The sequence below is a fragment of the Actinoplanes awajinensis subsp. mycoplanecinus genome (assembly GCF_001509495.1).
Lineage (GTDB): Bacteria > Actinomycetota > Actinomycetes > Mycobacteriales > Micromonosporaceae > Actinoplanes > Actinoplanes palleronii.
In genome coordinates, this window is record NZ_LLZH01000294.1 from 57,148 (window position 1) to 172,490 (window position 115,343).

Annotated in this window: 80 protein-coding genes (2 of these 80 only partly in view); 39 read left to right on the top strand and 41 right to left on the bottom strand. The window is 72.9% G+C overall.

What is annotated here, in order from left to right; translation table 11 throughout:
• The 9 genes from ADL15_RS33715 to ADL15_RS33755 form a co-directional block, all read right to left on the bottom strand.
• On the bottom strand, nucleotides 1-516 hold the 5' portion of the coding sequence (locus tag ADL15_RS33715) for an NAD-dependent epimerase/dehydratase family protein (RefSeq protein WP_067699599.1). Its footprint begins 384 nt before the window's first position; 516 of the gene's 900 nt are visible here — the first part of the coding sequence; the start codon lies at nucleotides 514-516; its stop codon lies beyond the left edge, outside the window.
• A complete protein-coding gene (locus ADL15_RS33720; protein ID WP_067699601.1) occupies nucleotides 513-1,241 on the bottom strand; it encodes a sugar phosphate nucleotidyltransferase in 729 nt (242 codons plus the stop codon). Before ADL15_RS33720 ends, ADL15_RS33715 begins: the two co-directional genes overlap by 4 nt.
• Nucleotides 1,242-1,266: 25 nt before the next feature.
• Complete coding sequence (locus tag ADL15_RS33725; RefSeq protein WP_067699604.1) at nucleotides 1,267-2,868, bottom strand: hypothetical protein; 1,602 nt, start codon at nucleotides 2,866-2,868, stop codon at nucleotides 1,267-1,269.
• A complete protein-coding gene (gene pelF, locus ADL15_RS33730; RefSeq protein ID WP_067699606.1) occupies nucleotides 2,865-4,421 on the bottom strand; it encodes a GT4 family glycosyltransferase PelF in 1,557 nt (518 codons plus the stop codon). Before pelF ends, ADL15_RS33725 begins: the two co-directional genes overlap by 4 nt.
• A gap of 29 nt (nucleotides 4,422-4,450) precedes the next feature.
• On the bottom strand, nucleotides 4,451-6,580 hold the full coding sequence (locus tag ADL15_RS33735; RefSeq protein WP_067699612.1) for an Agd3-related carbohydrate-binding protein: 2,130 nt from the start codon (nucleotides 6,578-6,580) through the stop codon (nucleotides 4,451-4,453).
• Between the two features lie 607 nt (nucleotides 6,581-7,187).
• Nucleotides 7,188-8,186, bottom strand: a complete 999-nt coding sequence (locus tag ADL15_RS33740) for a methyltransferase (protein ID WP_157441771.1) — start codon at nucleotides 8,184-8,186, stop codon at nucleotides 7,188-7,190.
• A 104-nt stretch (nucleotides 8,187-8,290) separates the two neighbouring features.
• A complete protein-coding gene (locus ADL15_RS33745; protein ID WP_232344723.1) occupies nucleotides 8,291-9,043 on the bottom strand; it encodes a peptidylprolyl isomerase in 753 nt (250 codons plus the stop codon).
• Nucleotides 9,044-9,114: 71 nt separating this feature from the next.
• On the bottom strand, nucleotides 9,115-10,332 hold the full coding sequence (locus ADL15_RS33750) for a cytochrome P450 (RefSeq protein WP_067699615.1): 1,218 nt from the start codon (nucleotides 10,330-10,332) through the stop codon (nucleotides 9,115-9,117).
• A 128-nt stretch (nucleotides 10,333-10,460) separates the two neighbouring features.
• Nucleotides 10,461-11,261 carry a PaaX family transcriptional regulator gene (locus ADL15_RS33755; RefSeq protein ID WP_067699617.1) on the bottom strand — a complete coding sequence of 267 codons (801 nt, stop codon included), beginning with the start codon at nucleotides 11,259-11,261 and terminating at the stop codon, nucleotides 10,461-10,463.
• 135 nt (nucleotides 11,262-11,396) lie between these two features.
• Between ADL15_RS33755 and ADL15_RS33760 the strand changes: the two genes are divergently transcribed.
• From ADL15_RS33760 to ADL15_RS33780, 5 genes are read left to right on the top strand one after another with little or no spacing between them, the layout of a single operon-like run.
• Complete coding sequence (locus tag ADL15_RS33760) at nucleotides 11,397-12,569, top strand: ABC transporter substrate-binding protein (protein WP_067699846.1); 1,173 nt, start codon at nucleotides 11,397-11,399, stop codon at nucleotides 12,567-12,569.
• Entirely contained in the window at nucleotides 12,566-13,330 is a 765-nt protein-coding gene (locus ADL15_RS33765; RefSeq protein ID WP_067699620.1) for an ABC transporter ATP-binding protein, read from the top strand. Before ADL15_RS33760 ends, ADL15_RS33765 begins: the two co-directional genes overlap by 4 nt.
• Complete coding sequence (locus tag ADL15_RS33770) at nucleotides 13,327-13,986, top strand: ABC transporter ATP-binding protein (protein WP_067699621.1); 660 nt, start codon at nucleotides 13,327-13,329, stop codon at nucleotides 13,984-13,986. Before ADL15_RS33765 ends, ADL15_RS33770 begins: the two co-directional genes overlap by 4 nt.
• Nucleotides 13,986-14,843, top strand: a complete 858-nt coding sequence (locus tag ADL15_RS33775) for a branched-chain amino acid ABC transporter permease (protein ID WP_067699623.1) — start codon at nucleotides 13,986-13,988, stop codon at nucleotides 14,841-14,843. The genes ADL15_RS33770 and ADL15_RS33775 overlap by 1 nt, the downstream gene beginning before the upstream one ends.
• The gene (locus ADL15_RS33780) at nucleotides 14,840-15,802 is read left to right on the top strand and encodes a branched-chain amino acid ABC transporter permease (RefSeq protein WP_067699625.1); all 963 of its coding nucleotides are present in this window, start codon (nucleotides 14,840-14,842) and stop codon (nucleotides 15,800-15,802) included. The genes ADL15_RS33775 and ADL15_RS33780 overlap by 4 nt, the downstream gene beginning before the upstream one ends.
• Before the next feature lie 1,330 nt (nucleotides 15,803-17,132).
• Here the strand turns inward: ADL15_RS33780 and ADL15_RS33785 are convergent.
• Nucleotides 17,133-18,017, bottom strand: a complete 885-nt coding sequence (locus tag ADL15_RS33785) for an SCO6745 family protein (RefSeq protein ID WP_067699627.1) — start codon at nucleotides 18,015-18,017, stop codon at nucleotides 17,133-17,135.
• A 179-nt stretch (nucleotides 18,018-18,196) separates the two neighbouring features.
• On the opposite strand from ADL15_RS33785, the gene ADL15_RS33790 reads away from it, so the two are divergent.
• Together ADL15_RS33790 and ADL15_RS33795 are read left to right on the top strand one after the other, a co-directional pair.
• A complete protein-coding gene (locus ADL15_RS33790; protein WP_067699629.1) occupies nucleotides 18,197-19,747 on the top strand; it encodes a GGDEF domain-containing protein in 1,551 nt (516 codons plus the stop codon).
• Nucleotides 19,748-20,045: 298 nt separating this feature from the next.
• Nucleotides 20,046-21,266: an MFS transporter gene (locus tag ADL15_RS33795; protein WP_067699631.1), complete on the top strand. Its 1,221-nt coding sequence runs from the start codon at nucleotides 20,046-20,048 to the stop codon at nucleotides 21,264-21,266.
• Here ADL15_RS33795 and ADL15_RS33800 read toward each other — a convergent pair.
• The 7 genes from ADL15_RS33800 to ADL15_RS33830 all read right to left on the bottom strand — a co-directional run bounded on the left by ADL15_RS33800 (nucleotide 21,238) and on the right by ADL15_RS33830 (nucleotide 29,080).
• Complete coding sequence (locus ADL15_RS33800; RefSeq protein ID WP_067699633.1) at nucleotides 21,238-22,314, bottom strand: tail fiber domain-containing protein; 1,077 nt, start codon at nucleotides 22,312-22,314, stop codon at nucleotides 21,238-21,240. The two genes, ADL15_RS33795 and ADL15_RS33800, sit on opposite strands and share 29 nt — an antisense overlap.
• A 186-nt stretch (nucleotides 22,315-22,500) precedes the next feature.
• Complete coding sequence (locus ADL15_RS33805) at nucleotides 22,501-23,496, bottom strand: N-acetylglucosamine kinase (RefSeq protein ID WP_067699848.1); 996 nt, start codon at nucleotides 23,494-23,496, stop codon at nucleotides 22,501-22,503.
• Nucleotides 23,493-24,749 carry a family 4 glycosyl hydrolase gene (locus ADL15_RS33810; RefSeq protein WP_067699635.1) on the bottom strand — a complete coding sequence of 419 codons (1,257 nt, stop codon included), beginning with the start codon at nucleotides 24,747-24,749 and terminating at the stop codon, nucleotides 23,493-23,495. Before ADL15_RS33810 ends, ADL15_RS33805 begins: the two co-directional genes overlap by 4 nt.
• The gene (locus tag ADL15_RS33815) at nucleotides 24,746-25,636 is read right to left on the bottom strand and encodes a carbohydrate ABC transporter permease (RefSeq protein ID WP_067699636.1); all 891 of its coding nucleotides are present in this window, start codon (nucleotides 25,634-25,636) and stop codon (nucleotides 24,746-24,748) included. Before ADL15_RS33815 ends, ADL15_RS33810 begins: the two co-directional genes overlap by 4 nt.
• Complete coding sequence (locus ADL15_RS33820) at nucleotides 25,633-26,556, bottom strand: carbohydrate ABC transporter permease (RefSeq protein WP_067699637.1); 924 nt, start codon at nucleotides 26,554-26,556, stop codon at nucleotides 25,633-25,635. The genes ADL15_RS33815 and ADL15_RS33820 overlap by 4 nt, the downstream gene beginning before the upstream one ends.
• Nucleotides 26,557-26,559: 3 nt before the next feature.
• Nucleotides 26,560-27,876 (bottom strand): ABC transporter substrate-binding protein, encoded by a 1,317-nt coding sequence (locus ADL15_RS33825; protein ID WP_067699638.1) that lies wholly within the window; start codon nucleotides 27,874-27,876, stop codon nucleotides 26,560-26,562.
• A gap of 28 nt (nucleotides 27,877-27,904) precedes the next feature.
• Nucleotides 27,905-29,080: an ROK family transcriptional regulator gene (locus tag ADL15_RS33830; RefSeq protein WP_067699639.1), complete on the bottom strand. Its 1,176-nt coding sequence runs from the start codon at nucleotides 29,078-29,080 to the stop codon at nucleotides 27,905-27,907.
• A 178-nt stretch (nucleotides 29,081-29,258) separates the two neighbouring features.
• Between ADL15_RS33830 and ADL15_RS56620 the strand changes: the two genes are divergently transcribed.
• Nucleotides 29,259-30,482 (top strand): chitosanase, encoded by a 1,224-nt coding sequence (locus ADL15_RS56620; protein ID WP_067699644.1) that lies wholly within the window; start codon nucleotides 29,259-29,261, stop codon nucleotides 30,480-30,482.
• 54 nt (nucleotides 30,483-30,536) lie between these two features.
• Here ADL15_RS56620 and ADL15_RS33840 read toward each other — a convergent pair whose 3' ends face one another.
• From ADL15_RS33840 to ADL15_RS33855, 4 genes are all read right to left on the bottom strand, one after another.
• Complete coding sequence (locus tag ADL15_RS33840) at nucleotides 30,537-33,029, bottom strand: ABC transporter permease (protein WP_067699646.1); 2,493 nt, start codon at nucleotides 33,027-33,029, stop codon at nucleotides 30,537-30,539.
• Nucleotides 33,026-33,760, bottom strand: a complete 735-nt coding sequence (locus ADL15_RS33845; protein WP_232344724.1) for an ABC transporter ATP-binding protein — start codon at nucleotides 33,758-33,760, stop codon at nucleotides 33,026-33,028. The genes ADL15_RS33840 and ADL15_RS33845 overlap by 4 nt, the downstream gene beginning before the upstream one ends.
• A 109-nt stretch (nucleotides 33,761-33,869) precedes the next feature.
• Complete coding sequence (locus ADL15_RS33850; protein WP_067699650.1) at nucleotides 33,870-34,535, bottom strand: response regulator transcription factor; 666 nt, start codon at nucleotides 34,533-34,535, stop codon at nucleotides 33,870-33,872.
• The gene (locus ADL15_RS33855) at nucleotides 34,523-35,791 is read right to left on the bottom strand and encodes a sensor histidine kinase (protein ID WP_067699651.1); all 1,269 of its coding nucleotides are present in this window, start codon (nucleotides 35,789-35,791) and stop codon (nucleotides 34,523-34,525) included. The genes ADL15_RS33850 and ADL15_RS33855 overlap by 13 nt, the downstream gene beginning before the upstream one ends.
• A 109-nt stretch (nucleotides 35,792-35,900) precedes the next feature.
• Here ADL15_RS33855 and ADL15_RS54585 point away from each other — a divergent pair, with 109 nt between their 5' ends.
• From ADL15_RS54585 to ADL15_RS33880, 5 genes are all read left to right on the top strand, one after another.
• Entirely contained in the window at nucleotides 35,901-36,068 is a 168-nt protein-coding gene (locus ADL15_RS54585; RefSeq protein WP_198171127.1) for a hypothetical protein, read from the top strand.
• Nucleotides 36,069-36,176: 108 nt separating this feature from the next.
• Nucleotides 36,177-36,818, top strand: coding sequence for a transcriptional repressor LexA (gene lexA, locus ADL15_RS33865; RefSeq protein WP_067699655.1), 642 nt, complete (start codon nucleotides 36,177-36,179; stop codon nucleotides 36,816-36,818).
• 208 nt (nucleotides 36,819-37,026) lie between these two features.
• Complete coding sequence (locus ADL15_RS52005; protein WP_157441772.1) at nucleotides 37,027-37,665, top strand: helix-hairpin-helix domain-containing protein; 639 nt, start codon at nucleotides 37,027-37,029, stop codon at nucleotides 37,663-37,665.
• Nucleotides 37,662-38,717: an OmpA family protein gene (locus ADL15_RS33875; protein WP_067699659.1), complete on the top strand. Its 1,056-nt coding sequence runs from the start codon at nucleotides 37,662-37,664 to the stop codon at nucleotides 38,715-38,717. The genes ADL15_RS52005 and ADL15_RS33875 overlap by 4 nt, the downstream gene beginning before the upstream one ends.
• A gap of 97 nt (nucleotides 38,718-38,814) precedes the next feature.
• On the top strand, nucleotides 38,815-39,513 hold the full coding sequence (locus ADL15_RS33880; RefSeq protein ID WP_067699661.1) for a DUF6518 family protein: 699 nt from the start codon (nucleotides 38,815-38,817) through the stop codon (nucleotides 39,511-39,513).
• A 40-nt stretch (nucleotides 39,514-39,553) separates the two neighbouring features.
• Here the strand turns inward: ADL15_RS33880 and bfr are convergent, their stop codons facing one another.
• Together bfr and ADL15_RS33890 are read right to left on the bottom strand one after the other, a co-directional pair.
• Nucleotides 39,554-40,036, bottom strand: a complete 483-nt coding sequence (gene bfr / locus ADL15_RS33885; RefSeq protein WP_067699665.1) for a bacterioferritin — start codon at nucleotides 40,034-40,036, stop codon at nucleotides 39,554-39,556.
• 54 nt (nucleotides 40,037-40,090) lie between these two features.
• Nucleotides 40,091-40,282: a (2Fe-2S)-binding protein gene (locus tag ADL15_RS33890; protein ID WP_067699666.1), complete on the bottom strand. Its 192-nt coding sequence runs from the start codon at nucleotides 40,280-40,282 to the stop codon at nucleotides 40,091-40,093.
• A 187-nt stretch (nucleotides 40,283-40,469) separates the two neighbouring features.
• Between ADL15_RS33890 and ADL15_RS33895 the strand changes: the two genes are divergently transcribed.
• From ADL15_RS33895 to ADL15_RS33905, 3 genes are all read left to right on the top strand, one after another.
• On the top strand, nucleotides 40,470-41,837 hold the full coding sequence (locus ADL15_RS33895; protein ID WP_067699667.1) for a glycoside hydrolase family 6 protein: 1,368 nt from the start codon (nucleotides 40,470-40,472) through the stop codon (nucleotides 41,835-41,837).
• Nucleotides 41,838-41,957: 120 nt separating this feature from the next.
• Nucleotides 41,958-42,725, top strand: a complete 768-nt coding sequence (locus ADL15_RS33900; protein WP_067699670.1) for a S1 family peptidase — start codon at nucleotides 41,958-41,960, stop codon at nucleotides 42,723-42,725.
• A 22-nt stretch (nucleotides 42,726-42,747) separates the two neighbouring features.
• Nucleotides 42,748-43,902, top strand: coding sequence for an FAD-dependent monooxygenase (locus tag ADL15_RS33905; RefSeq protein WP_067699671.1), 1,155 nt, complete (start codon nucleotides 42,748-42,750; stop codon nucleotides 43,900-43,902).
• 262 nt (nucleotides 43,903-44,164) lie between these two features.
• On the opposite strand, the gene ADL15_RS33910 is transcribed toward ADL15_RS33905, so the two are convergent.
• A complete protein-coding gene (locus ADL15_RS33910; RefSeq protein WP_067699672.1) occupies nucleotides 44,165-45,361 on the bottom strand; it encodes a hypothetical protein in 1,197 nt (398 codons plus the stop codon).
• 84 nt (nucleotides 45,362-45,445) lie between these two features.
• On the opposite strand from ADL15_RS33910, the gene ADL15_RS33915 reads away from it, so the two are divergent.
• Both ADL15_RS33915 and ADL15_RS33920 read left to right on the top strand, forming a co-directional pair.
• Nucleotides 45,446-46,495 carry an acyltransferase family protein gene (locus tag ADL15_RS33915; RefSeq protein ID WP_067699674.1) on the top strand — a complete coding sequence of 350 codons (1,050 nt, stop codon included), beginning with the start codon at nucleotides 45,446-45,448 and terminating at the stop codon, nucleotides 46,493-46,495.
• Nucleotides 46,496-46,551: 56 nt separating this feature from the next.
• Nucleotides 46,552-47,886 (top strand): acyltransferase family protein, encoded by a 1,335-nt coding sequence (locus ADL15_RS33920; RefSeq protein ID WP_067699676.1) that lies wholly within the window; start codon nucleotides 46,552-46,554, stop codon nucleotides 47,884-47,886.
• On the opposite strand, the gene ADL15_RS33925 is transcribed toward ADL15_RS33920, so the two are convergent.
• Nucleotides 47,814-49,022, bottom strand: coding sequence for a PucR family transcriptional regulator (locus ADL15_RS33925; protein ID WP_067699677.1), 1,209 nt, complete (start codon nucleotides 49,020-49,022; stop codon nucleotides 47,814-47,816). The genes ADL15_RS33920 and ADL15_RS33925 overlap by 73 nt on opposite strands.
• 138 nt (nucleotides 49,023-49,160) lie before the next feature.
• Here ADL15_RS33925 and ADL15_RS33930 point away from each other — a divergent pair, with 138 nt between their 5' ends.
• Nucleotides 49,161-51,362 carry an aminotransferase class III-fold pyridoxal phosphate-dependent enzyme gene (locus tag ADL15_RS33930; protein WP_232344726.1) on the top strand — a complete coding sequence of 734 codons (2,202 nt, stop codon included), beginning with the start codon at nucleotides 49,161-49,163 and terminating at the stop codon, nucleotides 51,360-51,362.
• Nucleotides 51,362-52,948, top strand: a complete 1,587-nt coding sequence (locus ADL15_RS33935) for a xylulokinase (RefSeq protein ID WP_083972108.1) — start codon at nucleotides 51,362-51,364, stop codon at nucleotides 52,946-52,948. Before ADL15_RS33930 ends, ADL15_RS33935 begins: the two co-directional genes overlap by 1 nt.
• 132 nt (nucleotides 52,949-53,080) lie before the next feature.
• Here ADL15_RS33935 and ADL15_RS33940 read toward each other — a convergent pair whose 3' ends face one another.
• Nucleotides 53,081-55,948 (bottom strand): AAA domain-containing protein, encoded by a 2,868-nt coding sequence (locus ADL15_RS33940; protein ID WP_067699681.1) that lies wholly within the window; start codon nucleotides 55,946-55,948, stop codon nucleotides 53,081-53,083.
• A 378-nt stretch (nucleotides 55,949-56,326) separates the two neighbouring features.
• On the opposite strand from ADL15_RS33940, the gene ADL15_RS33945 reads away from it, so the two are divergent.
• Nucleotides 56,327-56,887 (top strand): hypothetical protein, encoded by a 561-nt coding sequence (locus ADL15_RS33945; RefSeq protein ID WP_157441774.1) that lies wholly within the window; start codon nucleotides 56,327-56,329, stop codon nucleotides 56,885-56,887.
• Between the two features lie 41 nt (nucleotides 56,888-56,928).
• Here ADL15_RS33945 and ADL15_RS33950 read toward each other — a convergent pair whose 3' ends face one another.
• From ADL15_RS33950 to ADL15_RS33965, 4 genes are read right to left on the bottom strand one after another with little or no spacing between them, the layout of a single operon-like run.
• On the bottom strand, nucleotides 56,929-57,525 hold the full coding sequence (locus ADL15_RS33950; RefSeq protein WP_198171136.1) for a GTP-binding protein: 597 nt from the start codon (nucleotides 57,523-57,525) through the stop codon (nucleotides 56,929-56,931).
• Nucleotides 57,506-57,838, bottom strand: coding sequence for a DUF742 domain-containing protein (locus tag ADL15_RS33955; RefSeq protein WP_067699686.1), 333 nt, complete (start codon nucleotides 57,836-57,838; stop codon nucleotides 57,506-57,508). The genes ADL15_RS33950 and ADL15_RS33955 overlap by 20 nt, the downstream gene beginning before the upstream one ends.
• Nucleotides 57,835-58,260, bottom strand: coding sequence for a roadblock/LC7 domain-containing protein (locus tag ADL15_RS33960; RefSeq protein WP_067699688.1), 426 nt, complete (start codon nucleotides 58,258-58,260; stop codon nucleotides 57,835-57,837). The genes ADL15_RS33955 and ADL15_RS33960 overlap by 4 nt, the downstream gene beginning before the upstream one ends.
• A complete protein-coding gene (locus tag ADL15_RS33965; protein ID WP_067699689.1) occupies nucleotides 58,257-60,608 on the bottom strand; it encodes a sensor histidine kinase in 2,352 nt (783 codons plus the stop codon). The genes ADL15_RS33960 and ADL15_RS33965 overlap by 4 nt, the downstream gene beginning before the upstream one ends.
• A gap of 346 nt (nucleotides 60,609-60,954) precedes the next feature.
• On the opposite strand from ADL15_RS33965, the gene ADL15_RS33970 reads away from it, so the two are divergent.
• The 8 genes from ADL15_RS33970 to ADL15_RS34005 all read left to right on the top strand — a co-directional run bounded on the left by ADL15_RS33970 (nucleotide 60,955) and on the right by ADL15_RS34005 (nucleotide 88,077).
• A complete protein-coding gene (locus ADL15_RS33970) occupies nucleotides 60,955-66,411 on the top strand; it encodes an ATP-binding protein (RefSeq protein WP_067699690.1) in 5,457 nt (1,818 codons plus the stop codon).
• 133 nt (nucleotides 66,412-66,544) lie between these two features.
• Nucleotides 66,545-67,387: a DUF4132 domain-containing protein gene (locus ADL15_RS33975; RefSeq protein WP_232344727.1), complete on the top strand. Its 843-nt coding sequence runs from the start codon at nucleotides 66,545-66,547 to the stop codon at nucleotides 67,385-67,387.
• A complete protein-coding gene (locus ADL15_RS33980; RefSeq protein WP_067699693.1) occupies nucleotides 67,384-72,048 on the top strand; it encodes a hypothetical protein in 4,665 nt (1,554 codons plus the stop codon). The genes ADL15_RS33975 and ADL15_RS33980 overlap by 4 nt, the downstream gene beginning before the upstream one ends.
• Nucleotides 72,045-76,778, top strand: a complete 4,734-nt coding sequence (locus tag ADL15_RS56625; protein ID WP_067699695.1) for a hypothetical protein — start codon at nucleotides 72,045-72,047, stop codon at nucleotides 76,776-76,778. The genes ADL15_RS33980 and ADL15_RS56625 overlap by 4 nt, the downstream gene beginning before the upstream one ends.
• On the top strand, nucleotides 76,775-81,442 hold the full coding sequence (locus tag ADL15_RS33990; RefSeq protein ID WP_067699698.1) for a hypothetical protein: 4,668 nt from the start codon (nucleotides 76,775-76,777) through the stop codon (nucleotides 81,440-81,442). The genes ADL15_RS56625 and ADL15_RS33990 overlap by 4 nt, the downstream gene beginning before the upstream one ends.
• The gene (locus tag ADL15_RS33995; RefSeq protein WP_067699699.1) at nucleotides 81,439-82,608 is read left to right on the top strand and encodes an ATP-binding protein; all 1,170 of its coding nucleotides are present in this window, start codon (nucleotides 81,439-81,441) and stop codon (nucleotides 82,606-82,608) included. Before ADL15_RS33990 ends, ADL15_RS33995 begins: the two co-directional genes overlap by 4 nt.
• Complete coding sequence (locus ADL15_RS34000; RefSeq protein WP_067699703.1) at nucleotides 82,601-86,197, top strand: DUF5682 family protein; 3,597 nt, start codon at nucleotides 82,601-82,603, stop codon at nucleotides 86,195-86,197. The genes ADL15_RS33995 and ADL15_RS34000 overlap by 8 nt, the downstream gene beginning before the upstream one ends.
• Nucleotides 86,194-88,077, top strand: a complete 1,884-nt coding sequence (locus tag ADL15_RS34005; protein WP_067699704.1) for a hypothetical protein — start codon at nucleotides 86,194-86,196, stop codon at nucleotides 88,075-88,077. Before ADL15_RS34000 ends, ADL15_RS34005 begins: the two co-directional genes overlap by 4 nt.
• Before the next feature lie 61 nt (nucleotides 88,078-88,138).
• Here the strand turns inward: ADL15_RS34005 and ADL15_RS34010 are convergent, their stop codons facing one another.
• The gene (locus ADL15_RS34010; protein WP_067699705.1) at nucleotides 88,139-90,436 is read right to left on the bottom strand and encodes a putative bifunctional diguanylate cyclase/phosphodiesterase; all 2,298 of its coding nucleotides are present in this window, start codon (nucleotides 90,434-90,436) and stop codon (nucleotides 88,139-88,141) included.
• Nucleotides 90,437-90,511: 75 nt separating this feature from the next.
• Nucleotides 90,512-91,624, bottom strand: a complete 1,113-nt coding sequence (locus tag ADL15_RS34015; protein ID WP_067699706.1) for an acyl-CoA dehydrogenase family protein — start codon at nucleotides 91,622-91,624, stop codon at nucleotides 90,512-90,514.
• A gap of 87 nt (nucleotides 91,625-91,711) precedes the next feature.
• Here ADL15_RS34015 and ADL15_RS34020 point away from each other — a divergent pair, with 87 nt between their 5' ends.
• Nucleotides 91,712-93,112 (top strand): aldehyde dehydrogenase family protein, encoded by a 1,401-nt coding sequence (locus tag ADL15_RS34020; protein WP_067699708.1) that lies wholly within the window; start codon nucleotides 91,712-91,714, stop codon nucleotides 93,110-93,112.
• Between the two features lie 103 nt (nucleotides 93,113-93,215).
• Here ADL15_RS34020 and ADL15_RS34025 read toward each other — a convergent pair whose 3' ends face one another.
• A complete protein-coding gene (locus ADL15_RS34025) occupies nucleotides 93,216-93,863 on the bottom strand; it encodes a GntR family transcriptional regulator (protein ID WP_067699710.1) in 648 nt (215 codons plus the stop codon).
• Nucleotides 93,864-93,925: 62 nt separating this feature from the next.
• Between ADL15_RS34025 and ADL15_RS34030 the strand changes: the two genes are divergently transcribed.
• The 3 genes from ADL15_RS34030 (at nucleotide 93,926) to ADL15_RS34040 (ending at nucleotide 95,700) form a co-directional block, all read left to right on the top strand.
• Nucleotides 93,926-94,804 carry an oxygenase MpaB family protein gene (locus tag ADL15_RS34030; RefSeq protein ID WP_067699712.1) on the top strand — a complete coding sequence of 293 codons (879 nt, stop codon included), beginning with the start codon at nucleotides 93,926-93,928 and terminating at the stop codon, nucleotides 94,802-94,804.
• 171 nt (nucleotides 94,805-94,975) lie between these two features.
• On the top strand, nucleotides 94,976-95,419 hold the full coding sequence (locus ADL15_RS34035; RefSeq protein WP_067699714.1) for a hypothetical protein: 444 nt from the start codon (nucleotides 94,976-94,978) through the stop codon (nucleotides 95,417-95,419).
• Entirely contained in the window at nucleotides 95,416-95,700 is a 285-nt protein-coding gene (locus ADL15_RS34040) for a transcriptional regulator (RefSeq protein WP_067699715.1), read from the top strand. Before ADL15_RS34035 ends, ADL15_RS34040 begins: the two co-directional genes overlap by 4 nt.
• 244 nt (nucleotides 95,701-95,944) lie before the next feature.
• Here the strand turns inward: ADL15_RS34040 and ADL15_RS34045 are convergent, their stop codons facing one another.
• The 3 genes from ADL15_RS34045 to ADL15_RS34055 all read right to left on the bottom strand — a co-directional run bounded on the left by ADL15_RS34045 (nucleotide 95,945) and on the right by ADL15_RS34055 (nucleotide 99,974).
• Nucleotides 95,945-97,870: an AMP-dependent synthetase/ligase gene (locus ADL15_RS34045; protein WP_067699716.1), complete on the bottom strand. Its 1,926-nt coding sequence runs from the start codon at nucleotides 97,868-97,870 to the stop codon at nucleotides 95,945-95,947.
• Nucleotides 97,822-98,667: an oxygenase MpaB family protein gene (locus ADL15_RS34050; protein WP_067699721.1), complete on the bottom strand. Its 846-nt coding sequence runs from the start codon at nucleotides 98,665-98,667 to the stop codon at nucleotides 97,822-97,824. Before ADL15_RS34050 ends, ADL15_RS34045 begins: the two co-directional genes overlap by 49 nt.
• A 134-nt stretch (nucleotides 98,668-98,801) precedes the next feature.
• Nucleotides 98,802-99,974 (bottom strand): TetR/AcrR family transcriptional regulator, encoded by a 1,173-nt coding sequence (locus ADL15_RS34055; protein ID WP_067699723.1) that lies wholly within the window; start codon nucleotides 99,972-99,974, stop codon nucleotides 98,802-98,804.
• Between the two features lie 244 nt (nucleotides 99,975-100,218).
• On the opposite strand from ADL15_RS34055, the gene ADL15_RS34060 reads away from it, so the two are divergent.
• Nucleotides 100,219-101,433 carry an acetyl-CoA C-acetyltransferase gene (locus ADL15_RS34060; RefSeq protein WP_067699727.1) on the top strand — a complete coding sequence of 405 codons (1,215 nt, stop codon included), beginning with the start codon at nucleotides 100,219-100,221 and terminating at the stop codon, nucleotides 101,431-101,433.
• 17 nt (nucleotides 101,434-101,450) lie between these two features.
• Nucleotides 101,451-103,673, top strand: a complete 2,223-nt coding sequence (locus ADL15_RS34065) for a 3-hydroxyacyl-CoA dehydrogenase NAD-binding domain-containing protein (protein WP_067699728.1) — start codon at nucleotides 101,451-101,453, stop codon at nucleotides 103,671-103,673.
• A 102-nt stretch (nucleotides 103,674-103,775) separates the two neighbouring features.
• On the opposite strand, the gene ADL15_RS34070 is transcribed toward ADL15_RS34065, so the two are convergent.
• From ADL15_RS34070 to ADL15_RS34090, 5 genes are all read right to left on the bottom strand, one after another.
• Complete coding sequence (locus ADL15_RS34070; protein ID WP_067699729.1) at nucleotides 103,776-105,485, bottom strand: acyl-CoA dehydrogenase family protein; 1,710 nt, start codon at nucleotides 105,483-105,485, stop codon at nucleotides 103,776-103,778.
• A 3-nt stretch (nucleotides 105,486-105,488) separates the two neighbouring features.
• Nucleotides 105,489-106,037: a PadR family transcriptional regulator gene (locus tag ADL15_RS34075; RefSeq protein WP_067699731.1), complete on the bottom strand. Its 549-nt coding sequence runs from the start codon at nucleotides 106,035-106,037 to the stop codon at nucleotides 105,489-105,491.
• A 44-nt stretch (nucleotides 106,038-106,081) separates the two neighbouring features.
• On the bottom strand, nucleotides 106,082-106,894 hold the full coding sequence (locus tag ADL15_RS34080; RefSeq protein ID WP_067699852.1) for a patatin-like phospholipase family protein: 813 nt from the start codon (nucleotides 106,892-106,894) through the stop codon (nucleotides 106,082-106,084).
• A 278-nt stretch (nucleotides 106,895-107,172) separates the two neighbouring features.
• The gene (locus ADL15_RS34085; RefSeq protein ID WP_067699732.1) at nucleotides 107,173-109,380 is read right to left on the bottom strand and encodes a molybdopterin oxidoreductase family protein; all 2,208 of its coding nucleotides are present in this window, start codon (nucleotides 109,378-109,380) and stop codon (nucleotides 107,173-107,175) included.
• 60 nt (nucleotides 109,381-109,440) lie between these two features.
• The gene (locus ADL15_RS34090; protein ID WP_067699733.1) at nucleotides 109,441-110,472 is read right to left on the bottom strand and encodes a LacI family DNA-binding transcriptional regulator; all 1,032 of its coding nucleotides are present in this window, start codon (nucleotides 110,470-110,472) and stop codon (nucleotides 109,441-109,443) included.
• Nucleotides 110,473-110,737: 265 nt separating this feature from the next.
• Here ADL15_RS34090 and ADL15_RS34095 point away from each other — a divergent pair, with 265 nt between their 5' ends.
• The 4 genes from ADL15_RS34095 to ADL15_RS34110 all read left to right on the top strand — a co-directional run.
• Nucleotides 110,738-112,000 (top strand): ABC transporter substrate-binding protein, encoded by a 1,263-nt coding sequence (locus ADL15_RS34095; protein ID WP_232344728.1) that lies wholly within the window; start codon nucleotides 110,738-110,740, stop codon nucleotides 111,998-112,000.
• Between the two features lie 107 nt (nucleotides 112,001-112,107).
• Complete coding sequence (locus tag ADL15_RS34100) at nucleotides 112,108-113,007, top strand: carbohydrate ABC transporter permease (protein WP_067699742.1); 900 nt, start codon at nucleotides 112,108-112,110, stop codon at nucleotides 113,005-113,007.
• 1 nt (nucleotide 113,008) lies between these two features.
• Complete coding sequence (locus ADL15_RS34105; protein ID WP_067699744.1) at nucleotides 113,009-113,824, top strand: carbohydrate ABC transporter permease; 816 nt, start codon at nucleotides 113,009-113,011, stop codon at nucleotides 113,822-113,824.
• 4 nt (nucleotides 113,825-113,828) lie between these two features.
• Nucleotides 113,829-115,343, top strand: partial view of a glycoside hydrolase family 127 protein gene (locus ADL15_RS34110; RefSeq protein WP_232344729.1) — the 5' portion only. It continues 405 nt past the right edge of the window; only the first 1,515 of its 1,920 coding nucleotides appear in the window; it begins with the start codon at nucleotides 113,829-113,831; its stop codon lies beyond the right edge, outside the window.

The following is a 115,343-nucleotide window of genomic DNA, read 5'->3' on the forward strand; positions in this document are numbered from 1 at the left end:
CCGGCCGAGCACGTTCTCACCGGACTGACCGGGGCCGATCGGGTTGAACACGCGCACCGACACCGCGTCGACCCGGCCGGCCGCCGCGGCGAGCGCGAACAGCCGGGTGCCGGCCAGGTGACTGAGCCCGTACGCGCTGATCGGCTCGGTGGGGTCGGTCTCGGTGACCGCGTGCCCGTGCGGGACCACGCCGTACTCGCCGGCCGAGCCGAGCCGCACCAGGCGGGCGTCCGGCGCGGCAGCCTCGACCGCGTCCAGCAGTTTCGCCGCGACCAGGGTGTTGGCGCGGGTCAGCTCCTCGTTCGTACCGCCGAGCCGGCCGACGCAGCAGATCACCGCGTCCGGCGTGATCTCGCGCAGCAGGGCGATCAGGCCGGCCCGGTCGCCGTCGACCAGGTCGTACCGGTCCCGGCCCGGACTGATCAGCTCGGTCACGTCCGGATCGGCCTCCAGCGCGGCGCGCACGTGCGCCCCGATGAAGCCGGACGAGCCGAACAACAGCACTCGCGAGGTCATACCGGTTCCTCCTGACGCTGACGGAACAAGACGGGTTTGAGTTCGGCGAAGCTGCGGTTGACCTGGTCGTAGTCCTCGGGCCGGCCGATGTCGAGCCAGAACCCGGTGAACGGGTAGGTGTCCGGGCGCTCGCCGCGGGCCAGCAGGTCCAGCACCAGCTGGTCGAAGCCGAACGACCGGCCGGGCTGGTACGGCGCCAGGGTGCTCCGGGACATCCCGTAGACGCCCATGCTGACCTGGTAGCGCAGGCTGGGCTTCTCCCGGAAGCCGACGATCCGGCTCGACTCCACGTCGAGCACCCCGAACTCGACCCGGTGGGTGCGCTCGGCGATCGCCACGGTCAGCCCGCACCGGGACAGCTCGTGCTGGTGCAGCAGGTCGCCGTAGTCGAGGTCGGTCAGCACGTCGCCGTTCATCACCAGGAAGTGCTCGGGCAGCCGGTCCCGGATGTTGAACAGTGGCCCGACCGTCGACAGTGGCCGGTCCTCCTCCACGTAGTCGACGCGCAGCCCCCAGCGCGCGCCGTCGCCGACGAACGCCCGGATCAGCGGGCCGAGGTGGTTGATCGCCAGCGTCACCGACCGGAACCCGCAGTCGGCCAGCTGGTTGAGGACGATCTCCAGGATCGCGTGGTGGTCACCGATCGGCATCAACGGTTTGGGCAGCGTGGTGGTGTACGGCCGCAGCCGCACCCCCTTGCCGCCGGCGAGGATCACCGCGTGCATAGCACATCTACCTCCCAGTCGGGATCTACCGGTAGTACCGGGCCTGCCCCACGAGCGGGGCGAGACCCAGCAGGAACAGGGCCTGCAGCGCGAGGACGCTGCCGAGATGAAGTGCCGCGTCGACGCCGACCGCGGTCGGCGGGCCGAACAACGGGCTGACGCCGAGCAGGGCACCGACGCCCACGTGTGCCGCGACCGCGGCCAGCAGCGACGCGCAGAGCCAGACGTGGCGTTCGAAGCCGGCCAGCAGGAACCCGGCCAGGTACGCGCCGCCGAGCACCACGTGCGCCGCGGTCATCAGCACGCCGCCCGCGGTGAGCCGGCCGGTGGCGGCGAACCAGGCGACCAGCGCGAGGGCCGGGACCGTGGTCACCGCCAGGCAGGCGATCGTGTCCCGGGCGATCAGCCGCCACACCGCCGCCCGGAACGCGGCGGGCCGCTCGATCCGGCGGGTCAGCCCGACGACCAGGCGGTGGAACCGTTCGGCCCGCCACTCGACGAAGCCCATCACCATGATCAGCGGCACCACCGACGCCGCCACGTCGAAGCGGGTGAGCAGGTACGGCGCCTGCGCGTGCAGCAGCAGCACCGCGGAGCAGAACCCGTAACAGGTCACCCCGGCCAGGCCGGAGCGGTGCGCGCGCAGCACCGCCCGCCCGGACGGTTCGCCGTCCGCGCCACGGCCCCGGGTCGCCACGAGCGCCACCACGAACGCGGCGATCAGCCCGGCCACCGCGATCGTGACGGCCATCGGCCGCAGCGACGGCCCGCCGAGCAGGTACGCGCCGCCGGCGAGGACCGCGGGCAGCATGGTCGCCGCCAGCCGCTCCTCCTGGCGGTAGAAGACCAGGACGGTGCCGGCCATCTGGTACGCGAGCTGGCCCGCGGTCAGCAGGATCAGCGCGGCCCCGCCACCGGCCGACACGACCACCACGACCCCGGCCACCGCGCCGGCCAGCGGCGCGCCCAGCGTGGTGCCGGCCAGCAGCCGGGCGGTCGCCCGTAACCGGCCGGCGCCGAGCAGCTTGTACGCCGCGTAGGCCGCGGTGCCGGAGTACATCCAGCCCAGCCCGCCGGCCAGGGCCAGGGCGAGCACCAGCGACCGCTGCCCGAAGACCGCGAGCACGGCCGGGAAGACCGCGCTGGGCAGCGCGTAGAGCGGGCCGTGCGCCAGCACCCGGACCCGTTCCCACCGGCCGCGGTGCGCGGCGGCCGGCGCCGGCTCGTCCGGGATCTGCGGACCGAGCCGGCTGTAGACCTCGGCGGCCAGGGCGAACACGTCGGTGAACCCGTACTCGACCCGGGCGATCCGGTCGGTGCAGCCGTCCGCCTCCAGGGCCGCGGCGACCTGCAGCCCGTCGACGGCCTTGCGCAGCCGCGGGCGCATCCGGTCGACGAGTTCGTCGAGCGGGTCGGTGGAGATCTGCGGCAGCACCACCGGGTGGCTGGGCGGCGCGGGGTGCTCGCCGGCCGCGAACCGGCGCCCCGCCGGGTGCTCGCGCCGCGGCCCCGGTGGCGGGCGCCGCGGCTCCTCGGCCGGCTCTCCGGAGGGCGCCGAGGGGCGCAGCCGGACCGTTTCGGCGCCGACCTCCAGAACCACCGTCTCGTCCACGTCGCGGGCGCTCATCGGGCGCCCTCGTTGATCGGGAAGCCGGGTGACCGCTGCTGCGGCGGCCGGACCCGGCCCCGGGCCTGCCCGCGCAGGTGCCGCGGCGGCTGCCCGGCGCTCAGCGGCGCGGCGAGTCCCTCGTAGACGTTGCGGTACATCTGCAGCGACTGGCTGAGCGTGAAGTGGTCCAGCACGCGCTGCCGGGCCGCGGCGCCCAGCCGCAGGCGCAACTCGTCGTCGCGCAGCAGGGTCAGGCAGGCCTTGGCCACCGCGGCGTGATCACGCGGCGCCACCACGATCCCGGTGTCGCCGACCGCTTCGGCCACCCCGCCGACGTTGGTGCAGACCGTGGGCCGGCCGCAGGCCATCGCCTCCACCACGGTGTACGGGAACCCCTCGGAGATGCTGGTCAACGCGACGATGTTGCCCGCGTGGTAGGCGTCGACCGCGTTGCCGATCCGGCCCTCGAGCACCGCCGCGCCGGTCAGCCCGAGCTCGTCGATCAGCTGCCGGCAGGAGTCCAGGTAGTACTGGTTGACCGCCGGGGTGCCGCCGAAGATGCGCAGCCGGGCGGTCGGCATCTCCGCGCGGACCTGGGCGAACGCGCGGATCAGGGTGTGCAGGTCCTTCAGCGGGTCGATCCGGCCCATGAACGCGATGGTGGGTGTCTGCGGCTCCTGCAGCGCGGCCGGGAAGTCACCCGGCTCGACGCCGTTGTACATCGTCCACATCCGCTCCGGGTCGGCGCCGTTGTGCAGCTGCCAGCGCCGGTTGTACGCCGAGTGCGGCGCCAGCACGTCGGAGGTCAGGTACGCCGCGCCGGCCAGCGACCGGAAGAAGCTCAGCACCAGCACCCGCACCGCGTGCGAGGCGTCCTCCTCCAGGTACGACATGTAGCGTTCGCGCAGGTAGATGCCGTGCTCGCTCATCACCGACGGGGTGCCGTGCCGCCATTTCGCGGTCATCGCGACCAGGGTGGAGAGCCCGTTCATCGAGCAGTGCACGATGTCTGCCTCGACCACCGGGGCGCTCAACGGCCGCAGCATGTGCTCGATCAGCCAGGTGGCCTGCAGCGCGTCGGCCAGCGTCGGCGCCGGCCCGGACTCGCCGACGCGCAGGTCCCGCCACGCGTCGACCATCATGCCGAGCGCCTGGTTGGACATCAGCGCCGCGCTGAGGTCGCCGCCGTCGGCCGCGTACTCGTAGAGCCCGCGCAGCGCGAGCAGGAACAGGCTGCGGTTGGCCGCGCCCTGCTCCGTGGTGGTGGTCTCCAGGGGTGTCACCAGGGCACGGAGGAAGACCTCGTACGACTGGGTGAACGCGGCGCCGGGCCGCCCCCGGCTGCCCCGCCGGGGGCGGTAGTCCTCGGGACCACCGCCCCACAGCGGGACCGAGTGCACCCGGTCCAGGTTCTCCGGAACCGGGAAGACCGGCTCCTCGCTGCCGTCGACCGTCAGCGCGACGACCTGCCACCGGTAGTCCGGCATACCGCGGATGAGCTGCTCGCACCAGATGCTGACGCCACCCATCGCGAAGGGGTACGTCCCCTCCGACACCAGCGCGATCCGCACGTGTCACCCGCTTCCGGCCGGTCCGCCGCTCAGACCCGCGGAGCCGCGGTGAGCGTCACGGCGGTGTTCGCCGTCAGCGTCACGGGGGCCGTGACGTCACTGCCGTACGAGGTGGAATTGGCCGCCTGGACCCCGCCCACCTGGACCGTCCCGGCCAGCGGCGAACTCACCGTGACCGTCCCGGCGACCCGGTCGTAGACCGCGTCGACGCCGCCGGCGAGCTGCGCGAAGTGCGCGTTGCGCACCCGGGTGTACGCGCCGATCGCCGACCAGTCGGAGTTCAGCAGCGGCACCGCGTAGTACGTGTCGTACTTGGTGACCACGCGCTGCACCCAGTCGCCGAGCAGCGAGCCACCGCTGCCGTAGTCGTAGACGTTGCCGATGTGGAAGGTGTGCGTGTTGATCCCGCCGGCCGCCACGTGCTGCAGCGCGACGTCCGCCTCGTAGTCGACGATCTGCTCGTAGGTCCGGTCGGTCGGCCAGTACGGGAAGCGGCCGTTCGGCCCGTAGAAGGAGTTGTAGAACGCGGTCTCCTCGGCCGGCGTGGTGACGAAGTACGCGATGTTCGTCGGCCAGTCGGCCACCACCGAGAGGCTCGTCTCCAGCGGGTGGGTGAGGCTGGTGTTCAGGTGCGGCGGCTGGTGGCTGGCGAACGACATGTTGCCGTGCAGGTACGACACGCCCAGGTCCTTCGCGGCCTGCAGCAGGTTCGGGTTCGAGCCGGCCAGCCCGTGGTCCACCGGGACGCCGGTGTCGTCGTTCGGGTCGACCGTGTAGACGCCGAGGCCGGAGTACTCCGGGGTCTTCAGCACGTCGTCCGGCGCGGTCAGGCCGATCGCGGCGCCGGCCACCCGGTTGTCCCGGATCTCGGCGTACGTGGTGGCGTAGTCGGTCTGGTTCAGCTCCGGGTGGTTGTACGTGTGGTTCAGCCACCGGAAGTGCGTCGCCAGGCACTTCGTCGTCGCGGTCAGCTCGGCCGTCCCGCCGTTCGGGCTGCACGTGTTGCCGGCGAACGGGTCGATGTCGCTGCCGTTGAACGCGAGGTTGTAGGTGAACCCGCCGGCCAGCGGATGCGCGGTGCGCAGTGCGCTCTGCTGGCTGTCCAGGTTGACCATGTCGTGCGCGGTCAGCTGGAAGCCGGGCGTGTACTCGATGTGGCCGTCCGCGTAGTAGTGCTCCGAGGTGTTGAACCAGTCGTCGACGTCGACGTTGAGGTGGTGCCGCTGCTCACCGAGGAACAGGCCCTTGCTGGTCCACCGGAACAGGCCGTAGACCAGCAGGTCGGACTGGAGCAGGTACTGGTTCAGGGTGAAGGTGAGCGCGATCCGCTCCCGGCCGTCGGTGGAGGTGGCCCGCACCCCCAGCACGTCGGCGCCGCTGGTGGCGATCGCCTCGGCCGAGCACCCGGCGGTGATCCGGGTGCGGTAGACGTACGACTGCACCACCGGGATGGTGACGCCGGCCTTGAGGTAGTCGAAGACACCCGCCCCGGCCGTGGTCAGGTTGACGTTCAGCGGGGTGTCGCCGACCGCGGTCTCCCCGGCCGAGGTCAGGCAGTAGTCCTCCGGCCAGGTGCCGTAGCTGGTGTAGAGCGCGGCCTGGCGGACGCCGAAGTTGCGCTCGTACGCCCAGAGGATGTTCCACTCGGTGCCGTCCAGGCCGTTGAGGTAGCTGCCGCCGGACGCGTACACCAGCATGCTGTTGGTCAGCAGGATCGCGTTGTACTTGCCGGTGCCGTCGGCGCGGGCGAGCGTGTCGGTGGTCAGCGGGGTGCTGGCGGTGTAGAGCACGTCGTACGCCGCGCCGACACGGTCGAGCGTGGCCTTCCACGTGGGCACGCCGAAGTCGTCGGTGGTGGTGGCGACCACGAGCGCGCGCAGCGCCACCCGGTCGGTGCCGGCCGCGAGCTTCGTGGTGGCCGCGCTCGGTGCGTGCACGGCCACCCGGCCGGTACGCCGTGGCAGCGGGGCCGGGCGGGTCGCCGCCGGGCGGGCGACCTCGCCGTAGCCGGGAACCCTGGGCGCGATCGCGCCGGGTTTCCTGGGCGGGGATGGTTGCGCGGCGACCGGGGCCGGCAGGGCGGCCACCAGAAGGCCGGCACCGAGCGCGGCGAGGAGTGCACGCATCGGGCGGCGGCGCGGGACAGGGGCAGGAGTCATCGGGCGTCCTCCAGGACGAAACAAACGAGGGAGCGGTGCCACGATGGGCGCGGGCCGGGCTCAGTCGTTCCTCAGGGATGGGCCGACGGCGAGTCTAAGCAAGATTTAAGGATTTTCCGGCCATTGATAGCGGACATTTTGTTTGCTGCGCCGGAGCGTTGACGTCGAGTGCCGGTCGATGCTAGCGAATCGTTTCAGCCAGGGCAGTGAACGGTTCAGCAATACTCGCGAGACCTCTGATCCGTGACCTGACGTGCGATTTCCGTACCGGGCCGGTAACTCGCCATTAACAGCGCCGTGACAACCCCCGGAGGGTCGTCACTGGACCGCATTTCGTCCACTTTGGTACCGGTCTCACCGGAAAAACTGCCGATAGCACGCTTTCTCGCAGGAAGAACAAACAGTCCTTAAAGGAGTCTAAAAGCAATCGAGCGATGACTCAAAGTGTTCACCGGGCGGTCAGCAGGCGTCCACACGCCCGGAGAAATGCACGACGACGTGCGCCGGTGAAGGTCCCCGCGAATGCGCCGCCGGGGCCTCGTCCGAACGGACAATATTTTCCTATGTTCGGGCCTGTCGACCCGTTATTCCCATTGATTTACGTCAATTAATAAGGTACAGCCTCGATCACTGCGTACGGTGGCGTCACCGGCGTGGCCGCGACACGGCGCAAACCGGCCCGGGCCAGCAGGTCGTCGAACTCGGTCAGGGTGCGTTCCCGGCTGCCGGCGGTGGCGAGCATGGCGATGTCCATCAGCGGCGCGATGCCGGCGGCGTGGTCGTCGATGAGGATCTCGGTGATCACGATGCGCCCGCCGGGCCGCAGGGCATCCCGGCAGTTCACCAGGATGCGGACGCCCTCGTCGTCGGACCAGTCGTGCAGGATGAACTTCAGCAGCAGGATGTCGCCCGCCGGGACCTCGGCGAAGAAGTCGCCGGCCACCGCGGTGAGCCGGTCGCCCAGGCCCCGCCCGGCGGCCGCCGCCCGTGCGCCGGGCAACGCGTGCGGCAGGTCGAGCACGATCGCCCGCAGGCCGGGATGTCGCTCCAGCAGGGCCAGGGCGAACGAGCCGTGCGCGCCGCCGACGTCGACCACCGTGCCGGCGCCGGCCACGTCGATCACCTCGACCGCGGCCTGGATGACCGGCGCGGACATGCTCGTCATCGCGGCGCCGAAGAGCGCGCCCTCGTCCGGGTGCGCGGCCAGGTAGTCGAAGAACGGCATGCCGAGCGCCTGCGCGGTCTGCGCCTCGCCGCTGCGGATCGCCTCGGGGATCCGCGCCCACGTGCGCCACAGGACCGGGCTGGACTGGGACGCGGCCAGGTCCCGCAGCGACATCGGCGCGTCGCGGTGCAGGACCGCGAGGACCTCGGTGCCGGCGAAACCCTTCTCCGCGTACGTCACCAGGCCGATCGAGGCGCAGGCCCGCAGGAAGCGCGCGGTCGCCGCCGGGTCCGCGCCCTCGGCCTCGGCGATCTCGGCCGCCGTGCGGGGCCCGTCCGCCAGATGCTCGGCCAGCGAGAGGTCGACGGCGGCGCGGGCGGCCTGGGCCAGCCACGGGCCGATGATGAACCCCATGGCGGTCTCATAGGGACTTCCTGCCATGCCCGGCAACTTAGCGCCACCGGCCACGCTCGTCAGCCCGGCATCAGACAGTGCGAAAATCCGCCCGCTGCGCCGTTCGGCGCAGCGGGCGGTCGCGACTCGCGTCAGCGCTGGACGCGGGCCTTACGGATTCCGGTACGCAGGGCAGGCGCCCCGTCGACCGGCGCCGGGTCCTCGGCGGTCGGCGCGATGCCACCGGCCGCGACCCGGTCCAGCGTGCGCAGGCCGCGCGGCGTCACCGCCCCGAAGATCGAGTAGTTCGGGCGCAGCGCGGAGTCCCCGTACACCAGGAAGAACTGACTGCCGTTGGTGTCCGGACCGGCGTTGGCCATCGCCAGCACCCCGCGGGCGTAGAGCCGGCGCACCCCGGTCGGATCGGTCGGCGCCGGCGGCAGATCGGCCGGCAACTCGTCGCGGTAGCGGTAGCCCGGGCCCCCTTCGCCGGTCCCGCTCGGGTCGCCGCACTGCAGCACCTTCAACGTCGGGTACGCGGTGAGCCGGTGGCAGACGGTCCGGTCGTAGAACCGGTGCTGGACCAGGTGCAGGAAACTCTGCACCGTGCACGGCGCGGCGGCCCGGTCGAGCACCAGCGGGATCCGCCCCAGGTCGGTCTTCAGCAGCACCGAGACGGTGCCCCGGTCCGGAGTCCGCTTCGGGTCGCGCGGCAACGGCACCGGCCGGGCGGCGGGCTCGTCGGGCGTCGGCGTGTACTGGCACGGCCCACTGGTCGGCCCGGTTGCCGGACCACCGGCCGGGCCGGCGCTGGTCCGGCTCGCGGCCGAGGCGGGCGCGGCCACCACGACCAGCGCCACCAGCGCGGCGGCGGCAACCGTCAGAGATCGATGAAACTGGACCACACTGTCCTCCACGAATCGACTGCCGCCAATCTAACCGACGCGCCGCCCCGGGCCCGCCCCGCCGCGAGCGGTCACCAGGTGACCGGGAGGGCCTTGAGGCCGTAGGCGACGCCCTCCATCGCGAACGGGACCTGCTCGAACGGCACCGCGAGCGCCAGCGTCGGGATCCGCCGGTAGATCGTGGCGTAGGCGACCTGCAGCTCGACCCGGGCGAGGGACTGGCCCAGGCACTGGTGCACGCCGTAGCCGAACGCGTGGTGCGAGCGGGCCGGGCGGGTCAGGTCCAGCTTCTCCGCGTCGGGGAACTGCTCCTCGTCCCAGTTCGCGCCGGACAGGTCGAAGATGATGCCGTCACCGGCCCTGATCGTCTCGCCGTGCAGGTCGATGTCCGCGTCGGCGATCCGGCGGATCCCGGAGTGCACGATGGTCAGGTAGCGCAGCAACTCCTCGACCGCGTTCGCGACGAACTTCGGGTCGTCGCTCCGCTCGCGCAGCAGGGCCAGCTGGTCCGGGTTCCGCAGCAGGGCCAGGGTGGCCAGCGAGATCATGCTGGCGCTGGTCTCGTGCCCGGCGATCAGGATGGCCGAGCTCATGATGACCGCCTCCTGATGGGTCATCTCGCCGGCCTTGACCCGGCCGCCCATCTCGGACATCACGTCGTCGGCCGGGTCGTCGATCTTCCTGAGCAGCAGCGCGCCGAGGTACTCGCCGAGGGCCCGGCTGGCCGCAGCGGTCTGCTCGGGTGTCGACTCGTGGCTGATCGCGACGGTGCTGTTGGTCTGGAAGAACTCGTGGTCCTCGTACGGGGCGCCGAGGATCTGCGTGATCACCAGGGTCGGCACCGGCAGGCCGATCGCCTGGACCAGGTCGGCGGGTTTCGGGCCGGCCAGCATCTCGTCGACCAGCCGGTCCACGACCTCCTGGATCCGCGGCCGCAGCGCCTCGACCCGTTTGACCATGAACGGGGCGTTGACCGTGCGGCGCAGCCGGGTGTGCTCCGGCGGGTCGGTGTTGGTGATCAGGTCCGGGTGGTGCGGCGCGCCGGCCGCCCGGCCCCGGGTCATGTGCGGATAGCCGGCCCGCTTCTCGTCGGTGCTGATCCGCGGGTCGTTGAGCAGCGCCCGCTGGTCGGCGTGCCGGGTGATGAACCACGGCGTGCTGCCGTCCCAGATCCGGACCTTGCCGACCGGGGTGTCCCGGGTCATCTCACGCACGACGGCGGCCGGCGCGAACGGGCAACCCGGCTCGCGGGCCGCCGGATAGTCGGGGGCGGAGGTGCTGTCGGACATGGGTCTCCTCGAGGTCGTGACGGCACGGCGAAGACTGATGAATCCATCCCAACAGGGCCGTCTGCCAGAACCCGGACAGGAACCTGACGGGAGCCGGACGTGGCGCGGATCACTCCGGGCCGCCCGGTTCACTCGGCGGCGTCGTCCAGGGCCATCGTGTCGAGCAGGGTGCCGGCGATCTCCGCGGCCGGGGCGGCGAGCCGGTTGTTGAGCCGGAAGAAGAGTTCCTGAGCGGCGGCGGCGGGCCAGTCCCGGGGCAGGTGCGGCAACGGCAGCCGGGGATCGCGGCGGATCACGTCCAGCCAGTCCGTCACCAGGTGCAGCTTGGCGGCGAGCGGATCGCCGGGGACGGACGACTCCCACCGCGTACCGAAATCGAGGTAACGCGCCGCGAGGGCCGGCAGATCGTACGCATGGGAGATCATCTCGGCGACGTCAGTCGTCGGGTCGGCCTGGGCATGGAAGATCCGGATGTGCGGTCCGGCACCGAGGTCCGCCAGGACCGGCTGGAGCTCGGGGTGACCCGGCGCGATCCACAGACCGCCCTGCACCGGGCCGAATCCCGCCCACGCGAGCTGGGCGCGCAGGTCGTGGCGTTCCCGGCGGCGCTCCGCGGGCAGCGAGAAGGCCAGCAGCGTCCAGGTGCCGTCCCAGTCGTGGTTGACCGCGCCGGTCCGCCACAGCCGGACCGAGCCGTCGCGCAGGATCCGGGTCGAGCGGCCGGTCAGTCCGAAGTACATCCGGCGGCCGTGCCGCTGGCGGCGCAGCAGGCCGCGGGCGGCGAGCCGGGTCAGCGTGGACCGGGTCGCCTCAGCGGAGACACCGGCCCGCCCGAGCACCTCGATGACGCTGCCGGAATAGACGCAGACACCGCGGTCGAGCAGGTGGTCACCGAGGAAGGTCAGCGTGATCGCGGAGGCCGAGGACACGGTCGCACGCTACCGGCGGTGTTGGCGGCATGTGCAGCGATGTCGGGCAGTTTATTGACCAGTGTCAAAATCGCGCCTAACTTGGCCGCACGCATTCCTTCATCGGTAAAGATCGATATGAAGAAAGCGGGCGACATGAAACGCCTTCTGTCATCCCTCGCCGCGCTCCTGCTCCTGGCACCGGCCGCCTGCGGTGGCGGCGACGACGGCACCGACGGCGCCGGGACGCTCAAGGTCGGCGCGATCCTGTCGCTGACCGGCAACTACGCCCCGCTCGGCAGCGAGGACAAGAAAGCCGTCGAACTCGCCGTCCAGCAGATCAACACGGCCGGCGGCCTGCTCGGGCGGCAGGTCGAGCTGCTCGTCCGGGACGACAAGTCCCAGCCCGAGCAGTCCGTGCTCGGCTTCAACGAGCTCAAGGGCGACGTCGTCGCGGTGATCGGCTCGCCGTTCTCCAACTCGGCGCTGGCCACGATCCCGCAGGTGGACCGGGCGAAGATCCCCTACGTCTCACTCACCCCGGCCGACGAGCAGGTCAACCCCGTTCATCCGTACGTCTTCGTGGTCCCGGCCACCTCCGCCACCTACGCCGACCGGATCCTGCAGTACTACCAGGCGCAGAAGTACACCAAGGTCGCCGTCGCCCACGACAGCCGCAGCTCGTACGCGAACGCCGGCACGGCCGGGATGCGGGCCAAAGCCGCGCAGTACGGCATCACCCTGGTCGCCGACGAGGAGTTCCAGACCACCACGACCGAGTTCAGCGCGGTGCTCAACCACGTCAAGGCGGCCGGGGCGCAGGCGCTGACCGTCTGGTCCACCGGCGCGCCCGCGGTCGCCTTCGCCAAGCAGTACGCCACCGCCGGTGTCGGCCTCCCGCTGATGTTCACCGGCTCGCAGGCCAGCACCCTGTGGCTGAAACCGACCGGCGCCGCCGCCGAGGGGGTGTTCGTGGCCAGCTCGATCGCGGTGGTCGGCGACGCACTGCCGGCCGGCCCGCAGCGGACCGCGATCGACGAACTGTCCACGCCGTTCACCACCCAGTACGGCTACCCACCGCCGCAGTTCGCCGCGGACGGCTACACCGGCGTGAAACTCCTGGCCGCCGCGATCACCACGGCGGACAGCGCGGACCCCGGCAAGATCCGCGACGCGTTCGAGGGTCTGAACCTGACCACCCCGAACGGCACCTACCGGTACTCCGCGACCGACCACGCCGGACTCACCGCCGACTACATCTCGATCAACACGGTGAAGGGCGGAAAGTTCGTCGCCACCGAGTGGGCCCTGTCGAAGCTGGCCAAGTGACAGCGCTGCTCACCGTCACGAACCTGAGCCGCCGGTTCGGCGGCGTGCACGCCCTGCGCCGCGTCTGCCTGGACGTCGCGCCCGGCGAGACCCACGCCGTGATCGGGCCGAACGGCGCCGGCAAGTCCACGCTGTTCCGGCTGATCGGCGGCCAGCTGACCGCGAGCGCGGGCGGAATCGTCTACGACGGGCAGCGCATCGACCGGCTGCCCCCGCACCGGCGGGCCCGGCTCGGCATCGCGATCGCGTTCCAGGACGCCCCGGTGTTCCGCGGGATGACGGTCGTCGAGAACGCGATGGTCGGCGCGCACGCGGTCACCCGGGCCGGGCCGCTCTCCGCGGTGCTGCGGCTCCCCCGGCACCGGCGCGAGGAGAAGGAGATCCGTACGGCCGCGGCCGCCGCCCTCGACCGCGCCGGGCTGGCCGCGTGGGCCGACCGGCCCGCCGAGGACCTGCCGCTCGGCCGGCAGCGGGCCCTGCAGATGGCCCGCGCGCTGTGCGGCCGGCCACGGCTGCTGCTGCTCGACGAGCCGGCGTCCGGGCTGCGCGGCCCGGAACGCACCGCGCTGGCCGGCCTGATCGAGGAACTGCGCGCCGAGGGCCTGTCGATCCTGCTGGTCGAGCACGACGTCGGCTTCGTGTCCCGCCTCGCCGACCGGGTGACCGTTCTCGACCTCGGCCGGGTGCTCGCCACCGGGCCGTTCCCCGAGATCCGCACCGACCCCGTGGTGATCTCCGCGTACCTGGGCGCTCCCGCATGATCGTCGAGGTACGGGACCTGGTGGTCCACTACGGCGCGGCCACCGCCCTGGACGGGGTCAGCCTGTCGGTGGGCGAGGGCGAGATGGTCGCGCTGATCGGCGCGAACGGTGCGGGCAAGACCACGCTGGTGAACACGGTGTGCGGCGTGAAACAGGCATCGGGCGGGCGGATCGACGTACACGGGAATCTGGCTCTGGTGCCGGAGGGGCGGCACCTGTTCGCCTCGCTGAGCGTCGACGACAACCTGCGCCTCGGCGCCTGGCGGCAGAAGAAACGCACCACCGGCCACGTCTACGACCTGCTGCCCGGGCTGACCAAGCTGCGGAACCGGCCGGCCGGGCGGCTCTCCGGCGGGGAGCAGCAGATGGTCGCGCTCGGGCGGGCGCTGATGGCCTGCCCGGACCTGCTGGTGATCGACGAGATGTCGCTCGGCCTGGCCCCGAAGATCGTCGCCGACCTCGCCGCCCACCTGCGCGACCGCAACACCACGGACGGGCTCGCGGTGCTGCTGATCGAGCAGAACGCGCAGCTCGCCCTGGACCTGTGCGCCCGCGCCTACGTCCTGGAGGCCGGCCGGGTCGTCGCCGAGGGACCGTCCGGCGAACTGGCCGGCAGCCCCGAGGTCGCCGCCGCCTACCTGGGCCTGGAGGCGTGATGACGGAACTCGTCGGCTACCTGATCACCGGCGTCGGGGTGGGCTGCGCGTATGCCCTGCTCGGCAGCGGTCTGGTGGTCATCCACCGGGTGACCCGGGTGGTCAACTTCGCGCAGGGCGGGTTCGCGGTGCTGGCCGCGCTCACGGTCACCACGCTGCTCACGGCCGGCCTGCCGCACGGTCTCGCCGAGTCGCTGGCGGTCCTGCTGGCGACCGGAATCGGCCTGCTGACCGGGATCGTCGCGATCGGCAGACCCGGGACCACACCCCAGGCCGCGTTGATCATCACCCTCGGGCTCGGCGTTCTCGCGTACGCCGTGGAGATCTTCCTCTGGGGTGACCAGCCGCGCTCGTTCCCCGGGCTGCCCGGCTCCACCACGGTGCTCGGCGCCCGGGTGCAGACCCACTACCTGCTGATCATCGGGGTGACCGCGGTGATCCTCGGCGCGACCGCGCTGCTGTTCGCCCGCACCGACCGGGGCCGGGCGCTCACCGCGACGGCCGACGACCCGTACGCGGCCCGGGTCGTCGGGATCGACGTGGCCCGGATGGGGCTGCTCGCCTTCGCGCTCGGCGGTGCGCTCGGCGGCCTGGCCGGTGTGCTGGTCACCCCGGTCCAGCAGGTCAGCTTCGACAGTGACGTGGTGCTCGTGGTGAACGGGTTCTCCGCCGCGATCCTCGGCAACCTGACCCGGCCCGGCCTCACCCTGGCCGGCGGGCTGCTGCTCGGGGTGGTGCAGGCCCTGGTCGGGGGCTATCTGAGCACGGCGTACCAGACGGAGGTGGCGTTGATCTTCATGCTCGGGGTGCTGATCCTGCGCTCCTCCTCGGCTCGGGTCGAGGAGGTGACGGCGTGAAGTGGATCATCGCGCTGGCGGCGGCCGCTGTCGTGCCGTTCTTTCTCCCGCCGGGCCAGCTCACCGTCTACATCCTGCTCGGGCTCTCCGCGATGGCGGTCGTCGGGCTGTCGCTGCTGATGGGCTATGCCGGACAGGTGTCGCTCGGGCAGGCGTCGTTCACCGCGATCGGGGCGTACACCGCCGGGCTGCTCGCCGTGCACGGCGCGCCGACGCTGCTCGGGCTGCTCGCCGCTCCGCTGGTCGCGGCGCTCGCGGCGGGGCTGGTCGGTGTGCCGATCCTGCGGTTGCGCGGGCATCAGCTGGCGTTCGCCACGCTGGCCCTGCAGCTGATCCTGCTGTCGGTGCTCGGCGACGCCGACTGGGCCGGTGGCGCGGTCGGGTTGCAGGGGCTGCCGTACCTGTCGGTGGGTGGCTTCGAGCTGAACCAGGACCGGGACTACGCCTGTCTCGTGCTGGCCGGGGTGGTGCTGACCACGCTGATCGCGTCGGCGCTGGTCCGCTCCCGGGTCGGGCGCGGGCTGCGCGCGCTGGCCACCGCGCCGGTCGCGGCCGGGGCGAGCGGGGTGCCGGTCGGGGCGTACCGCTTGCTGGTCTTCGCGGTCTCGGCCGCCTTCGCCGGCTTCGCCGGCGGGATCTACGCGTTCTACGTGGGCTATCTGGCGCCGGGTTCGTTCCCGGTGCTGCTCTCTGTCGAGTACGTCGTGATGGCCGTCGTCGGCGGCCTCGGCAGCATCGCCGGCGCCCTGCTCGGCGCCACCCTGATCACCCTCGCCGTCCAGCTCCTCACCACCCTGGCCACCCAGCCCGGCATGCCGAGTTACGCCCCGAGCGTCCTGTCCTACGCGGTGTACGCCCTGCTGCTGATCGCCGTCGTCCGCTACGTCCCGAAGGGCATCGTCCCCGCCCTCCTCCTTCGGAAGGGCATCCTCGCCACCTTGCACCGGAGGTCATCGTGAACCGTCTGCTCGCCGCGTTCCTGGCACCGGCCCTGCTCGCACCGGCCCTGTTCGCCGGGCCCGCGCAGGCTGCCGCGCCGGTCACCCACTACACCGGCACGCTCGCCGACGGCGCCACCTGGATCGCCGACGTGCCCGCCGACTGGCACGGCACGCTGATCCTGTTCAGTCACGGCTTCGGCTCGCTCACCGCCGCCGACGCGCCCGACCCGGCCACCGGGCAGGCCCTGCTCGACCGCGGCTACGCCCTGGTCGGCTCCTCCTACGACCCGCACGGCTCACTCTGGGCGCTGGAGAGCGCGGCCCGCGACCAGTTCGCCGCGCTGGCCGCGCTCGAGGCGATCACCGGACCGGCCCGGACCACGATCGCGGTCGGCCAGTCGATGGGCGGCCTGGTCAGCACCCAGGAGGCCGAGCACGCCCGCGGCGGGCTGGACGCCGTGGTCTCCGCCTGCGGGCTGCTCGGCGGCGGGATCGACCTGAACAACTACCAGCTGGACGGCGAGTTCGCGCTGTCCCGCCTGCTCGCGCCGGACCAGGACATCCCGCTGGTGAACTACCCGAGCCCGGCCGACGGGGCGGCCGCCGCGAGCCGGCTCAGCGCGCTGGCGTCCGCGGCACGCGGCACGGCGGCCGGACGGGCCCGGGTCGCGCTGGGCACCGCCCTGCTGACCATGCCGACCTGGTCGGCCGGGCAGCAGTCGCCGCCGGCCGACCCCGAGGGCATCGCGCAGGCCCAGTACGAGTGGCTGGTCACCAGCCTGCCGTTCATCATGCCGGCCCGGTACTTCATCGAGCTCAGCGCCGGCGGGAACGCGTCCTGGAACGCCGGGGTGGACTACCGCGCGCTGCTGGCCCGCTCGCCGTACCGGGACACCGTGCGCGCCATGTACCGGACCGCCGGGCTCGACCTGCGCGCCGACCTGACCGACCTGACCCGGCACGCCGCCGTGCACGCCGACCCGGCCGCGGTGGCCGACCTGACCCGCAGCTCGACCGTGACCGGCCGGCTCGACGTGCCGATGCTGACCCTGCACACCCGCTACGACCAGCTCGCCCCGGTCGAGTTCGAGAACCGGTACGCGCAGCAGGCGCGCGGGCCGCTGCTGCGCCAGGCGTACGTGGCCCGGCGCGGGCACTGCGCGTTCACCCCGTCCGAATATGTCGCCGCGATCCAGGCCGCCGAGCACCGGGCCGTCACCGGCCGCTGGGACGACACCGCGACCACCGGTGGCCTGCAGGCGGCCGCGCTCCGGCTGAACCTCGGTGACACTCCCGCGTTCGCCGACTTCTGCCCCGGCCCGCTGGTCAGCCACCGATGGCCGCCGGCCTACGTCCTGGGCGGGAGGGTCAGCAGGCCGGCGGCGACCACCGCGCGGCTCAGCGGCCGGGCCAGCTCGGCCAGCCGGGCGCACCCCTCGGCGCCGATCTCCGCGTACGCCGGGGTGGCCAGCCGGTCGGTGTCCGCCTCGATCCCGTCGCGCTGAGCCCGCCCCTCGGCGCTGAGCACCGGCTCGTCGCCCTCGATCAGCCCGCGCCCGCGCAGGTCGTCGACCGTGCCGGCCCACTGCTCCTCGCTCCAGCCGCGGGTGCGGCGCAGGATCGGCCCGGGCACCTCGCCGGACGCCGCGTGCAGCACCAGCGCCTCCAGGCCGGTCAGGCCGGCGAGCAGCAGCGCGGCGACGTGCCCGTCTCCGCGGAACTCGCGCAGCACCGTGAGCGCCTGCCAGAGGACCAGGTGGGGCTGCTCCGGCCACGGCAGCGCGGCGTGCGCGGCGAACAGCGGGCGGCCCTGCGGGTGCGCGGCCGCGGTCTCGGCGGCGCGGCGGGCCAGCCCGGCGGCCTCGGCGACCTCCGGGCCGTGCACCGCGTCGCCCAGGCCACGGGTCAGGGCCGCGCCCGCGGCTTCCCGGCGGGCGGCGAGGACCGCGGCCGGGGTGGCCCGCTCCCAGGAGGCCGGCAGCGCGGCGGTGACCAGGCGCGGGTTGAAGTTGAAGAACATCGCGACGACCGGCTCGGCGCCGACCGCGCCCAGGGCGGCCGCCCGGGAGGCGAAGTAGCCGTCCCGGCCGGTGATGCCGAGCGCCGCGTACCGTTCCTGCGCCTCGGGCACGAAATAGATCATGCCGTGCACCGGTTCGGCCGAGCGCCAGGCCTGGCGCACCAGGGCCGGGTCGATCGTCGCCGGCTGGTGTGTTTCCGTCGCGCCCGTCATGCCGCTGTCCTCCGTCACCGAAGTTACCGAAGTTACCGAAGTTACCGATGAGTACATTCGCACGTGAGTGACGCTCGTGTCACCCCACGGTTACCGCCCCGGAAGCCGCCTAGCGCCCGGACGCCTCACATTAGGATCGAATCGGCCGACCATAGGGCCATGCGAAACGGGGAGCGCCGATGAACCGCCTGCCGGTGCTGGTATCGCCGTACGGCCCCTACGCCAGCCTCGCGCTGCACGTGCACGACCTGACCATTCGCGGTCACCACACCGAGACACTGCAGGCCGCGGACGAGGCCGAGGCGATCACGCTGATGCTCGGCGACCACCGCACCCACCGGGTCAGCCGGCTGGGCCGGATGTACGCGCTGACGTCGCTCGGCCGCCTCGACGAGGCGCTGCAGATCGCCGAGGAACTGGTCGAGGACCAGGCCCGCCTCGGCGGCCCGAAGGCCACCGACGCCAAGATCCTGGCGGACACCGCCGAGGTCCTGATCCACCTCGGCCGGATCGACGACGGCCTGCACTACGTCGCACGGGCGATGGCCGTGCTGGACGTCGCTCCGCGCAAGGGCCCGCGGTACTTCTCCGCGATGGCCTCGCTGGCCGAGGCGGCCCGCGGCGCCGAGCTCTTCGAACTCGCCGACGAGGCCATGCGCCGGTGCATCGAGTCGTTCGAGTTCCCGGACGACCTGTACCGGTCCGCCGCCGACCTCACCCACACCGAGCTGTGGGCCGAGTGGGCGCTGCGCCTGGAACAGGTCGGCCGGATCGAGGACGCGGCGGCCCTCTTCGACAAGACCACGGCCGTGCTCCAGTACTGGATCGAACAGGGCATCGACTCCCCGCTCAGCACCGCGATCCTCGCCCTCTGCCACGCCAAGTCCGGCCGGCCCGCGGAGGCACTCGCCCTGATCGACGAACAGCTGCCGAAGATGCGGGAGGCCGGCCAGTTCCACGAGGCCCGGCTGTTCCACCTCGCGTACGGGCTGGTCCTGCGGTCCACCGGCGAGTGGCGGGCCGCCCGCCGCGAGTTCCGGGCCGCCCTGGAACTCGCGGTCCTGCGTTCCCAGCGTCTGCTCTTCCAGTACGAACTGGCGATCACGGCGGCGCAGGAGTTCCCGGGCGACGCCACCCAGGCGGTGCTGGAGTCGCTGCGCAGTCACGTCGAGGCGCTGTGGCAGCTGCGCCTGGACCGGCGCACCATGCTGCGCCAGGCGTACCGCCGGGTGGAGCTGGAGGCGGAGCGCACCACCGCGGACCTGGCCGCCGCCTCGGACGCGCTGACCGGGCTGGGCAACCGGCGGATGTTCGACCGCCGGATCAACACGGTCACCACCGGCGGCTCCCTGCTGCTCATCGACGTGGACCACTTCAAGGACATCAACGACCGCTACTCGCACGGCGTCGGCGACCGGGTGCTCGGCGAGATCGCCTCGGTGCTGCGCTCGCACTGCCGGCACGACGAGGTGGCGATCCGCTTCGGCGGTGACGAGTTCGCCCTGTTCCTGTCGACCGGCGAGGACGAGGCCCGCCAGGTCGCCGAACGCATCCGCCGGGTGATCGAGGCCCGCGACTGGAGCACGATCGTGCCCGGCCTGACCGTGACCCTCAGCATGGGCCTGGCCGCCTGCCACACCGGCGAACCGGGCCGCGACCTGTACGACCGCGCCGACGCCCGCCTCTACGTCGCCAAACGAGCCGGCCGCAACCAACTCGCCGCAGCCTGACCCCCGGCTGGCGCCGAGGGTCCCCTCAACCCCGCTGACACAACCCCCACCACCAGCCGGCCGACCGCGGTACGCCCGGTCCAGCCCGGACGGCAGGCCAACGTAGGCGACGCTCAGCCGGTCGGCCCGGACATCCGGCGGCGCGGATGACGACCCCGCCGACCCTGTCCGGGTGAACGGTGGCCCGGCCCGCGCTCACCGGGCACGACCACCCGAACGAGGCCTCTGACCGGCGCGGATGCCCCCATAGGGTCCATCCCACGAGCCGGTGGCACGGCTGATCCGGACGGGCGGGGGCATGGCGGTGCTACGTACTGTCCGGCTGCTGCTCGCCGCCGAGCTGACGACGGCGCTCGGGATCGGGCTGACCGAGCCGTACGTGATCGTGCTCCTCCACGACGTGCGCGGCCTGTCGCTGACCGCGGCGACCGGGGTTCTCGCCCTGGCGGCGGTCGCCGGTCTGCTCGGCAGCCCGTTCGCCGGCGCCCTGATCGACAGGTACGGCGGCCGCCGGATGATGGCCGCGGGTCTGGCGCTCGCGGTGGCCGGCCTGCCGGTCGTCGCCGCCGCGACCGGCGTGGTCCCGGTCGCGGCCGGGATCGCGGTCACCGCCCTCGGTTTCGCGGTCTCGATCCCGGCCCTGGTCACGCTGCTGGCCACCCTGACCCCGGCGCACGACCACCGGCGGATCTACACGCTCCAGTACACGGTCTACAACATCGGCATGGCGACCGGTGCCGCCCTGGGCGGCCTGGCGCTGGCCCACCGCCCGCTGATCCCGCTGCTGTGGGCCGCCGCCGCCCTGACCTGCCTGGCCGCCCTCGGCATGACCGTTTCCGGTGGCCCGCGCGCCACACCGAGACCCGCCCCGGCGCCACCCGGCGGCTACCGGCACGCCCTCGCCGACCGGCGTCTGGTGCGGCTGCTCGGCGCCGCCGCCCTGCTCTCCACGGTCGGTTTCGGCATCTTCAGTGCCGCCCCGCCGGTGTTCGCGATCGCCGCGCACGACCCGGCCGCCCTGTCCTGGGTCAGCGTCGCCAACTGTGTCGCCGTCGTCGCCGGCGCCCCGCTCGCCACCCGGTTGGCCGGCCGGTTCTCCGCCCGCGCCGCGTTGCTGGGCACCGCGACCCTGTGGGCGCTGGCCTGGGCGGTCTGCATCCCCACCGTGCTCGGTGCCGGGCTGAGCACCCGAGCGGCCCTGACCTGCGCCGCGATCCTCACCGGGGCCGGCGAGCTGCTGATCGCCGGCGCGCTGCCGGCCCTGGTCGACGCGATCGCCCCGGCTCCGCTGCGCGGCCGCTGCCACGCCCTGTCCAGCCTGGCGCAGACCGCGGGCATGGCAGCGGGTCCGCTCCTGGTCACGGCCACCACAGCCACCGGCAGACCGCTCCTCCTGCTGTCCGCCGCCATCGCACTGTCCGCCGCCGCCACCGGTCTTCTCCTGGAGTACGGCGGCCCGCGCCGTGACCGCACCGCCCGGCGGCGCGGGCTCACGAGGGTGCGGCCTCGAGCACGCTGATCCGGGCACGCAGCGCCGCCACCTCGTCGCGGAGCTCGGTCGCGGCCGTGAGCAGCGCGGCGACCAGCCCGTGGTAGTCGACGCTCTTCAACCGATGGTCGCCGAACTCCTCCACCAGTTCGGGGAAGGCCGTCTCCACCTCCTGCGCGAGCACCCCGATGCCGGGCCGCCCGGACCGGCTCTCGCCGACGGCCGGGGTGTCCGCCCAGTCGAAGGCGACACCGCGAACCCCGGCCAAGCGGTCCAGCACGCCGCGCAGCGGCCGGACGTTCTCCTTCACCCGCATGTCGGACAGGTTCGGCGCGACGATCGGCACCGAGGCGCGGACCTCGTTCGAGGTGACCCGCAGCCGTTCGGTGCCGCCGTTGCCGGTGTCGACCCGGATCCGGAGCCCCTCGGCGGGGCTGGTGCTGCGGACGTCGATGAAGCCGCCGGGAATGGTGCCGTTGACGTTGCCGCCGAACAACCGCATGCCGGTCTCCCCGGCATCGGTACGACCGCCGAAGTACAGGTTCCCGTCGGTGCCGGCCGCCGCGGTGGGCAACAACGCGTTGCCGGAGCCCAGGGTCAGCCGCTGGCTCGGTGTCCCGGTGCCGATGCCGACGTTGCCGTTCGCGGCGACCCGGACCCGCTCGGTGCCGCCGTTCGCGGTGTCCACCCGGATCCGCAGTCCGTCCTGCCCGTCGGCCGTCTTCACGTCGAGGAAGCCGCCGGGCAGGGTGCCACCGTTGACGTCCCCGCCGAACAGCCGCATGCCGTTCTCGCCGGCGTCGGTACGACCGCCGAAGTACAGGTTCCCGTCGGTGCCCTGGCGCGCGTCCGGCAGCAGCACGTTGCCGGCGCCCAGCGTGAGTTGCTGGCTGGGACTGGTGGTGGCGATGCCGACCCGGCCCCGGGCGCTGTTCGAGGAGGGCGTCACGCGGAGCACCTCCTCGAGGTTCGAGGGCGCGCCGCTCGTGTTCGTCCGGATCACCAGGGAAGCGTTGTTCCTGGTGCCGAGGAAGTTGTTGTTGCCGTTCACCTGATTGCCGTCGAGATCCCAGGACATGGTGTGGCCTCCTCCGTGTCGTCCCTACCCGACGTCGGTACTCGCCCGGGAAGACCCACTCAACAGCTGCGGCCTCGATCCGACATTTCCCCGGCTGGTGCTCAGGGGTGTCTCAAGGGCGTTGAGACACCCCTGAGCACCAGCCGGGAACCGCGAGCTCCGCCGCGGCATGGACCACCGCTGGGGTCAGACCGGGGTGAGGAGGTTGGCGGGGGTGATGGCGGCTCGCAGGGTGGGCTCGGCGGCCGGGGTGGTGTCCAGGGTGTCCAGGGCCAGCAGGGCGGCGCCGACCACCGGCGGGGCGGAGAGCACGGTGACCTCGGCCAGCGGCGCCTGGGCGCGGGCACCGGCGACCACCTGGTCGTGCAGCAACGGGTGCCGGGCCTGCAGGACGCCGCCGCCGAGCACCAGGGCGTGCGGGGCGGCCAGCAGGTTCAGCCGGCCGGCGGCCACCCGGTGCTGGGCCAGGATCTCCTCGGCCTGCCGGGTGATCAGCGCGGACGCCACCTGGTCGCCGGCCGTGGCCACCTCGAACAGCAGCGGGGCCAGCTCCGGGATCCGGTCCATCGGCAGCTCACCCAGGTGCAGGGCGATGCTGACCTCCTCCACGGACGCCCGGCCGAAGTGCGCGGCCACCGCGGCGGACAACGCGGTCGAGCGGCCGCGGCCGTCCTCGCCCCGGGCCGCCTCGCGCAGCGTGTGCTCGGCCAGGTCGTGGCCGCCGCCCCAGTCCCCCGAGATCGGGCCGAGCGCGACGAACCGGGCGGTGCGGCCGTCGGCGGAGCGCCCGACGCAGTTGGTGCCCGCGCCGCACACCACGGTCACCGCGTCCGGCATCGACGTGCCGGCCCGGAGCAGGGCGAAACAGTCGTTGTCGACCAGGGCGCGATGGCCCCAGCCCTGCCCGGACACCGCCTCCTGCAGCCGGCTCACCTCGATCGGCAGGTCGGCGCCGGCCAGGTACACCGCGACGGTGTCGATCGGGGTGTCCGGTGCCAGCCCGGCCCGGGCCCGGGCCGCCTCGAACAGGGCGCCCAACACCCGGACGGTGCCGGTCAGGCCGATGTTGTGCGGCGAGGACGTGCCGCCGCGGACCACGGCGAGCACCTCGCCGGAGGCGTCGCCGAGGACCACGTCGGTCTTCGAGTTGCCACCGTCGGCCGCCAGGTAGAGCGCGCTCATCGCGCCCACGCGAGGTGGCTGCGACCGGCCGCGATCAGCTTGTCCGCGAGGGCGTCGGCGTATTCGTGCTGTCCGATCAGCGGGTGCGCGAGCAGCGCCCGGTAGACCCGGTCGCGTCCGCCGCGCAGGGCCGCGTCGAGCGCCAGTTCCTCGTACCCCCAGGTGTGTGTGATGAGCGCGGCCAGGTCGGGCGAGACCGCGGTGACCGGCAGCGGAACCGGGCCCTCGAGGCCCGCCCGGGCCGAGATCTCGATGACCGCGTCGGCCGGGAGAAACGGCAGGATCAGGTTGTTGCGGACGTTCACCGAGTGCACGGCGCCGTCGTCGAGGCCGAAGAGCGAGGCGAGCAGGCCGACCGCGGCCTCCGAGTAGTAGGCGCCGCCGCGTTCGCCGAGCAGCGCCGGCTTCTCGGTGAGGGTGACGTCGCGGTACATGTCGAGCAGGATCGCCTCGATCTCGGCGACCCGCTGCCCGCGGGTCGGCACGTTCCGCGACTCCCGCACGTGTTTGTCGTGGTTGTAGAAGTACGACAGGTAGTACGACGGCACGTTGCCGAGCATCGTGATGATCTCGGCGGGCACGTCCACCTCACCGGCGATCTCGTCGAGATGCGCGGAGATCAGCTCCGGGAGCCGGTCGACGCCGTCCACGTAGGCGGCCCGTTCCCAGGTCAGGTGGTTCAGCCCGACGTGGTCGAGGACCACCGCGGACGGCGCGACACCCAGGTGGGCGGCGAACCGGCGCTGGAACCCGATCGCCACGTTGCACAGCCCGACCGCCTTGTGCCCGGCGTCCAGCAGCGCCCGGGTGACGATCCCGACCGGGTTGGTGAAGTCGACGATCCACGCGCCGGGCTTGGCCCGCGCCCGGATCCGCTCCGCGACGTCCAGGATCACCGGTACGGTCCGCAGCGCCTTGGCCAGCCCGCCCGCGCCGGTCGTCTCCTGACCGACGCAGCCGCACTCGAGCGGGAACGTCTCGTCGGTGATCCGGGCCTGCTGGCCGCCGACCCGCAGCTGGATCACCGCGGCGTCGGCGTCGGTGACCCCGGCGTCCAGATCGGTCGTCCAGGTCACCGTGCCCGGGTGGCCGTACTGCTTGAAGATCCGGGCCGCGAACGCCCCGACGATCTCCAGCCGTTCGGCGGCCGGGTCGATCAGGACGAGCTCGGAGACCATCGAGCCGAGCCGGGCGAACCCGTCGACCAGCTCGGGCGTGTAGGTCGATCCGCCGCCGATGACCGCGATCTTCATCCTTTGAACCCTGTCAGTGTGATGCCCTGCACGAACGAGCGCTGAGCGAAGAAGAAAATGATGATCAATGGGGCCATGGCCAGCACCGTCGCCGCGGTGACCAGATTCCAGTCGACGTGGTGCACGGTGCGGAACGAGGCCAGGCCCAGCGAGAGCGTCCACGAGCTCTCGTTCTCGCTGGTGTAGAGCAGTGGACCGTAGTAGTCGTTCCAGCAGAAGAAGAACTGGAACAGGCCGGCCGCCGCGATGCCCGGCCGGGCCATCGGCAGCACCACCCGCAGCAGGGTGCGCCACTCGCCGCAGCCGTCCACCCGGGCCGCGTCGAGATATTCGCTCGGAATGGTCAGCAGGAACTGCCGGAGCAGGAAGATGCAGAACGCGTCGCCGAACAGGGTCGGGATGATCAGCGGCCAGAGCGAGCCGGTCAGGCCGTAGCGGGCCCACATCAGGTAGAGCGGGACCGTGACCACCTGCGGCGGGAGCATCATCACGCAGATCACCGTGAGGAACATCAGGTTGCGGCCGCGGAACTTCAGCTTCGCCAGGGCGTACGCGGCGGGCACGCTGGACGCCAGGGTGAGCACCGTCGCCGACACCGCGTAGATCATGGTGTTCAGCAGGTAGTGCGGCAGCGGCGTCGCCTGGAACACCTTGAGGTAGTTCTCCGGGTGCCAGGAGTTCGGCCAGTAATCGCTGGTCAGGGCCTGGTCGCTGGTCATCAGCGAGAGCAGGACCAGGTAGACGACCGGCGTCAGGAACATGATCGCCAGGGCGATGGCGATGCTGTGCCGGGCGATCCAGTCGAGCCGGATCCGCCTCTTCTCGGTACGCGGCGCGGCGGCGGGCGCCGCCGGCCGGTCCGGCAGCCGGTCAAGCAGGGCCGTCATGATTCCTCCCCGGAGAACGCCTTGGCGCGGCGCAGCAGGATCACGGTGACCCCGAGCGCGACCGCGAACAGCGCGATCGCGAGGGCGTTCGCGTAGCCGAGCGCGCTGTAGCGGAACCCGACGGTGTAGAGCCACAGCGGGTAGGTGAACGTGGAACCCTCCGGATAGCCGAAGGACTGGGAGATCCCGGCGCCGACGGTGGCCTGCCCGCTGGCGATCGAGCCGGCCACCGCCGCCTGGTCGAAGTACTGCAGCGTGTAGATCACGCCGGTGACCGCCGCGAAGAGGATCACCGGACGGATCGTCGGCAGCGTGATCGACCGGAACTTGTGCCAGGCGTTCGCGCCGTCCAGCGACGCGGCCTCGTAGAGGCTCTCCGGGACGCCCAGCACCGCCGCCAGGAAGATGATCATCAACTCGCCGATGCCCCACAGCCCGAGCAGGACGAGCGACGGCTTGGCCCAGGCCGGTGAGTTGAACCAGAGCGGGCCGTCGATGCCGACCATCTCGAGCAGGTGGTTGACCGGGCCGGTGCCCGGCTTGAGCAGGTAGACGAACGCGATGGTGGCGGCCACCGGCGGGATCAGGGCCGGCAGGTAGAAGATCGTCCGGTAGATGCCGGCGCCCCGTTTGAACTGGACGAGCAGCATCGACAGGCCGATCGCGCCGAGGATCCGCACCGGGACGAAGACCGCCACCATCCAGAGCGTGTTACGCACCGCCTGGAGCAGGAACGGGTCGTCCGCCATCCGCCGGTAGTTGTCCAGTCCCACCCACTGCGGCACGGAGAGCAGGTCGAACTTCGTGAACGAGAAGTAGACCGCCGAGATCAGGGGGTAGACGAAGAACGCCGCGATGCCGATCAGCGCGGGCGCCAGGAAGGAGAACGTGATCGCACCCCGGCGGAGACGGACGCCCATGCCTCAGCCGCCCAGCGACATGACGCCGTTGATCTTCTGGTCCGCCTCGGTCAGGCCCTTGTCCAGGTCGGGCACCTTGCCGGACTGGTAGGTGGTCAGGAACTGCCCGAAGGTCTCCTGGTACGCCGGTCCGGACGCGGACGGCGGCGACGTCATCGAGTTCGGGTTGTTGAAGATGTCGATGAACGTCTTGAAGTCCGGGTCCGCGTTCAGCGTCGGGTCGGCGATCGCCTTGGTTGTGGTCGGCACGTTCTTCAGCAGTCCGGCCAGCTTGATCACCGCGGCGTCGTCGGTGGTCAGGTACTTGATCAGCTCCCAGGCCGCCTCGGGGTTCTTGGCGTTCTTGGAGATGCCCATGATGTTGCCGGTGACGTAGCCGCCGCCGTAGCGGGCCGGGTCGCTGGTGGGCAGCGGTGCCACGCCGTACTTGAGGTCCGGGGACTGGTCCTTGAGGAACGCCAGGCGGTACTCGGCGTCGATGTTGATCGCCACCTGGCCCTTCTGGAACGCGTTGTCGGCGCTGAACTCGTCGCCGAGGCTGGCCTTGAACTTGGTCAGGTTCGCGTAGCCGTACCAGTCGACCAGGTTCTTCTGCCAGGTGAGCAGGGTCTTCCAGTTCGGGTCGGCGCCGACCGCGCTCTTGCCGTCGGCGGTCAGCCACTTCGCGCCGGTGGCCGGGGCCAGGTGCGCGGCGGCGTTCTCGTAGAAGTCGTAGAGCGGCAGGAAACCGACCTGCTTGAGCGACCCGTCCGGGCTGCGGACGGTCAGCTTCTTGGCGTCCTCGGTCAGCTCGTCCAGGGTCTTCGGCGGCGACGTGATGCCGGCCTTCGCGAACAGGTCCTTGTTGTAGTACATCCCGTACGCGTCGGCCAGGAACGGCATGGCGCACCGCTTGCCGTCGAACTCGGTGTACGACCGCGTGGTCGCGTTGAGCTGGTTCAGGTCCACCTTGTCCCGGTCGAGGTACGGCTTGAGGTCGACCCACGCGCCGGACGAGCAGAACTTGCCGACGATGTCGGTGGAGTAGGAGAGCCCGACGTCCGGCCCGTTGCCGGCGCCGATCGCCTGGGTGACCTTGGAGTCGTCCTGACCGGCCTTGACCGTCACCGTGATGTTCGGGTGGGTGGCGGTGAAGTCCTTGACCACCTGGTCGATCGCGCTGGCCTCACGCTCGGTGAAGAAGTGCCACAGCTCGACCGTCCCGGAGACCGCGGTGCCGGGGTCGGCGACCTTGTTCTCCTTCGGAGCCGGGGTGCACGCCGTGGTCAGCAGGACCGCGGCGCCGAGGGTGAAAAGGGTATGGGGGATCCGTTTGTTCACGTGAGCCTCTCAAGAAAGGTGAGGGGTATCAGCTGTCGCGGACGGCGACGATCAAGGCTTCCCGGACCGCGGCGAGACCGGCGTCGAGAGCGCCGAGCAGCACCGCGTCGTCATCGATGGTGGTGACCGCGAACGAACTCTCCAGCGGGGCGGCCCGCCGGAACGCGGTGGTCACCGTGGTGAGCAGGGTGTCGCCACCGGCCTGGGCGATCGGGCCGGCGAGCACCACGAGATAGGGGTCGAGCACCGCGATCACGGCGGCCAGGCCGACCACGATCCGGTCGGCCAGGGTGGTCAGGAACTCGCCGGGCCCGGCCGCGGCGGCGGCCGCGACCACCTCGGCGGGGGTGTCGCCGGCGACACCGGTGTCCCGGGCCAGCTCCATGATCGCGGCGCCGCCGAACAGGTCCTGCAGGTCCAGCTTGCGGTGCGGTGAGTCGGGTGAGTACAGCGGCACGTACCCGATCTCGCCGGCGCCTCCGCGGGTGCCGCGCAGCAGCGTCCCGTTGATGTCGATGGCCAGACCGAGGCCGTCCTGGCCGATCCAGAGCAGCGCGAAGTTCTCCGTGTCCCGGCCCGCGCCGCGCCGGCGCTCGGCGACCGCGGCCAGGTTGACGTCGTTGTCGACGCCGACGTCCGTGCCGAGCGCCGCGGCGATCGCGGGCACCAGGCCGGGACGGCCGAAGCCGGGCACGTCGACCAGGCGGATCGTCCCGGTCCGCGGGTCGTACGACCCGGGCACGCCGAGCTGCACGTGCCGCAGCCGCTCGGCCGGGATGCCGGCCTGCTCGCGAAGCTGGGCGACCACATCGGACACCGCGGCCACCGGGTCGGCGCCGAGGAAGTCGACGCGGGACTCGAACCGGGCCCGGACCTCGCCGGTCAGGTCGCAGAGCGCGGCCGCGACCGACGGGGTGCCGCTGGTGCCGACGTCGCGGACCGAGACGGCGGCCGCGTAGGCGGCGTCCGGGTTGGCCGCGTAGACCTCGGCGTTCGGGCCCGGCCGGCCGCTGGCGTGCCCGACGACGGTGACCAGTCCGGCCTCGGTCAGCCGGCGCAGCACCTCGGAGATGGTCGGCGTGGAGAGCGCGGTCAGCTTGCGCAGATCGGCCCGGGTGAGGTTGCCCGGGTCGAGCAGCAGCTCCAGCGCGGCGCTCTCGTTCATGGCCCGGAGCAGCTTGGACGAGCCGGCAAGACGCGTCATCGGGGCCCCCGGTTGATAGGCAAGTTGTTTAACAGTTGGCTCATCCTGAGGCACTCCATCGACTGAGTCAAGAGTCGAATCTTCCTGATAGACCGGGATTGATAAACCAACTTAACAGTCGTAGAGTCCGACCCCAACGCGCGCGCTGACCCCCTCACCCCCCTCTCTCAGGAGCGCCATGACTCGCGTCAGGAAAGTCCTCTACGCCACGTTAGGCCTGGTCATCCCCGGTGCGGCCGTGATCTACGGACTGCTGCCGGCCAGTGCTGCCACGGCCGGACCGATCAAGGGCCTCGGTGGCAAATGCATCGATGTCGCCGGTGCCTCGAGCACCAACGGAGCCGCGATCCAGCTCTACGACTGCAACAATTCGGCCGCACAGCAGTGGTCGGTCGGCAACACCGACCAGACCATCCGCTCGCTGGGCAAGTGCCTGGACGTGACCGCCGCCGCCACCGCGAACGGCGCCAAGATCCAGCTGTACGACTGCAACGCCACCGGCGCCCAGAAGTGGACGTTCACCAACGGCACCCTGGTCAACGCCGGTTCCGGCAAGTGCCTGGACGTGACGGACAAGAGCACCGCCAACGGCGCCCGGCTGCAGATCTGGACGTGTTCCACCACCGCGAACCAGACCTGGGTCCTGCCCGGCGGCACCAGCCCGACCAGCCCCACGCCCACGTCGACCACGGCGGCACCGACCGGCAAGAACCTCGACGATCCGGCGAAGAAGGACGTCGCCATGCAGATCGTCTCGGCGGCCGAGAACTCCTCGCTGAACTGGCGCGCCCAGTTCTCCTACATCGAGGACATCAAGGACGGCCGGGGCTACACGGCCGGCATCATCGGCTTCTGCTCGGGCACCGGTGACATGCTCGAGCTGGTCGAGGCGTACACCGCCACCAAGCCGTCGAACGTGCTGGCGAAATACCTGCCGGCGCTGCGCAACGTCAACGGGACCGAGTCGCACGCCGGGCTCGACCCCAACTTCACCAGGGACTGGAAGACCGCGGCGGCCGACTCGGTGTTCCAGGCCGCGCAGGAGTCCGAGCGGGACCGGGTGTACTTCAACCCGTCGGTCCGTGACGGCAAGTCCGACGGCGTCCGCGCCCTCGGGCAGTTCGCCTACTACGACGCCTCGGTGGTGCACGGCTACGAGGGCATGCGGTCCATCCGGACCCGCGCGCTCAAGAAGGCCAAGCCGCCGGCGCAGGGCGGCGACGAGCGCGCCTGGCTGAACGCGTTCATGGACGAGCGGGTCGTCGAGATGAAGAAGGAGGAGGCGCACTCGGACGTGTCGCGGATCGACACGGCCCAGCGGGTCTTCCTCAACAACGGCAACTTCGACCTGAACACGCCGCTGGACTTCAAGGTCTACGGCGACTCGTTCCACATCGGCTGACACCCCCTCGTGGGTGGGGCCGGACACCCCCTCGTCCGGCCCCACCCACCCCCCTTATTCCTTGATGCCGATGTGCTCGATCGGCGGCACCCGCAGCAACCGGGCGATCGGCAGCACCGTCGTGGCCAGCGCCAGGATCGTCGTCCCGCCGAGCACGACCACCGCGCCCAGCGGCGGCACGTACGGCACCGGGCTGCCGGTCAGCGCCCGGACCACGCTGCTCAGGGTCAGCGCGGCGATCGACCCGCCGAGCACCACGGCGGTGCCGAGCAGCCCGAACTGTTCCGCGTTCACCATCCGCCGGACCTGACGCCGGGTCACCCCGACCAGGCGCAGCAGGGCCAGCTCCCGGCGCCGCGCGAGGGCGGCCATCACCATGGTGTTGGCCGCCGCGACCACCGTGTAGCCGACCATCACTCCGATCAGGAGGCGGTTCAGCCAGGCGCTCAGCGCCAGGTCCTTCGCCAGGCCGCCGGTCAGCGCGGCGGCGTCGACCACGGTGCTGCCCGGGTGCCGGGCGGCGACCGCCCGCAGCGCGGTGTCGGCCGAGGCCGGTGCGCTGACCAGGATCTCGTCGTCGAGGTTCGTCGCGGTGTGCCCGGCGACCGTCGACAGGGGCAGCACCACGTCGCCGAAGCCGAGGCCGCGCCGGTAGATCGCGACGACCCGGGCGTGCACGGCGGCGCCGTCGCCGAGCCGCAGCTCGACGTCGTCGCCCAGGTCCCAGCCGAACATCGACGACTGGGTGCGCGACACCGCGACGGCGCCCTCACCCAGGCCGGCCAGCGAGCCCGCGGTGACGTCGAGGTCGAGGGCCGCGCCCGCGGTGGCCGGGTCGACCGCCCGGGCGCCGATCGACTCACCGTCGCCCATCAGCGGGGCCAGCACGGTGGTGTGCCGGACCGGGGTCGCCGAGCGGACCCCGGGGATCGCGCGGACCTCGGCCAGCGCCGACCCGGACAGGCCCGCACCCGACACCAGGGCCCGCGAGGCGAGCAGGCCGGACCGGCTCTCGGCGACCGCCTGACGTTCCAGGTTGTTCTGCAGGAACCACACCGAACCGCCGAACCCGACCGCGAGCACCAGCGAGGTCAGCACGGTCGCCGAGCCCCGGGCGTTCGCCCGCAGGTTGGCCGCCGCCAGGTAGCCGCCGGTCCCGAACCCCGTCCGCAACACCGGGGTCAGCAGCCGGGCGGCCGCATTCGTGATCCACGGTGCGAGCAGCGCGACGGCGAGGACGAACAGGTACAGCATGCCGAGCGCCGCGCCCATCGCGGTCTGCCCGCTCACCGCGACCGCGGCCACCGCCGCCGAGGCCGCCGCGACCAGCGCGACCAGGCCGCCGATCAGCCGGGTGCGGCCACCGCCGGTCGGTTCGGCGGCGGCCTCGCCCAGCGCCTCGGCGGGCTTGACGGCGCTGATCCGGCGGGCGGCGAGCAGCCCGGCCAGCACCGCCGACACCAGCACGACGCCGGCCGCGGCGGGCGCGGCGAGCACACCGGGAAGCATCGGGAAGCTGGCCGGCAGGAACCCGCGCCCGGTCAGCTCGCCGGTCAGCCAGCGGGCCGCGACCAGGCCGCCCGGCACGCCGAGCACCGCGGCGACCAGGCCGATCAGCGCCGACTCCGCCATGATCATGCGGCGGACCTGGCCCGGGGTGGCCGCCACGGCCCGGAGCAGGGCCAGGTCGCGGCGGCGGTGCCGGACCGAGAGCCCGACGGTCGCGGCGACCACGAAGACGATCAGCAGCGCGACGTAGCCCCCGAACGAGGCGCCGATCTGGATCAGCAGGCCGGCCGCCGCGCGATCCGCCGACCGTTCCGCCAGGCCGCGATCAGTTCCGGTCAGCACCCGCGCGTCACCGGCGACCGCTTCGATCCGGGCACGCAGGTCGGCGACGTCGGTGCCGGGCGCGGCGAGCACGCCGATCGCGGTCACCCCGCCGCTGCGCGGGGCCAGTGCCGCGGCGTGCGCGTCGGTGAAGAAAGCCGTGGCCGTCCCGGTCCCGGTGACAAGACCACTGATCTCGTACGACCGGAGCACCCCGCCCACCACCAGCCCCACCCGGGAACCCGGCAGCGCACCCCCGGCGGCACCCGCGTCGAGCACCACCTCGTCCTCACGGCCGGGCGCGCGGCCGGCTGTCAGCTCGTACGGTGAAAGGATCGCACTCCCCCAGCCCCGGCCCGCCGCGAGCGAGCCGTCGGCGGTGACCACCGGGATGTTCTCGTCCACCGCGACCGCCGCGACGCCCGGCAGGTCGCGGATCGTCCCGGCCAGCGCGACCGGCACCGTCCCGCCCTCGGGCAGCGCCACCGTGCTCCGATAGGTCTCCCCGTCGAACTCCTTGCTGGTGAACGTGGTGTCCGGCCGGGCGACCACCAGATCGGCGGCGGCATAGCGGACCGGCTCGGGGTGATAGCGCAGCCCGGACTCGACCAGGACGCCCATCGCGGTCAGGATCAACGCGCCGAGCGTGAGCGCGAGCAGGGTGGCGGCCGAGGAACCGGGGCGGGCGCGCAGCAGGCGCGCGGCGAGCGTGGTCATCGGGCACCCACCGCGCGCTTGCGGCCCAGGGCGGCCAGGTGCTCGGCGATCCGCTCCGCGCCCGGCTGTGGCATGTCGTGCACCAGCCGCCCGTCGGCCAGCACGATCACCCGGTCGGCCCAGGACGCGGCCACCGGGTCGTGGGTGACCATCACGACGGTCTGCCCGTGCTCGTCGACCACCCCGCGCAGCAGAGCGAGCACCTCGGCCGCGGTGGTGGTGTCGAGCGCGCCGGTCGGCTCGTCGCAGAAGATCACTTCCGGACGGGTGGCCAGCGCCCGGGCGATCGCGACCCGCTGCTGCTGGCCGCCGGAGAGCGCGGACGGCCGATGCCGCAGCCGCTCACCGAGCCCGACCCGCTCGACCACCCGCGCGATCCAGGCGCGGTCGGGCCGGACGCCGGACAGGCGCAGCGGCAACAGGATGTTCTCCTCGACGGTCAGCGCGCCGATCAGGTTGAACGCCTGGAAGACGAAACCGATCCGGCCCCGGCGCAGCTCGGTCAGCCGGGTCTCGGAGAGCCGGGACAGCTCGGTGTCACCGATCCAGACGCTGCCCGCGGTCGGCCGGTCCAGGCCGGCCGCCGCCTGCAGCAGGGTGCTCTTGCCGGAGCCGGACGGGCCCATGATCGCGGTGAAGGTGCCCCGGAGGAAGGCGGCGTCGACGCCGGCCAGCGCCCGGACCGGCTCCCCGTCGGACGCGTAGGTGCGGGTGAGCCCCTGGACTCGCACCGCGGGCTCATCGGGGACGGAGGTTCGCTGGCTGTTCACGCCGGAAAGTCTTCGCCGATCGCCCGGCCCGCGAAATGACGCTGGCACCACGATCCAGGTACAGCAGGCGCTACCCCCGGGGCTGTCCCGGCGGGCCGTCCAGGTAGCGCAGCACGGCGGTCACCCGGCGGTCGGCGCGGTCGTCGGGCGCCAGGCCGAGCTTGGCGAAGATGCTGCGGATGTGTTTGTGCACCGCCCCGTCCGTGATGACCAGCCGCTCGGCGATCGCGGAGTTGCCCAGCCCCTCGGCCATCACCGCGAGCACCTCGGTCTCGCGCGGGCTGAGCTGGGCCAGCCCGCTGTCCGGGCGGGACCGGGCCAGCAGCTGCCCGACCACCTCCGGGTCGACCGCGGTGCCACCGGCGGCCACCCGGTGCAGGGCGGTGAGGAACTCCTCGACCCGGCCGACCCGTTCCTTGAGCAGGTAGCCGAGCCCGGCGCTGCCCCGGGCCAGCAGGTCGGTGGCGAACGCCTGCTCGACATACGCGGACAGCACCAGCACGGCCAGGCCCGGCTGCCGGCGGCGCGCCTCGACGGCGGCCACGATCCCCTCGTCGGTGTGCGTGGGCGGCATCCGCACGTCGACGATCGCGACGTCCGGCCGGTGCTCGCCGACCGCGTCCAGGAACGTGCCCGGCCCGTCGGCGGTGGCGACCACCTCCAGACCCTCGGCCCGCAGCAGCAGCGCCAGGCCCTCGCGCAGCAGCGGGTCGTCCTCGGCGATCACGATCCGCACGGCAGCTCCACGTCCATCGTCGTCGGGCCGCCCGGCGGGCTGACCATCACGAAGCGGCCATCGTAGGCCTCGACCCGGCGCCGGATGCCGCGCAGCCCGGTGCCGCCGTCCTCGTCCGCGCCGCCGGTGCCGTCGTCGCTGATCCGCAGGCGCAGCCGGTCGCCGTCGCGCCGCACGGTGACCGCGGCCGAGACCGCGCCGCTGTGCTTCACCAGGTTGGTCAGCGCCTCGGCGACCACGAAGTACGCGGTCGCCTCGACCGAGACCGCACACCGGCCGGGCACGTCCACCTCGAGCCGGCACGGCACCGCGCAGGTGCCGGCCAGCCCGGCGAGCGCACCGGCCAGACCCCGGTCGTCGAGCACCGGCGGCAGGATCCCGCGGACCACCGCGCGCAGCTCGGCCAGGGCCTGCTCGCCGGCTTCCTGCGCGCGGTCCAGGATGTCCGCGACCGCGTCCGGGTTGCGGTCCGCCGCCCGCCGGGCCGCACCCACCAGTACGGTCAGCGCCACCAGACGGTTCTGCGTGCCGTCGTGCAGGGAGCGCTCGATCCGGCGCAGCTCGGCGGCGTGCGCGTCGAGGGCGGCGGCCCGGGTCGCGGTCAGCTCGGCGACCCGCCGGGACAGGTCGACGTCACCGGCCGGCCCGAGCAGCCGCCGGCCGGGGAGCGCCTGCAGCCGGGCGATCGCCGGACCGAGTCCGATCACGACGGCCGCGAAGCCGACCCCGATCAGCCACACGCCGAGCGCGTCGGCGAGCCCGTCGATCCGCCACCAGATCATCCCGGGGCCGCCCTGGTCCGGGTCGAGCGCGCGGTACCAGAGCGGGAACGTGCCGTTCTCGACGGCGTAGATCGGCAGGGTGATCCCGATCGCGCCGAGCAGGAAGCCGGCCGTGCCGTGCCCGGCCAGCCAGGCCAGCTCACGGCGGACCGCCGGGTCGCGCAGGGCGTCCCGGACGGCCGGTGGCAGCGGTGGCGGGCCGATCACCGCCGGGCCCCAGCGGGTGAGCCGGGCGCGTTCCCGGTCGGCGACCGCGCGGGTGACCCGGGGGACCGTCGGCGCGAGCAGCAGGCCGACGCCGAGCAGGCTCGCGGCGGCGACCATCAGCAGCCAGACCAGCGCGGTCAGGGCGAGCAGCGAGGTGCCGAGGCCGCCGACGACGTGTTCGAGGGCGTCGACGCTGATCCGGAGCCGCTCGACGAGGTAGTCACGCCGGGGCCTGCTCTTCTGCGGCGTCCGTCTTTTCTGCGGCATCCGTCTGACGATAGGTGGCCGCTGGTGCCGGGGCAGTACAGCAGGCTGTACCAGCAGAGACGCGCTGGTGGGATCGCCGGGCGGCCGGGCGGTCCCTAGCGTGGGAGCCATGACTTCCTGGTGGCGTCCCGCGCTCTGGCTGCTGCTGATCCTCAGCGTGGCCGCGAACGCGGTCGCGTCCAGCCTGGACGTCAGCGTCGTCGTCGGTCTCGGCTTCGGCCTGGTGACACTGGCCTGCGCCGTCGTCCTCGCGGCACACCACTACCGGCACCGCTGACCCGTTGCGGTTGTCCGGGCCGGGCCGCTGACCTCGTTCCGGTTGTTCGACAGGGGACTGCGGCGAGCCCGGTCGCGGTGGGGAACGCGGATCGGGGAAGATTCCGGGGTGCTAGCGGATGACGAACTCGACACCTCGATCCTGACCGAGCGGCAGCGCCGGATCCTCACCGTCATCCGCGACGGGGCCCTCCGGCACGGCTACTCGCCCTCCACCAGGGAGATCGCCGACGCGGTCCGGCTGTCCACCACCACGGTGGCCCGGCACCTGCGCGCCCTCGAGGACCACGGGTTCCTGCGGCGCGGGCGCTCGACCCGGCCGGTCGACATCCGGATGTTCCTGCGCGCGGACGAGCAGCCGCACCGGGAGACGACGACGATCGGCGTACCGGTGCTGGGCGACATCGCGGCCGGCGCGCCGATCCTGGCCCAGCAGAGCGCGGACGAGATGCTGTCCCTCCCGCGCGAACTGGTCGGCAAGGGCGGCGCCCTGTTCGCGCTACGGGTGCGCGGCGACTCGATGATCGACGCGGCGATCTGTGACGGCGACCTGGTCGTGGTGAAGCAGCAGCCCGAGGCGTTCAACGGCGACATCGTGGCCGCGATGATCGACGACGAGGCGACGGTCAAGGTGTTCCGGCGCCGTGGCGGCCACGTGATCCTCGAGCCGCGCAACCCGGCCTACTCAGACATCGACGGTGACCACGCGGTCATTCTCGGCAAAGTCGTTTCGGTACTCCGCAGCGTGTGACAGAAACGGCAACAATCGTTTACGCACAGCACACCTCTGTCCATTTTGCAATGTGCAGATGATGGCCCTATTCTGATCATGTAACGGCTCCCGGACGCGGGAAACCGGCACCGCATGCTATCCGTGAACGCCTATTGCATGCAGGCATTCCGTGCGGTTTCCCGTCCTGTTCGACGGCGCTTCACCGCGCCCGTTTCCGGAGGTCAGCATGACCTGGTTCATCGGCCAATCGCTCGTTTTCATCCTGCTCGCCTTCCTGCTCGGCGTGCTTGTCGGACGCCTCAGCGCACGCTTTACCGGTCGCCGCGGCACCACGCCGGAACCGACCTTTGCCGCAGCGCCGGAGAAATCGGAAAGCAATCTGAGGACTCCGGAAAAGGTATCACCGGAAAAGGCGCTTTCGGCCGAAAAGGCGTCCCCCGCCACGGTGACGGAAAGCGCCGCGGCGGGAACGCCGGTGGCCGATGAGGAATTGGAGCGGATCGAGGGAATCGGCCCGAAGATGGCCGACGCCCTGCGTGCCGCCGGGATCCACTCGTTCGCCCAGCTCGCCGAGAGCGACGACGACACCAAACGCTCCGCCATCCGGGCGGCCGGTCTCAGCTTCGCCCCCAGCCTGGTCACCTGGAGCCGCCAGGCCCGCCTGATCGCCGACGGCGACGAGGAGGCCTTCGCCGAACTCACCGCCCGCCTGATCGCCGGCCGCGACACCGACCCGGCCCGCTCCCCGAACCCCGATTCACTTACCGCCGCCACCACCCGGCGTCCTTCGCCGCGCCCAGCCGGCCCACCGACCGCCGGCCGGGACCAGGCCGCTGCCGGCCGGGACGCGGAGATCGTCCGATGATCGGGGTGCAGACCAACGACGCCCGGCGGCGGCCGCGCTTCACCCGCCCGGACCACGCCGGCGTCCGGCGGCTCTGGTTCGCCGCGCTGATCGCGGTGATCGGCCTCGCCGCGCTCCTCACCGTTCAGCTCGGCCCGCAGCGGCACCGCATCGAGAACGACCTCACCGACCGCGCCACCCGGGCGCTGGCCGCCGCCGGCCAGCAGAAGACCGAAGTCTCGTTCACCGGCCGCGACGCCGAAGTGAACGCCGATTCGCCGGCCGAAGCCGACCGTGCCCGAACCGTCGTCGCGGCGGTCACCGGGGTCCGCACCGTGCACACCAGGGTCGTTCCGGCCGCTCCGGTGCGCATCCCGCCGACCTTCCTGCTGGTCGCGTCCCAGGGCCACGCCGTGCTCACCGGCACCGTCGCGGACGCCGAGTTGCGGACCGCGCTGCACGACGCCACCGCCGCGGCGTTCGGCCCGGCCGGGACCGACGACCGCTTCACCGTCGCGGACACCGTCACCGCCGACCCCACGCTCACCGGGTTGCCGTCCCTGCTGCGGTTGCTGCCGGCCCGGGCCGCCACTTTCTCCGTACGATGGGAAGCCGGCGCCCTGACCCTCACCGGCACCACCCCGGCCGAGACCGTGCACACCGCGCTGACCGCGGCCGCCCAGCGCCTCGGCGCCCCGGTCACCGACCGGATGACGGTGGCCGCCCTGCAACCGCAACTCGCCGCGGTGCCCCCGCTGACGTTCCGCACCGACGGCGCCACCCTGACCCCGGAGTCGCGGAAGTCCCTGCGGACCATCGCGGACCTCCTCGCCGCCAACCCGAGCGCCACCATCCGCGTCGACGGCCACACCGACTCGCGCGGCCCGAAGGCGATGAACCTGGCGCTGAGCCGGGACCGCGCCGACGCGGTACGGACCGGCCTGATCGAGGAGGGTGTCGCCGCGGACCGCCTGACGGTGGCCGGCCACGGCGAGGCGCAGCCGAAGGTCGCCAACGACACCCCCGAGCACCGCGCCATGAACCGTCGCGTCGACCTGACCGTGACCCGTTGACCCCCGTGCGGATCAGCCTTTCGGCAGAGGCGCCGGAGGGCCGGGTCCGACCGGAGTGTGATGTGTGGCCGCGTCCGCGTTCCTAGCATCCTCAGTCATGAAGATCATGCGCAGTGCGGTCGTGGCGGCACCGGTGACCGGCGTGCTGCTGGGGTCCCTGGACTTCGTCTGGATCAAGTACGTGCCGGGCCCGTTCGGCGGGCTCGGCAACTCGATGGCGGTGTGGGCGGTGGCGGCGTTCCTGCTCACCTTCGGTCACCGCTGGAGCCTGCCGGTCAGCGTGGCAGCGGCGGCGGCCCAGCTCGTGATCGCCGTACCGAGCTACTACCTGGCCGCGGCACTGATCCAGCACGACGCCTGGTCGAACATGGTCAACGCCAACGCCCTGCTGTGGATGGCCTTCGGCGTGATCGCCGGTGCGGTCTTCGGCGCCGGCGGCATGCTGGCCCGCGAGCACTCCGGCAGCACCCCCGGGCGTGCGGACGCGGGCCGTGTTCCCGGCAGCGGCACCTCCGGCGGCCGGCCCGGGCGTGCCGCCGCGTGGCTCAGCACCGTCGCGCTCGCCCTGCCCGGCTCGGTGCTGTTCGCCGAGGCGGTGCTCCAGGCCCGCCGGATCGGTGATCCTTCGTACCCGGTCGCCGAGCTCACGTCGTACACCGTTGTTGTGATCGTCATCGGTCTCGGGATCACCGTGATGATCACGCGGACCTGGACCCGCCGCGGTCTGGTCCTGCTTCTCGCCCTGCCGCTGACCGCGGCCGGCGTCGTGCTGCTCGGCCTGGCCGGCTTCCGCTGATCCCGGTGGGCCGCCTCCCCACGGCCCACCACACCGCCGATCAACCGGCCTCGGGGTGCTCCGTGACGTTCTGCAGGTAGAGCGGCTCGCCCAGCTTCTCGATCAGGCCGAGCTGGGTCTCCAGGTAGTCCACGTGGTGCTCCTCGTCGGCGAGGATGTCCTCGAAGATCCGGGCCGAGGTGATGTCACCGATCGAGCGCATGTACTCGAGCCCGCGCCGGAGCCGGTCGACCGCCTCGACCTCGACCTTCATGTCGCACTCGAACTGCTCCTTGACCGTCTCGCCGATCCGCAGCGAGAACAGCTTCTGGTAGTTCGGCAGGCCCTCGAGGAAGAGGATCCGGTCGGTGAGCACCTCGGCGTGCCGCATCTCGTCGATCGACTCGGCCTTGGTGTGCTTGGCCAGCACGGTGTAGCCCCAGTTGTCCTGCATCTTGGCGTGCAGGAAGTACTGGTTGATCGCGGTCAGTTCCGCGGTCAGCTGCTCGTTCAGGAACTCGATGACACGGGCGTCGCCTTGCACGTCAAATACCCCCATAGTATGACTACTTGGGGTCAAGCGTACTGCCCGTAAGGGCTAGGCGGCGTTCGGTAGTCGCGTGTCGGTGGTCCCCTCCTCCTCGATCAGGTCGAAGATCCGGTCCAGGCAGCTCCCGCAGCCGGTACCGGCGCCACAGGCGTCGCCAACCGCCTCCTCCGTCCGCGCGCCGCAACGAACGGCCATGCGGACTTCACTTTCGCGGACGTGGTGACAGATGCAGACGAACATGCGGCGACTTTCTGATGGTTAACCTTACCTAACTTAGGTTGCCCTAAAACCCCTGGTCACGCAAACCCTTCTGGGTTGCGATCGCGGCACTCGCGGTTATATCGAGTCGTACAGATTGCTAACGGATGTCGATGCCGTTACTTTGGGAGCGCTCCCAGTAGGTCTTTCTCCCCCTGGAAGGAAGCCCATGTCTCCCAGCTCCCCCCGACTCAGAACCCGATGGATCGCGGCCACGGCCGCCGGTGTCACCGTCGCGGCCGGCGCCGTCCTCGCCGCCGCCGGCACCGCCGAGGCCGGCACCATCAACGGCACGCTCTACCGGGACCCGGACACCGCGGTCGCCCGATGGGTGGCCGCCAACCCGAACGACTCCCGCACCGCGGTGATCCGCACCAAGGTGGCCAGTCAGCCGGCGTCCCGCTGGCTCAGCAACTTCAACCTCGGCACGATCGGGTCCGAGGTGTCGGCGTACGTCGGCGCCGCGAACGCCGCGGGCCAGATCCCGGCGCTGACCGCGTACGGCATCCCCAACCGGGACTGCGGTGGCGCCAGCGCGGGTGGGGCGCCGGACCTCGGCACGTACCAGACCTGGATCTCGGCGATCGCGAACGCGCTGGGCAACCGCACCGTGATCGTGATCCTGGAACCGGACTCGATCGCGCTGCAGACCTGCCTGAGCGCGAGCGAGATCGCGGCCCGGGACTCGGCGCTGGCGACCGCCGTTCGTACGCTGAAAAACGCCAACCCGAACGCCAAGGTCTACCTGGACGCCGGGCACTCGACCTGGAACACCGCCGCTGACCAGGCCGGACGACTGGTCGCGGCCGGGGTGGCGAACGCCGACGGGTTCTACACCAACGTCTCGAACTTCAACGGCACCGCGGCGGAGACCGCGTACGGGCGGGCGATCATCAGCGCGCTGAACGGGCGCGGGGTCACCGGCAAGCGCCAGGTCGTGGACACCAGCCGTAACGGCGGGGCGTCCGGGGACTGGTGCGGGGACGACAACACCGACCGGCGGATCGGGTCGTACCCGACGACGGCGACCGGTGACGACAACGTCGACGCGTTCCTGTGGGTCAAGCCGCCGGGTGAGGCGGACGGCTGCCGGTACGCGGCCGGGTCGTTCCAGCCCGATCTGGCGTACAGCCTGGCGAGCAGCGCCCCGAACCCGCCGGTGACCAGCTCGCCGTCGGCCTCGTCGGCCTCGCCGTCAGCCTCGTCGGCCTCACCGTCGGCCTCGGCCAGCACCCCCTCGACCGGCGCGGCCTGTTCCGCGGCTTTCAAGATCACCAGCTCCTGGTCGGGCGGGTTCCAGGCACAGGTCACGGTGACCGCCGGTCGGGCGATCACCGGCTGGGCGGTGTCCTGGACGCTCGGCAACGGCCAGTCGGTCAGCCAGGCGTGGAACGGAACGCTGACCACCAGCGGATCCACGGTGACCGTGCGTAACGTTTCCTGGAACGGCTCGCTCCCGTCCGCCGGCACCGCCGAATTCGGCCTGATCGCGAACGGCGCCGCCACCACCCCCGCATTGACCTGCACCGCTGCATGACCCGGCACTGATCGGGCGGGCCCCGGCACCACGCCGGGGTCCGTCTTCGGGTTTCGGAGCGCGCCGACAGGTACTAACGTCGATGCGGTCGTTGCCGGAGTCCGGAAAGGACGATCAACCGTGGGTAACCGAATCCGCTGGGCCGTGGCCGCACTGGCCCTGGTGGGAACACTTGCCGGGACCGCAACACCGGCGTACGCCATCGCCAACGGCGAACCCGTACCGGACGGTCACTACCGCTTCTCGGTGAAGCTGACCATGACCGGGATCCCGACCGCCAGCGGCGGCCGGCGTAACAGCGCCTGCTCCGGCGCCCTGATCGCCCCGAACTGGATCATCACGGCGGGGCACTGCTTCCGGGACGCGAACGGGGTCCGGGTCGAGTACCCGGTCGCCGACCTGACCACCGCGACGGTGGGCCGCACCGACCTGACCGGGACCGGCGGTCACGTGCTCACGGTGATCGCGGTGCGGCAGTCGCCGACCGCCGACGTCTCGCTCGCCCAGCTGGCGGAGCCGGTGCGCGACATCCGGCCGATCCGGGTGGGCACCCGGGCCCCGAAGATCGGCACGGTGCTGCGGGTGACCGGGTACGGCTCGCTCACCAGCGTGAACCCGGTGCCGTCCACGCGGCTGATGACCGGCCGGCTCACGGTGGTGTCGGTCGCGGACGCGGTGCTCGGGCTGAACGGTTACGCGCCGCAGCCGGACACCACGCCCTGCCCGTACGACTCGGGCGGCCCGTACTTCACCGAGCGCCACGGTGTCCCGGTGCTCGCCGGGGTGGTCAGCAACGGGCCGAGCTGCCCGCACACCCAGGTGGAGAACGCGGCGCGCACCGACGACATCGCCAAGTGGATCTTCTCGGTGACACACCCTCGCAATTGACCTTTCTCGATAGAGTGGCGCGATGGGATCGCTTCGGGTCGCGGTGGTCGGCGCCGGTATCGGTGGTCTGACCACCGCGATCGCCCTCCGGGCGCGCGGATTCACCATCGATGTGTACGACCAGGCGAGCAGCCTGAGCGAGATCGGCGCGGGACTCTCCCTCGGCGGCAACGGGATGCGGGTGATCGACGCGCTCGGGCTCGGCCGGGCCGTGCGGGAGGTGGCCGCGAACCTGCACCGCATCGAGTTCCACCACTGGCGCACCGGTGAGATCTTCTACCAGCACCCGATGGGCGACTGGTACGAACAGCGGTTCGGCGGCCCGTTCCTGGGCGTGCACCGCGCCGACTTCCACCACGTGCTGCTCGCCGCGTTCGACGGGACGCCGCACCTGGGCCGCCGCTGCGTCGCGGTGCACGAGTCCCCGCACGGCGTCGAGCTGGAGTTCGCCGACGGCACCACGGCCGGCGCCGACGTGGTGGTCGGCGCGGACGGCCTGCGCTCCGCGGTACGCCGGCACGTGAACGGGCCGGACGAGGCGGTCTTCGCCGCGATGAGCTGCTTCCGTGGCCTGGTACCGGCTCCGCCCGGCTCCGCCGTGTCGGGGCTGACCTTCTTCCTCGGTCCCGGGCGCCACCTGGTCGCCTACCCGGTCCGCGGCGGCGAGCTGATCAACTTCGTGGCGTACGTGCCGGATCCGGAGTGGACCCTGGAGTCCTGGTCGGCGAAGTGCCCACCGGCCGAGGCGGCCGCCGCGTTCGACGGCTGGCACCCGGCCGTGACCACGCTGCTGGCGAACGCCGAGGAGACCGGGCGCTGGGCGCTCTACGACCGCGAGCCGCTGCGCCGGTGGAGCACCGGCCGGGTCACGCTGCTCGGCGACGCCGCCCACCCGATGCTCCCGCACGCCGGCCAGGGCACGAACCAGGCCCTCGAGGACGCCGCGACGCTGGCCGCCTGCCTGTCCGGTCTGGGGCCGGCCGAGGGGCTGCGGCGCTATGAACAACTCCGCAAGGCGCGGACCCGGCAGATCCAGCTCGGCTCACGCGCCAACGCGGCGTGTTTCCAGGTCCCCGACGGCCCGGCCGCGACCGAGCGCAACGCCCGCCTGCAGAACCTGCCCGAGATGGTCAGCTGGATCCACGAACACGACGTCCACGCATCCCTCCCCCGCTGACCCCGCCCCACACCGCGGGCAACACCACGAGCGTGGGGACTTTCGGCGCGCTCCGCACCGAAAGTTCACACACAAGGGTTTCCGGGACCACCCACGGACGTCGCCCCGGAGGGCTTCGCGTCATGGACGCGCCAGCGGCCAGCGAAGCCCGCAGGGGTCCCGGCGGGAGCGACGATCCGCACCACAGCGGACGCACGACATCAAGCTCTTGATCTTGATCGTGATCACGCGGAGCGCGCCGTGCGGCGGCGGAGGGCTCGGGTCAGCCGGGAGCCGGGGACGGACGGCGGGTGGCGCGGCGGCGGAGGAGGGCTCGGGTCAGCCATGGTGCGGCGCCGAGCAGCAGGAACACCGCCAGCAGCGGGAGGCGCCACCACCAGGAGATCACCGCGGGCGGGGCGGACGGAACCGCCGCGACCAGCGGGCGGGCGCTCTTGGCCCAGGCCAGGAACGCGTCGCCGATCGGGAGCACACCGAACACGTACCGGCGGGTGGTGATCGTGTCGATCGGGACGCCGAACACGTCGCCGGCGGTGGCGAGCGCCCCGGACAGTGCGCTGTCGCCCTGGATCCGGGCGGCGCCGAGGGTCACCACCGTCGCGGACAGGCTGATGCCGTGCACCAACGGGCCGGAGTCGACGTCGCCGGGGCCGTCGGTGCCGTGCGGATATTCGCGCACGGCCGGGCCGAGACCCCACGGCCGGTCCAGGAAGGCGGTCCGGAAGACCAGATATTGGGTACGGGCGAAAGCCGGGTCGATCTCCGGCAGGAAGCGCTGGATCATGCTTTGCGAGCTGCCGCGAGCCCCCGAGGTGGGACGGCCGGTGTCCACGTCCGCGGTGTGCGGCAGCAGCCCGGTGACCGGGTCGAGGCGGGACCGGGCGGCGGCCAGCCACCGGGTGACGGTGGTGTCGAAGCGCGGCGTGGTGACCGTGTCGTGCAGGCGCAGCGAGGCGATCGCGACGGTGGAGTCGACCGGCCACGCCTGCCCGGGGTAGGCCGCCAGGAACGGGGTCGGTGAGGCGTCGAACGCCGCGGAGTCCTGATCGAAACGGGACACCTGGGCCGGATCACGGTCGGCCGGGTGCTGCGCGGCGAGGAGACCGCCGCGTAGCCAGTTGACCCAGCCCCGGTAGAACACCCCGTACGACGGTACGAGCGAGGACGCGAACGGTGCCCGGCCGGTGTCACTGTCGATCCGGTCGAGCGCCCAGCGGGCCTGCGCGGCGTCACCGAGTTGCACCGCGGTCAGGCCGTAGAGCGCGTAGAGGAAGAAGTAGCCCTCCGGGAAACCGTCCTGGGCCCGCTCGGCAGCGCCGGTGGTCAGCTCGTGCCGCAGGTGGGTGAGCTGACGCCGTACCGAAGAGGGGGTTTCGGCCGGGAGGACCAGGTGGGCCGCGGCGATCACGGCGACCAGGCTGATCACCGCGAACAGCGCGCAGCGCGCGAGCCGGAGCATGCCGCGAGCCTAGGAACGCACCGCAAGGTCCACCGCCCGGAGAATCCGGGTAATACCGCTGTTATCGGGTGTTACGGTTCGCCGGTGGCTCCGGGCACGCACCTGCCGTCGCTGACCGGGCTGCGCTGGATCGCCGCGTTCCTGGTCTTCGGCTTCCACGTGCAGGTCGGCGGCCGCCTCCCGGAAGCCACCGCCACCCGCCTCGTCCAGGACGTGTTCGGCGCCGGCGCGACCGGGGTCTCGTTCTTCTTCCTGCTCTCCGGTTTCGTACTGATGTGGTCGTCGGCGCGGGAACGGCCCGGCGAGTTCTGGTGGCGGCGATTCGCCCGGGTCTACCCGCTGCACGCGGCGACCGCGGCGCTGGCGCTGATCGTCGGCGGCGGCCTCCCGCCGGCGCCGGTGGTGGCCGCCAACCTCACGCTGGTCCAGGCCTGGTCGCCGGACCACGCCTACTACCAGGGCCTGAACGCGGTGAGCTGGACCCTCTCCTGCGAGGCGTTCTTCTACCTGATGTTCCCGCTGCTGGCGGCCGGGATCGGCCGGCTGCGCCCGGACGCGCTGACGCTGACCCTGATCGGCGCGTGGCTGGTCATCGTGGCCGGGCCGTTCGCCGGCGGTCCGGCGGTGTGGTTCTTCCACTGGACGCCGGCCGGGCGGCTGCCGGAATTCGTCTGCGGCCTGGCGCTGGCCTGCCTGGTGCGCCGGACCGCGCCGGACCGGGTGAACCTGACCCGCCTGTGGTGCGCCGCCGCGGTCGTCACCGTCGCCGGGTATGTGCTGGCCGGCCGGGTCGCCGAGCCGTGGAACCTGGCCGCCTACACGCTGCCCGGCTTCGCGCTGGTGCTGGCCGCCGCGGCGCTCGCGGACCTGCGCGGCCGGTGGACGCCGTGGCGCAACCGGGTGATGGTCCGGCTGGGTGAATTGTCGTTCGCGTTCTACCTGGTCCACGTGCTCGTGCTCCGCGGCTTCGAGACCGTGCTCGACACGCCCCGCCCGGATCTCAGCGCCGGCGTGGCGCTCGCCGGGTCGCTGTGCGCCCTGCTGTCGGCGCTGGTGGTGGCCTGGGTGCTCAACACCACCGTCGAGCGGCCGGCCCGACGGTTGCTGCTGCGGCGCGGGGCGGTATCCCGCTGACCTGCTCACACAAGAGCAAAATCGGACTATTTGCACCCCTTGCTATCGTACGCCGAATGCTCACCGCCCCCGACCCGCGGACCTCGGCCAGCGCGACGCGCGGCGCCTCCCTGCCGTCGCTGACCGGGCTGCGCTGGGTGGCCGCGTTCCTGGTCTTCGCGTTCCACCTGCAGATCGTGGAGTTCTTCGCGCCCGGACCGGCCGAGCAGGTGCTGGAGCGGCTGTTCGCGTCCGGCTCGGTCGGCGTCTCGTTCTTCTTCATCCTCTCCGGTTTTGTGCTGATGTGGTCGTGCGCGCGGGACGGGTACCGCCGGTTCTGGTGGCGCCGGTTCGCCCGGGTCTATCCGCTGCACCTGGTCACCGCGCTGCTGGTGGTCGGCTACCTGTCGGTGCACGACTGGCACGCCGTTCCCGGGCCGCCGGCGCTGATCGCCAACCTCGCCCTGGTGCAGTCCTGGATCCCGGACGTGGCGTTCTACCAGAGCGTCAACACGGTCAGCTGGACACTCTCCTGCGAGGTCTTCTTCTACCTGCTGTTCCCGCTGATCGCGGCGGGCGTCGCGCGGCTGCGGTCCCGCGGGCTGATCCTGGTCGCGGCCGGTTCGTGGCTGGTCACCGCGGCCGGTCCCGGCCTGGCCCGGCTGGTGGCCGGAGCCGACGCGGTCGAGCTGTTCTTCCACTGGGTGCCGCTGGGCCGGCTGCCCGAGTTCGTCTGCGGGGTCGCGCTGGCCCGTCTGGTCCGCTCCGCGGGCGCGCCGCGGTGGCGCGGTCTCGGCCGCCTGGCCGCCGTGCTCACGGCCGGCGGATACGTCCTGTCCGCGCACGTCCCCGGCCCGTGGGGTGTCGCCGCGTGCACCATGCCGGGCTTCGCGCTGGTGCTCGTCGCGGCGGCCCGCTCGGACGTGCGGGAGTGCTGGACGCCGTGGCGCGGCCGGGTGATGGTCCGGCTCGGCGAGCTCTCGTTCGCGTTCTACCTGGTCCACCTGATCGTGATCCGGATGTTCGAGGGATGGTTCGGTTATCACCCGAAGCTCGCCCTGGGCGCCGGGATCGGCCTGACCGTCTCCGCGTTCCTGCTGTCGCTGGCCGCGGCCTGGCTGCTGAACGTCGGGGTGGAGGGCCCGGCGCGGCGCCTGCTGCTGCGCCGCCGGTCCCCGGCCGCCGACGCCGTCCCGAGCGGCACACCCGGCCCGGGTAAGCGGGCCACTATCCCCCGCGGGCGACGCGAACCCGAGGACCACCGGCGCCTGCCGGACCAGCGCGGACCGGGACGGCAGCCGGCACACCGGCGCGCGTCCGGCCCGATCGTGCCGCCGCGTCAGGCGGCCGGGCCGCCCCGGGTGGCGGAGCCGTCCGGGGATCGGCGGGCGGATGAGGCGCCCGGCCGCTGACTGAGCACCAGCAGCAGCTCGAAACGGACGGTGGGGTCGTCGAGGTCCGGGCCGAGCAGCTCGCGCAGCCGGTTCAGCCGGTAGCTGACGGTCTGCGGGTGGACGTAGAGCTCGGCGGCCACCGCGGACCGCGAACCCCAGTGCCGCAACCAGGACTCCAGGGTGGTCAGCAGCTGCTCGCGCTGGCCGGGTTTCGCGTCGGCCAGCGCCGCCAGCCGCCGGGTGGAGAGCGCGGCGAGCGCGCCCGGCTCGCCGCGCAGCGCCAGCGCCGCGAAGTGGTCCTCGACGAAGACCGCGGCGGGACCGGTGCCGACCAGCTCGGCGGCGCGTTCGGCGAGCCGGACCGCCTCCGGCACCTCGGTCCACGGCAGTCCCGGCCCGACCACCGCGTCCCGGCCGGCGAACGCCTCGGCCAGCACCGCACGCTCGGCGCGCGGGCCGGCCCGCAGCAGCAGCACCGCGTCGCCGGCCCGTTCGGCCACCACGCCGTCGGTGGCGAACCGGAACCGGGCGTCGCGGGCCTGGTCGGTGGGGAGCAGCACCGGCACCACCCGGTCCAGCGTGGGCCAGCCGATCGCGGTGACCGCCTCGCGGGCCACGTCGGCCGGTGCGCCGCCGCGCAGCAGCAGGTCGGCGGCCCGGCGGCGGCGCCGGTCGCCCTCGCCGGCCTGTTCCCGCAGCTGCCGGGCCAGGCCGTCGGTGCAGGCCGAGGCGAGCTCGTCGACGAAGGCGCTGGTCGCGTCGGACAGGTCGATGATCTCCTCGACGGTGACCGGGCGGGAGCCGGCCAGCGACTGGGAGGCGCTGCGCAGCAGCAGCCGGGCCGCCGTGCGCAGCGCGCCGAGCAGCAGCTCCGGGCCCCGGTTCTCGCGCGCCTCGGCCGCGCCGAGCGCCACGAACACCTCGCGGATCCGCGGGGGCAGCGCCGGTTCGTCGGTGCCGGCCAGGTCCAGGAAACGGTCCAGCGCGACCTCGACGGCGGTGCGCAGGTCCCGGTCGACCTTGGCGCCGGTGGTCTCGGCGAACGCCGGGTTGGCCTCGGCCACCGCGGCCGCGATGGCCTGCGCGGTGACCGGCAGCCGGGGCCGCATGGCCGCCGCGAGGTCGGTCGGCACGCGCAGCCACGGGGTGGTCATCGGGCGATTTTGTCACCCGGTGATAACGGGCGGGTCGCAGATCGCTTCCCGGACGACGGTGCGTCATACCCGCGATCGGGTGACGATGGGGCAGGTCACCCCCGCACACCAGGATCGGATCCGCTCGTGAAGCATCGGATGTCTCGTCAGCACGTGGTCGACATGTGCCGGACCATGCTCGACCGCGGCTACCTGAAGGCCACCGAGGGCAACGTCTCGGTCCGCGTGCCGGGCCACCAGCTCTACGCCGTCACGCCGAGCAACTACGACTACGACAAGATGCGCGTCGAGGACGTCTGCATCGTCGACTTCCAGGGCAAGCACGTGCCGGACGTCGGCGGGGCGGGCGGGCTGGTGCCGTCGATCGAGTGCGGGATGCACGCGAACGTCTACCGCGAACGCCCGGACGTCAACGCGATCGTGCACACCCACCAGCCGTACGCGTCGGCGCTGGCGTTCCTGCGCAAGCCGATCCCGGCGCTGACCGACGAGCAGGTGCGCTTCCTCGGCAAAGAGGTCGCGATCATCGACTACGCGCCGTCCGGCACCGGCTTCCTCGCCAAGAACGTGCAGAAGAAGGTGGTGAGCGGGGACAACGCGTTCATCATCGCCAACCACGGTGTGGTGGCGCTGGGCACCGACCCGTCCCGCGCGGTGTTCAACATGGCGCTGCTGGAGAAGGTGTCGATCGCCTATCTGATGGCGCTGACCAGCGAGGCCGGGAAGGTCTACACGATCCCGGCGACGATCCGCGAGATCGCGTTCAGCAAGCTGAAGAAGGACGAGAAGCGGATCGCCTCGCAGATCGTCGACGCGGTGGAGCCGGTGCGGGTGCCCGAGGACGAGGAGCTCCCCAGCGTCGCCACGCATGCGGACATCGCCGAGACTGCGGCCAGCGGCTACATGATCAGTGAGTACCTGGACGTCGACGACACCATGCGCCGGCTCAAGGCGCTGGTCTCCCAGCCGATCCGCGGGCTGCGCCACGACGCGCTGCTGGACGTGCTGAACTACTTCGACACCAAGTGCACCGCCAGCCGGGAGATCACCGAGCGGGCCAAGCTGCGGATCCCCGGCGGGGTGCAGCACAACCTGGCGTTCAACTACCCGTTCCCGCTCGCCGTCGACCGGGCGCACGGCGCGTACCTGACCGACCGGGACGGCAACGTCTACATCGACTTCCTGCAGGCCGGCGGGCCGACCATCCTGGGCAGCAACTACGGCCCGGTGAACGAGCAGGTGGCCGCGGTGATCGCGGAGTCCGGGCCGGTCACCGGCCTGTTCCACGAGTACGAGCTGAAGCTCGCCGAGATCATCAACCAGCACATGCCGCACATCGAGATGTACCGGTCGCTGGGCTCCGGCACCGAGGCGGTGATGGCGGCGGTCCGCGCGGCCCGTGCGAAGACCGGCAAGAAGATGGTGATCAAGGTCGGCGGGGCCTACCACGGCTGGTCGGACACCGTCGTCTACGGCCTGCGGGTGCCCGGCAGCTTCCGGATGAACGCCAAGGGCATCCCGTGGGGCGCCACCGGGCGGACCCGTGAGGCGTTCCCGCACGACCTCGGCACCCTCAAGCGCAAGCTGATCGAGAACCGGGTGCGGGGTGGCACCGCCGCGGTCATCGTCGAGCCGTTCGGCCCGGAGTCCGGCACCCGGCCGGTGCCGAAGGACTTCAACGCGGCCGTCCGCAAACTCTGCGACGAGTTCGGCGCGATGCTGATCTTCGACGAGGTGGTGACCGGGTTCCGGACCGGGATGGGCGGCGCGGCCGGCTACTTCGGGGTGAAACCCGACCTGACCGTGTTCGGCAAGGCCGTCTCGGGTGGTTACCCGATGGCCGGCGGGGTCGGCGGCAGCGCCGAGGTGATGAGCGTGTTCGGCTCCGGGCTGGACGGCAAGAGCGGCGCGCACATCCAGGTCGGCGGCACCCTCTCGGCGAACCCGCTGTCCTGCGCGGCCGGGTACTTCGCGATCCAGGAGATGGCCCGGACCAACGCGCCGGTGCTCGCCGGTCGCGCCGGGGACCGGCTCACCCGCGGGCTGCAGAAGCTGCTCGACAAGTACGGGCTGCCGTACGTGGCGTACAACCAGGGCTCGATCGTGCACCTGGAGTGCAGCGGCGTGATGCTGCTCGACATGCGCAACCCGATCAAGCTGTTCAAGGAGAACAAGGCCCGCAAGACGCTGATGGAGCAGATGGGCGCGGCGTACGCGGCGCACGGCATCATCACCCTCGCGGGCTCCCGGATGTACACCTCGATGGCCGACACCGACGAGGTCATCGACGACGCTCTCACCCGGTTCGACCAGGTCTTCGCCCAGGTCGAGGGGGTCTAGTGCCGACGCCGCCGCAGGTGCTCGCGATCGACCTGGGCACCTCCGGGATGAAGGCCGCCCTGGTCGCCGCGGACGGCACGGTCACCGGGTGGGCCGAACGCCCGGTGCCGCTGCGGGTGCTGCCCGGCGGTGGCGCCGAACAGGACCCGGTCGCCTGGTGGGACGCGCTCGCCGAGGTCGTCGCCGACCTCGGGCGGGACTTCCCCGACCACCTGCGCGCGGTGACGACGATCTGCTCCTCGACACAGGGTGAGGGCACCATCGCGGTGGACGCCGCCGGAGAACCGCTCACCCAGTGCATCAGCTGGCTGGACATGCGCGGGGCGGCTCACCTGCGGCGGCAGTTCGGGGGCTTCCCGTCGTACGGTGGAATCTCGATCTTGAAAATCGCCCGGTGGCTGCGGTTGACCGGCGGGATGCCGTCGGTGACCGGGAAGGATCCGGCCGCGCACATGCTCTTCGTACGCGACGAGATGCCCGAGGTGTACGCGCGGACCGCGACGTTCCTCAACGTCCTGGACTGGATCAACCTGAAGCTCACCGGCCGGACGGTCGCGACCGTCGACTCGATCCTCACCTCCTGGGTCACCGACAACCGCACGGCGACCGACATCCGGTACGCCCCGTCCCTGGTCGCCGCGAGCGGGATCGACCGGGACAAGTTCCCGCCGATCGTGAAATGCACCGAGGTGATCGGCACGCTTGCCCCCAGCGCTGCCGATCACCTCGGTCTGCCGGCGTCCGTCCAGGTGGTGGCCGGCGCGATAGACAACACCGCGGCCGCGATCGGGGCCGGTACGGTCCGCGACAACGAACCGCACCTCTACCTGGGCACGTCGTCCTGGATCGCGGCGCACGTGCCGGCCAAGAAGACCGACGTGACAAGCGGCATCGCGTCGATCCCGTGCGCGCTGCCGGACCGCTACCTGATGACCGCGCTGCAGGCCACCGCGGGCGCGAACCTCACCTGGCTCCGCGACAAGATCGTCGAGTACGACGACCCGCTGCTCTCCGCCGGCCACATCAGCCGCGACGAGGGCACCATCTTCGACGCCTTCGACAAGATCATCCCGTCGGTGCCGGCCGGCGCGGACGGCGTGCTCTACATGCCCTGGCTCTACGGCGAACGCGCACCGGTCGACGACCCGCACCTGCGCGCCGGATTCCTGAACATCTCCCTGGAGACGACCCGGTCGGACCTGCTGCGGGCGGTGTTCGAGGGTGTCGCGCTGAACACCCGCTGGATGGCGAAGGCGGTGGACCGCTTCCTCGGCGCACCGGTGACGTCACTGGTGATCACCGGCGGGGCCGCGCGGTCCAACTCGTGGTGCCAGATCTTCGCGGACGTGCTCGGCATCGAGATCCGGCGGGACGCGGATCCGGTGGTGGTGAATGCTCGCGGGGCGGGGTGGATCGGGGCGGTCGGCGCCGGGATGATCGACTTCGCGGACATCTCCGCCCTGGCGAGGAACAACCACGTGTTCGAGCCGGGCCCGGACCACGCGAAGTACAACGAGATCTACCCGGTCTACACGGATCTGCACAAGCAGCTGGCCCCGATCTACAAGCGGCTGAACCGGGCCTAGATCGGGAACGCCCACGGGGGCAGGCCGAGCTCGCGGCCCACGGCGGTCAGCGCGACCACGCCGTGGCCGCTGCTCGAGGTGTCCGGCCCCAGCGTCACCGAGATCGCCTCGGCCAGGGTAGATCTTTGCTGGTCAGGGCGTGGTGGCGGGCTGCGGGACGAGCGCCGCGGCGATTTCCAGGGCGGCTCGGCGGGGGTCGCCGTGCCAGCGGCTGGGGAACGCGTCCACCAGCCGCCACCCCGCGCGGTGCAGCGCGCCCTGCCGCTCCAGATGCGCGGCCGGGCCGTCCGGGTGGACCGCGCAGAACACTCCGACCGCGTCCGGCGCCGGCCCCGCGCACAGGTCGAGCACCCACGGCCCGACGGTGTACCCCGGCCGGACCGGCACCCCCAACCGGCCGAGTTCCGCGGCGAGGCTCGCCGCCCAGCCGGACGTCGCGGTCCCCGGCTGGGTGTCAGGGGTGTCTCCGGGGCCCGGAGACACCCCTGACGACCAGCCGGGGACCTCAACCGGACCGTCCTCGTGCGCGAGCGGGTGCCCCGCATACCCGAGATAGTCGCCGAGCAGGCCGTCCGGGCCGGTCAGGGAGCTGAGCATGATGAGCCGGCGGCGGGCCCGGGTGACCATCACGGTGAACAGCTGGGGGTCGGTGACGAAGCGGCGGCGGCTCGGGGAGTCCGCGTCGACCAGGCCGAGCGACACCACCACCGCGTCCGCCTCGCTGCCCTGGAACGCGTGCACCGTGCCGACCCGCAGCCGCAGCTCCTCGATCCGCTCCGCCGGGACCGCCGCGACCAGGGCCGCCTCCAGGGCCTCGGCCTGCGCGCGGAACGGGCTGATCACGCCGATCCCCCGGTACCCGGCCGCGGCCAGCTCCTCGACCGCCCGCAACGCCGCCGCCACCTCGGCCTCGTTGACCCCCTTGAGCAGCGCGGGTGCGGGCACGTGAACCACGTCGATGGCGTCGGTGGCGTCGGCGAGCGGGGTGCGGGTCATCACCGAGACCTTGCCGGCGTAGAACCGCCGCGCCGGGAAGTCGATCAGGTGCGGGACGCTGCGGTGATGCTCGGCCAGCCAGGTCACCGGGGCGGCCGCGGCGGCCAGGTCGTAGGTGCTGACCCGCCGGACGTCGAGCCGTTCGTCGGCGCCGTGCCGGTCCAGGACCTGGGTCACGTCGACGTCGCTGACGAACGACACGAACCGCAGCTGCCGCGGGTCGCCGACGATCAGCGCGCGCCGGGCCCGGGCCAGCACCGGAGCGGCCCGGATCTGGTCCACGTGCGAGGCCTCGTCGATCACCACGAGGTCGAACAGGCCGGGTTCCGGTGGCAGCAGGTCCTCGACGTCGGCGACCGTGCCGATCCACAGCGGCAGCGCGCGGACCAGGGGCGCGGCGTCCATCCGGGCGAGCAGTTCGCGGCGCCGGTTGCGGCCTGCCCGCAGTGCGGTGGCCAGGGCTCCGGCCGCGCGCCGGGCGTCACGGTCCCAGCGTTCCGCGCTGCCCGCGGCGTTCCGCACCGCGACACCGGCGGCCGTCCGCAGCTCACTCTCCGCGTCGTGCAGGGCCGACCAGCGGGCGGCCAGATCGGTGCCGCCGGTCGCGGCGAGGTGGGCGGCGGCACGCTGCGCGGTGGCCGCGGCGAGCGCTTCGGTCACATTCTTTTCCGGTACGTCCGGAGCCGCGCCCAGCACCCGATACGCCCGGCGCCGGGCGGCACGGGCACGCCGCCGCGCCCACCACCCGCCGAGCGCCGCAGCCGGCCCCGCGCGGTCCGCACCGTCCCCCGGCCCGCCGCCGGGACCCGCACCGGCGGCGGCCAGCAGGGTGCGGACCGCTGCCAGGTCGACGGAGTCGTCGAACGCGCCCGGGACCTCCACCGCCAACTCCGCGAGGAACGGCTGATACCCCGGGAGCGCCGCAGCCTGCCGCTCCCGCTCCAGGTCATCCGTGATCTCGGCGCTCTCCCTGCGTACCAGATCGGAAGCGGCCTGGACCGCAGCGTGACCGGAACGGATGACGCCTGCCTCGACCCCTTGATCCGCGCCCGCGGTGAGGTCGGCCTCGAGCCCGGCGCGGCCGCTCGCGTCGCCGAACAGCACCGGCGGCGGACCCGGATAGCGCGCCAGCAGCCCGGCGAGCACCTCGGCCGCGTGCGGCGACTGGGTCGCGACCAGCACCGAACCGCCCCGGGCGACCACCTCGAGCGCCGCCGCGACCACCGTGTGGCTCTTGCCGCTGCCCGGCGGCCCGGAGACCACCGTGACCGGTGCTGATCGGGCCCGGACCACCACCCGGGCCTGCGCGCCGGTCAGCGGCAGCGGCGAGAGCGCCGGCTCGGGATCCTCGGCGCCGGGAGCGGACGAGGAGCCGTAGACGGCGGTGAGCGCGGTCCCGGTCAGGTCCCGCCCGGCCCAGCTGCGCAGGCTGTCGGCGAGGCCGACGCCGAACACGTCCCGGACCACGAACAGCGCCGGCGCCGCGACCAGCGCCAGCCCGTCCGCCGGGATCCGCTGCTTCGCGCCGATCGTGGCGCCGGCGGTGAACCCGGTGGCGTCGGCGACCGACCGCAGCCAGGCGCCGCTGCCGATCGCCTCGAGCCAGCCGGGAGTGGCCAGGCCGGGCGCCGACTCGAACGCGGCGGCCAGGTCCCGGTCCTCGACCAGCGGGGTGACCTCGACGTCGCCGGCCGGGACGACCTTGTACCCCAGCAGCGACCGCTCCAGGTGCACCGGCTGGCTGAGCAGCGGCACCCGGACCTTGCGCGGTTTGCCCTCGACCTCCACCCGGCCGGCCAGGAAGCCCCACCCGCGGTGCAGGATCCGCTCCTCGCGGTGCAGGGCGTCCAGGGCGGCCAGGCGTTCGACGGCCGCCTGGCGCGGCGCCTTCTCCGCGGTCTCCAGCCAGACCAGCGGCTGCGCGCCCCGGGTCACGTCCATGGTGCGCTCGGCGGCGGCCGGAGCCAGCTCAGCGAGCACGGCGAGTACGGTCCGCGGCAGCATCGGATGCGAGGTTACCGGGCCGGACCACCCCGGCCGGGGTCAGCCGTGGCAGGCACGGCGCCGGGTCCAGCCGATCAGTCCCTCGACGAGCGCGCGCAGGCGACCGCGCCTTCGCAGCGCGGCAGTTCCGGGGATCACGGATTCGCGCCGTCCCGGGGCGAATGGCACCCACTTGTCACAGGTACCTGGTCGTACGTACAGTGGTCTCATGCCACCCACCTCGCACGAAAGTGGCGACATGCCGGGCAGTTCTGACACCAGCCACTCCGGCCCGGCACGGACCCGGGAAGCCGTCCGGGACTACGACGGCCTGTACAAGGCGTACTGGGCGGGACTGGCCGGCAATACGACGAGCCCGGTCATCGCATCCACCAGACCGTGGTGTGGCCGGTCGGCGGCGGCTACCCCGGATCCTTCCAACGGGACCGCCTGAGCCTGGAATACCACTCGGTGAACGTCCCGGAAGACCTCGACCCGGAGGCACTGCTGGCGAGTCCGCTCGCGCCACTCGTGCTGTGGTCGAGCCGCCGGCCGACCGATTTCGCCGACCGGATCGCCGGGCGGATCGGCAAGCTGTCGAGCCGCGAGCAACAGTTGGTTCTCGTCGACCTTTGTATGCTGGCCGAACAGGGTCTCGCAGCTCAGGTCGTGACGGCGTTGAGGAGCAGAGGAATGGGCAACGTTCTCGAAGGAACGGACATCGGCCGCGAGATCGCTCAGAAGAACCTGAAGCGAGGCCGCGAAGAAGGACTCCAGCAAGGGCGCGAACAAGGACTCGAACAGGGCCTGGTGCGCTCGATGCGGCTGATGCTGCAGAACCGGTTCGGCGACTTCGCCGGCCTTGACGAGCTGGCGAGCAAACTCGTAGCCGGCGACCACGACGCCAACGTTGCGAAGGTCGTCAGCGGCGCTCCCCTGGAAGAACTCCAGCAGCCCTGACCACGACGTCAGAGTCGATCACCGAGACATCGCGCGCCCGCCTAGTGAACCGTGGTGCGTTCCAGGCGCTGGGTGAGGACGCGTTCGGTCAGGGAGACCAGGACCAGCTTGACCGAGTCGCGGCGGCGGGCGTCGCACTCCACCAGGGGCAGTTCGAGGTCCAGGCCGAGCGCCTCGCGGATCTCGGTGTGCTCGAAGCGGCGCGCCCCGTCGAACGTGTTCACGCCGATGATGAACGGGATGCCGTGGTCCTCGAAGTAGTCGATGGCCGGGAAGCAGTCCTCGATCCGCCGCGTGTCGACCAGGACGATCGCGCCGAGCGCCCCGTCGACCAGGTCGTCCCAGAGGAACGCGAACCGGTCCTGGCCGGGCGTGCCGAACAGGTAGAGCAGCAGCGCGTCGTCGAGGGTGATCCGGCCGAAGTCGAGCGCGACGGTGGTCGTGGTCTTGCCGGAGACCCCGGACGTGTCGTCGATGCCGATCGACTTCTCAGTCATCTCGGCCTCGGTGACCAGCGGTTCGATCTCGGAGACCGCACCGACGAACGTGGTCTTGCCGACCCCGAACCCGCCGCTGATCACGATCTTGACGGCGACCGGCGCCGGCGCCGTGAGTGTTTCAGAGCGCCCGAACACGATCCCGGATCCTTTCGATCAGTGCGAAGGACAATTCGGCAGGCGCGTCCTCGACGAGGACGTACCCCTCGGTGACCAGGTCACCGACGATCACCCGGACCACGCCCAGCGGCACGGTCAGCGCCGACGCCAGGTCAGCGATCGACTTCGGCGTCTGGCACAGCTCGACGATCCGGCGCGATTCGAACCGCAGCGGCGCGGAGAGCGCGGCCCGGGACGCGTGCAGCTGGGTCTCGATCCGCAGGCCGTCGCGCATCGGCTCGGTCCGCCCATTGGTGATCATGAAGGGGCGGACGATCGGATCCGGTTCGTTCATCGCGGCAGGCTCTGCCGGGACTCGGCGATCAGCGCGGGGGTCAGCAGGTCACCGAACCGCTCGGCGAGCTTGGCGATCTCGTAGCCGACCAGGCCCGGGTCGCTGTCGCCGCCGGCCATCACGCCCAGGCAGCTGCCGCCCGGGATCACCGAGATGATCAGGAAGCCCCGGCGCATCTCGATCATGATGAGTTTGAGGCCGTCGAACTCGTACCGGCGCGCCGCGGTGCGGGCCAGGCTGGCCATGCTGGACACGATCGCGGCGAGCTGGTCCGCCTCGGCCCGGCTCAGCCCGTCCGACCCGGCGATCAGCAGCCCGTCCGAGGAGACCGCCACGGCGTCGCGGACTCCGTCGGTCTGGTGGACGAAGTTGCCCAGCATCCAGTTGAACTGGTGCCGGTCGGCGGGCGCTTCCACGCTCATCGGTTCTCCTCGGAAGATGCTGCGAAGGGTGCGTCGGCGCCGCGCTGGACGCCCTTGCGGAAGGCGGTCAGGCGGTCCCGCACCGCGTCGGGCGAGTCGGCGACCTCGACGGTCGGCTCGTTGCGGCCGCCCCGATCGATCCGCACGGTCTGCTCGAGACGGCCGTCCCGCGAGGTGGTCGCGGCGCCAGGTTCGGGTCGGCGAGCCCGGGGGATGCGTTTGCGCAACCCGTTCGTCGTACGGTCGGCCTCGGACGGTCCGGAGCCGAATTCGGCCTCCAGCCGTACCGCGGACCCGTTGAGTGCCGGAACCGGGACCGGCGGACGTTCGGTGACCACCACGTAGTCGACCTCGAGCGCCCGCGGCCGGATGCGGATCGGATCGCCGGTGCGCGGCTGCTCGAACCGCGCGTCCGGCACGGGCCGTCCGGGGGCCGGGCCGAGCGAGGCCGGTGCGGGCGGTGCCGGGTCGAGCGGGGCGGGCTCGGCCATCAACCCGGCCGGCAGGCTGATCCGGGCGGTCACCCCGGTCACCGGTGACGGGGTGAGCCGCACCTGGACGTCCATCTCGGCGGCGAGCCGGCCGACCACGTAGTGGCCCAGGAACCGGGACGGGCCGGTCATGAAGTCGCCGTCGCCGCACAGCCGCCGGTTGGCCCGGGCCAGGTCCTCGTCGTTCATCCCGACGCCCTGGTCGCAGACCGCGATCAGGTAGCCGTCGCCCATCCGCCGTCCGTGGATCTCGACCTCGACGTCCGGCGGGGAGAAGGTCAGTCCGTTCTCGATCAGCTCGGCGAGCATGTGGGCCAGCCCGCTGGCGATCCCGCCGTGCACCTGCGCCTCGTCCAGCCGGCGCAGCACCACCCGGCGGTACTCCTCCACCTCGGACACCGCGGCCCGGATCACGTCGGTCAGCGGCAGCGGGCCGGGCCACTGGCGCGGGCTGGCCGCGCCGACCAGGACCAGCAGGCTCTCCGCGTTGCGGCGCATCCGGGTGGCCAGGTGGTCGAGCTCGAACAGGTTCGCCAGGCCGTTCGGGTTGGACTCCTCGCGCTCCAGCCGGGAGATGAAGCCGAGCTGGCGGCGCAGCAGGTTCTGGTTGCGCCGGCCCAGGTCGGCCATCGACTCGGCGGCCGTGCGGCGCAACTGCGCCTGCTCGGTGGCGAGGGCGTACGCGGTGCTGCGCACCCGGTCGAAGGCGTCGGCCACCCGGCGCACCTCGGCGCTCGCCGCGCGGGACACCGGCAGCGGCTCGGGCGGCCCGGTGTCCTCGCCGGCCGCGGCCCGGCGGACCGCCTCGGGCAGCCGTTCGCCGGCCAGCCGGTCGGCCTCGCCGGCCAGCCCGGCCAGCGGTTCGGCCAGCGACCGGCTCGCCGCGATCGCCAGGTAGGCCGAACCGGCCAGGCAGAGCAGGACCACCGCGGACAGCAGCTCCAGCCGCAGCGTGGCCCGGTCCTGCAGGTGCTGTGCCCGGACCAGGGTGGACTCGCCGATCCGCTGGCCCAGCGCGGTCATGTCGTCGAGCGTGGTGGCCACCGCGGTCCACCAGGATCCGCTGTCGGCCAGCAGGCTCTGCCGGTCGCCGGCGCTCAGCGCGGCCCGTTCCACGGCGCGGGCCTGCTGGGCGGCGCCGGAGGCCACCACCGTCGCCATCGCCGCGCGCCCGGCGTCGTCGGCGAACTCGTCGAACTCGCCGAGCGACAGGTCCCGGGACGCGACGATGTTCAGCAGCTCGGAGAACTCACCGGTCTGGAAGCCGCCGGCGCTGATCACGCCGTCCAGGAAGACCCACTCCTGCGCGGTCGCCTCCTTGACCTCGGTCAGCATCTCCAGCGACTCGGCGCCGCGGCGCAGCTCCAGGTCCTCGACGATCTCCAGGTGCCGGGTGTCGCCGGTGAGGTCCTCGATCAGTCCGGTGTAGAGGTCGAACGTCTCGTCGCGCTCGGCCCGGCCGGCGTCGGCGCTGGTGCGCACGCCGGCGAGCTGGTCGAGGGCGGCCAGCGACTCCGCGGTCTCCCCGGCGAACGCGTCGCCGGCCGCCAGCGCGGTGCGCGCCTCGGCCCGCTGGGCGTCGACCCGCTGGCGGGCCGGTGCGATCCGGGACCGGAAGCCGGTGTTGCCGCCGAGCACCGCGACGGTCAGGCCGCGCTCGTTCTGCAGCTCCTGGACCAGGCTCTGCAGGGCGAGGGTCACGGTGATCCGGCGTTCGGTCGCGGACGCGTTGCGGTACCGGGTGATCTCGCCGGTGTAGATCACCGAGAGCATCACCACCATCGCCGCGAGGGGCAGAGCCAGCATCCGTACGACACGGCTGCGAATCGTGTGGTCGCGCCGGGTCCTGCGCCACATACCGGGTTCTCCTTGCCGTGGGTGGTCGGCTGCCGCCGTTCCGTAGCCGTCGCCCAGAATTGGCGTCGGTCAACTCCCGGTCAACACCCTGATCGAGGGACACGGATGTCAGATGGCCGCTGGGCTCGGACGCTGTGATGTGCAAATTGCACGATCGGCCCCGAACGGGGGAGGCGTGAAGTTGGAGATCTATTCACGTTGATGTCGCCGGGGCTTCTGAGTTACCGATCAGTAGCACTGGCCGGTAACCCGGAGATGCATCGGGAGCTGGGCGGTTGCCGCTGATTCGCCCTTACCACCTGTAGTCTCCTGGCGAATGTTTTTGCCGAGGTAAGGGCTCGATCGGGTGTTCAAACGAATCGCCATCGTCAACCGTGGTGAGGCCGCGATGCGGCTCATCCATGCCGTCCGGGAGCTCGCCGCGGAGACCGGCGTGCCCGTCGAGACCGTCGCGCTGTTCACCGACGTCGACCGGACCGCCACCTTCGTCCGCGAGGCAGACATCGCGTACGACCTGGGGCCGGCCGCGTCGCGGCCGTATCTGGACCTGAAACTGCTGGAGCACGCGCTGGTCGAGACCGGGGCCGACGCGGCCTGGGTCGGCTGGGGCTTCGTCGCCGAGGACCCGGCGTTCGCGGAGCTGTGCGACCGCATCGGGATCACGTTCATCGGGCCCAGCGCGGACGCCATGCGCCAGCTCGGTGACAAGATCGGCTCGAAGCTGATCGCCGAGGAGGTCGGTGTCCCGGTCGCGGCCTGGAGCCGCGGCCCGGTCGAGACCCTGGAGGCCGCGCTCGCCGCGGCCGAGCGGATCGGCTACCCGCTGATGCTGAAGGCGACCGCCGGTGGCGGTGGCCGCGGCATCCGCAAGGTCGGTTCGGCCGAGGAGCTGACCGACGCCTACGAGCGGACCAGCCAGGAAGCGGCCCGCGCGTTCGGCTCCGGCGTCGTGTTCCTGGAGCGCCTGGTCACCGGCGCCCGGCACGTCGAGGTCCAGGTGATCGCGGACGGCCAGGGCACCGCCTGGGCGATCGGCGTGCGGGACTGCTCGGTGCAGCGGCGCAACCAGAAGGTGATCGAGGAGTCGGCCTCACCGGTGATGTCGCCGGAGCGGGCCGCCGAGCTCAAGGCGTCCGCCGAACGGCTCGCGATCAAGGTCGGGTACCGCGGTGCGGCGACCGTCGAGTTCCTCTACCACCCCGGCGAGGACCTCCTCGCGTTCCTCGAGGTCAACACGCGGCTGCAGGTCGAGCACCCGATCACCGAGTACGTGACCGGCATCGACCTGGTCAAGGCGCAGCTGCACGTCGCCGCCGGCCACCGCCTGGAGGGCGAGCGGCCGGTCGAGCGCGGGCACGCCATCGAGGCGCGGCTCAACGCCGAGGACCCGGACCGCGACTTCGCACCCTCCCCCGGCAAGATCGTCCGGCTCACCTTCCCGGCCGGCCCGGGCATCCGCGTCGACACCGGCGTCAGCGAGGGCGACACCATCCCGGGTGACTTCGACTCGATGATCGCCAAGGTGATCGCGTACGGGAAGGACCGGGACGAGGCGCTCGGCCGGCTGCGCCGGGCGATGGCCGAGACCACCGTCGTGATCCAGGGCGGAGCCACCAACAAGAGCTTCGTGCTGGACCTGCTGGACCAGCCCGAGGTGATCGACGGCAGCGCCGACACCGGCTGGATCGACCGGGTGCGCGGCGAGGGCCGGCTGGTCTCCGACCGGCACTCCGGGATCGCCCTGGCCGCGGCCGCCATCGAGGCGTACGAGGACGAGGAGCGGGTCGAGGAGCAGCGCCTGCTCTCCACGGCGTTCGGCGGCCGGCCGCAGGTGCGCCACGAGAGCGGGGCGCCGCTCGACCTGAAGCTGCGCGGCTCGTCGTACCGGGTGCGGGTCGCCCGGGTCGGCGCGCACCGCTTCCGGGTCGGCATCGAGGCCGGTGACGAGGTCCGCCTGGCCGACGTGACGCTGGAACGCTTCGACGAGCACAGCGGCCGGATCACGGTCAACGGCGCGCGGCACAAGCTGCTCACCGGCTCGCACGGCGCGATCACCCTGGTCGAGGTCGACGGGGTCACCCACCGGGTCAGCCGGGACGAGGGCGGCGTGCTGCGCTCGCCGATGCCCGCGCTGGTGGTGGCCACCCCGATCGAGGCCGGCGCCGAGGTCGAGGCCGGCGCGCCGGTCCTGGTCCTCGAGGCCATGAAGATGGAGGCGGTGCTGCGCGCGCCGTTCCGGGCCCGGGTCAAGGAGGTGCTGGTCGCGGTCGGTGGCAAGGTCGACGCCGGTGCCGCGCTGCTGCGCCTGGAACCGATCGCCGGCGACGAGGCCGAACCGGCCGCCGCCGACACCGGGATCGACGTCGACCTGCCCGCCGCACCGGCGACCCTGCCGGCCCGGCAGCGCGCCGCCCGCGGCAACGAGGACCTGCGCAGCCTGCTGCTCGGTTTCGACGTCGACCCGCACGATGAGCGCCGGGTGCTCGACGACTACCTGGCCGCCCGCCGCGCCGCCACCGAGGAGGGGCACCGGCCGCTGGACCGGGAGATCGCCCTGATCGAGCTGTTCGCCGACCTGGCCGAGCTGAGCCGCAACCGGCCGGCCGGCGAGGAGCCCGGCGACACCCACGTGCACAGCGCGCGGGAGTTCTTCCACTCGTACCTGCAGAGCCTGGACGTGGAGCGGGCCGCGCTGCCGGCCTCGTTCCAGACCAAGCTGTCCAAGGCACTGGGTCACTACGGCGTCACCGAGCTGGAGCGCACGCCCGACCTCGAGGCCGCGGTGTTCCGGATCTTCCTGGCCCAGCAGCGGTCCACCGCCGACGCCGCGGTGATCGCCACGCTGCTGCGGTCCTGGCTGCAGGAGCCGCCGCCGGACGCGACCCTGCACGAGCCGGCCGGCCTCGCCCTGGAACGGCTGGTCGCCGCGACCCAGGTGCGCTTCCCCGCGGTCGCCGACCTGGCCCGCGGCGTGGTGTTCACCTGGTTCGGCCAGCCGCTGCTGCGCCGCAACCGGGCCCGGGTGTACGCGGAGATCCGCAAGCACCTGCGCCACCTGGACGAGTTCCCGCAGGCCCCCGACCGGGCCGACCGGATCGCCGAGATGGTCCGCAGCACCGAGCCGCTGGTCCGGCTGCTCGGTCAGCGCCTGGTCCGCCACAACCTGGACAACTCGGTCCTGCTCGAGGTGCTGACCCGCCGCTACTACGGCAACAAGGGCCTGAGCGGGGTGCACACGGTCACCTCCGAGGGCTTCTCGTTCACCGTCGCCGAGCGGGACGGCTCGCTGGTGGTCTCGGCCGCGGAGAGCTTCGAGAAGCTGTCCGGCACCCTGGCCGGCCTGGCCGCGCTCGCCACCCACGACGGCGCGGTCGACGCCGACATCTACCTCGCCTGGGAGGGCCAGCCGGCCGACCCGGAGGAGATGGCCACCGCGCTGCACGAGGTGATCGGCCGGCACCCGATGCCCGGCCAGATCCGCCGCCTCACCGCGACGGTCGCCGGGCGCAGCGGCGCGGTCATGCACCACCACTTCACGTTCCGGCCGTCCACCACCGGGATGGAGGAGGAGCGGCTGATCCGGGGGCTGCACCCGTACATCGCGCAGCGGATGCAGCTCGAACGGCTCCGCAAGTTCGACCTGACCCGGCTGCCGTCCGCGGACGAGGAGATCTACCTCTTCCAGTGCGTGGCGCGGGAGAACCCGGGCGACGACCGGCTCGTGGCGTTCGCCCAGATCCGGGACCTCACCGAGCTGCGCGAGCAGGACGGCCGGCTGGTCGCGCTGCCGACCACCGAGGACACCATCGCGACCTGCTTGGACGGGATCCGGCGGGCGCAGTCGCGGCGCTCCTCGGACAAGCGGTTCAACACCAACCGCATCGTCATCTACGTCTGGCCTGAGCTGGGCCTGACGTACAACGAGATGGAGATGATCGCCCGCCGGGTGTCGCCGACCACGGCCGGCGCCGGGCTCGAGGAGATCCTGTTCATCGCGCGGCGGCGCCACGAGGCCACCGGCGAGCTGGTCAAGGTGAACGTGCGGATCACGTTCAGTGCGACCGGCGGCACCGAGCTGATCATCGGTGAGCCGAACGAGGAGCCGGTCGAGCCGCTGGACGGCTACCGGCAGAAGGTGCTCCGGGCGAGCAGCCGGAACACCGTTTATCCGTACGAGCTGACCGAGTTCCTGGGCGCCTTCGACGAGTACGACCTCGACGAGCAGCACGTGCTGACACCTGTCGACCGGCCGAAGGGCAAGAACTCCGCGGCCCTGGTCGCCGGCGTGATCCGCACGGTCACCGCGCGGCACCCCGAGGGGATCAGCCGGGTGCTGCTGCTCGGCGACCCGACCAAGTCGCTGGGCGCGCTGTCCGAGGCCGAGTGCCGCCGGGTCATCGCCGCCCTGGACCTGGCCACGTCGCTGGGTGTGCCGCTGGAGTGGTACGCGCTGTCGTCCGGCGCCCGGATCTCGATGACCTCGGGCACCGAGAACATGGACTGGGTGGCCGCCGCGCTGAAGCGGATCGTCGAGTTCACCCAGGCCGGCGGCGAGATCAACATCGTGGTCGCGGGCATCAACGTGGGCGCCCAGCCGTACTGGAACGCCGAAGCGACGATGCTCATGCATACCAAGGGTGTCCTGATCATGACGCCGGACTCGGCGATGGTGCTGACCGGCAAGCAGTCGCTGGACTTCTCCGGCGGCGTGTCGGCCGAGGACAACTTCGGCATCGGCGGCTACGACCGGGTGATGGGCGGAAACGGACAGGCGCAGTACTGGGCGCCGAACCTGATGGCCGCCCGGGACGTGCTCATGGCGCACTACGAGCACACTTACGTGGTGCCGGGTGAGGCCGGCCCGCGGCCCGCGGTCACCGCCGACCCGATCGACCGGGACGTCTCCGACTTCCCGCACACCGTCGACGGCAGCGATTTCAGCACGGTCGGGCAGATCTTCTCGGCCACGCACAACCCCGACCGCAAGAAGCCCTTCGACATCCGTACGGTCATGCGCGCCCTCACCGACCAGGACCACGCCGTCCTGGAGCGCTGGGCCGGGATGGCCGACGCGGAGACCGCCGTCGTGCAGGACGCCCACCTGGGCGGCATGCCGGTGTGCCTGCTCGGCATCGAGTCCCGCTCGGTGCCGCGCCGGGGCTTCCCGCCCACCGACGGCCCGGACACCTACACCGCGGGCACGCTGTTCCCGCGCTCGTCGAAGAAGGCGGCCCGGGCGATCAACGCGGCCAGCGGCAACCGCCCGCTGGTCGTGCTGGCCAACCTGTCCGGCTTCGACGGCTCCCCGGAGTCGATGCGCAAGCTGCAGCTGGAGTACGGCGCCGAGATCGGCCGGGCCATCGTCAACTTCGACGGCCCGATCGTCTTCTGCGTGATCTCCCGCTACCACGGCGGCGCGTTCGTGGTCTTCTCCAAGGCGCTCAACCCGAACATGACCGTGCTGGCCCTGGAGGGCTCGTTCGCGTCGGTGCTCGGCGGGGCGCCGGCCGCGGCCGTGGTCTTCACCGGTGACGTCAACCGGCGGACCGCGGCGGACCTGCGGGTCCGCGAGCTGGAGGCCCGGGTGGCCGCGGCGACCGGCGCGGACCGCAGCTCGCTCGCCGCCGAACTGGACGAGCTGCGCACGTCGGTGCGGGCCGAGAAACTCGGTGAGGTGGCGACCGAGTTCGACAAGGTGCACAGCATCCAGCGCGCCGTCGAGGTCGGTTCGGTCGACGCGGTGATCAAGGCCGCCGAGCTGCGGCCGCGGATCATCGCGGCGATCACGGCGCGCCGCGGCTGACAGGTGATTTTCAGGGGATCCCGTCCGGTGGGCGGGATCCCCTAAAAATGTCGGTGCCCACTGGCACAATCCGCCTCACGTTTCGGCGAGAGGGTGGGTCATGGGCTGGGTGTCGGCAGGTGCCGGGTATGAAGTGAGCGTCGACCAGGGCAAGGTGGTCGCGCGCACGGCACAGGGCAAGCGGCTGAAAAGCCTGCCCAAGGCACTCAAGGACCACGAGGCGGTGCTCGGCCTCCGGCAGCTCGTCGAGTGGCTGACCCGGCACGAGACGACGTGCCGGACCGAGGTCGAGCGGTGGATGATCCGCTCGTTGCCGGTGCCGGTCGCGGTCATCGCCCAGGTCTGGGCCGACGAGTCGTGGCGGGCCGTGCTGCGCGACCTGGTGGTCGTGCCGGTCGGCGCCGACGGCGCGTGGGATGTCGCCGGCGCCGGGCTGCTGCGCGACGCCGAGGAGGCCAAGGGCCTCGGCGTCGTCGACCTCGACGGCGAGTCCACCCGGATCACCGCGGAGCGGGTCGCGATCCCGCACCCGGTCCGGCTCCCCGACCTCGACGACCTCCGCGAGTTCGCCTCCGACCTCGGCGTCGAGCAGGGCACCCTGCAGCTGTTCCGCGAGGTCTGGCACCGGCCGGCCGAGCCGGCCGAGCAGCGGCGCGAGCTGGCCCGCTACTCCGGCGCGAAGTTCAAGGAGCTGCGCCACGTGCAGTCCCGGGCCTCCGCCGCGGGATATCGCGTGCAGGGCGGCACCGCGGTCTGCCGGATCTGGGAGGACGGCCGGACCGTTGTCGCCTCGGTGTGGATCGGCGAGGGCGACCCGGGGTATGAGACCGAGACCTCCGACCTGTCCTTCGCCGACGCGGCCGGGCAGCGACTGGAGCCCGCCGACGTGCCGCCGGTGGCCTGGTCCGAGGGCCTGCGGATGGCCGCCACCCTGCACGCCGGCCGGGTCGTCGACGAGGAGCAGTCCGAGCGATGAGCACGACACTGCTCGAGGCCGGCGCGATCCTGCCCGGCCGGTCCACTGACGCCACCCTCGACACGATGACCGCCCGCGCCTATCGGCACCCGGCGCTGGACGGCCGCACCGTGGTCCGGCTGACCGGCGCGACCGTCGGCCCGGCCGAGGACCTGAGCATGGAGTTCCTCGGCTTCCAGGCGGCCGGGGTCACCGAGGTCGGGCACGGCCGGCGGCACGCGCTGGGCTTCCCGGCCTGGGCGCTGGTGCACGACCCGGCCAACGGGCGGCACGCGCTCGCCATGGTCAAGGACATGGAGAAGCTGGCCCGGACCGCGCGCAACAAACCCGGCAACGCCCGCGACGGCTATCTCGCCCTGGCCCAGCGGCTCGGCGACGCCGCACCGCAGTTCCTGCCGACGTTCTGGGAGCAGGCCGGGCGCGCGTTCCTGGCCGTCGACAACCAGCGGATGGCCGGGACCTGCTTCACCGACGCCCGCCGCGCCGAGCAGGTGCACGGGCTGACCGTCGACGAGGACCGGCTCCGCGACGTGCACCTGGAGTTCGCGTTCGGCGGGGCGCTGACCGCGGCCATGCTCACGGCGTATTCGCGCGAGGTGGTCACCCGGCGGACCCCGGCCGAGGCGTACCAGCTGGTCCGGTCCCTGGCACTGCAGCGGGTCGCGGGCGGGCTGGCGCCGCACGCGTCGATGGCGGCCGACCTGGCCCGGCTGGCGAAGGCCGCCGGGCTGGACGCCGAGGTGGAGGCCGACACGGTCGTGGCGCTGACCCTGACCTACCCGGCGACGGCCCGCGCCCACCCGGCGGTGTGGAAGGCGTACCGGAAGAACCTGGTCCGGCTCGGCAAGCGCGACGCCGCCGTCCGCGCCCGGCTGCTGGAGATCGTCCCGGACCCGCCGGGGTGGGACACCGACATCCGTGACCAGTGGCTGGAGCTGCTCGACGCCACCGGCGCGGCCGCCGACCTGACCTCCCCCGCCGTCTCCGGCGTCTCGGCCGCGCGCTGGCTGGCCCGGTTCCTGGCGATCCACCTGCATCATCGGGCCGGGCGCCGCCACGCCGGGCTGCTCGACCTGGCCGGCCGGATGACCCGGCGGCTGATCGCCGAGGGCGGGGTGACCGTCGCCACCGACCCGTGGCAGGCCGACGTGGACCTGGTCGACGTGCTGCGGGCCGGTGGCGTGCCCGTCCGGGTCGGCCCGGCCGACGCGCACGGGTTCCACATCCGGGCCTGGGCGGACGACGCCGGCGCGGGCCGCCGCGACCTGGCCGCGGTCGCCGCCGACCCGGAGCTACGGCCGCTGCTGCGCCGGGGCGTCCGCCGGCTGCTCGCCTCGTTCCGCGGCGACGACGGCCTCGCCGATCCGCCGCTGCCGGCCCCGATGCTGACCGAGCGGTTCAGCCCGGCCGGCGTCCGGGAGGTGCTGGTCGAGCTGATCGGCGACCTCGCCGGGCGGGCCGGCGCCGGCGGCGTGGCCGGGCTCGAGGCCAACCTGATCACGCTCGGCCCGCTCTGGTCGGCGGCCGGCGTCGCGCTCGCCCCTGATGCGTTCGGTCGGCTGCCGGCCGTCGACGTGGCGGCGGTGCTCGGCCGCACGCTGCGCGCCGGGTCGCCCGCGGAGCTGACCTGGCCGGCGTACGAGCGGGCCGCGGCCCGGCTGGAGCGCCTCGAGCAGGGCGTGTCCTGGCCCGACCTGGTGCTGCACGACCAGCGGACGGCCCAGGTGATCAGCCCGGACGGCCGGGTCACCGAGCACGTGTTCCGGATCCCGTCGGCCGGGCACCGGCACGCGCCCGGCCGCTGGTCGCGCACCTCCTGCCTGGCCGCCGACGGCGAGCTGCTGGTGTGCTGGAGCACCGACGACGGCCAGGCCGGGTACTGGTCGTCGCACCCCGACGAGGTGATCGAGGGCGAGTGGCAGCTCCAGTACGGCCTGCCGCTGCCGCTGCCGGGCGGCGGGCTGACCACCGGACAGCAACCGGTGCACGCCGGGGACGCCCGGATCGCGATAAACTCCGGCTACGCGGTGGCCTCGGACGGCACCACGTACTGGCGTCGTGAGCAGCAGTCCGGGGCCCGGGGCTGGCAGTGGCGGGAGTTCGACCCGCGGACCGGCCAGGCCGGGCGGATCAGCCGGCCGGCGTTCTTCGCCGCGGCCGGCGACGAGCTGATGGTTTACGAGAGCTCGCTGCGGCCGCTGCTGGCCGCGTTCGACGGCACACCGCTGGGCCGGCGGGACGGGCTGGCCGGCTGGCGGCTGACCCGGACCTCCGAGGGGGTCCTCACCGGCACCGGCATCGACGGCCGCCAGGTGACCCTGCTCGGGCAGCACTCCGGCGACTGGCCGATCGGCGCGGTGTCCCTGCCCGGCACGGCCGCGCCGCTGCCGATCACTTCCGGACACCACGGTGTCCGGCTCTGGACCGCCGACGGCGAGCACCTGCTGGCCACCGAGTCCCTGCCCAGCGCCACCCTGCCGCCGCTGGACTGGTGGCACGCGCTGCGGACCCGGGACGAGGCCGGCTCCGCCGCGCTGCGGGTCGTCGACGACGCCACCGCGGCCGCCCTGCTCACCGTCGCCGACACGGTGACCGGCCCGGCCGAGCTGCACGCGGCGGCGACCGCGAACCTCGCGGCCCACCTGCCCGCGATCACCGACGCCACGCTGCGCGACCGGATCGCCGGGGTGGTCACCCTCGCGGTCCGGCTGCGCCGCCGGCTCGCCGAGGTCACCGCGCTGCTCGGCCGGCAGCCGGAGCGGGCGTCGCGGGTGCCGCTGGTCGCCGACGACGCGCTGCGCGCCGCCTGGGCCGGGCTGTGCGACTCCGGGAACGACTACCGGTCCACGGCCCCCGACCACCAGTTCCTGGAGCAGGTGGCCGGAGCCGGCGCCCTGCTCGCCGGCGCGCCGGACCCCGCCGTCCCGCTGCCGACCGCGCCCGCGGAGTGGGTGCCGCTGCTGGCCGGCCTCGGCGCCCTGGCGCTGCGGGCCGCCTCACCGGCCACCGGCGACGACGACCGGGCCGCGCTGAGCGCCCTGCTCGGCACGATCGCCGGCACACCCCTGGACGGCAGCGGCCCGCCGATCCGCCTGCTGGAGGTGGTCCAGGAGGCCCGGCTCGACGGCACCGTCGACGTGTACCGCGACGGTGGGCGGACCCTCGTCCTCTTCGCCCCGAACGGTTTCCACCGTCTGCAGATACCCAACCGCTGGAATCACCGGGCGATCCAGGCGGCGCCGGACGGGGTGTTCGCGCTGCCGTCCGGGCCGGCCCTGTTCGACCGCGCGTCGGCCCGGCCCAGCGGCCGGCTCGCCGGTGACCGCCTGCGCACGTTCCTGACCCTGCTCGCCGAGCGCGGGCCGGCGCCGTGGCGGCCGGAAGCGGCCGACGCCCTGGCCGAGGCGACCGGGATGGGCCGGGCCGAGGCGGTGCTCCTGCTCGCCGGGCTGCCCGACATCGCCACGTGGCGGGCGACGTATCTGACCACGCAGCAGCGCGCCGCGATCGGCGTCGCCCAGCCGCCCGCCCGGATCGCCCGGACCACGCTGCAGAAGCTGAGCATGACCGAGCGGGTGGCGCTGCTCGACGCGGCGATGCCCGCCGACCCGGTGGACCTCTGGGAACGCGGACCGGACGTGGCCTCGATCGCGGCGGCGTGGATCGCGCTGCGCGGCCGCCGGGTGGCCGTGCCGGAGCAGCTCGTCGGCGAGGTGGCCCGGCTGGTCAACGCGTCGCGGGCGTCCACCGTGCTGCAGGCGATCGCCGGGCCCGGCCCCGACGACTGGCTGAACACCGACGGCCGGTGCGTCCCGCGCGGCAACCACTGGATCGTCACGGAGGCCGAGCGGGGTGTGCCGTTCACCGAGGAGCACCTGCACCTGACGGCCATCGTCCTGCCCTGGCTGGCGTATTCGCTGAGCTGGGACGATCCGCTGCGGGGCACGCTGCCCGAGGCGCTGCGCCTGATCCGGGAACGACTGCGCAACCCGCATCTGCTGGTCGGGTCCATGATGCACCGGGCGAGCACCCGGCCCGACGCCGGACCGGCCGTCGTCGACGGCGTCACCTACAACACCCACGTGGTCCTGCACCTCGTCCCGGCGCACCTGACCGGCCCGGACGACCCGGCGATCGGGTTCGTCGACGACGCCACCGCGACCGCGCTGCGGATCCTGCTGTCCCCGGAGATCGACGAGGCGCTGAGCACCCCGGACGGCGCCACCGGGGATCCGCACGACCCTCGGGTCAGCGTGCCCGGCCTGGTCGCACAGGTGCAGGCGCGGCACGGGCTGGACGCCGACGCCGCCACGTACTACCTCCAGCTGCTCGCGTTGCCGGACCCGGCGGACAAGGCCGTACAGAAATGGAACGGCTGGAAACCCGCGGCCCTGCGCACGGTGCAGGCGGCCCTGATCGACAGCGGTCTGGTGGTGACCGCGAAACGGGAACGCGCCGGGCGGCCGGTGTTCCTGCCCGGCGGATGGCACCCGGACACGTCGCCGCGGCTCCCGGTGGAGACCTGGAAACTCCCGATGTACACGCAGATGTGGCAGGCCCGGCTGGTGATCCGGTCGCTGCCCGGGCTGTTCGGCACGGCCTGGGCCCGGGTCACCGACGGTGACCTGCCCCGCTACCACGACCTGGAGGAGACCCGGTGAGCGAGGCACTGCTGGCGGCCGGAGCGATCCTGGCCGGACCGGCCCCGGAGCCCGGGCCGGACACGATGACCGCGCGGGCCTATCGGCACCCGGCGCTCGACGGCCGCACGGTGGTCCGGCTGGTCGGCGCGACCGTCGGCCCGGCCGAGGACCTGAGCATGGAGTTCCTCGGCTTCGCGGCGGCCGGTGTCACCGAGGTGGGCCACGGGCGGCGGCAGGCGCTGGGCTTCCCCGCGTGGGCGCTGGTGCACGACCCGGCCAACGGCCGGCACGCGCTCGCCCTGGTCAAGGACATGGAACGGCTGGCCAGGACGGCCCGCGGCAAGCCCGGCAACGCCCGCGACGGCTACGCGGCCCTGGCCCAGCGGCTCGGCGGCGCGGCACCGCAGTTCCTGCCGACGTTCTGGGAGCAGGCCGGTCGGGCGTTCCTCGAGGCCGGCAACCCGCGGATGGCCGGGACCTGCTTCACCGACGCGCGCCGCGCCGAGCAGGTGCACGGGCTGGTCGTCGACGAGGAACGGGTGCGCGACGTGCACCTGGAGTTCGCGTTCGGCGGGGCGCTGACCGCGGCCATGCTCACCGCCTACTCGCGCGAGGTGGTCGGGCGGCATCCGGCGGCGGAGGCGTACGAGCTGGTCAAGACGCTGAGCCTGCGGCGGATCGCGGGTGGGCTGGCGCCGCAGGCCGGCCTGGCGACCGATCTGAACCGGCTGGCGAAGGCCGCCGGGCTGGACGCCGAGGCGGAGGCCGACGCGGTGGCCGCGCTGCTGCCGACCTACCCGGCGGCGGCCCGGGCGCACCCGTCGGTGTGGAAGGCGTACCGGAAGAGCCTGGTCCGGCTCGGCAAGCGGGACGACGCGGTCCGCGCCCGGCTGCTGGCGATCGTGCCGGACCCGCCGGGGCACCGCACCGAGTTCACCGACGACTGGGTGGAGTTGCTCGACGCCACCGGGGCGAGCGCCGACCTGGCCTCCGGAGCGGGCGGCCCGGCCGGTCGCTGGCTGGAACGGTTCCTGCACGGCCGGCGCCGGGGCCGGCGCAGCGAACGGCTGCTGGCGCTGGTCGAGCGGCTCGCGCCGCGGCTGATCGCCGAGGGCGGCGTGCAGATCGCGCCCGGCCCGTGGAGCACCGACCTCGACGTCCTCGACCTCTGCCTGGCCCTCGGCGTGCCGGCCACGGTCGGCAACCAGCACACCGCCTCCCGCTTCGACCTGCTCTCCTGGGCCCGGGACACCGGACCGGGCCGGCGGGATCTGACCGCGATCGCCGCCGACCCGGCCCTGCGCCCGATGCTGGGCGGGAGTGCCCGGCGGCTGTTCGCCCGGCGCGGCGGGGAGAACTCGCTGACCGCGCCACCGCTGTCCGACGCGGCACTGCAGCAGATGTTCGACGCGGCCGGCGTGCGCGACGTGCTGGCCGACCTGCTCGCCGAGCTGGCCGGGCGGGCCGGCGCGGGCACCGTCACCGGGCTCGATCACACCCTGACCGAGCTGGGCGCGCTGTGGTCGGCGACCGGTATGGCGTTCGCCCCGGAGGCGTTCGGCGGCCTGCTCGCGGTCGACCTGCCGGCGGTGCTGGCCCGGTCGCTGCGGGCCGGATTGATCACCGAGCTGAGCTGGCCGGCGTACGAGCGGGCCACGGCGCGGCTGCGGACCGTGCGGGCCGGGACGTCGTGGCCCGAGCTGGTGCTGCACGACGAGCAGACCGCGCTGGTCCTCGCGCCGGACGGGACGACCACCGAGCACGTGTTCCGGCTCCCGGCCGGCGCCCCCGTGCACCACGCCGGCGTCAACTGCGCGCTGGTGGACGGCGAGCTGGTGGTGAGCTGGTATTCCAGCGAGGGCCACCACGCGCACTACTGGTCGTCACGGCCGGACGAGGTGCGGCCGGGGGCCTGGCGGATCGCGTCGCCGGGCTGGACGACGCTGGGCGAGCCGCTGCCGATCCCGGGCGGGGGCCTGACCGCCGGGTCGCGGCCGCTGCACGCCGGGGACGCGCGGGTGCCCGGGGACGCCTATCCGGTGGCCACCGACGGGCAGGCGTTCTGGCGGTGCGAGTGGCACCAGGCCGCCGAGCGGACCTGGGCGTGGAGGTGGCGGGAGTTCGACCCGCACACCGGCGAGGGTGGCCGGCTCAGCGTGCCGGCGTTCTTCACCGCCGCCGAGACCGACAGCGGAGCCGCGGGGGACAGCTGGCTGGTTGCGCATGCGTGCCGGTTGCGGCCGGTCCCGGTGGCGTTCGCGGGCTCCCCGCTCGGCGTCCGGGACGGGATGGCCGGCTGGCGGGTGACCGCCACCGGCGCGGGCGTGCTGATCGGCACCGGCATCGACGGCCGCGAGGTCGTCATGCCGCGCCCCCGCCAGGAGCACCACGACCGCGGGGACCACGGCGAGACGCTTGTCGCCGCGGTGCTGCTGCCCGGCGCGACGGCGCCGCTGCCGGTCACCCGGCTCCGCGGCTATCCGGTGGGTGACCTGCGGATCTGGACCGCCGACGGCGAGCACCCGCTGACCGTCCAGCCGGACGTCACCCCGGCGCTGCCGCCGCTGGAGTGGTGGCACGCGATGCGGGCCCGCGACCAGGCCGGGTCGGCCGCGCTGCGCCGCCTCGACCCGGCGACCGCGGCCGCACTGCTCGCCGTGGACGCCACGGTGACCGGCACGAACGCGCTCGCCGCGGCGGCCACCGCGACCGTGCTGGCCCACCTGCCCGAGGTCACCGACACCACGCTGCGGCAGCGGATCGCCGAGGTGGTGGCCCGCACGGTGCTGCTGGGCCGGCGGATCGCCACCGTCCCGCAGCACCTGGGCGAGCAGCCGGTGGCCACCCGGCGACCGCCGGAGCTCACCGACCGCGCGCTGCGGCAGGCCTGGGACGGGCTGTGCGGTTCGGACAGCGCGTACTACTCCGGCTCGACCGCCGAGCAGAGCCAGATCGCGGAGCAGATCCAGCGGGTCGGCGCGCTGCTGGCCGCGCCGGGGGCAGCCGGACCGGAGGGGGTCCCGGCGCTCGGCGGGCAGTGGACGGCCCTGCTCACCGGGCTGGGCGCGGTCGCCCTGCGCGCGGCGTCCCCGGTGACCCCGGACGCCGACCGGGCCGCCCTGGCCGGTCTGCTCACCCTGATCGCCGGGACGCCGCTGGACGGCAGCGGTGTGCCGTTGCGGGTCATCGAGGTGGTCCAGGAGCGGATGGTCGCCGAGCCGGTCGAGGTGCACCGGGACGGCGAGCAGCTCACCGTGCTCTTCCCGCCCGGCCGCGGCTACGCCCTCCGCCAGGGCGCGCAGTGGCGGCGTCAGGCGCTGCAGGCCGCGCCGGACGGCGTGTTCACCCTGCCGGACGGCCTGTTCCTGCGGGCCGACGCCCCGCCGGGCGGCCGGCTCGCCGGCGACCGCCTGCGCACGTTCCTGACGCTGCTCGCCGAGCGCGGGCCGGCGCCGTGGCGGCCGGAGGCGGCCGACGCCCTCGCCGCGGCGACCGGGATGGCCCGCGCCGAGGCGGCGATGCTGCTCGGCGGGCTGCCCGGGGTGGCCCGGTGGGAGGCGAACTTCCTCGGCGCCGAGCAGCGCGCCCTGCTCGGCGTCTCCGCGGCGCACGCCAAGGTGGCGCGGGCCGGCCTGAGCGACCTGAGCTTCACGGAACGGATCGCGCTCCTCGACGCGGCGATGCCTGCCGAACCGGGCGACCTCTGGGAGCTCGGGCCGGACGTGGCGGCGATCGCCGAGCGGTGGATCGCGCTGCGCGGACGGCGGGCGGTCGTGCCGGACGACCTCGTCGCCGAGCTGGGCAAGGTGATGGACGCGTCCCGGGCCGCGGGCACGCTCCAGGCGATCGCCGCGCCGGCCGCCGGCGACTGGCTGACCACCGACGGCCGCAGCACCCCGGCGAGCCACGGGAGCATCCGGACCGAGGCCGGCGAGGGGGAGCCGTTCGACGTGCCGCACCTGCTGGCCGCCGCGACCGCGCTGTTCTGGCTGGGCTATCACCTCACCTGGGACGACCCGATCCGGGCCGCGCTGCCGGAGGCGCTGCGCCTGGTCCGCGAGCGGCTGCGGAACCCGCACCTGCTGATCGGCGCGTGGAACCATCCGCCGGAGGACGAGCCGGATCCCGGCCTGCCGCTGGTCCCCGGCGAGAGCTGGGGCCGCTACGCGGTGCACCACCTGGCGACGGCGCGGCTCGACGGCCCGGACGACCCGGCGCTCGGTCTGATCGGCGCGTTCGTCGCGAGCCCGCTGCGGATGCTGCTGTCCGCGTGGATGGACGACGTGGTGAGCACCCCGGCCGGGGCCACCGGTGACCCGCACGACCCGCGGGTGAGCGTGCCCGGCCTGGTCGCGCAGGTGCGGGACCGGCACGGGCTGGACCTCGACGCCGCGGCGTACTACCTGCAACTGCTGGCGCTGCGGGACCCGGTGGACAAGGCCGTACAGAAATGGAACGGCTGGAAACCCGCGGTCCTGCGCAAGGCACAGGCGGCCTTGACCGACAGCGGTCTGGTGGTGGCCGCCAAGCGGGAGCGCGCCGGACGGCCGGTCTTCCTGCCCGGCGGCTGGCAGCCGGCCCGGGCGCCGGTCGCGCCGATGGAGACCTGGAAACAACCGCTGTACGAAGTGGACGGGACGGTGGCGATGGCGCCGCCGATGTCCGTGCCACGCCTGTTCGCCACGGCCTGGGGCCGGGTCACCGACGGTGACCTGCCCCGCTACCACGATCTGAAGGAGACCCGGTGAGCGAGGCGCTGCTGGCGGCGGGAGCGATCCTGACCGGTCCGGCCGGGGAGCCCGGGCTGGACACGGTGACCGCCCGGTCCTATCGGCACCCGGTGCTGCCCGGGCGGACCGTGGTCCGGCTGGTCGGCGCGACCCTCGGCCCGGCCGAGGACCTGACCATGGAGTTCCTCGGGTTCACGGCCGGCGACCCGGTCCCGGTCGGGCACGCGCGGGCGCAGGCGCTGGGCTTCCCGGCGTGGGCCCTCGTCCACGATCCGGCCAACGGGCGGCACGCCCTGGCGCTGGTGAAGGACATCGAGAAGCTGGCCCGGACGGCGCGCAGCAAACCGGGCCTCGCGGTGGACGGCTACCACGCGCTGGCCGACCGGCTCGGCGCGGCCGCGCCACAGTTCCTGCCGACGTTCTGGGAACAGGCCGGGCGGGCGTTCCTCGACGCCGGCAACCCGCGGATGGCCGGGACGTGTTTCACCGGGGCCCGCCGCGCCGAACAGGTGCACGGGCTGGTCATCGACGAGGACCGGGTGCGCGACGTGCACCTGGAGTTCGCGTTCGGCGGGGCGCTGACCGCGGCGATGCTGACCGCGTACGCCCGCGGGGTGACCGACCGGCGGTCCGCGGCCGAGGCGTACCACCTGGTGCGGTCGCTCGCGGTGCGGCGGGTCGCCGGTGGGCTGGCGCCGCACGCCTCGATGGCCGCCGACCTGGCCCGGCTGGCGAAGGCCGCCGGGCTGGACGCCGAGGCGGAGGCCGACGCGGTGGCCGGGCAGCTGCTGGTGTTCCCGGCGACGGTCCGGGCGCACCCGTCGGTGTGGAAGGCGTACCGGAAGAGCCTGGTCCGGCTCGGCAAGCGGGACGCCGCGGTCCGCGACCGGCTGCGGCAGCTCGTCCCGGAGCCGCCCGGCTACGACACCGACATGACCGACCAGTGGCTGGAACTGCTCGACGCGGCCGGCGCGACCGGCGAGCTGATCCCGCCGGAGTCACCGGACGGCACGGCGAGCCGCTGGCTGGAACGGTTCCTGGCCGGCCGGGAGGCGGGGCGGATCACCGGCCGCAGCGCCCGGCTGATCGCGCTGGTCGAGCGGATGCTGCCGCGGCTGGTCGCCGAGGGTGGCCTGACGATCGCGTCCCGGCCGTGGTCGGCCGAGCTGGACCTGCTCGACCTGTGCCTGGCCGGCGGGGTGCCGGTCCGCTGCGGCGAGCAGGCCGGCGACCACCTGCCGCTCGAGTCGTGGGTGTCCGACACCGGGCCGGGCCGCCGGGACCTGGCCGCGATCGCCGCCGACCCGGTCTGGCGCCCGCTGCTGCGGCGCAGTGTCCGGACCGCCGTCAGCCGGGCCCGCTCCGGCGACTCGCTCACCGGCCCGGCGCTGCCGGCCGAGACCCTGACCGTCGCGTTCGGCGCGCCCGGGGTCCGCGACCTGCTGGTGGAGGAGCTCACCGAGCAGACCGTCCGGGCCGGGCAGGGCACCGTCGCCAGCCTCGACTTCGACCTGACCTCGCTGGCGCCGCTCTGGTCGCCGGCCGGGATGGCCCTCGTCCCGGACGGGTTCCGCCGGCTGCTGGCCGTGGACGTGCCGGGCGTGGTGCGCCGGACGCTGCGGGCCGGGCTGCCGGTGGAGCTGAGCTGGCCGGCGTACGAGGCGGCGGCCAAACAGAAGCTGCGGGTCAGCTTCGGCGACGCCTGGCCCGACCTGGTCGTGCACGATCACCTCTCCGCGCACGTCATCGCACCCGGCGACCGGGTCACCGAGCACGTGTTCCGGCTGCCGGGCGCCACCTACCAGGACGTCAGCTGCCGGCTCGTCGACGGTGACCTGCTGGTGGCCGGGTGGAACTGGGACGGGCGGGACGCGTACTGGTCGTCGCACCCGGCCGACGTGTTCGACGACGACCTGCGGGTCCACCCGGTGGCCTGGGGCGTGGCCGCGCTGCAACTGCCCCTGCCGGGCGGCGGGGTCACCACCGGCACCCGGCCGGTGCACCCCGGTGACCGGGTCGGTCCCGGGACGGCGTACCCGCTGGCCACCGACGGGCAGGCGCTCTGGCTCTGCGAGCCGTCACCGGAGCACGGCTGGCGGTGGCGCGAGTTCGACCCCCGCACCGGTCAGTACGGCCGGATCAGCATGCCCACGTTCTTCACCGGCGCCCCGGACGGCCACCGCCTGGTGGAGCAGGTCTGCCAGCTGCGGCCGGCCCCGGCGGCGTTCGCCGGGTCGCCGCTGGGCCGCCGCGACGGCCTGGTCGGCTGGCGCGCCGAGATCACCGCGGACGGCGACCAGGCCGGCGAGAGCGTCGACGGCCGCCGGGTCACGCTGCCGCAGCGCACCCTGAGCCGGTTCGACCGGGACAGCGGGTCGTCCCGGCTCAGCGCCGCGGTGCTGCTCCCGGGCGCGACCGTCCCGCTGCCGATCACCCGGACCGACGGCCACTCCCGCGGACGCCTGCAGATCTGGACCGCGGACGGCGAGCACCTGCTGGCCGAGCAGCCGGACGGGACCAGCACGCTGCCGCCGCTGGCCTGGTGGCACGGGCTGCGGGCCCGCGACGAGGCCGGGTCGGCGGCGCTGCGCGAGCTGGACGAGGCGACCGCGGCCGCGTTGCTCATCGTGGACGGCGCGGTGACCGGCACCGCGCAGGTCAAGGCGGCCGTGGCGGCGAACCTCGCGGCGCACCTGCCGGCGGTCACCGACGAGGTGCTGCGGGACCGGATCGTCGAGGTGGTCGCCCGGGCGGTCCGGCTGCGGCGGCGGATCACCGAGATCCCGCAGCACCTGGACGCCGTGCCGGCGGCGGCCGGCCCGGCGCCGGCCGTCGCCGACGACGTGCTGGAGGAGGCGTGGCGCGGCCTGTGCGGCTTCAGTCACCAGACCCACCACGGGTACGGAACCGGGAGGGAGGGCCGCCACGACATCCTGGCCCAGGTCGGCGCGGTCGCGGCCACGCTCGGCGGCGACGAGCCGGTGCCGTTGCGCGCGGTCGAGCCGGTCTGGTTGCCGCTGCTGGCCGGGCCGGGCGCGGTGGCCCTGCGTGCGGCGTCCCCGGTGACCGGCGACGACGGCCGGCGGGCGCTCGCCGCGTTCCTGGCCACGGTGGCCGGCACCCCGCTCGACGGCGGCGCGCCGCTGCGTGTGCTGTACCTGTCCCACCCGGACAAGGCCCCGGCCCACCCGAACTCGCGGCACACCGTGCTGCTGCCGGGCGAGCAGCAGTACTACGGCAAGGACCGGACGGTCACCCACGCCGGGGTGCAGCTCACCCCGTTCGATCCGCCCGCCGGCATGACCCTCGAGGAGGAGCTGCGGGCCGGCGGCCGGCTCTCCGGCGAGCGGCTGCGCACGTTCGGCGCGCTGCTCGCCGAGCACGGGCCGGCGCCGTGGCGGCCGGAGGCGGCCGAGGCCCTCGCCGCGGCGACCGGGATGACCCGGGCCGAGGCGATCCTGCTGCTGGCCGGGCTGCCCGGGATCGCCTCGTGGGAGGCGAACTTCCTCACCGCCGGGCAGCGCACGGTGCTCGGCCTGACCTCGGCACACGCGAAGGTGGGGCAGGCCGCGCTGCGCGAGCTGACCCCGCCGCAGCGGGTCGCGCTGCTCGACGCGGCGATGCCCGCCGACCCGGCCGCTCTCTGGACCCACGGGCCGGACGTGCCCGCGGTCGCCGAGGTGTGGATCCGGATCCGCGGCCGGCGGACGCCGGTGCCCGAGGACCTGGTCGCCGAGCTGGCCCGGATCACCGACCGGGAGCGGGCCGCGGCGGTGCTGCAGGCGATCGCCGGGCCCGGCCCGGGTGACTGGCTGAGCACCGACGGCCGGACCGAGCGCGGCGGGTGGTCGCTGCAGACCCGGGCCGCCACCGGGGTGCCGTTCGACGAGGGTTACCTGCACGCCGCGGCGGCCGCGCTGCCCTGGCTGGCCTACGGACTGACCTGGGACGATCCGCTGCGGGCCGGGCTGCCCGAGGCGTTGCGACTGATCCGCGAACGGCTGCGCCACCCGCACCTGGCGGTCGGGACCGGCGAGCACGAGGCGACCGCCCGCCCGGCGGCCGGGCCCGCGCTGGTCGACGGCTGCACCTACGGCGGGACGGTGCGCCACCACGTCGTACCGGCGCTGCTGTCCGGGCCGGACGATCCGGTGCTCGGCCTGATCGACGACGACACCGCGAGCAGCCTGCGGGTGGTGCTCGGCGGGTGGCTGGACCGGGTGGTCGCCGCCCCGGCCGGCGCCGGCGGGGATCCACACGACCCCCGGGTCGCGGCACCGGAGCTGGTCGACGCGGCCGGTGCGCGGCTCGGGGTGGACAGGGCGGCGGCCACGTATTACCTCCAGGTGCTCGCGCTGCCGGATCCGACGGACAAGGCCGTACAGAAATGGAACGGCTGGAACGTCGCCGCGCTGCGCAAGGCGCAGACGGTCCTGACCGACAACGGTCTGCTGGTGGCGGCGAAGCGGGAGCGGGCCGCCCGGCCGGTGTTCCTGCCCGGCGGCTGGACACCGGCCCGGGTGCCGCGGCTGCCGGTCGAGACCTGGAAACTGCCGCTCTACCTGCACCTGAGCGGGCGGCAGTTCGTCACGCTGCCGCTGCCGCAGCTGTTCGCCGCCGCCTGGGCCAGGATCACCGCCGGTGACGTGCCCCGCTACCACGACCTGCAGGAGAAGCTGTGACCACGACGCGCCCGACCGCACCGGCCGCCGCCCCCGAGGCCGATCCGGCCGCCGCCCGGCAGATCGACCCGCCCGAGCATCGGTTCGCCGACGAGCTGGCCTTCCTCGCCGCCGCCGACACCGGGGCCCGGCCGCCCGGCTGGCGGCTCACGCCCCGGGCGGTGGTCACCTTCATCGGCGGCTCCGGCGGCGCGCTCCTCGACGGCCCGGGCGGCAAGCGGGTGATCGAGCCGAAGTTCGTCGGTGAGCGCGCGCTCGTCGAACGCTGCGTGGTCACCCTGGCCGGCGAACGCGGGCTGCTGCTGGTCGGTGAGCCGGGCACGGCCAAGTCGATGCTCTCCGAGCTGCTCGCCGCGGCGATCTGCGGGACCAGCGCCCTGGCCGTGCAGGGCACCGCCGGCACCACCGAGGACCAGCTCCGGTACGGCTGGAACTACGCGCTGCTGCTGGCACAGGGCCCGTCGCCGGAATCCCTGGTGGCGTCGCCGATCCTGACCGCGATGACCACCGGCGCGGTCGCCCGGGTCGAGGAGATCACCCGCTGCCTGCCCGAGGTGCAGGACGCCCTCGTGTCGATCATGTCGGAGCGCCGGATCAGCGTGCCCGAGCTGGCCGGGCAGGACGGGGCGGTCGGGTATGCCGTACCCGGGTTCTGCCTGATCGCGACGGCCAACCTGCGCGACCGCGGGGTGTCCGAGATGTCGGCCGCGCTGAAACGGCGGTTCAACTTCGAGGTGGTCCCGCCGATCGCCGACCTGGACGCCGAGGTCGCGCTGGTCACCCGGCAGGCCCGGGCGTCGGTGGAGCGCGGCGGGGCGGCCTTCGAGGTGGACGAGGCGGTGCTGGAGACGCTGGTGACCGCGTTCCGGGACCTGCGGAACGGGATCAGCGCGGAAGGCTGGGAGGTGGAACGGCCGTCGTCGGTGATGAGCACCGCCGAGGCGGTGGCGGTGGCGGCGTCGATCGGGCTGTCCGCGGCGTACCTGCCGGGGCCGGATCCGCTGTCGCTGCTGCCCGGGCACCTGCTCGGGGTGGTCCGCAAGGACGACCCGGCGGACGCGGAGCGGTTGCTGGCGTACTGGGACGGTGCGCTGCGGCGGCGCGCCGAGGCCGGTGGCCGGATGTGGCGGCAGCTGTGGGAGCACCGGGACGTGCTCCGTGACTGACCCGCGCGCCGCCGTCGACCGGCTCGCCGGGGACGCCCGGGTGCAGCTGATCGGGGTGCGGCACCACTCGCCGGTGCTGGCCGCGGCGATCCCCGCGCTGCTCGACGCGTTCCGGCCGGCGACGGTGCTGGTCGAGCTGCCCGCCGAGATGCAGCCGTGGGTCCACTGGCTGTCCGATCCGGACACCGTCGCGCCGGTCGCCCTCGCGGCCGCCGGTGAGGACCGGCCGCTGGCGTTCTACCCGTTCGCCGACTTCAGCCCGGAGCTGGCCGCGGTCCGCTGGGCGCGCCGCCACGAGGTGCCGGTGATCTGCGCGGATCTCCCGCTGACCGATCCGGCCTGGGAGTCCGAGCGATCCGCTTCGATGCCTGTCGCCGACGGGCCGGGGCTTCGCGAGACCGTGCACGCCACGATGTCCGGACGCGCCGGGGACGATCTCTGGGACCGATGGATCGAGGCGGAGGCGCCGGGCAGTCCGCCGGAAGCGGTCCGGCGGGCCGCTCTCGCGGCCGGGTGGGCACTGCGGCAGGACACTTCACGGTACGGCGTGGAGCCGCTCGACCTGCGCCGCGAAGCCTGGATGCGCCGGTGCCTCGCCGATGTGGCGGGGCCGGTCTCCGCCGTGGTCGGAGCATTCCACGCGCCGGCGCTGCTCGACGGCACGTCGATGGGGCCCCTCGCCGCGCCGGACCCGGCAGGTTCTTTACTCGCGCCGCGCCCGGGTGGGCGGGATCAGCCGGTGATCTCGCTGGTTCCGTACACGTTCGACCTGCTGGACGCCCGGTCCGGTTATCCGGCCGGTATCCGGGACCCGCGCTGGCAGCAGGCGGTCCTCGAGGGTGGCGCCGAGCCGGACCGGGTGCGGGCCGCGGCCGACCGGTTCGCCGTCGAGGTGACCCGGGCGCTGCGGGCACAGGGCCAGCCGGCCGGGCCGGGCGAGGCGGCCGAGGTGACCCGGCTGGCCGCGGACCTCGCCGGGCTGCGCCGGTTGCCCGCCCCCGGCCGTGGCGAACTCGTCGAAGCCCTGCAGACAGTGCTCGCGCAGGGCGCGCCGGCCGGTACCGGGCGGGGTGTCGCGCGGGCCATGGACGAGGTGCTGATCGGACGGCGGCGCGGCCGGCTGCCCGGCGGCGTCCCGGTCACCGGGCTGCGGCCGGCGGTCGAGGGGGAGATCGCCGCGCGGAAGCTGCCCGGTCCGGGCCGCCCCGGCGAGCGGATCCGGCTCGACCCGCTGCGCTCCCCCACCGACCGCGCCCGTGAGCTGATCATCCGTCGGCTGGCCGCGTGCGGCGCTCCCTACGGTGACCCGGGCACGGCCGGGCCGGTCTCCGGCGGCGAGACGCTGACCACCACCTGGCGGGTGGAGTGGACCCCGGCCGTGGACGCGGCGCTGGGCCTGGCCGGCCTGCACGGGGTCACCCTGGCCCAGGCCGCGGAGGGGATGCTCGCCGCCCGCCGCCGCCGGGAGCAGCAGGCCGGCGGCCCGACCGCGGAGCAGGCCCTGGCGGGTCTGGAGCAGGCCGCGGTCTGCGGGCTGCCGGGACTGGCCGGCGAGCGGCTCGGCGACGTCCGGCAGGCGGTCTGCCACGGCGGCGGCGTCCAGCAGATCATCAGCGCCCTGCACTTGATCAACCGCATCGAGCGCGGCCACATCCCCGGCCTCCCCGCCGCGCCTGCGGAGCCCGCCGCCCTCTCCTCCTCGGCCTCCGATCCGGCCGCGGCCCCTGACGGGCTCGGGGCGGCCCGGGACGAGCTGCACGCCGCGGCGGTCGCGGCGGTCGGCGGGCTCGCCGGGTCGACGCGGCTCGAGGATGCCCGGGCGTTGCCGGACCTGGTCCAGGCCGCTGACGAGGCCGGGCGGCGGCTCCGGCTGGGCCGGGCGATCCACGGCCTGGCCCGGAACGGCACACCGCTGATGTCCGGGGCCGCGATCGCGGTCGGCGTGCTGCTCGGGCACGATTCGCCGGAGGCGTTCGGCGTCCGGCTGGCGTCCTGGGCCGACCTGCCGGATGCCGGGGCGACCGATCGGCTGCGCGGGGCGCTCAGTGTCGCCGGCGCGCTGCTGCAGTCCGGGGGCGAGTTCCTGACGCCGCTGATGGACACCGTTGACCGGATGCCGGACGACGACTTCGTCAAGCGTCTCCCGGCGTTGCGTGGCGGGTTCGACGCGCTGAGCCCGGCCGATCGGGACCGCCTGCTGCGCACGGTCGGCGAACGCCACGGCACGGTCGACGAACACCTGCCCACCGACGCGGCCACGGTGGCCGGCTGGATCGCCGCCGACCGGGCCGGTCTGACCGCCCTGCGAGCGCTGGGCCTCACCCCCACCGCAGCCCCGGCCCCGGCGGCTCCGGCTGCGGCCTCGGCCGCCTTCGGGCCGGACCCGGCCGCCCCCACCACGGCCCCGGCCACCCACCGCCCCGGGTTACCGCCGGCCTCAGCCGCCGCCGCGCCTGAGCCGGGTGAGCCGCGCCCGGATGTCACGACGGACGGGATTTCGCCCGGGCAGCGCTGGCGGCTGCTGCTCGGCCGGGAGCACGAGAAACTGTCCCCGAGACAGCGCCGGATGGCCACGGCGCTCGACGAGCTCTACGGCACCGGGCGCGGCGAGGGTGCCTACACCGTGGACGGCAGCGGCGCGGGGCGGGAGGCGGCCTACCCCGAGATCCGGGACTGGCTCACCGATCTGGAGGCGCTGTTCGGCACGTCCGTACGAGATGAGGTCCTGGCCCGGGCCGCGGAACGCGGACGCCTCGACGCGGTCCTGGCCGCGGACCCGGACCGGGTGCGGCCCTCGATCGACCTGCTGCACGCGGTGCTGTCGATGGCCGGCGGCCTGCCCGAGGCGCGCCTGGCCCGGCTGCGGCCGCTGGTCGCCCGGCTCACCGCCGAGCTCACCGCGCAGCTGGCCCGGCGGATCCGCCCGGCGCTGACCGGCCTGGGCACGCCCCGGCCGACCCGCCGCCCGACCGGCCGCCTCGACCTGGCCGCGACCGTACGCCAGAATCTGCACACCGTGCGCCGCGACGCGACCGGGCGGCCGCAGCTGCTCCCGGAGCGGCCGGTGTTCCGCAGCCCGGGCCGGCGCAGCGTCGACTGGCAGGTCATCCTGCTCGTCGACGTCTCCGGCTCGATGGAGGCGTCGACGATCTGGGCGGCGCTGACCGCTTCCGTGCTGGCCGGGGTGCCCGCTCTGCGGACCCACTTCGTGACGTTCTCCACCGAGGTCATCGACCTCACCGACCGGGTCACCGATCCGCTCTCGCTGCTGCTGGAGATCCGGGTCGGCGGTGGCACGCACATCGCCGCCGGGCTGCGCTACGCCCGGCAGATCACGCTGGTGCCGAGCCGCACGCTGGTCGTCACGATCAGTGACTTCGAGGAGGGGTACTCGGTCGGTGACCTGGTCGGCGCGGCCCGGGCCCTGGTCGACGACGGGGTGACGCTGCTCGGCTGCGCCAGTCTCGACGACCGGGGCCGCCCGCGGTACAGCACCGGCGTCGCGTCCCAACTGGTCGGCGCGGGCATGCCGGTCGCCGCACTGAGCCCGGCCGAGCTGGCCGGATGGATCGGAGACAAGGTTCGATGAGTCTGCCACCGGTCGATCCCGCGGTCACCGCCGAGGCGGTCGCGGCCCTCCCCGCTCGCCTGCGCAAACGGCTCGACGAGGCGGTCACCCAGGCCCGGGGCTGGCCGGTGGAGACGGCGGGCGATCGGGTCACGGTCCGTCCCGACGATCAGGTGTACGTCGTGCTGACCGTCCCCGTCACCGACCCGGCGGACGCCGTCTGCAGTTGCCTGCTGGCACCCCGCTGCCTGCACCGGACCGCGGTCCTGAGCGCCGCCCCGATCCGCGCCGGCGGTGACGATCCCCCCGCGCCCACCGACGATCCCGCCTCCGACAGCGACCCCGCGCGGACCGGCACGGCACCCCCGGACCAGCCACAGCCCGGCGGCCCCGAAGTCAGCGCGGCGCAAGCCGACGCGGCACAAGGGCTCTGGGTGGTAGCGGCCACGATCCTGGCCAACGGCATCGCCGGTGCCGGAGCGGTCGCACAGGCCGATCTGCTGCGCGCCGTGCACCAGGCGCGCGCGACCGGCCTGCACGGACCCGCGGCGGCCGCGATCCGGGTCGTCGAGCACCTGCGGGCCGGGCGCCGGGCGGAACCCGCGTTCCGGCTCGCCGACCTCGCCGACGACCTGCGGGAACTCCTCGCCGCCTGCCACCGGCTGGCGGCCGGCGACGGCACCGTGGCCGGGGTGGCCCGGCGCGACTACGAGCCGGTCGGCGACCTGCGCCTCTACGGACTGTTCTGCGAACCGATCCGCGCCGCCACCGGGCACGCCGGCGCGGTGACCTACCTGGCCGATCCCACCGGGCGCCTCTGGGTGGTCTCCGACGTCAAGCCGTCCGACCGGGCGGCCACCGGGTCGGCGACCCGCGCCTCGGTCGACCTCGGTGAGGTCCGGCTCAGTCATCACGCCCTGTCCCGGGCCGGCCTGCGCGCGATCAACGCGCACGCGTCGACCGTCGGCCGGCTCAGCCACGGACGCGCCCGGCAGGCGGTGGCCGCGCCCGGCGCGGGCTGGTTCGACCCGCCGCTCGACGCCCTCTGGCAGCCCTCACTCGCCGAGCAGGTGGACCGCTGGCTGGCGGGCACCGTGCTGCCCGCGCACGCCCGGCCCGCCGCTCACGACCTGGCCTTCCTGGACGGCACCGTCCTCGGCACCGACCGCCGCGGCCTCCTGCTCACCCTCGACCGGCCCGACGCCGCCCCGCCGCTCACCGTCGTCGTCTCCGCGCCGCACGAGGACCCCGCGCTGCCCTACGTCACCAACCTGCGGGTCCTCGGCATCCACGCCACCGGCCGGCGCATCCGGCTGGTCGGCCGCTTCACCGGCCCGCGCCAGGTGGACGGTCTGGCCTTCTCCGCGCGATGGCTCCAGGCCGGAGCGACCGGCGACACCGCGCACGGCGGCAACACCGGGCACGGCGGGCACGGCGGCCATGTCGATCTCGGCGCCACCCCGCTCACCCGCGCCGACGTGGCCGAGACCGTCCGTGCCCGGGGCAACTTCCTCTCCCCCGGCGCCACCTTCCACACCGTCGCCGGCCGGCCCGTCCTCGACCCCACGCCGAGCCCCGCACCCGCCGCACCCCCGCTCCACCTGCTGCGTCACCAGGTGGAACGGGTCGCCTCGGCGGGCCGCTCGGCCCTGCTCTCCGGGGTGGACGCCGACGCGCGCCGGCTCGCCGACGCCCATCTCGGCACGGCGAGCGCGGTGCTCACCGGGCTCGCCGCGGCCGGGGTCCGGCGTACCCGGGACGTCTTCGGCCGCCTCGACCCGCACGACGCGGACCGGCTGGCGCGGGCCTGGCTCACCGCGGCGGTCTACGAGCAGGCCGCGACCCGGGCGACCACCCGGCAGGCCTGGTCCGCCCCGGCGCCCGAAGCGCCGCCGCCCTGACCCGCACCAACCCACCGTGTGAAGTTTCGGCGCGCTGCGCGCCGAAACTTCACACACCGGGTCAGGCGGGCTGGGCGGAACGCTGCAGGTCGGCGAGCCGCAGCTCGACGATCCGGGCCGGCGGGACCGGCCGGGACCAGTAATAACCCTGGCCGTACTGATAGCCGAGCGACCGCAGCAGGTCGCGCTGCTCGGACGTCTCGATCCCCTCGGCCACCGACGCCAGCGCCAGCGCCGAGGCCATCTGGCTCACCGCGGTGGCCACCGCCGACTGCCGGCCCACCGTGTTGATCGACTCGACGAACGAGCGGTCCAGCTTCAGCGTGGTCACCGGGCAGGTCAGCAGCAGCCCGAGCGACGACGCCGCGGTGCCGAAGTCGTCGAGCGCCAGCTTCACGCCGAGGCCGCGCAGCGCCAGCATCGCCTCGTTGGACGCCTCGTCGTCGAGCACCGCGGTCTCGGTGACCTCGATGCTCAGACAGGCCGGCGGCAGCTTGTTGATCGCCAGCGCCGCGGCCACGTCGTCGACCAGCTGGACGTCCCGCAGTTGCCGGCCGGCCACGTTGACCCCGACGGTCAGCGAATCGACGCCGGGGAACTCGGCGCGCCACTCGGCCGCCTGCCGGCACGCCTCCTGCAGCGCCCACCGCCCGATCGCCACGATCTGGCCGGTACGTTCCGCGATCGGGATGAACTCGACCGGCGACACCATGCCGCGGGTCGGGTGGTTCCACCGGATCAGCGCCTCGACCCCGGTCAGCCGCTCGTCGGAGAGCCGGACGATCGGCTGGTAGACCAGGCTGAACTGGTTCTCCTCGATGGCCGTGGTCATCTCCCGGATGAGCACCGCCTCGGCGCTGATCCGGGCGCCCATCTCGCCGGTGTAGGCCACCCACATGCCCTTGCCGCGGCGTTTCGCCTCGTACATCGCGATGTCCGCGTTGCTGAGCAGGGTCTGCGGGTCGTCGCCGGGGCGGGCCTGCGCGACGCCGACGCTGGCCCGGGTGACGATGGTGTGCTGCTGCACCACGATCGGCACGGCCAGGCGCCGCAGGATCTCCTCGCACACCCGGCCGGCGATCTCCGGACCGGCGCCGGGCAGCAGCACGGCGAACTCGTCACCGCCGAGCCGGGAGACCACGTCGTCGGTGCGTACCGCCGCCTGCAGCCGCTGCGCCACCTCGACCAGCAGCGTGTCGCCGGCCGCGTGACCCATGGTGTCGTTGGTGATCTTGAAGTCGTCCAGGTCGATCAGCAGGACCGCGCCGTCACCGTCGCAGTCGCGCATCAGGCTGTCGCGCATCAGCTCGCCGAAGTGGGTGCGGTTGGCGAGCCGGGTCAGCCCGTCGTACGACGCCCGGTCCCGCAGCTCCTCCATCGCCACGTCCAGGCGGGAGATCAGCATGGCGTTGTCGTGGAACGCGACCAGCTGCCGCCCGGCCACCAGGAACGTGATCACGACGACGCCGATCGTCGCGCCGTACATCTGTGAGCTGGTCTTCTCCGGCAGCATCATGAAGAAGACCACGAAGGTGATCGCGATCATCCCGTACGGGAGCAGGCTGTACGGCCGCCGCTTGACGCTCTGGTGTGCCCCGCCGCTGCGCACGATCACCTGCTGGATCCACGGTCCGACCGCGATCAGCAGGGACGGGGCCAGGCGGATGACGTAGACGTACGGATGATCAAGGGTTTGAAAATCGCCGGGCAGGAACGTGCTGACGCCCTGGACCATCGCGGCACTGACCATCGGCCAGGCGGCGATCCGGGCCATCGGCGGCGCCTGGACCAGGGCGACCTTGGTCGCCGAGAACGTCGCGACGAGCACCAGCGCCGCGGTGACACTGTCGTTGACCCGGCTGCTCTCGTTGCCGGAGACCGGGTTGAACGCGAAGCACCAGGCCACCACGCTCCCGCCGACCAGCACCGTGGTGGCGTCCAGCCAGAAGACGAACTTCTCCCGGATCGTGGTCAGCCCCTGCGGGAAGATCAGGCAGGCGATGACGTTGCTGGTCATCCCGACGGTGAAGAACACCGTCTGCACCGAGCCGCCGGACAGCGACGGCACGCTGGGCGCGAGCATGGACTGCAGGGCCTGGAACGTGTCGCCGGTGGTGAAGCACGCCCCGGCGAATCCGATCATGGTCCAGAACCGGCGGTACCGGGCGTGCGCGATCCACCGCAGCCGCCACCCGCCGTAGGCGAGCGCGAAGTCCAGCGGCACCTGCACGGTCCAGTACGCGCGCACCTGATCGACCGGCCGGCCGGCCAGCGCGAAGAACAGGATCCACCCGAGCAGGGTGATCCCGAGGAGGGTGAGCAGGACAGGATCCCGCCGCAACCGCCCGAACGTCGTCAAGTTGACCCTCCCCGGTCCTCGTGGTGAAGATCGGGTGCGACGGACGAAATCCGAGGACTCTTGAAATTTTAAAGATCAGAGACCGTACGACCGGCCGATGATGTCCCGCTGGATCTCACTGGTCCCGCCGTAGATCGTCGACACCAGCGTGGCCCGCACGTGCCGCTCCATGTCATATTCGGTCGCGTAGCCGTACCCGCCCATCATCTGCATGCCGGCCAGCGCGACCTGTTTCGCCACCTCGGTGGTCTTCAGTTTTGCCATCGAGCTCTCCCGGGCCAGCACCCGGCCGGGCGCGGCGTCGGCGAGCGCGGCCACCCGGTACACCAGCAGCCCGCAGCAGTCGATCTCGGTCGCCAGGTCGGCGATCCGGTGCCGCTGCACCTGGAACGTGCCGATCGCCCGGCCGAACTGCCGGCGCTCCCGGGCGTAGCCGAGCGCGTCGTCGAACGCCCGCCGCGCGGTGCCGAGCATCAGCGCGGCCAGGATCAGCCGTTCCAGATTCAGCCCGGCCATCAGCTGCCGCCACCCCTGCCCGGGCACGCCGACCACGGCATCGGCCGGCACCCGGCAGTCGGTGAACCACAGATCGTTGACCTCGCGGCCGCCCATCGTGTCGATCCCGGCGACCCGCAGCCCGGGTGTGCCGGCCGGCACCAGCAGCATGGTCAGCCCGTCGTGGTCGCCCGGCCGGCCGGCGGTGCGCGCCACCAACAGGATCGCGTCCGCGAAATGCGCGTTCGAACACCAGGTCTTCTGACCGTTGATCACCCACCCGCCGTCCGGGCCGGGGTCCGCCCGGCAGGCCAGGGCCGCGACATCGCTGCCGGCTTCCGGTTCGGACATCGCTATCGCAAAGGTACGACCGGCCGCCAGCCCGCCGCACACCGTCGCCTGCTGCCGGGCGGTCCCGGACCGGCGGACCGCCCCGGCCACGATGGCCGAGGTGGCGAACCCGCCGATGGGCGCCATCCCGTACCCGGTGTGCTCGAGGAAGACACAGGTGTCGACCAGGCCGGCATCGGTCACACCGAGCCAGCCGAGGCCGGCCATCCGCTCGTAGACCGCCGGGTTGTGCGGGTGTTCACCGCGCTGCTCCCGGGTGCCGGTCTCGCGCTTGCAGAAGTCGGTGACCGCCGAGGCGAACGCCCGCTGCTCGTCGGAGAAGTCGTGGTAATCGAGGCTCATGTCAATCACTTCCCTGTTTTCACCTGGGGATTGACAGCGAACGTAACATATCAAATATCAAATCTGGCGAGCACCGGAGGCGAACCGATGACCGACGTGACAGCCACCGTCACCCTGGCGCGGGAGGCCGCCGCGTGGTGGGCCGGCCGCGAATTCACCGCACGGCGCTCCGCGCTGCTGCGCTGGAAACGGCACCTCGCCGCGCACTGCGACGACCTGGCCGACGTGATCCGCGCCGAGACCGGCAAACCGCACGGCGACGCCCTGCTCGAGGTGATGCTCGCGGTCGAGCACCTGGACTGGGCCGCCCGCAACGCGGAACGGGTGCTGCGCCGCCGCCGGGTCCGCTCCGGCCTGCTGGGCGCGGACCACGGCGCCGCGCTGGAGTACCACCCGCTCGGCGTGATCGGCGCGATCGGGCCATGGAACTATCCGGTCTACACCCCGCTCGGCACGATCTCCTATGCGCTCGCGGCCGGCAACGCGGTCGTCTTCAAGCCCAGCGAGCACACCCCGGCGACCGGGACGTGGCTCGCCCAGGCCTGGTCAGAGACGGTCAGCGGCCCGCCGGTGCTGCAGGTGGTGACCGGCGCCGGGGAGACCGGGGCGGCCCTCTGCGCGGCCGGCGTCGACAAGATCGCGTTCACCGGGTCGGCGGCCACCGCCCGCCTCGTGATGGCCGCCTGCGCGCGGACGCTGACCCCGCTCGTCGTCGAGGGCGGCGGCAAGGACGCGATGATCGTGGCGGCCGACGCGGATCTCGACGCCGCCGCCGAGGCCGCGGCGTTCGGCGCGTTCGGCAACGCCGGGCAGACCTGCGCCGGCGTCGAGCGGATCTACGTGGAACGGCCGGTCCAGGCCGCTTTCCTCTCCCGGCTCGCCGCGATCGCCGAGGGCCTGCGGCCCGGGGACCAAGACCTTTCCCCGTACGGGCGGATGACCACCCCGGAACAGCCCGAGATCGTACGACGGCACGTGCGTGACGCCGTCGCCCGTGGTGGGCGAGCCGTCGTCGGGGGTGAGGGGTCGGTGCTACCGCCGTACGTGCACCCGGTCGTCCTCACCGGCGTGCCGGAGGACGCCGAGGCGATGACCGCGGAGACGTTCGGCCCGACCGTGGTCGTCAACCCGGTCGACGACCTGGACCAGGCCGTACGCCTGGCGAACGCCTCCCGCTACGGCCTGGCCGCGTCGATCTTCTCCGGTGATCGCCGGAAGGCGCTCGGGCTGGCCCGGCGGCTGCGCGCGGGCGCCACGTCGATCAACTCGGTGCTGGGTTTCGCGGCGATCCCGGCGCTGCCGTTCGGCGGGTCGGGTGATTCCGGGTTCGGGCGGGTGCACGGCGCGGACGGGCTGCGCGAGTTCAGCCGGGCGCAGTCGGTGGCGTGGCGCCGGTTCCGCGCGCCGCTGCCGGTGATGACCCTGCACCGCGACCCGGCGGTGCTGTCCCGCGCGGTCCGCCTGTTCAAAATCCGCCACGCGCGGTGAATCGGTGGCGCGGAACGGCCGGTTCAGGCCACTTGGCTGTCCCGGCTCGTCACGGCCTGCGGCCCGGAGGTGGCCCGCGGCGCGGTCTCTTCCGGCGCCGGGTCTAGTCCCAGATTCCCTGGCCGCGCAGGTGTTTGACGAGAAGGTCGGCGCCGTCGGTGAAGTGCCGGGCCATCGTGGCGCGGGCGGCCTCCGGGTCGCCCGCGGCGAACGCGGCGAGCAGCGCCTCGTGCTCCACCCGCACGGCGTCGCGCCAGCCGGGGTCGGCGGCGTAGAACCGGGCCGGCGTGTACCGCGTCGCGACGTGCAGGAACCAGCTCAGTTTGCGGGCCTGCGCCATCCGGTTGACGGTGCGGTGGAACGCGTACTCCAGCTGCTCGATCTCGTCGCTCTTCCGCGACCGGATCGCCCGCTGCAGCGCCCGGTCGGCCAGGGCCAGCTCGTCCCGCTGGCCGGCCGTGATCCGCTCGGCGACCCGGGCCGCCAGCTCGCCGGCGATGTCACCCTGCAGCCGGAACAGGTCCACGACGTCCTGCTCGGACAGCGGGGCGACGACGTACCCCTTGCGCGGCTCCAGCTCGACCATGTCCTCGCCGCGCAGGGTCAGCAGCGCCTCGCGGACCGGGGTGATGCTGACCCCGAGCTGCTCGGCGACCTCTTCCAGCCGGATCCGCGCGCCGGGCCGCAACTCACCGGACATGATCCGGCCGCGCAACACGACGGCCACCTCGTCGGACAGTTGCGGCCGCATCGGGTCACGCTATCAAATATCAAAAGCCGCCCCGCTCGCCCGGCCCTGGAGATGATCGACTGATGCCGCGCCGACGCTACGCACTGCGCGACCGGATCGCCGCCCTCGACCCGGAACGCGACCACCTCGAGATCTATCAGCTCTCCGCCGGGCGCGAGTTCCCCTGGGACTACACCCGCGCCCTGGAGTTCGCCCTGTTCCGCACGTACTGCGTACCGAGCATCTCGCGCCTGCTCGCCGCCACCGGCGAGTTCGAGAAGCGGCCGCAGCAGCGCTACGACGACACCGCGCTGCTGATGGCCGAGATCGCCGCGCACGGCTACGACTCGCCGCGCGGCCGGGAGGCGCTCAAGGTGGTCAACCGGGCGCACGGCCGCTTCGCGATCAGCAACGACGACATGCGGTACGTGCTGTCCACCTTCGTCCACGACCCGATCGACTGGCTCACCAAGTACGGCTGGCGACCGCCGCACGAGCACGAGCGGCTGGCCGCTTTCCACTACTACCGGGAGGTCGGACGGCGGATGGGGATCCGCGACATTCCGGAAAGTTACTCGGCGTTCGCGGACTTCAAGCGATCGTACGAAAATGAGCACTTCGTGTTCTCCCCGACGAACCAGAAGATCGGCGAGTACACGGTGGGCCTGTTCGCCGCGTGGTTCCCGTCGTTCCTGCGCCCGCTGGTGCGGCTCGCGGTCCGCGGCATGCTCGACGAGCCGATGCTGCGCGCGTTCGGCTTCCGGCCCGCACCACGCTGGGTCGGCGCGGCCGGCGACCTGGGGTTGCGCACCCGCGCGTTCGCCCTGCGCTTCTTCCCTCCTCGCCGCACCTCGGTCCTGGGCGTGTCACCGGGCAACCGCACCTATCCGGGTTATCCGGCCGGCTACCGCCCGTCGGACCTGGGCGCCCCTGCCCCGCCGGACGTCTCCACCTCGCGTTGACCTCCACCTCGCCTCCCGCACGCCGCACCTCTTGCGCGCCTTGCCTCTTGCGCGCCTTGCCTCTTGCGCGCCTTGCCTCTTGCGCGCCTTGCCTCCTGCGCGCTTTGCCTCCTGCGCGCTTTGCCTCCTGCGCGTTGACTTTCCGTCTTGGAATGTGTTTGACTTTCCGACATGGAAAACAATGCCGCTGAGCAGCTCGCCGCGATCGCCGACACCCGCACCGCCGTCGCCGGCCGCCTGGTCACCCCGTGGTGGTATCACCCGGCGCTCGGCCTGGCCCTCGCCGGTTACGTGCTCGGCCTCGGCCTCGGTGGCACCCCGGTGAGCGCGGTCTTCGCGATGCTGTTCATCCTGGTCTGCCTCGGCCTCGCCCACCTCTACAAGCGGCGGACCGGCGTCTGGGTCTCCGGCTTCGAGGCCGGCCGGGCGAGCCGCTGGGCATATGCCATGGGCGCGCTGGTCGGCGTCATCGTGGCCGCCACGTGGGCCACCACCGCCTACACCAACCTGAACTGGCCGGTGTGGGCGCTCGCCGCCACCGGGTTCGCCGGCACCGTCCTGCTCGGCCGCCAGTTCGACGCCGCGCTCCGCGCCCAGCTGCGAGCAGCCGCGTGAGCGAGCCGTTCGACGAGGTCATCCACGCCCCCAACCGGCTGCGGATCTGCGCCTTCCTCGACGCCACCAGCAGCACCGAGTTCAGCGTCCTGCGCGACCTGCTCGGCGTCGCCGACTCGGTGCTGAGCAAACACCTCAAGGTCCTGCAGGACGCCGGCTACGTCACGATGACCAAGCCCACCGGCCTGGGCCGCGTGAAGACCTGGGTCAGCCTGAGCCCGGCCGGCAAGCGCGCCTATGCCCAGCACGTGGCCGCACTACGAGCCCTGTTCGACAACTGACCGCGGCAGCGCATTTCCGGCACGGCAGCGCATTGCCGACGCGGCAGCGCATTGCCGACGCGGCAGCGCATTGCCGACGCGGCAGCGCATTGCCGACGCGGCAGCGCTCTGACCGCGCGGCAACGCATTGTTCGACGGCCGCTCACGTGCCGCGGCCCGGATCGACATCGGCCGCGCGGCATCCGGCGACGTCACCCCACCGGATGGCCCGGAACCCGGGAAACGCCAGGCATGGCAGCGCGGATCACTCGGCGTAGAGGGCGCTGATCGCCTCCGCATACCGCTCCTGCACGATCCGCCGCCGCAGCTTCAAGGTGGGGGTCAGCTCGCCGCTCTCCGGCGTCCACCCGGCCGGCAGCACCCGGAACCGCTTCACCTGTTCGGGACGGGACAACCTGCCGTTCGCCGCCTCCACCGCGGTGGCGATCTCGGCGATCAGCGCCGGATGCTCGGCCAGAACCTCGAGCGACGCGCCCTCGAGTCCGTTCCGGGCAGCCCACAGCGGAACGGACTCCTCGTCCAGGACGATCAGCGCGGTCACATACGGCCGCCGGTCCCCGATCGCCACCGCCTGCGCGATCAGCGGATGCGCCCGCAACAGGTTCTCGATCTGCGCCGGCGCGATGTTCTTCCCACCGGAGCTGATGATCAGCTCTTTCTTCCGATCGGTAATGGTCAGGTACCCGTCGGCGTCCAGGGTGCCGACGTCACCCGTGGCCAGCCAGCCGTCGGCGTCGGTGACCGGTTCGATGCCGCCGTCGGCACGCAGGTACCCGGCGCAGACCAGCGGGCCGCGTACCAGAATCTCCCCGTCCTCGGCGAGCCGCACCGCCATCCCCGGGTTGGCCCGACCGACCGTCCCGGTCCGGAAGTGATCAGGCGTGTTGATGGTGGCGGTGCCGGTGGTCTCGGTCATCCCCCAGACCTCGAGCACGTCGATCCCGATCCCGGCCAGATAGAGCAGCACCTCGACCGGGATCGGCGCCGCACCGCTGCCCGGCCAGAGCACGTTGTCCAGGCCGAGCCGGGCCCGCAACGGACGCAGCACCCTGGTGTCCACGACGTCGAGCCGGACGGCCAGCTCCGGCGGCACCGGCTGCTCGGCCCCGCGCAACTTGTACGCCTGGAGTGCCACCTCCCGCGCGGTCTCGACGGCCGCACGCACCGCCGGGTCGGCCGCGGCGAGCTGGCCCTGGATGCCGGCGACCATCTTCTCCCAGATCCGCGGCACCCCGAAGAACGACACCGGCCGGACGGCGGCCAGCCCGGCGAGCAACTGGGTGGGGTCGGGACAGATGGTGACGTGCCCGGCCCGGTAGACCGCGTTGTAGATGCCCAGTATCCGCTCCGCGATGTGCGCGAGCGGCAGGTAGGCCAGTGACGGCGCGTGGTCCGGCGTCGGCACCGTCGCCTCCAGGACGACGGACTGGTAGATCACGTTGTGGTGGGTGAGCACCACGCCCTTCGGGTCGCCGGTGGTGCCGGACGTGTAGAGCAGGGTCACCGGCTGATCGGCCTGGATCTCCCGCCAGGTCTTCTCGAACGCCTCCGGGTCGGCCCGGTGCGCAGCCTCCCCCCGCTCCGCAACCTGCCGCAGGCTGACCAGCCGATCCTCACCACCCGGCGAATCACCGGACCCGGCGGCCCGGGCCGGGGAAAGGCCGCCCGAGGCGAAACCGTCTGGAAGAAGGCCGCCCGAGGACGCGGCCGAGACCGGGGGCGCCACCGGGGCGACCAGCGCCACGTGCCGGACCTGGGGCAGCAGCGGCAGCACCGAGCTCCACCGCTCCAGCTCCGCCTCCCCCTCCAGCACCAGGATCTCGGCACCGCTGTGCCGCGCCACGTACTCGAGCTGGGCCGGCGCAAGAGTGGCGTACACCGTGGACGGCACGGCGCCGAGGTGGGCGGCGGCCAGGTCGACCAGCCAGTGCTCCGGGCGGGCGCCCATCATGATCAGCATGCGGTCGCCGGCGCCGAGGCCGAGGTCGGCCAGCCCGCGGGACAACACGGCGACCTGGTCGCGCAGCGCCCGCCAGGTCAGTACGTCCGGCGAACCCAGGGTGCCGAGCGCGGGCAGGTCGCCGTACTCGGTGGCGTTGCGGTGCAGCAGAGCGGGAACGGTCAGCCCACGGGCGGTGTCGGCGCACCGCTGGGCGAGGGAGGAGTCCATCGTGGTTGCCCCCTTCGAGCCAGTCGCTGGCGAAGATCTCTGAGGTAGTGGTCCTTCAGCGCGTGCCGCAGGACGAGCGGCACCCGCGGGTAGACCGCCGACGTGACGGACAGGCCGCGGTCGAGCCGCCGCTGCTGCCGCGCCGACCAGGTGTAGCCGTACCCGGCCCGGATCGGCTCGGGCAGCAGGCCGACGGTGACGAACCGGTGGAACGGGATGCCGGGCCGCAGCACGGCCGGCATGGTGGCCGGCCGGAGCAGCGCCGACGCGATCTCCCGGGCCGGCGCGCCGACCCGGACGGTCTCGATCATGTGGGCCCAGTACCGCTGGAACGCGGCCCGATCGGCCGGCCAGGCGTCCGCGGGGCAGCCGATCGACGTGGCCAGCACGCTGTACTGCTGGTAGCAGGTGTCCAGCTCGGCGTCCGGTAACGGGCCGAAGACCCGCTGGTAGAGCAGGACCGCGGTGTCGAACAGGGTGGCGTTCACCCACACCTGGAGGTCGGGGTCGTCGGCGCGGTAGCCGGGGCCGGTGACCCGGCGGTGCACGGCGGCGACGGCCCGGCTGATCGCCTCACCCTCGGCCCGGGTGCCGAACAGCACCCCGTAGACGTAGGTCATCGTGGTGCGCAGCCGGTCGAGCGGGCGCTCGGCGAAGTCACTGTGGTCGTGGACGCCCCGGGCGACGTCCGGGTGGGCGATCTGCAGCAGCGTGGCGCGGCCGCCACCGGCGAGAAGCAGGCTCTCGGCGGCAACCCGCCGAATCACCGCCGCGTCGCCGAAGAGACCCTCGTCCATGCCGGCACAGTAAACCGCGGTTAACTTCCTGTGAAGAGCCACCGGCTCATCGCGCTGCTTTTCGGCGAAATCCGCGAATCTGGATTAACTTATAACCAAGAGATGCGGCCGCAGGCCACGAATCCGGATTAACTTCAGGCCATCAGTACGGTCACCATCAGGCGGACCAGATGCCGATCCATTCCGGTACGACGGTCGAAGCGCACCCACCCGCTCAGATCAGTCACCAGGTTCAGCGCCGCGTGCACGTGGACCCGCGCCTCCGGCACCGGCAGGCCGGGGCGGACCGTGGTCAGCAGGCGCACCCACTCCTCCACGTGCAGCCGCTGCACCTTGCGCAGCTCGTGCCGATCGATCTCGGGCAGGTTGTTGTTCTCCGCGAGGTAGACCGAGACCAGGTCGCTGCGCTCGAAGGTCAGCGTGACGTACGAATCAGCCATCATGTGCAGGGCCTGCGACGCGTCCGCCGCATCGGCCAGCGCGGCGGCGGTGGCCGCGGCGACCCGCTCGGAGGCCCGGTACAGCGCGGCGGCGAGCAGCTCGCCCTTGCCCGGGAAGTAACGGTACACACTGGACGCGGTGATGCCCGCGGCCCGGCCGATCTCGTCGAGCCCGACCGCGTGGTACCCGTTCTGGTGGAACAGCCGGATCGCCTCGGCCAGGACGATCTCGCGGCGGGAGCTCACCCGCACCGCACCGCGCTCCAGGCCGGAGCCCGCCGGGGACGGCACCACCGGGGTGGGCGGATCGTCCCGCAGCACCGCGACCGCGATCCGGTGCAGCGCCACCTCGGCCCGGCCCTTGGTGATCGGGGTGCGATGCGTGGTGATGCTGCCGAACACGCTCAGCGCGGCCCGGGCCAGCGCCTCCGCGTCCGGGACGGTCAGCTCCTCCGGGCGGGCGGCCCGCAGCGGCACGACCAGCCGGCCGAAGAGCACGGCCAGGTCGGCCCGGAACTCCGCGCGGTGTTCTGGCTCGAGATAGCGCCACTCCCACTGGTAGAGGCCGCCGCTGCGGCGGTGCTTCACGGCGAGCCGGGACAGCGTGAGCAGCAGCGCCTTGAGTGTCGTCCGCGGCTCGGCGCCGGGTGGCAGGTCGGTGGTGGACAGTGCCGCGGCGAGCAGGCCGCGGGTAGCCTCGACCAGGAGCGCGTACTTGTTCGGGAAGTGCCGGTAGACCGCGGGGCCGCTGATGCCCACCGTCGAGGCGATCTGCTCGAGGCTCACGCCGTGGTAGCCGTGCTCGCAGAACAGCTCGGCCGCGACCTGCGCGATCCGCTCCCGCCGATCCTTCGGCCGCCTGCGCACCGGCCCGACCGCCGACCCGGCCGCAGCACGACCGGACCGAGCAGCCGCCCGGGACCGGCTGGCGGGCGGGCCTGCCGCCCGTCCGGGCTTGACCGGCGGGTCTGCCGCCGCGTTGCTCAACACCCCGCCAGCGTACTCGCGATTTCGCCTCATGTGGACTCGCAGATCCTTGACAGGAAGCGCAAATAGATGAATAAGTTAATCCTGATTCGCATCTGACGACGACGATTGGGTAGGCACCGGAATGGCCACCGAGGCGTACGTGTACGACGCCGTCCGCACCCCGCGCGGACGCGGCAAACCGACCGGCGCGCTGCACGGGGTGAAGCCGGTCTCGCTGCTCACCGGACTGATCGCGGCCCTGCGCGAGCGCGCGCCGGGCCTGGATCCGGCGGACATCGAGGACGTGGTGCTCGGCATCGTCTCGCCGCTCGGCGACCAGGGCTCGGATCTGGCGAAAGTCGCGGCCCTCGCCGCCGGATTGCCGGACACCGTGGCCGGGGTGCAACTCAACCGTTTCTGCGGCTCCGGCCTGGAAGCCGTGAACACCGCCGCGCAGAAGGTCCGCTCCGGCTGGGAGGACCTGGTGCTGGCCGGCGGCGTCGAGTCGATGTCCCGGGTGCCGATGGGTTCGGACGGCGGCGCCTGGGCGCTCGACCCGGAGACCAGCCTGGCCACCGACTTCGTCCCGCAGGGCATCAGCGCCGACCTGATCGCCACGATCAACGGGTACTCCCGCGCCGACGTGGACGGCTACGCCCTGCGCTCCCAGCAGCGCGCCGCGGCCGCCGCCGGTGACCGGAGGTTCGCCCGCTCGCTGATCCCGGTGCACGACCGCAACGGCCTGCTCGTCCTCGACCACGACGAGCACGTCCGCCCGGAGACCACGCTGGACGGGCTCGGTGCGCTGCCCGCCTCGTTCGCCCGGATCGGTGACCAGGCCGGCTTCGACGCGGTGGCGCTGCAGAAATACCACTGGGTCGAGCGGATCGAGCACGTGCACACGGCCGGCAACTCGTCCGGCATCGTGGACGGAGCGGCCCTGGTCCTGGTCGGCTCGGAGCGGGCCGGCGCCCGGGCCGGGCTCATGCCCCGGGCCCGGATCGTGGCCGGGGCGGTCAGCGGATCCGACCCGACCATCATGCTCACCGGACCGGCCCCGGCCGCCCGCAAGGCCCTGGCCAAGGCCGGCCTGACCGTCGACGACCTGGACCTGGTCGAGATGAACGAGGCGTTCGCCGCGGCGGTGCTGCACTTCATCGACGACCTCAAGGTCGACCCGGAGATCGTCAACGTGAACGGCGGCGCGATCGCGCTGGGTCACCCGCTCGGCGCGACCGGCGCCATCATCCTCGGCACCCTGATCGACGAGCTGGACCGCCGCGGCGGCCGGTACGGCCTGGCCACCCTCTGCATCGGCGGCGGCATGGGCATCGCCACCGTGATCGAGCGCCTCTAACCACGACGGGAGATCCGATGTCCGAGACCATCCGCTGGGAGCAGGACGCCGACGGGATCGTGCTGCTCACCCTGGACGACCCGGCGCGCGGCGCCAACACCATGAACGCGGCGTACATCCGCAGCATGGGCGAGACGGTGACCCGGCTCGAGGCCGAGCGCGACAGCATCACCGGCGTGATCCTGACGTCCGCCAAGAAGTCCTGGTTCGCCGGTGGTGACCTGGACAAGCTCGGCGCCACCGGCCCCGACCAGGGTCAGGCCGCCTTCGACTCGGCCACCGAGGTGAAGGCGCAGTTCCGGCGCCTGGAACGGCTGGGCCGGCCGGTGGTCGCGGCGATCAACGGGGCGGCGCTCGGCGGTGGGCTGGAACTCGCCCTCGCCTGCCACCACCGGATCGCGCTGGACGATCCGCGGGTCCGGGTCGGGCTGCCCGAGGTCACGCTCGGGCTGCTGCCGGCCGGCGGTGGCGTCGTCCGTACGGTGCGGTTGCTGGGGTTGGTCCCGGCCCTGACCCGGGTGCTGTTGCCGGGCACCCGGCACCGGGCGGCCGCCGCCCGCGAGCTGGGACTGATCGATCAGCTGGTGGACACCCCGGCGGCACTCGTCGCCGCGGCCCGCGAATGGATCTTCACTCATCCGGACGCCGCGCAGCCGTGGGACGTCAAGGGCCACCGGATCCCCGGCGGGCTGCCGGCCGCCCAGCTGCCGGCATTCCCGGCCACCCTGCGCAAGCAGCTCAAGGGCGCGCCGTACCCGGCGCCGCGGAACATCCTGTGCGCCGCGGTGGAGGGTGCGCAGGTCGACGTGGACACCGCGTTCACGATCGAGAGCCGGTACTTCGTCGAGCTGGTCACCGGTCAGATCACCAAGAACATGATCAAGGCGTTCTTCTACGACAAGAACGCGGCCGACTCCCGCGAGATCGGCGAGACCCCGCCGGTGCGCAAGGTGGCGGTGCTCGGCGCCGGAATGATGGGCGCGGCCATCGCGTACGTGTGCGCCCGCGCCGGCCTCGAGGTGGTCCTCAAAGACGTCACCGAGGAGGCGGCCCGGCGCGGCAAGGCGTACTCGGAAAGGCTCGTCGAAAAAACCGCGGCCCGCGACCGAAAAAGCGGCGTGGAAGCACACAGCGGCGTGAAACCCACCAGCGGCGCGGAAGCGAACAGCGGCGCGAAACCCACCGGCACCGCGACAGCCAACAGCGACGCGGAAGCGGCCGCGCTCCTCGACCGGATCACCGCCACCGCGGATCTCGACGCCCTGGCCGGCGCCGATGCCGTGATCGAGGCGGTCTTCGAGGATCCGGCGGTCAAGCACCGGGTCTTCGCCGAGATCGAGGACGTGGTCGCGCCCGGCGCGCTGCTCTGCTCGAACACCTCGACGCTGCCGATCACGCAGCTCGCCGACGGGGTGCGCCGCCCGGACGACTTCCTCGGCCTGCACTTCTTCTCCCCGGTCGACCGGATGCCGCTGGTCGAGGTGATCCGCGGGGCGAAGACCGGCGACCCGGCGGTGCACCGGGCGCTCGCGCTGGTCCGGCTGCTGCGCAAGACGCCGATCGTGGTCAACGACGCGCGCGGGTTCTTCACCAGCCGGGTGATCGGCACGTTCACCAGCGAGGGCCTCGCGATGCTCGCCGAAGGGGTGCCGCCGGCCAGCATCGAGCAGGCCAGCGGCCAGGCCGGCTATCCGGCGCCGGTGCTGGCGCTGATCGACGAGCTGACGCTGACGCTGCCCCGGCGAATCCGGGACGAGACCGCGGCCGCGATCCGGGCGTCCGGGCAGACCTGGACGCCGCACCCCGCGGACCCGGTGCTGGACCGGATGATCGATGAGTTCGGGCGTCCGGGCCGCTCGTCCGGTGCGGGTTTTTATGTGTACGCCGACGGCAAGCGGATCGGGCTCTGGCCCGGCCTGTCGGCTTTCGCCCAGTCCGGTGCCGCACCGGTGCCGTTCGCGGACCTCCAGGAGCGGATGCTCTTCATCGAGGCGCTCGAGTCGGTGAAATGCCTGGACGAGGGCGTGCTCACCACGGTCGCCGAGGCGAACATCGGCTCGATCCTGGGCATCGGCTACCCGGGCTGGACCGGCGGTGTGCTGCAGTACATCAACCAGTACCAGGGCGGCCTGACCGGTTTCGTGACCCGTGCCCGCGAGCTGGCCGACCGCTACGGCGAGCGCTTCACCCCACCGCCGCTGCTGCTCAAGAAAGCCGACGAGGGCTCACTGTTCCTCTAAACCGACCGGGGAACGACCAGACCGGCAGGGACCGACGAGACCGACCGGGAACGACGAGGCGGGCCGTTCGCACGGCCCGCCCCGTCGTGGGCAACGCCGCGGTCAGGGCCGCATCTCGTACGCGCCGACCAGCGACAGCACCTGCTCCCACACGGCAGCGGTACGCGCCTCGTCGGCAACCGGCCGCAGCACCTGCCCGAGCGCCCACGCCGCCTGCTCGTCGGTGGTCGCGGTCTTGCCGTGCAGGTCGGTCGCGTACTGCGCGAAGTCCCGCACCAGCACCGCGAAGATCTCGTCGAGCAGCACCTGATCAAGACCGGTCAGCTCGGCCTGCTCCAGGATCAGGTGGCCGTAGACGACCAGCGCGAACAGCTGCCCGACCGAGAGCAGGAAGTCCAGGTCCTTCTGCTGCTCCTCGCTGGGCGCGTGCTGGAGCAGCAGCATGCACAGCCCGTCGGCCTGCTGCCGGAACCGCGCCACGTTCGGCACCCCGGCGGACCGGTCATACGCGGCCCGCCAGTCGTGGAACCGGATCGCACCGAGCCCGCGAGCCGGACCCTGCCTGAACAGGAACTCGTCGTCGGCCGGGTCGTGCCGGGTCGGCACCGGCTCGAAGGAGGCCGCGTTGAACAGGTAGTTCGGCATGAACTTGAGGATCAGCGCCAGGTTGACGTGCACCGTGCCCTCGAGCTTCGGCAGGCCGCGGATGTCCATCGCCGCCTTGTCGAAATACGTGTCGGTCTCGAAGCCCTTGGCCGCGATCACGTCCCACATCAGGTCGATGACCCGCTCGCCCTCGGTGGTCACCTTCATCTTGGTCATCGGGTTGAAGAGCAGGTAGCGCCGGTCGTCCGGGCCGGCCGAGCGGAAGTAGTCGACGGCCCGGTCACTGAACAGCTTCATCGCGACCAGCCGCACGTACGCGTCGGCGAGCTCCCTGCGCACGTGCGGGAACGCGGTGACCGGCTTGCCGTAGAGCATCCGGCGGTGCGCGTGGGTGACCGCCTCGTACATGGCGTGCTCGCAGATGCCGATCGCGGCGGTGCACAGGTTGAACTTGCCGACGTTGACGGTGTTCAGCGCGGCGTCGAACGCGGCCCGCCCGGTGTGCAGCACGTCCTGCTCGCCGACCGGGTAGTCGCGCAGCTCGAACGTGCTGACGTACATCTGCTTGTTCACGACGTTCTTGATCAGGTGGTAGTTCTCGTGCCGGCTGTCGGCGGCGAAGAAGACGTACCCCTCGGGTCCCTCGACGTCGGCCCGGCGGCCGAAGACGGACACCAGCCCGGCGACGTTGCCGTTGCCGATGTAGTACTTGGTGCCGGTGGCGGTGAAGCCGCCGTCGCCGGTCGGGGTGAGCACCATGTCGGTCGCGTAGATGTCCGCGCCGTGGCTGCGCTCGGAGAGCGCGAACGCCATCACGTGCCCGTCGTCGAGCAGCCGCGCCGCGCGCTCGCGCACCGCACCGTTGCCGCTCTGCCAGACCGGGCCGAGGCCGAGCACGGTGACCTGCCAGACGTACCAGTAGTCCAGGCCGTAGAAGCCGAGGATCTCGCTGAGCGCGGCGTTGCGGGCGGTGTCCCAGCGTTTGTCCGGGTTGCCGTCCGCGTCGGCGGCCGGGGTCATGAACGTGGTGAACAGCCCTTCCTTCGCCGCGAAGGCCAGGAAGTCGTCGTACCAGGTCCGGTTGACGTAGCGCTCGACGAGCGCCTTCTTGCCACGCTCCTCGAAGAAGCCGACGGTGGCGCGCAGCAGACGGCGGCTCTCGGCGTCCAGGTGCGCGGGGTCGTATGTATCGGGGTTGAACAGCACTGTTCAGGCTTCCTTCCGGAGTTCGGTGAGTACCTCGTCGAGCCAGTCGAGCAGCATCCGCTCATAGGCGATGCCGCCGCGCAGCACGACGTGCTGGAGCCGCTGGCCGGTGGTCGGTGCCGCGTCGTCCGGGAAATCCCGCTTCTCGCCGGCCAGGTAGCGGGTGAGCAACTCCTCGTGCTCGGCGCGGTACCGCTCCACCTCGCCGATCAGCGCGGCCCGCCCGGCGGGGTCGTCGAACGCCGCGCCGCGCACCTTGACTGCCAGGTCGTGCCGGACCGCCTCGGGCTGCACCGGTTGGCGCAGCCACGCGGCCAGCACGTCCCGGCCGGTGTCCGAGACCGAGAACGTGCGTTTGTCCGGCCGGCCGTCCTGCCCGACCTCGAGGGCGACGACCCAGTCGTCGGTCTCCATCCGCTTCAGCACCCGGTAGATCTGCTGGTGGGTGGCGGTCCAGAACCGGCCGATGGACCGCTCGAACCGGCGGGCCAGCTCGTATCCACTTCCGGGCTGCTCCAGCAGGGAGACCAGGATCGCGTGCTCCAGCGCCATGCCCGGATTCTGCTATGCAACTCGTTGCATAGCAAGCCGTCGGCTCAGCAGTCCCGTTTCCAGGCCCGCCGCGCCGCGGTCGCCTCAACGAGTGCCGTCAGCAGGGGCAGGGCCTTCTCGGCCGCGACCCGCCCGGCCTGTTCGAACTCCGGGATGCGGGACAGCTCCCAGAACGCGTACTCGTCCACCTGCGGGCACAGCACCAGGTCGGCGTCCTCGGCCAGCCGGTCGGTGCCGCCCGGTTGCAGGGTGCTGACCGCGACCATGATGTGCAGCAACGTGGTCGGCGGGCGGCGCGGCAGCGGCCCGGACACGTCCACCGCGACCACGATGTCGGCGCCCAGCCGACGGGCGGCGGCGGCCGGGACCATGTTCACGATGCCGCCGTCGACCAGCAGGCCGCCGTCCCGTTCGATCGGCGGGAACACGCCCGGGATGGCCGCGCTGGCCATCACCGCGGACGCCACCGGCCCCTCGGTCATCACCACTTCCTGCCCGGTGGTGAGCTCGCAGGCCACCGCGGCGAACGGCAGTTTCAGCCCGGCGAAGTCCACCCCGCCGAGCGCGTCGTCCAGGAACGCGCCGAGCTTGCTGGTCTCGAACAGCGCCTTGCGGGTCCGGCCCGGCCGCACCAGCCGCGCCCAGCGCAGCGCCTGCGCCAGCTGGATGATCTCGTCCGGCCGTTTGCCGGCCGCGTACAGCGCGCCGACCAGGGCGCCGGCGCTGGTCCCGGTCACCACGGCCGGCTCCAGGCCCGCGCCGACCAGGGCGTCGAGGACCCCGATGTGCGCCGCGCCGCGGACCGCGCCGCCGCCCAGCGCCAGACCGATCCGGATCGGCTCGTCGTTTTCGCTCACGCCCACACCCTGAGCCTGCCGCCTCCTCCGGCACAAGCGCCGGAGAACCAGATCACCCCAAGCTACGTGTGAAGTTACGGCGCGCTCCGCACCGAAAAACCCCACGCAACACCCCACCCACCGCTACGTGTGAAGTTACGGCGCGCTCCGCACCGAAAATCCCCACGCAACAACCAGCCCGGCGCGCTCCGCACCGAAAAACCCCACGCAACGCCCCACCCACCGCAACGTGTGAAGTTACGGCGCGCTCCGCACCGAAAATCCCCACGCAACGACCCTCAGGCGGGTTTGATCTCGACGGGGATGCCGTTGAGGACCGCGTTGCCGGAGAGCGGGTCGATCACCAGCTCATCGGTGAGGACGTTCGAGTTCACCCCGGGATGCGCGGCCGCGACCGACATCCGCACACCCGGCAGGTCGTGCCCCCACCCGTGCGGCAGGCTGACCACCCCGGGCATCACCCGGTCGGTCACCTCGACCGTCGCCGACAGCGACCCGGCCCGCGACGTCACCGCGGCCGGCGCGCCGTCGGTCAGGGCCAGCCCGGCCGCGTCCGCCGGGTGGATCTGCAGCGTGCAGCGGTCCCGGCCCTTCACCAGCGCCGGCACGTTGTGCATCCAGCTGTTGTTGGACCGCAGGTGCCGCCGGCCGATCAGCACCAGGCCGGGGCGCGGCCGGTCCAGCGCGTCGCGCAGCCGGGTCACCTCGGCGATCAGCGGCGGCGCGGCCAGCTCGACCAGGCCGCTCGGCGTCTTCAGCACCTCCGGGATCCGGGACTGCAGCGGGCCGAGGTCGATCCCGTGCGGGGCGGCGAGCAGGCGGTCCAGCGAGAGGCCGTCCGGCACGGCGCCGAACCGGTCACCGTACGCACCGGTCCGCAACGCCACGTCGAGGAGCCGCTCGGCCGGGCCGTCCCCGGAGACCTGACTCCTCGATGCGGCCGCGTCGCCGGAGAAAGCCCGGCTGAGCGCCTGCTCCAGCAGCCGCTCGTGCACCAGCGCGGGATCGGCCTCCGCGCCCTGGCCGGAAATGATCAGGATGAGGCGGGCCAGGATGTCGCACTCGTCCATCCCGTCCGGGCCGGGCGGCAGCACCGGCGGCGAGTAGGCCACGAAGTTGCGCACGGCCAGGGCCAGGAACGAGAAGTCGTAGTGTCCCTTCCGGAGCGCGTCCAGCGGCGGCAGGATCACGTCGGCGTGCCGGGTGGTCTCGTTCAGGTAGGGGTCGACGCTCACCATGAAGTCGAGCCCGTCCAGCGCGCGGGCCAGGCGGTCGCTGTTCGGGGTGGACAGCACCGGGTTGCCGGCCACCGTCAGGAACGCCCGGACCTGCCCCTCCCCCGGCGTCTCGATCTCGTCGGCGAGCGTGGCGACCGGCAGCTCGCCCTTCACCTCGGGCAGCCCGCGGACCCGGCTGTGCCAGCGCCCGGTGCTGAACCCGCGGCCGCCCGGCTGCGCGTTCGGCCGCAGGTGCGCGGCGAGCGGGAACATCACGCCGCCGGGGCGGTCCAGGTTGCCGGTGAGCACGTTGACCACGTCGACGAGCCAGCTGGTCAGGGTGCCGAACTCGACGGTGCAGGTGCCGATCCGGCCGTACACCGCGGCGGTGGGCGCGGCGGCGAGCTCGCGGGCCAGTCCGCGGATCCGGTCCGCGGGCACGTCACAGACCGCGGTGACCCGCTCCGGACCGAAGGCCGCGGCCAGACCGCGCAATTCTTCAACCCCATTGATGTACGGCGTGAGCCGTCCGAGATCGATCAGCTCTTCCGCGAACAGCGTGTGCACGATCCCGAAGAGCAGGTACGCGTCCGTGCCGGGCCGGATGAACAGGTGCTCGTCGGCGTGCTCGGCGGTCCGGGTGCGGCGCGGGTCCACCACGACGAACCGGCCGCCGCGCGCCTGGATCGCCCGGAGCCGCCCGGGGAAGTCGGCCGCGGTGGCCAGGCTCCCGTTCGACTCCCACGGGTTGGCGCCGAGCATCAGCAGGTAGTCGGTGCGGTCCAGGTCGGGCACCGGGATGGCCAGGGGGTTGCCGTAGAGGTAGCCGCAGGACACGTGCTTGGGCATCTGGTCGACGGTGCTCGCCGAGAAGATGTTGCGGGTGCCGAGCGCTTTGAGCAGCGGCGTGACGTAGAGGCCGCCGGCCATCGTGTGCACGTTCGGATTGCCCAGGTACGCCGCGACGGCCTGCGGTCCGTACCCCGCAATGATCGGCCGGAGGCCGGCCTCGACCGCCGCGAACGCCTCGGGCCAGGAGACCTCCTCGTGCCGGCCACCTCGGCGGATCATCGGACGGCGCAGCCGGTCCGGATCGTCGGAGAGCCGGCCGAACGTGGCGCCCTTCGGACACAGGAAACCGTGACTGAAGACATGGTCACGATCGCCGCGGACGCTGGTCACGACGTCGTCGGCGACGGTCAGTTCCAGGCCGCAGGCGGCCTCGCAGAGCGGACAGGTGCGGTACGCGGTGCGGTTCACGCCGGCCATGACGTCTCACCAGCCTCCCGGTAGGTTACCGAGCAGTATCCGTCATATTCCGCGTCGTGGTCAGCCCAGTGGCGCGGTGCTCTCCCGGGTGATCAGCCGGCCCGGCACGGTCTCGACGCCGGTGCCCAGCGTGCCGCCGATCGCGGCGAACAGCCGTTGCGCGGCGATCCGGCCGAGCTCCTCGAGGTTCATGTCGACGGTGGTCAGCGGCGGGCGGGCGTTGGCGGCCAGGATCGTCCAGTTGTCGTAGCCGATCACCGCGACCTGCGACGGCACGTCCCGGCCCGCTTCGTGCAGCACGTCGAGGACACCGCGGGCGATCTCGTCGGAGCCCGCGAAGATCGCGTCAACGTCCGGGCAGCGGTCCAGCAGCAGCCGGGTGGCGCCGCGGCCCCACGCCTCGGACCACATGCCGAACCAGACCTCGCCGCCGGCCAGCTCCAGGCCGGCCTCGGCGAGCCGGGCCTGCGCGCCCCGGGCCCGGTCCTGGGCGGCGCTGTACCCCGGGTCGCCGGTGATGTGCGCGATCCGCCGGCGGCCGCAGCGGATCAGGTGGTCGACCGCCAGCCGGCCACCGTCCACGTTGTCGGTGACCAGCGAGAGGTCGGCCGGGTCGTCGGACGGCGAGTACGCGTAGACCACCGGCACCGGCAGGTTGCGCCCGAGCGACGGCCGGGTGTCCGGCCGGGCGCCGACCACGATCAGCCCGTCCACCCGGCGGGACAGCAGGGCCCGCAGGTGGTGGCGTTCGCGGATGGTGTCGCCGCGGGCGTCGCAGAGGAACACCGAGGTCTGGTCGGAGCCGAACGCGTCCTCGGCGCCCATCAGGATCGGGATCGAGAACCGGCCCTCGAGGTCCGAGGTGAGCAGGCCGACAGTGCCGCTGCGCTGCGTGATCAGGCCCTGGGCCAGGGTGTTCGGCGAGAAGGAGAGCTGCTCGGCGGCCTGGACCACCCGGGCCCGGGTCTCCGCGCGCACCTGCTGCTTGCCGTTGAGCGCCTTGGACGCGGTGGCCACCGAGACACCGGCGAGCCGGGCCACGTCGCGCAGGGTGACCGCGCGGCCGGTGGCCGTCCCGTTCGTCGACTCCACGCCGCGCCTCCGTTCCCGGCGATTCTCGGACGGCAGCGCGCCGCCTGTCGAATCCCTTGACAACAAAATCACCCCGGCATTACGTTTCTGAAAACCTTTTCGGTCGACCGAAAAGGTCCTCAGTGCACGCTTCCTGCTGCTCAGATCTTCATCGAGCCTAGTACACGCGATCGGCCACCCCGAAACACACTCCGAAACGTCGGATTCGAGGAGGACCACTGTGAGGAAAAGGACATACCGCATTTACCGCAGAACCGTCGCGACCGTGGCGGCCCTGGGACTGATGGCCGGCCCGGCCGCCTGCAGCTCCGGCCCGGACGAGACGGCCTCCGCGGGCCCGGCCACCGCCGAGGGCACCGACGACGGCGCCCAGCTGAGCCTGTGGACCCGCGCGCCGCTGGAACTGCAGGCCAAGGCGCTGGTCACCGCGTACAACGCGAGCCACAAGAACCAGGTCAGCCTGACCATCGTGCCGAACGACGACTACGTCGCGAAGGTCGGTGCGGCGGCCGGCAGCGGTGACCTGCCCGACCTGTTCGCCGCCGACATCGTCTACGTGCCGAACTGGACCAAGGCGGGGCTGTTCGCCGACCTGACCGACCGGATCAAGCTGCTGCCGTACGCCGACAAGATCAACCAGGGACACCTGGCGGCCGGCACCTACGAGAACAAGCAGTACGTGCTGCCGTTCGTCCTCGACCTCTCGGTGATCTTCTACAACAAGAAGCTCTATAAGGAAGCCGGCCTCGACCCGGAGAAGGGACCGGCCACCCTCGACGAGTTCAAGCAGCAGGCCCTGGCCGTGCAGAAGCTCGGCAAGCCGGGTGTGCACGGCACCTACTTCGGCGGCAACTGCGGCGGTTGCAACGTCTTCACCTGGTTCCCGATGGTGTGGGCGTCCGGCGCCGAGGTGATGAACGCCGAGGGCACCTCGTCGCTGCTCGACGGCCCGGCCGCCCAGCAGGTGTATCGCACCTGGCGGGAGCTGCAGGACGGCGGGGCGATCGCGCCCGGTTCCAAGGACGAGACCGGCGCCACCTGGGTCGCGGCCTTCCAGGAGGGCAAGATCGGCGTGATGCCGTACCCGGCGACGCTGCTGAAGACCGCGTCCAAGACGGTCGACGTGGGCGTGGTGCCGATCCCGGGCGCGACCGGCGGCGCCTCCACCTTCGTCGGCGGCGACGGCATCGGCGTCTCCAAGGACTCCAAGAAAGCCGATCAGGCCTGCAACTTCCTGTCCTGGCTCACCTCGGAGGCGGCCCAGGTCGACGTGCTCGCCGCGAACGACAGCACGGTCGCCCGCACCGACCTGGCCGACAACAAGTACGCCGCGAAGGACCCGCGGGTCGCCACGATCAACAAGGTCGCCGCGTCCCCGCAGAGCAAGACGCCGTTCGCGGTCAACTTCCAGCAGGCCTTCAACGCACCGGGCAGTCCCTGGGTCACGCTGCTGCGCAACCAGGTCTACGGCGATGCCGGGGCGCTGGCGAAGGACAACGCGGCCGTCACCGACGTACTCGGGCAGTAGTGACCGCGCGGCGCCGGGACCACCCGGCGCCGCGCGAGAAGCCCGCGCGGGAAGAAAGCCGGACCACGAACCCGGCACCGCGCCCGGTCCGAAGGGAATCGACAACCATGACCACCATCCTGTCCGCGCCGCCGGCGCGGCCCGGCGCACCGCCGCACACCAGGCGACGCCGGCGCCGGGAGATCCACGGCTGGGCGTACGCCACGCCGAGCGCCCTGCTGGTCGGCGTCTTCTTCGTCGTGCCGGTGCTGCTGGTCGTCCGGATGTCGCTCTCCGACTGGGGACTGTTCGCCGGTGACCGCGGCTGGAACGCCCCGGAGAACTTCACCGACGCCGTCGACGACCGGCTGTTCTGGCCAGCAGTCGGTTTCACCGTCAAGTACACGCTGGTCACCACGGTGATCCTGCTCGGCCTGGCACTCGGGCTGGCCCTGGTGGTGCAGGAGTCGAACCGGTGGACCGGTTTCCTGCGCACCTCGATCCTGGTGCCCAGCGCGCTCGGCCTGGCCTCCGCGTCGCTGCTGTTCTACGCGCTCTACTCGCCGCAGAGCGGCCTGTTCGGCGAGGTGTCGTTCCTCGGCACGCCGACCCGCGCGCTCTGGTCCACCGTCGCGCTGATCGTCTGGCGGTTCGCCGGTTTCTACATGGTGCTGCTGCTCGTCGGCCTGCAGGCGATCCCCGGCGAGGTGTACGAGGCGGCCCGCCTGGACGGCGCGAACCGGCTGCAGACGTTCCGGCACGTCACCCTGCCGCTGATCCGCCCGTCGCTGGCGCTCTGCACGATCCTCTGCGTCACCGGCTCGATGCTCGCGTTCGACCAGTTCTACATCCTGACCAAGGGCGGGCCGGACAACAGCACGATCACCGTCGTCCAGCTGATCTACAACGCGGCGTTCGCCGGCCGCAACAACCTGGGCCTGGCCGCCGCGCTGTCCATCATCCTGCTCGGCGCGCTGCTGGTGCTGAACCTCGCGCAGTTCCGCTGGCTGCGCTCGAAGGAGGACTGAGGTGGCGCTGTTCCGGCGTACCCCGTACTACGTGCTCACCGGCGGGCTCGCGGTGATCTTCCTGTTCCCGCTGGTCTGGGCGGCGACGGCGTCGGTGTCGCCGCACGCCGGCACCGCGCAGACGCACGGCTGGGGCCTGGCCAACTACGTCACGCTGGCCAACTACCAGGCCGGTGTCGGGCGGTACCTGCTGAACTCGGCGATCGTCTCCGGGCTGACCGTGCTGGTCACCCTGCTCGCCTCGGTGCTCGGCGGGTACGCGTTCGCGACGTACCGGTTCCCCGGCCGCAACGTGCTGTTCCTGCTCATCCTGGCGATCCTGATGGTCCCGTACGCGACCCTGCTGATCCCGCTCTACGTCCTGCTCAACCAGCTCGGCCTGCAGAACTCGCTGGCCGGCCTGGCCCTGGTGCTGAGCATGTTCCAGCTGCCGTTCGCCACGTTCCTGATGCGGATCTCGTTCGAGGCGGTGCCGGCCGAGTTGCGCGAAGCCGCCCTGATCGACGGCTGCGGCTCGGTCCGCGCGCTGTGGCACGTGCTGCTGCCCGCGGTGAAACCCGGCCTGATCACGGTGGGCCTGTTCGCGTTCCTGGCCGCCTGGAACGACTTCATCACCCCGCTCGTGCTGATCAGCGACTCCGGGAAGCTGCCGTTGCCGCTCGCCGTCGCGAACATGCGCCAGCAGGTGATGGGCATCGTCGACTACGGCGCGACCGAGGCCGGCGTGGTCGTCCTGGCGCTGCCCTGCGTGCTGCTCTTCCTCGCCCTCCAGCGGTACTACGTCCGCGGGTTCATGTCCGGCGCTCTCAAAGGTTGATCACGTGACGATCGATGAAACCCTGTCCATGACCGCCACCGGCACGCCCGCGGCACCCCGCAGCGGCCGGTTGCGCCCGCTGAGCCTGCGCGAGGTGACCCTGCGCGACGGGTTCTGGCAACGCCGGCAGCAGGTCAACCGGAACACCTCGCTCGCGCACATCGAGCACTGGATCGAACGGACCGGGTGGCTGGCCAACTTCACCGTGGCGCCGGAGTCCCGCCGGGGCCGGGAGTTCTCGGACAGCGAGATCTACAAGCTGCTCGAGGCGATGGCCTGGGAGCTCGGCCGCGAACCCGACCCCGGCCTGCGGGCGCGCTACGACCGGATCGTGGCCGTGGTGGCCGCCGCCCAGCTGCCGGACGGATATCTCAACACCCGGTTCGGCCGGGCCGGGCAGCCGCCGCGCTGGTCCGATCTGGAGTGGGGTCACGAGCTGTACTGCCTCGGCCACCTGATCCAGGCCGCGGTGGCCCGGGCCCGCACCGGCCACCCGGACGACCTGCTGGTGCTCGTCGCGCGGCGGGCCGCCGACCTGGTCTGCGAGGTGTTCGCGGACGCCGGGGTGTGCGGGCACGCCGAGATCGAGCCGGCCCTGGTCGAGCTGTACCGGGTCACCGGCGAGCGGCGCTACCTGGAGCAGGCCCGGCTGTTCGTGGAGCGGCGCGGGAACCAGGTGCTCGACGACATCGAGTTCGGCCGGTCGTACTTCCAGGACGACGTGCCGGTCCGGGACGCCGAGGTGCTGCGCGGGCACGCGGTACGGGCGGTCTATCTCGCGGCCGGCACCGTCGACGTGGCGGTGGAGACCGGCGACGACGAGCTGCTGGCCGCGGTGGTCCGGCAGTGGCGCGCCGCGGTGAGCCGGCGGACGTACCTCACCGGCGGGATCGGCTCGCGGCACCAGGACGAGGCGTTCGGCGACGACTTCGTGCTGCCGCCGGACCGGGCGTACTCGGAGACCTGCGCCGGGGTCGGCTCGGTGATGCTGGCCTGGCGGCTGCTGCTCGCCGAGGGCGACCCGCGGTACGCCGACCTGATCGAGCGGATCCTGTTCAACGTGATCGCGACGTCGCCGTCCGACGACGGCACCCGGTTCTTCTACACCAACACCCTGCACCAGCGGGTCCTCGGCACCGAGCCGGGCGCCGACACCCAGGTCCCGCGGGCCGCGTCGACGCTGCGGGCGCCCTGGTTCGAGGTGTCCTGCTGCCCGACGAACCTGGCCCGGACGTTCGCGGCGCTGACCGCGTACATCGCCACCACCGACGACGACGGGGTGCAGCTGCACCAGTACACCGCGGCCGACGTGGGCGTGACGCTGCCCGACGACCGGCGCGTCGGGTTCCGCGTCGACACCGACTACCCGGCGACCGGGCGGATCACCGTCCGGATCACCGAGTCGCCCGGCACCCCGTGGACCCTGACCCTGCGCATCCCACCCTGGGCGACCGGGGCCACCCTGATGACCAGCGACGGCGGCGTGACCGAGGTCGCGCCCGGCTCGGCCCGCCTGCGC

Excerpts from the sequence above, each read along its gene's own strand:
- ADL15_RS33720 (WP_067699601.1), bottom strand. The coding sequence starts at position 1,241 with ATGCACGCGGTGATCCTCGCCGGCGGCAAGGGGGTGCGGCTGCGGCCG.
- ADL15_RS33725 (WP_067699604.1), bottom strand. The coding sequence starts at position 2,868 with ATGAGCGCCCGCGACGTGGACGAGACGGTGGTTCTGGAGGTCGGCGCC.
- ADL15_RS33735 (WP_067699612.1), bottom strand. The coding sequence starts at position 6,580 with ATGACTCCTGCCCCTGTCCCGCGCCGCCGCCCGATGCGTGCACTCCTC.
- ADL15_RS33740 (WP_157441771.1), bottom strand. The coding sequence starts at position 8,186 with ATGGCAGGAAGTCCCTATGAGACCGCCATGGGGTTCATCATCGGCCCG.
- ADL15_RS33750 (WP_067699615.1), bottom strand. The coding sequence starts at position 10,332 with ATGTCCGACAGCACCTCCGCCCCCGACTATCCGGCGGCCCGCGAGCCG.
- ADL15_RS33760 (WP_067699846.1), top strand. The coding sequence starts at position 11,397 with ATGAAACGCCTTCTGTCATCCCTCGCCGCGCTCCTGCTCCTGGCACCG.
- ADL15_RS33770 (WP_067699621.1), top strand. The coding sequence starts at position 13,327 with ATGATCGTCGAGGTACGGGACCTGGTGGTCCACTACGGCGCGGCCACC.
- ADL15_RS33775 (WP_067699623.1), top strand. The coding sequence starts at position 13,986 with ATGACGGAACTCGTCGGCTACCTGATCACCGGCGTCGGGGTGGGCTGC.
- ADL15_RS33785 (WP_067699627.1), bottom strand. The coding sequence starts at position 18,017 with ATGACGGGCGCGACGGAAACACACCAGCCGGCGACGATCGACCCGGCC.
- ADL15_RS33790 (WP_067699629.1), top strand. The coding sequence starts at position 18,197 with ATGAACCGCCTGCCGGTGCTGGTATCGCCGTACGGCCCCTACGCCAGC.
- ADL15_RS33795 (WP_067699631.1), top strand. The coding sequence starts at position 20,046 with ATGGCGGTGCTACGTACTGTCCGGCTGCTGCTCGCCGCCGAGCTGACG.
- ADL15_RS33800 (WP_067699633.1), bottom strand. The coding sequence starts at position 22,314 with ATGTCCTGGGATCTCGACGGCAATCAGGTGAACGGCAACAACAACTTC.
- ADL15_RS33805 (WP_067699848.1), bottom strand. The coding sequence starts at position 23,496 with ATGAGCGCGCTCTACCTGGCGGCCGACGGTGGCAACTCGAAGACCGAC.
- ADL15_RS33810 (WP_067699635.1), bottom strand. The coding sequence starts at position 24,749 with ATGAAGATCGCGGTCATCGGCGGCGGATCGACCTACACGCCCGAGCTG.
- ADL15_RS33815 (WP_067699636.1), bottom strand. The coding sequence starts at position 25,636 with ATGACGGCCCTGCTTGACCGGCTGCCGGACCGGCCGGCGGCGCCCGCC.
- ADL15_RS33820 (WP_067699637.1), bottom strand. The coding sequence starts at position 26,556 with ATGGGCGTCCGTCTCCGCCGGGGTGCGATCACGTTCTCCTTCCTGGCG.
- ADL15_RS33830 (WP_067699639.1), bottom strand. The coding sequence starts at position 29,080 with ATGACGCGTCTTGCCGGCTCGTCCAAGCTGCTCCGGGCCATGAACGAG.
- ADL15_RS56620 (WP_067699644.1), top strand. The coding sequence starts at position 29,259 with ATGACTCGCGTCAGGAAAGTCCTCTACGCCACGTTAGGCCTGGTCATC.
- ADL15_RS33840 (WP_067699646.1), bottom strand. The coding sequence starts at position 33,029 with ATGACCACGCTCGCCGCGCGCCTGCTGCGCGCCCGCCCCGGTTCCTCG.
- ADL15_RS33855 (WP_067699651.1), bottom strand. The coding sequence starts at position 35,791 with ATGCCGCAGAAAAGACGGACGCCGCAGAAGAGCAGGCCCCGGCGTGAC.
- ADL15_RS54585 (WP_198171127.1), top strand. The coding sequence starts at position 35,901 with ATGACTTCCTGGTGGCGTCCCGCGCTCTGGCTGCTGCTGATCCTCAGC.
- ADL15_RS52005 (WP_157441772.1), top strand. The coding sequence starts at position 37,027 with ATGACCTGGTTCATCGGCCAATCGCTCGTTTTCATCCTGCTCGCCTTC.
- ADL15_RS33875 (WP_067699659.1), top strand. The coding sequence starts at position 37,662 with ATGATCGGGGTGCAGACCAACGACGCCCGGCGGCGGCCGCGCTTCACC.
- ADL15_RS33880 (WP_067699661.1), top strand. The coding sequence starts at position 38,815 with ATGAAGATCATGCGCAGTGCGGTCGTGGCGGCACCGGTGACCGGCGTG.
- ADL15_RS33890 (WP_067699666.1), bottom strand. The coding sequence starts at position 40,282 with ATGTTCGTCTGCATCTGTCACCACGTCCGCGAAAGTGAAGTCCGCATG.
- ADL15_RS33895 (WP_067699667.1), top strand. The coding sequence starts at position 40,470 with ATGTCTCCCAGCTCCCCCCGACTCAGAACCCGATGGATCGCGGCCACG.
- ADL15_RS33905 (WP_067699671.1), top strand. The coding sequence starts at position 42,748 with ATGGGATCGCTTCGGGTCGCGGTGGTCGGCGCCGGTATCGGTGGTCTG.
- ADL15_RS33910 (WP_067699672.1), bottom strand. The coding sequence starts at position 45,361 with ATGCTCCGGCTCGCGCGCTGCGCGCTGTTCGCGGTGATCAGCCTGGTC.
- ADL15_RS33920 (WP_067699676.1), top strand. The coding sequence starts at position 46,552 with ATGCTCACCGCCCCCGACCCGCGGACCTCGGCCAGCGCGACGCGCGGC.
- ADL15_RS33925 (WP_067699677.1), bottom strand. The coding sequence starts at position 49,022 with ATGACCACCCCGTGGCTGCGCGTGCCGACCGACCTCGCGGCGGCCATG.
- ADL15_RS33930 (WP_232344726.1), top strand. The coding sequence starts at position 49,161 with ATGTCTCGTCAGCACGTGGTCGACATGTGCCGGACCATGCTCGACCGC.
- ADL15_RS33940 (WP_067699681.1), bottom strand. The coding sequence starts at position 55,948 with ATGCTGCCGCGGACCGTACTCGCCGTGCTCGCTGAGCTGGCTCCGGCC.
- ADL15_RS33955 (WP_067699686.1), bottom strand. The coding sequence starts at position 57,838 with ATGAACGAACCGGATCCGATCGTCCGCCCCTTCATGATCACCAATGGG.
- ADL15_RS33960 (WP_067699688.1), bottom strand. The coding sequence starts at position 58,260 with ATGAGCGTGGAAGCGCCCGCCGACCGGCACCAGTTCAACTGGATGCTG.
- ADL15_RS33965 (WP_067699689.1), bottom strand. The coding sequence starts at position 60,608 with ATGTGGCGCAGGACCCGGCGCGACCACACGATTCGCAGCCGTGTCGTA.
- ADL15_RS33980 (WP_067699693.1), top strand. The coding sequence starts at position 67,384 with ATGAGCACGACACTGCTCGAGGCCGGCGCGATCCTGCCCGGCCGGTCC.
- ADL15_RS34005 (WP_067699704.1), top strand. The coding sequence starts at position 86,194 with ATGAGTCTGCCACCGGTCGATCCCGCGGTCACCGCCGAGGCGGTCGCG.
- ADL15_RS34015 (WP_067699706.1), bottom strand. The coding sequence starts at position 91,624 with ATGAGCCTCGATTACCACGACTTCTCCGACGAGCAGCGGGCGTTCGCC.
- ADL15_RS34020 (WP_067699708.1), top strand. The coding sequence starts at position 91,712 with ATGACCGACGTGACAGCCACCGTCACCCTGGCGCGGGAGGCCGCCGCG.
- ADL15_RS34025 (WP_067699710.1), bottom strand. The coding sequence starts at position 93,863 with ATGCGGCCGCAACTGTCCGACGAGGTGGCCGTCGTGTTGCGCGGCCGG.
- ADL15_RS34030 (WP_067699712.1), top strand. The coding sequence starts at position 93,926 with ATGCCGCGCCGACGCTACGCACTGCGCGACCGGATCGCCGCCCTCGAC.
- ADL15_RS34035 (WP_067699714.1), top strand. The coding sequence starts at position 94,976 with ATGGAAAACAATGCCGCTGAGCAGCTCGCCGCGATCGCCGACACCCGC.
- ADL15_RS34045 (WP_067699716.1), bottom strand. The coding sequence starts at position 97,870 with ATGGACTCCTCCCTCGCCCAGCGGTGCGCCGACACCGCCCGTGGGCTG.
- ADL15_RS34050 (WP_067699721.1), bottom strand. The coding sequence starts at position 98,667 with ATGGACGAGGGTCTCTTCGGCGACGCGGCGGTGATTCGGCGGGTTGCC.
- ADL15_RS34060 (WP_067699727.1), top strand. The coding sequence starts at position 100,219 with ATGGCCACCGAGGCGTACGTGTACGACGCCGTCCGCACCCCGCGCGGA.
- ADL15_RS34065 (WP_067699728.1), top strand. The coding sequence starts at position 101,451 with ATGTCCGAGACCATCCGCTGGGAGCAGGACGCCGACGGGATCGTGCTG.
- ADL15_RS34075 (WP_067699731.1), bottom strand. The coding sequence starts at position 106,037 with ATGGCGCTGGAGCACGCGATCCTGGTCTCCCTGCTGGAGCAGCCCGGA.
- ADL15_RS34085 (WP_067699732.1), bottom strand. The coding sequence starts at position 109,380 with ATGGCCGGCGTGAACCGCACCGCGTACCGCACCTGTCCGCTCTGCGAG.
- ADL15_RS34100 (WP_067699742.1), top strand. The coding sequence starts at position 112,108 with ATGACCACCATCCTGTCCGCGCCGCCGGCGCGGCCCGGCGCACCGCCG.